General features: G+C 66.9%; 98 protein-coding genes and 1 pseudogene (2 of these 99 cut by a window edge). 58 read left to right on the plus strand and 41 right to left on the minus strand.

Going from position 1 to position 115,343, the window contains the following annotated elements:
* Both Q0964_RS04890 and Q0964_RS04895 read left to right on the plus strand, forming a co-directional pair.
* On the plus strand, nucleotides 1–803 hold the final stretch of the coding sequence (locus Q0964_RS04890; protein WP_299264152.1) for a sensor histidine kinase. 949 nt of this gene lie to the left of the window's left edge; only the last 803 of its 1,752 coding nucleotides appear in the window; its start codon lies off the left edge, out of view; it ends in the stop codon at nucleotides 801–803.
* A gap of 73 nt (nucleotides 804–876) precedes the next feature.
* The gene (locus tag Q0964_RS04895) at nucleotides 877–2,631 is read left to right on the plus strand and encodes an ATP-binding protein (protein ID WP_299264155.1); all 1,755 of its coding nucleotides are present in this window, start codon (nucleotides 877–879) and stop codon (nucleotides 2,629–2,631) included.
* 5 nt (nucleotides 2,632–2,636) lie between these two features.
* On the opposite strand, the gene Q0964_RS04900 is transcribed toward Q0964_RS04895, so the two are convergent.
* Nucleotides 2,637–2,825, minus strand: a complete 189-nt coding sequence (locus Q0964_RS04900; protein WP_299264158.1) for a hypothetical protein — start codon at nucleotides 2,823–2,825, stop codon at nucleotides 2,637–2,639.
* Entirely contained in the window at nucleotides 2,822–3,889 is a 1,068-nt protein-coding gene (locus Q0964_RS04905; protein WP_299264161.1) for a methyl-accepting chemotaxis protein, read from the minus strand. Before Q0964_RS04905 ends, Q0964_RS04900 begins: the two co-directional genes overlap by 4 nt.
* Nucleotides 3,890–4,141: 252 nt before the next feature.
* Here Q0964_RS04905 and Q0964_RS04910 point away from each other — a divergent pair, with 252 nt between their 5' ends.
* The 4 genes from Q0964_RS04910 to Q0964_RS04925 all read left to right on the plus strand — a co-directional run bounded on the left by Q0964_RS04910 (nucleotide 4,142) and on the right by Q0964_RS04925 (nucleotide 9,693).
* Entirely contained in the window at nucleotides 4,142–4,696 is a 555-nt protein-coding gene (locus Q0964_RS04910) for a DUF7097 family protein (RefSeq protein ID WP_299264164.1), read from the plus strand.
* 42 nt (nucleotides 4,697–4,738) lie between these two features.
* Nucleotides 4,739–5,287: a GMP synthase subunit A gene (locus tag Q0964_RS04915; protein ID WP_299264167.1), complete on the plus strand. Its 549-nt coding sequence runs from the start codon at nucleotides 4,739–4,741 to the stop codon at nucleotides 5,285–5,287.
* 230 nt (nucleotides 5,288–5,517) lie between these two features.
* Nucleotides 5,518–7,416 (plus strand): DUF2070 family protein, encoded by a 1,899-nt coding sequence (locus Q0964_RS04920; RefSeq protein WP_299264169.1) that lies wholly within the window; start codon nucleotides 5,518–5,520, stop codon nucleotides 7,414–7,416.
* Between the two features lie 90 nt (nucleotides 7,417–7,506).
* Nucleotides 7,507–9,693: a hypothetical protein gene (locus tag Q0964_RS04925; protein ID WP_299264171.1), complete on the plus strand. Its 2,187-nt coding sequence runs from the start codon at nucleotides 7,507–7,509 to the stop codon at nucleotides 9,691–9,693.
* 4 nt (nucleotides 9,694–9,697) lie between these two features.
* On the opposite strand, the gene Q0964_RS04930 is transcribed toward Q0964_RS04925, so the two are convergent.
* From Q0964_RS04930 to Q0964_RS04960, 7 genes are all read right to left on the minus strand, one after another.
* Nucleotides 9,698–9,940 (minus strand): DUF3194 domain-containing protein, encoded by a 243-nt coding sequence (locus tag Q0964_RS04930; RefSeq protein ID WP_299264517.1) that lies wholly within the window; start codon nucleotides 9,938–9,940, stop codon nucleotides 9,698–9,700.
* 1 nt (nucleotide 9,941) lies between these two features.
* Nucleotides 9,942–10,331 carry a prefoldin subunit beta gene (locus tag Q0964_RS04935; protein WP_299264173.1) on the minus strand — a complete coding sequence of 130 codons (390 nt, stop codon included), beginning with the start codon at nucleotides 10,329–10,331 and terminating at the stop codon, nucleotides 9,942–9,944.
* 118 nt (nucleotides 10,332–10,449) lie between these two features.
* Nucleotides 10,450–10,848, minus strand: a complete 399-nt coding sequence (locus tag Q0964_RS04940; RefSeq protein WP_299264175.1) for a DUF7344 domain-containing protein — start codon at nucleotides 10,846–10,848, stop codon at nucleotides 10,450–10,452.
* 55 nt (nucleotides 10,849–10,903) lie between these two features.
* Nucleotides 10,904–14,482 (minus strand): PAS domain S-box protein, encoded by a 3,579-nt coding sequence (locus Q0964_RS04945; protein ID WP_299264178.1) that lies wholly within the window; start codon nucleotides 14,480–14,482, stop codon nucleotides 10,904–10,906.
* Between the two features lie 100 nt (nucleotides 14,483–14,582).
* Nucleotides 14,583–14,843 (minus strand): KEOPS complex subunit Pcc1, encoded by a 261-nt coding sequence (locus tag Q0964_RS04950; RefSeq protein ID WP_299264180.1) that lies wholly within the window; start codon nucleotides 14,841–14,843, stop codon nucleotides 14,583–14,585.
* A 1-nt stretch (nucleotide 14,844) separates the two neighbouring features.
* Nucleotides 14,845–14,979: a DNA-directed RNA polymerase subunit P gene (locus Q0964_RS04955; RefSeq protein WP_299264182.1), complete on the minus strand. Its 135-nt coding sequence runs from the start codon at nucleotides 14,977–14,979 to the stop codon at nucleotides 14,845–14,847.
* Nucleotides 14,979–15,257: a 50S ribosomal protein L37ae gene (locus Q0964_RS04960; RefSeq protein WP_299264185.1), complete on the minus strand. Its 279-nt coding sequence runs from the start codon at nucleotides 15,255–15,257 to the stop codon at nucleotides 14,979–14,981. The genes Q0964_RS04955 and Q0964_RS04960 overlap by 1 nt, the downstream gene beginning before the upstream one ends.
* Nucleotides 15,258–15,296: 39 nt before the next feature.
* On the opposite strand from Q0964_RS04960, the gene Q0964_RS04965 reads away from it, so the two are divergent.
* Nucleotides 15,297–15,905 (plus strand): hypothetical protein, encoded by a 609-nt coding sequence (locus tag Q0964_RS04965; protein WP_299264188.1) that lies wholly within the window; start codon nucleotides 15,297–15,299, stop codon nucleotides 15,903–15,905.
* 9 nt (nucleotides 15,906–15,914) lie between these two features.
* Here the strand turns inward: Q0964_RS04965 and Q0964_RS04970 are convergent, their stop codons facing one another.
* The 3 genes from Q0964_RS04970 to pth2 form a co-directional block, all read right to left on the minus strand.
* Nucleotides 15,915–16,640: a DUF2103 domain-containing protein gene (locus Q0964_RS04970; RefSeq protein WP_299264191.1), complete on the minus strand. Its 726-nt coding sequence runs from the start codon at nucleotides 16,638–16,640 to the stop codon at nucleotides 15,915–15,917.
* 71 nt (nucleotides 16,641–16,711) lie between these two features.
* On the minus strand, nucleotides 16,712–18,097 hold the full coding sequence (gene truD, locus Q0964_RS04975; protein WP_299264213.1) for a tRNA pseudouridine(13) synthase TruD: 1,386 nt from the start codon (nucleotides 18,095–18,097) through the stop codon (nucleotides 16,712–16,714).
* 249 nt (nucleotides 18,098–18,346) lie between these two features.
* Nucleotides 18,347–18,685 carry a peptidyl-tRNA hydrolase Pth2 gene (gene pth2, locus Q0964_RS04980; protein WP_299264215.1) on the minus strand — a complete coding sequence of 113 codons (339 nt, stop codon included), beginning with the start codon at nucleotides 18,683–18,685 and terminating at the stop codon, nucleotides 18,347–18,349.
* 91 nt (nucleotides 18,686–18,776) lie between these two features.
* On the opposite strand from pth2, the gene dcd reads away from it, so the two are divergent.
* From dcd to Q0964_RS05000, 4 genes are all read left to right on the plus strand, one after another.
* Nucleotides 18,777–19,367, plus strand: coding sequence for a dCTP deaminase (gene dcd, locus Q0964_RS04985; protein ID WP_299264218.1), 591 nt, complete (start codon nucleotides 18,777–18,779; stop codon nucleotides 19,365–19,367).
* 102 nt (nucleotides 19,368–19,469) lie between these two features.
* Complete coding sequence (locus Q0964_RS04990; RefSeq protein ID WP_299264220.1) at nucleotides 19,470–20,366, plus strand: thiamine-phosphate synthase family protein; 897 nt, start codon at nucleotides 19,470–19,472, stop codon at nucleotides 20,364–20,366.
* Nucleotides 20,366–21,028: a class I SAM-dependent methyltransferase gene (locus Q0964_RS04995; RefSeq protein WP_299264223.1), complete on the plus strand. Its 663-nt coding sequence runs from the start codon at nucleotides 20,366–20,368 to the stop codon at nucleotides 21,026–21,028. Before Q0964_RS04990 ends, Q0964_RS04995 begins: the two co-directional genes overlap by 1 nt.
* Before the next feature lie 36 nt (nucleotides 21,029–21,064).
* Complete coding sequence (locus tag Q0964_RS05000) at nucleotides 21,065–22,369, plus strand: hypothetical protein (RefSeq protein ID WP_299264225.1); 1,305 nt, start codon at nucleotides 21,065–21,067, stop codon at nucleotides 22,367–22,369.
* A gap of 2 nt (nucleotides 22,370–22,371) precedes the next feature.
* Here the strand turns inward: Q0964_RS05000 and Q0964_RS05005 are convergent.
* Both Q0964_RS05005 and Q0964_RS05010 read right to left on the minus strand, forming a co-directional pair.
* Nucleotides 22,372–23,130, minus strand: a pseudogene (locus tag Q0964_RS05005) (DUF7001 family protein).
* A gap of 67 nt (nucleotides 23,131–23,197) precedes the next feature.
* A complete protein-coding gene (locus Q0964_RS05010; protein WP_299264228.1) occupies nucleotides 23,198–25,204 on the minus strand; it encodes a hypothetical protein in 2,007 nt (668 codons plus the stop codon).
* Nucleotides 25,205–25,326: 122 nt separating this feature from the next.
* Between Q0964_RS05010 and Q0964_RS05015 the strand changes: the two genes are divergently transcribed.
* Nucleotides 25,327–26,016, plus strand: a complete 690-nt coding sequence (locus Q0964_RS05015) for a class I SAM-dependent methyltransferase (protein WP_299264231.1) — start codon at nucleotides 25,327–25,329, stop codon at nucleotides 26,014–26,016.
* Between the two features lie 175 nt (nucleotides 26,017–26,191).
* On the opposite strand, the gene Q0964_RS05020 is transcribed toward Q0964_RS05015, so the two are convergent.
* Nucleotides 26,192–27,112 carry a sulfide-dependent adenosine diphosphate thiazole synthase gene (locus Q0964_RS05020; RefSeq protein WP_299264233.1) on the minus strand — a complete coding sequence of 307 codons (921 nt, stop codon included), beginning with the start codon at nucleotides 27,110–27,112 and terminating at the stop codon, nucleotides 26,192–26,194.
* Nucleotides 27,113–27,264: 152 nt separating this feature from the next.
* Between Q0964_RS05020 and Q0964_RS05025 the strand changes: the two genes are divergently transcribed.
* Nucleotides 27,265–29,100, plus strand: coding sequence for a histidine kinase N-terminal 7TM domain-containing protein (locus Q0964_RS05025; RefSeq protein ID WP_299264236.1), 1,836 nt, complete (start codon nucleotides 27,265–27,267; stop codon nucleotides 29,098–29,100).
* Here the strand turns inward: Q0964_RS05025 and Q0964_RS05030 are convergent.
* The 4 genes from Q0964_RS05030 to Q0964_RS05045 all read right to left on the minus strand — a co-directional run bounded on the left by Q0964_RS05030 (nucleotide 29,097) and on the right by Q0964_RS05045 (nucleotide 36,227).
* Nucleotides 29,097–31,565: an AAA family ATPase gene (locus Q0964_RS05030; RefSeq protein WP_299264239.1), complete on the minus strand. Its 2,469-nt coding sequence runs from the start codon at nucleotides 31,563–31,565 to the stop codon at nucleotides 29,097–29,099. The two genes, Q0964_RS05025 and Q0964_RS05030, sit on opposite strands and share 4 nt — an antisense overlap.
* Nucleotides 31,565–32,311 (minus strand): 4-phosphopantoate--beta-alanine ligase, encoded by a 747-nt coding sequence (locus Q0964_RS05035; protein WP_299264241.1) that lies wholly within the window; start codon nucleotides 32,309–32,311, stop codon nucleotides 31,565–31,567. The genes Q0964_RS05030 and Q0964_RS05035 overlap by 1 nt, the downstream gene beginning before the upstream one ends.
* A 79-nt stretch (nucleotides 32,312–32,390) precedes the next feature.
* Nucleotides 32,391–35,318, minus strand: coding sequence for a DUF1508 domain-containing protein (locus tag Q0964_RS05040; RefSeq protein ID WP_299264243.1), 2,928 nt, complete (start codon nucleotides 35,316–35,318; stop codon nucleotides 32,391–32,393).
* Between the two features lie 81 nt (nucleotides 35,319–35,399).
* The gene (locus Q0964_RS05045; protein WP_299264245.1) at nucleotides 35,400–36,227 is read right to left on the minus strand and encodes a pantoate kinase; all 828 of its coding nucleotides are present in this window, start codon (nucleotides 36,225–36,227) and stop codon (nucleotides 35,400–35,402) included.
* A 103-nt stretch (nucleotides 36,228–36,330) separates the two neighbouring features.
* On the opposite strand from Q0964_RS05045, the gene Q0964_RS05050 reads away from it, so the two are divergent.
* The 3 genes from Q0964_RS05050 (at nucleotide 36,331) to Q0964_RS05060 (ending at nucleotide 38,247) form a co-directional block, all read left to right on the plus strand.
* Nucleotides 36,331–37,644: an acyl-CoA thioesterase/bile acid-CoA:amino acid N-acyltransferase family protein gene (locus Q0964_RS05050; RefSeq protein WP_299264248.1), complete on the plus strand. Its 1,314-nt coding sequence runs from the start codon at nucleotides 36,331–36,333 to the stop codon at nucleotides 37,642–37,644.
* Between the two features lie 138 nt (nucleotides 37,645–37,782).
* Nucleotides 37,783–37,995, plus strand: coding sequence for a hypothetical protein (locus tag Q0964_RS05055; protein ID WP_299264251.1), 213 nt, complete (start codon nucleotides 37,783–37,785; stop codon nucleotides 37,993–37,995).
* A gap of 99 nt (nucleotides 37,996–38,094) precedes the next feature.
* Entirely contained in the window at nucleotides 38,095–38,247 is a 153-nt protein-coding gene (locus Q0964_RS05060; RefSeq protein ID WP_299264253.1) for a hypothetical protein, read from the plus strand.
* Between the two features lie 216 nt (nucleotides 38,248–38,463).
* Here Q0964_RS05060 and aspS read toward each other — a convergent pair whose 3' ends face one another.
* Nucleotides 38,464–39,768 (minus strand): aspartate--tRNA(Asn) ligase, encoded by a 1,305-nt coding sequence (gene aspS, locus Q0964_RS05065; RefSeq protein ID WP_299264256.1) that lies wholly within the window; start codon nucleotides 39,766–39,768, stop codon nucleotides 38,464–38,466.
* 106 nt (nucleotides 39,769–39,874) lie between these two features.
* Between aspS and Q0964_RS05070 the strand changes: the two genes are divergently transcribed.
* From Q0964_RS05070 to Q0964_RS05080, 3 genes are all read left to right on the plus strand, one after another.
* Nucleotides 39,875–40,354, plus strand: coding sequence for an Lrp/AsnC family transcriptional regulator (locus Q0964_RS05070; RefSeq protein ID WP_299264259.1), 480 nt, complete (start codon nucleotides 39,875–39,877; stop codon nucleotides 40,352–40,354).
* Nucleotides 40,355–40,539: 185 nt separating this feature from the next.
* Nucleotides 40,540–40,989 (plus strand): NAD-binding protein, encoded by a 450-nt coding sequence (locus tag Q0964_RS05075; protein WP_299264262.1) that lies wholly within the window; start codon nucleotides 40,540–40,542, stop codon nucleotides 40,987–40,989.
* A gap of 23 nt (nucleotides 40,990–41,012) precedes the next feature.
* Complete coding sequence (locus tag Q0964_RS05080) at nucleotides 41,013–43,223, plus strand: amino acid permease (protein ID WP_299264265.1); 2,211 nt, start codon at nucleotides 41,013–41,015, stop codon at nucleotides 43,221–43,223.
* A 184-nt stretch (nucleotides 43,224–43,407) separates the two neighbouring features.
* Here Q0964_RS05080 and Q0964_RS05085 read toward each other — a convergent pair whose 3' ends face one another.
* Together Q0964_RS05085 and Q0964_RS05090 are read right to left on the minus strand one after the other, a co-directional pair.
* A complete protein-coding gene (locus Q0964_RS05085) occupies nucleotides 43,408–44,112 on the minus strand; it encodes a phosphoglycerol geranylgeranyltransferase (RefSeq protein WP_299264272.1) in 705 nt (234 codons plus the stop codon).
* Between the two features lie 53 nt (nucleotides 44,113–44,165).
* Nucleotides 44,166–46,751, minus strand: coding sequence for a DNA topoisomerase I (locus tag Q0964_RS05090; RefSeq protein WP_299264275.1), 2,586 nt, complete (start codon nucleotides 46,749–46,751; stop codon nucleotides 44,166–44,168).
* A 175-nt stretch (nucleotides 46,752–46,926) separates the two neighbouring features.
* On the opposite strand from Q0964_RS05090, the gene Q0964_RS05095 reads away from it, so the two are divergent.
* Nucleotides 46,927–47,685, plus strand: a complete 759-nt coding sequence (locus Q0964_RS05095; protein WP_299264276.1) for a HEAT repeat domain-containing protein — start codon at nucleotides 46,927–46,929, stop codon at nucleotides 47,683–47,685.
* A gap of 111 nt (nucleotides 47,686–47,796) precedes the next feature.
* Here the strand turns inward: Q0964_RS05095 and gatB are convergent, their stop codons facing one another.
* Nucleotides 47,797–49,314: an Asp-tRNA(Asn)/Glu-tRNA(Gln) amidotransferase subunit GatB gene (gene gatB, locus Q0964_RS05100; RefSeq protein WP_299264278.1), complete on the minus strand. Its 1,518-nt coding sequence runs from the start codon at nucleotides 49,312–49,314 to the stop codon at nucleotides 47,797–47,799.
* Nucleotides 49,315–49,424: 110 nt separating this feature from the next.
* Here gatB and Q0964_RS05105 point away from each other — a divergent pair, with 110 nt between their 5' ends.
* The 7 genes from Q0964_RS05105 (at nucleotide 49,425) to ppsA (ending at nucleotide 58,634) form a co-directional block, all read left to right on the plus strand.
* On the plus strand, nucleotides 49,425–49,727 hold the full coding sequence (locus Q0964_RS05105; RefSeq protein WP_299264279.1) for a DUF6199 family natural product biosynthesis protein: 303 nt from the start codon (nucleotides 49,425–49,427) through the stop codon (nucleotides 49,725–49,727).
* 108 nt (nucleotides 49,728–49,835) lie between these two features.
* On the plus strand, nucleotides 49,836–50,171 hold the full coding sequence (locus Q0964_RS05110) for a DUF7518 family protein (RefSeq protein WP_299264281.1): 336 nt from the start codon (nucleotides 49,836–49,838) through the stop codon (nucleotides 50,169–50,171).
* A 24-nt stretch (nucleotides 50,172–50,195) separates the two neighbouring features.
* Nucleotides 50,196–53,783: a chromosome segregation protein SMC gene (gene smc, locus Q0964_RS05115; RefSeq protein ID WP_299264282.1), complete on the plus strand. Its 3,588-nt coding sequence runs from the start codon at nucleotides 50,196–50,198 to the stop codon at nucleotides 53,781–53,783.
* Nucleotides 53,776–54,903, plus strand: coding sequence for a segregation and condensation protein A (locus Q0964_RS05120; RefSeq protein ID WP_299264284.1), 1,128 nt, complete (start codon nucleotides 53,776–53,778; stop codon nucleotides 54,901–54,903). Before smc ends, Q0964_RS05120 begins: the two co-directional genes overlap by 8 nt.
* A 45-nt stretch (nucleotides 54,904–54,948) precedes the next feature.
* Nucleotides 54,949–55,071, plus strand: coding sequence for a hypothetical protein (locus Q0964_RS05125; protein ID WP_299264286.1), 123 nt, complete (start codon nucleotides 54,949–54,951; stop codon nucleotides 55,069–55,071).
* A 276-nt stretch (nucleotides 55,072–55,347) separates the two neighbouring features.
* Nucleotides 55,348–56,247 (plus strand): PhzF family phenazine biosynthesis protein, encoded by a 900-nt coding sequence (locus tag Q0964_RS05130; protein ID WP_299264287.1) that lies wholly within the window; start codon nucleotides 55,348–55,350, stop codon nucleotides 56,245–56,247.
* A 116-nt stretch (nucleotides 56,248–56,363) separates the two neighbouring features.
* A complete protein-coding gene (gene ppsA / locus Q0964_RS05135) occupies nucleotides 56,364–58,634 on the plus strand; it encodes a phosphoenolpyruvate synthase (RefSeq protein ID WP_299264289.1) in 2,271 nt (756 codons plus the stop codon).
* A 33-nt stretch (nucleotides 58,635–58,667) separates the two neighbouring features.
* Here ppsA and Q0964_RS05140 read toward each other — a convergent pair whose 3' ends face one another.
* Entirely contained in the window at nucleotides 58,668–59,405 is a 738-nt protein-coding gene (locus Q0964_RS05140) for an SDR family oxidoreductase (protein WP_299264291.1), read from the minus strand.
* A gap of 131 nt (nucleotides 59,406–59,536) precedes the next feature.
* On the opposite strand from Q0964_RS05140, the gene mfnA reads away from it, so the two are divergent.
* From mfnA to Q0964_RS05180, 8 genes are all read left to right on the plus strand, one after another.
* Nucleotides 59,537–60,589, plus strand: a complete 1,053-nt coding sequence (mfnA, locus tag Q0964_RS05145) for a tyrosine decarboxylase MfnA (RefSeq protein WP_299264294.1) — start codon at nucleotides 59,537–59,539, stop codon at nucleotides 60,587–60,589.
* An 89-nt stretch (nucleotides 60,590–60,678) separates the two neighbouring features.
* A complete protein-coding gene (locus Q0964_RS05150) occupies nucleotides 60,679–61,230 on the plus strand; it encodes a YqaA family protein (protein WP_299264297.1) in 552 nt (183 codons plus the stop codon).
* A 71-nt stretch (nucleotides 61,231–61,301) separates the two neighbouring features.
* Nucleotides 61,302–61,883, plus strand: a complete 582-nt coding sequence (locus tag Q0964_RS05155) for a DUF7504 family protein (protein WP_299264299.1) — start codon at nucleotides 61,302–61,304, stop codon at nucleotides 61,881–61,883.
* Nucleotides 61,884–61,939: 56 nt separating this feature from the next.
* Complete coding sequence (gene metG, locus Q0964_RS05160) at nucleotides 61,940–64,021, plus strand: methionine--tRNA ligase (RefSeq protein WP_299264302.1); 2,082 nt, start codon at nucleotides 61,940–61,942, stop codon at nucleotides 64,019–64,021.
* A gap of 58 nt (nucleotides 64,022–64,079) precedes the next feature.
* Complete coding sequence (locus tag Q0964_RS05165; RefSeq protein ID WP_299264304.1) at nucleotides 64,080–64,355, plus strand: DUF7312 domain-containing protein; 276 nt, start codon at nucleotides 64,080–64,082, stop codon at nucleotides 64,353–64,355.
* 46 nt (nucleotides 64,356–64,401) lie between these two features.
* A complete protein-coding gene (locus tag Q0964_RS05170) occupies nucleotides 64,402–64,992 on the plus strand; it encodes an NfeD family protein (protein WP_299264307.1) in 591 nt (196 codons plus the stop codon).
* A gap of 563 nt (nucleotides 64,993–65,555) precedes the next feature.
* Nucleotides 65,556–66,737 (plus strand): SPFH domain-containing protein, encoded by a 1,182-nt coding sequence (locus Q0964_RS05175; RefSeq protein ID WP_299264309.1) that lies wholly within the window; start codon nucleotides 65,556–65,558, stop codon nucleotides 66,735–66,737.
* Between the two features lie 103 nt (nucleotides 66,738–66,840).
* Nucleotides 66,841–67,446, plus strand: coding sequence for a winged helix-turn-helix transcriptional regulator (locus Q0964_RS05180; protein ID WP_299264312.1), 606 nt, complete (start codon nucleotides 66,841–66,843; stop codon nucleotides 67,444–67,446).
* A 19-nt stretch (nucleotides 67,447–67,465) separates the two neighbouring features.
* Here Q0964_RS05180 and Q0964_RS05185 read toward each other — a convergent pair whose 3' ends face one another.
* From Q0964_RS05185 to Q0964_RS05230, 10 genes are all read right to left on the minus strand, one after another.
* Entirely contained in the window at nucleotides 67,466–67,717 is a 252-nt protein-coding gene (locus Q0964_RS05185) for a DUF7123 family protein (protein WP_299264315.1), read from the minus strand.
* A gap of 144 nt (nucleotides 67,718–67,861) precedes the next feature.
* Nucleotides 67,862–68,257: a TRAM domain-containing protein gene (locus tag Q0964_RS05190; RefSeq protein WP_299264318.1), complete on the minus strand. Its 396-nt coding sequence runs from the start codon at nucleotides 68,255–68,257 to the stop codon at nucleotides 67,862–67,864.
* A gap of 84 nt (nucleotides 68,258–68,341) precedes the next feature.
* Nucleotides 68,342–69,130 carry a YkgJ family cysteine cluster protein gene (locus Q0964_RS05195; RefSeq protein ID WP_299264320.1) on the minus strand — a complete coding sequence of 263 codons (789 nt, stop codon included), beginning with the start codon at nucleotides 69,128–69,130 and terminating at the stop codon, nucleotides 68,342–68,344.
* Nucleotides 69,131–69,169: 39 nt separating this feature from the next.
* On the minus strand, nucleotides 69,170–70,732 hold the full coding sequence (locus Q0964_RS05200; RefSeq protein WP_299264323.1) for a hydantoinase B/oxoprolinase family protein: 1,563 nt from the start codon (nucleotides 70,730–70,732) through the stop codon (nucleotides 69,170–69,172).
* Nucleotides 70,729–72,750: a hydantoinase/oxoprolinase family protein gene (locus tag Q0964_RS05205; protein ID WP_299264326.1), complete on the minus strand. Its 2,022-nt coding sequence runs from the start codon at nucleotides 72,748–72,750 to the stop codon at nucleotides 70,729–70,731. Before Q0964_RS05205 ends, Q0964_RS05200 begins: the two co-directional genes overlap by 4 nt.
* Before the next feature lie 441 nt (nucleotides 72,751–73,191).
* Complete coding sequence (locus Q0964_RS05210) at nucleotides 73,192–73,497, minus strand: putative quinol monooxygenase (protein ID WP_299264329.1); 306 nt, start codon at nucleotides 73,495–73,497, stop codon at nucleotides 73,192–73,194.
* A gap of 11 nt (nucleotides 73,498–73,508) precedes the next feature.
* Nucleotides 73,509–74,033: a Cdc6/Cdc18 family protein gene (locus Q0964_RS05215; protein WP_299264332.1), complete on the minus strand. Its 525-nt coding sequence runs from the start codon at nucleotides 74,031–74,033 to the stop codon at nucleotides 73,509–73,511.
* A gap of 78 nt (nucleotides 74,034–74,111) precedes the next feature.
* Nucleotides 74,112–74,753, minus strand: coding sequence for a hypothetical protein (locus Q0964_RS05220; RefSeq protein WP_299264335.1), 642 nt, complete (start codon nucleotides 74,751–74,753; stop codon nucleotides 74,112–74,114).
* 230 nt (nucleotides 74,754–74,983) lie between these two features.
* Nucleotides 74,984–75,991: an SMP-30/gluconolactonase/LRE family protein gene (locus tag Q0964_RS05225; RefSeq protein WP_299264338.1), complete on the minus strand. Its 1,008-nt coding sequence runs from the start codon at nucleotides 75,989–75,991 to the stop codon at nucleotides 74,984–74,986.
* Between the two features lie 163 nt (nucleotides 75,992–76,154).
* Entirely contained in the window at nucleotides 76,155–77,255 is a 1,101-nt protein-coding gene (locus tag Q0964_RS05230) for an ATP-binding protein (protein WP_299264341.1), read from the minus strand.
* Nucleotides 77,256–77,360: 105 nt separating this feature from the next.
* Here Q0964_RS05230 and Q0964_RS05235 point away from each other — a divergent pair, with 105 nt between their 5' ends.
* From Q0964_RS05235 to Q0964_RS05275, 9 genes are all read left to right on the plus strand, one after another.
* Entirely contained in the window at nucleotides 77,361–79,112 is a 1,752-nt protein-coding gene (locus Q0964_RS05235; protein WP_299264345.1) for a sensor histidine kinase, read from the plus strand.
* 111 nt (nucleotides 79,113–79,223) lie between these two features.
* Nucleotides 79,224–81,038: a DUF7408 domain-containing protein gene (locus Q0964_RS05240; RefSeq protein ID WP_299264348.1), complete on the plus strand. Its 1,815-nt coding sequence runs from the start codon at nucleotides 79,224–79,226 to the stop codon at nucleotides 81,036–81,038.
* Entirely contained in the window at nucleotides 81,038–83,368 is a 2,331-nt protein-coding gene (locus tag Q0964_RS05245; RefSeq protein ID WP_299264351.1) for a vWA domain-containing protein, read from the plus strand. Before Q0964_RS05240 ends, Q0964_RS05245 begins: the two co-directional genes overlap by 1 nt.
* Nucleotides 83,365–83,976, plus strand: coding sequence for a hypothetical protein (locus tag Q0964_RS05250; RefSeq protein WP_299264353.1), 612 nt, complete (start codon nucleotides 83,365–83,367; stop codon nucleotides 83,974–83,976). Before Q0964_RS05245 ends, Q0964_RS05250 begins: the two co-directional genes overlap by 4 nt.
* Before the next feature lies 1 nt (nucleotide 83,977).
* The gene (locus Q0964_RS05255; RefSeq protein WP_299264356.1) at nucleotides 83,978–84,820 is read left to right on the plus strand and encodes a DUF7502 family protein; all 843 of its coding nucleotides are present in this window, start codon (nucleotides 83,978–83,980) and stop codon (nucleotides 84,818–84,820) included.
* Nucleotides 84,813–85,766, plus strand: a complete 954-nt coding sequence (locus Q0964_RS05260; protein ID WP_299264359.1) for an AAA family ATPase — start codon at nucleotides 84,813–84,815, stop codon at nucleotides 85,764–85,766. Before Q0964_RS05255 ends, Q0964_RS05260 begins: the two co-directional genes overlap by 8 nt.
* The gene (locus Q0964_RS05265; protein ID WP_299264362.1) at nucleotides 85,763–86,635 is read left to right on the plus strand and encodes a DUF58 domain-containing protein; all 873 of its coding nucleotides are present in this window, start codon (nucleotides 85,763–85,765) and stop codon (nucleotides 86,633–86,635) included. The genes Q0964_RS05260 and Q0964_RS05265 overlap by 4 nt, the downstream gene beginning before the upstream one ends.
* A gap of 422 nt (nucleotides 86,636–87,057) precedes the next feature.
* Complete coding sequence (locus tag Q0964_RS05270; protein ID WP_299264365.1) at nucleotides 87,058–87,447, plus strand: CBS domain-containing protein; 390 nt, start codon at nucleotides 87,058–87,060, stop codon at nucleotides 87,445–87,447.
* A 44-nt stretch (nucleotides 87,448–87,491) separates the two neighbouring features.
* Nucleotides 87,492–87,692, plus strand: a complete 201-nt coding sequence (locus tag Q0964_RS05275) for a hypothetical protein (RefSeq protein ID WP_299264368.1) — start codon at nucleotides 87,492–87,494, stop codon at nucleotides 87,690–87,692.
* A gap of 87 nt (nucleotides 87,693–87,779) precedes the next feature.
* Here the strand turns inward: Q0964_RS05275 and Q0964_RS05280 are convergent, their stop codons facing one another.
* Nucleotides 87,780–88,121: a diacylglycerol kinase family protein gene (locus Q0964_RS05280; RefSeq protein WP_299264371.1), complete on the minus strand. Its 342-nt coding sequence runs from the start codon at nucleotides 88,119–88,121 to the stop codon at nucleotides 87,780–87,782.
* A 135-nt stretch (nucleotides 88,122–88,256) separates the two neighbouring features.
* Here Q0964_RS05280 and Q0964_RS05285 point away from each other — a divergent pair, with 135 nt between their 5' ends.
* The 3 genes from Q0964_RS05285 to Q0964_RS05295 all read left to right on the plus strand — a co-directional run bounded on the left by Q0964_RS05285 (nucleotide 88,257) and on the right by Q0964_RS05295 (nucleotide 90,658).
* Nucleotides 88,257–89,261 (plus strand): alcohol dehydrogenase catalytic domain-containing protein, encoded by a 1,005-nt coding sequence (locus Q0964_RS05285; protein ID WP_349254433.1) that lies wholly within the window; start codon nucleotides 88,257–88,259, stop codon nucleotides 89,259–89,261.
* Nucleotides 89,262–89,323: 62 nt separating this feature from the next.
* Nucleotides 89,324–89,701, plus strand: coding sequence for a hypothetical protein (locus tag Q0964_RS05290; protein WP_299264376.1), 378 nt, complete (start codon nucleotides 89,324–89,326; stop codon nucleotides 89,699–89,701).
* 54 nt (nucleotides 89,702–89,755) lie between these two features.
* Nucleotides 89,756–90,658 (plus strand): SDR family NAD(P)-dependent oxidoreductase, encoded by a 903-nt coding sequence (locus Q0964_RS05295; protein WP_299264378.1) that lies wholly within the window; start codon nucleotides 89,756–89,758, stop codon nucleotides 90,656–90,658.
* 16 nt (nucleotides 90,659–90,674) lie between these two features.
* On the opposite strand, the gene Q0964_RS05300 is transcribed toward Q0964_RS05295, so the two are convergent.
* From Q0964_RS05300 to Q0964_RS05315, 4 genes are all read right to left on the minus strand, one after another.
* On the minus strand, nucleotides 90,675–91,013 hold the full coding sequence (locus tag Q0964_RS05300) for a hypothetical protein (protein WP_299264381.1): 339 nt from the start codon (nucleotides 91,011–91,013) through the stop codon (nucleotides 90,675–90,677).
* A 248-nt stretch (nucleotides 91,014–91,261) separates the two neighbouring features.
* Complete coding sequence (locus Q0964_RS05305) at nucleotides 91,262–91,999, minus strand: SDR family NAD(P)-dependent oxidoreductase (protein WP_299264383.1); 738 nt, start codon at nucleotides 91,997–91,999, stop codon at nucleotides 91,262–91,264.
* Nucleotides 92,000–92,071: 72 nt separating this feature from the next.
* Complete coding sequence (locus Q0964_RS05310; protein WP_299264386.1) at nucleotides 92,072–93,412, minus strand: cytochrome P450; 1,341 nt, start codon at nucleotides 93,410–93,412, stop codon at nucleotides 92,072–92,074.
* Nucleotides 93,413–93,478: 66 nt separating this feature from the next.
* Nucleotides 93,479–93,811 (minus strand): hypothetical protein, encoded by a 333-nt coding sequence (locus tag Q0964_RS05315; protein WP_299264388.1) that lies wholly within the window; start codon nucleotides 93,809–93,811, stop codon nucleotides 93,479–93,481.
* Between the two features lie 117 nt (nucleotides 93,812–93,928).
* On the opposite strand from Q0964_RS05315, the gene Q0964_RS05320 reads away from it, so the two are divergent.
* Nucleotides 93,929–94,306, plus strand: coding sequence for a hypothetical protein (locus tag Q0964_RS05320; RefSeq protein WP_299264390.1), 378 nt, complete (start codon nucleotides 93,929–93,931; stop codon nucleotides 94,304–94,306).
* Nucleotides 94,307–94,367: 61 nt separating this feature from the next.
* On the plus strand, nucleotides 94,368–96,185 hold the full coding sequence (locus Q0964_RS05325; protein WP_414652131.1) for an L-aspartate oxidase: 1,818 nt from the start codon (nucleotides 94,368–94,370) through the stop codon (nucleotides 96,183–96,185).
* Nucleotides 96,186–96,566: 381 nt separating this feature from the next.
* Here Q0964_RS05325 and Q0964_RS05330 read toward each other — a convergent pair whose 3' ends face one another.
* A complete protein-coding gene (locus Q0964_RS05330) occupies nucleotides 96,567–96,722 on the minus strand; it encodes a hypothetical protein (protein WP_299264396.1) in 156 nt (51 codons plus the stop codon).
* A 234-nt stretch (nucleotides 96,723–96,956) separates the two neighbouring features.
* Between Q0964_RS05330 and Q0964_RS05335 the strand changes: the two genes are divergently transcribed.
* On the plus strand, nucleotides 96,957–97,334 hold the full coding sequence (locus Q0964_RS05335) for a CBS domain-containing protein (RefSeq protein ID WP_299264398.1): 378 nt from the start codon (nucleotides 96,957–96,959) through the stop codon (nucleotides 97,332–97,334).
* Nucleotides 97,335–97,521: 187 nt separating this feature from the next.
* Here the strand turns inward: Q0964_RS05335 and Q0964_RS05340 are convergent, their stop codons facing one another.
* On the minus strand, nucleotides 97,522–97,857 hold the full coding sequence (locus Q0964_RS05340; RefSeq protein ID WP_299264402.1) for a hypothetical protein: 336 nt from the start codon (nucleotides 97,855–97,857) through the stop codon (nucleotides 97,522–97,524).
* A gap of 82 nt (nucleotides 97,858–97,939) precedes the next feature.
* Here Q0964_RS05340 and Q0964_RS05345 point away from each other — a divergent pair, with 82 nt between their 5' ends.
* The 8 genes from Q0964_RS05345 to Q0964_RS05380 form a co-directional block, all read left to right on the plus strand.
* A complete protein-coding gene (locus Q0964_RS05345) occupies nucleotides 97,940–98,905 on the plus strand; it encodes an ArsA family ATPase (RefSeq protein ID WP_299264405.1) in 966 nt (321 codons plus the stop codon).
* A 630-nt stretch (nucleotides 98,906–99,535) separates the two neighbouring features.
* Complete coding sequence (locus Q0964_RS05350) at nucleotides 99,536–108,538, plus strand: CARDB domain-containing protein (RefSeq protein WP_299264408.1); 9,003 nt, start codon at nucleotides 99,536–99,538, stop codon at nucleotides 108,536–108,538.
* A gap of 424 nt (nucleotides 108,539–108,962) precedes the next feature.
* Nucleotides 108,963–111,191, plus strand: a complete 2,229-nt coding sequence (locus Q0964_RS05355) for a type II/IV secretion system ATPase subunit (RefSeq protein WP_299264411.1) — start codon at nucleotides 108,963–108,965, stop codon at nucleotides 111,189–111,191.
* The gene (locus Q0964_RS05360; RefSeq protein WP_299264413.1) at nucleotides 111,178–113,109 is read left to right on the plus strand and encodes a type II secretion system F family protein; all 1,932 of its coding nucleotides are present in this window, start codon (nucleotides 111,178–111,180) and stop codon (nucleotides 113,107–113,109) included. The genes Q0964_RS05355 and Q0964_RS05360 overlap by 14 nt, the downstream gene beginning before the upstream one ends.
* Complete coding sequence (locus tag Q0964_RS05365) at nucleotides 113,106–113,822, plus strand: DUF7289 family protein (RefSeq protein WP_299264416.1); 717 nt, start codon at nucleotides 113,106–113,108, stop codon at nucleotides 113,820–113,822. Before Q0964_RS05360 ends, Q0964_RS05365 begins: the two co-directional genes overlap by 4 nt.
* Nucleotides 113,819–114,286, plus strand: coding sequence for a DUF7266 family protein (locus Q0964_RS05370; RefSeq protein ID WP_299264418.1), 468 nt, complete (start codon nucleotides 113,819–113,821; stop codon nucleotides 114,284–114,286). Before Q0964_RS05365 ends, Q0964_RS05370 begins: the two co-directional genes overlap by 4 nt.
* A complete protein-coding gene (locus Q0964_RS05375; protein ID WP_299264419.1) occupies nucleotides 114,283–114,957 on the plus strand; it encodes a DUF7263 family protein in 675 nt (224 codons plus the stop codon). Before Q0964_RS05370 ends, Q0964_RS05375 begins: the two co-directional genes overlap by 4 nt.
* Nucleotides 114,947–115,343: the 5' portion of a DUF7262 family protein gene (locus Q0964_RS05380; protein ID WP_299264422.1), read on the plus strand. The gene runs 14 nt beyond the window's last position; only the first 397 of its 411 coding nucleotides appear in the window; its start codon is at nucleotides 114,947–114,949; the stop codon falls past the right edge of the window. The genes Q0964_RS05375 and Q0964_RS05380 overlap by 11 nt, the downstream gene beginning before the upstream one ends.

A 115,343-nucleotide genomic window follows, 5' to 3' on the forward strand; every position in this document is an offset into this window, starting at 1 on the left:
ACTACTCCGTCAACGTCTCGCAGGTCAGCCGTGGCCGCGACGACCGGCACTGGTACTCCGTCCTGCTCCGGGACGTGACCGCACTCGAACGCTCCCGCTGGCAACTCGAACGACAGAACGAACGCCTCGACCAGGTCGCCTCGACCGTCTCCCACGACCTCCGCAACCACATCAACGTCGCCGACGGCTACACCGAAATCCTCGACGACATGATCGCCCCGGACGGCCTCGACGCCGAAGAAGCCGATACCGCCGACCAACATCTCGACCAGATCCGGACCAGCCACGACCGGATGGAGGCGATCATCGCGGACGTGCTCACCATCGCCCGCGAGGGCAAAACCGTCGAAGAAACCCGCTCCGTCTCGCTGGCCACCGCGGCCCGCGACGCCTGGGCCAACGTCGACACGGGCGACGCCACCCTGACCGTCGACGGCGACTGCCAACTGCAGGCCGACCGCTCGAAGTTCCTCTCGATCCTCGAGAACCTCTTCCGGAACGCACTCGACCACGGCCCCGCCGACGTGACCGTCGAAGTCGATGTGATCGGTGGCGGCTTCGCCGTCGCAGACGACGGGCCCGGCATCCCCGACGAACACGCCGACGACATCTTCGAGTACGGGTACACCACGACCGACGAGGGCACCGGACTCGGTCTCTCCATCGTCAAGACCATGGCCGAGTCCCACGGCTGGACCGTCGAGTACGACACCGACACCCAGCAGGGCGCCCGGTTCGTCTTCGGGAACGTGGACGTCGACCACGACGCCGGCCGGCCGGAAGTCGGTCCCGGCCAGTCCTGAGCCGGCAGCGGTGGGTTTCAACCTGTGAGAACTGGAGGGGATAGTTGAAACCGGCGCCGTCGGTACGTCGGGTATGGCCAGTAGCCTCCCAGCCGTCGCGCTGGCGTACCACGTGTTGCCGCCGGTGGCCACGCTGCTCCACGCGGGCCTCGGCTACTGGGTCTACCGACGCCACTGGGCGCGGGCCGGGGCAAAATGGTTCGTGATCACGCTGGCTATCGGTGGCGTGGGGACCGGCGTGTTCTCGGTCCAGTTGCTCAGTCCACCGGCGATCATGCGGCCACTGGGCTCCCTGACTGGCCTGTTGCAGATCTGTTCGTACGTCTCGTTCGCCGTGTTCGCCGGCCGGTACACCGGGACGAACTTCCACCGCCACTGGCTGGCGAAGGCGACCGTCACGACGGTCCTCGGTGGCTACGTCCTGCTGGCACTGTTCGAGCCGTCGGGTCTCTGGGTCTCGAATCTCCGACTCGTCACCGAGCCGATCACCTACTATGCCTACGACGTCGAACCCGGTCTCGGCGTCATCTATCTGCTCGTCTACACCCTCACGTTCTACACCTACTACGAGCTGTTCGTCTACCTGCTCTCGACCTCGGCACGGTCGACGAGACAGCTCGCCCTGCTCATCGCCGGGTCGCTCTCGATCTCCCTGATCGTCGCGCTGAGTCAGGCCGGACTGTTCCCGGCCGCGGAACTCAATCACGCGGCGTACGCGACGATCCCGTTCAATCTGTTCGCGACGCTGGCGCTGTTCCGGTTCGACCTGCTGAGCGTCCAACCGGTCGCGCGCAACGCCGTCGTCGAGAACCTCCGGGACCCCGTCGTCGTCCTCGACGACGACGGCCGTATCGTCGACTACAACGACGCCAGCACCCGCGTCTGGCCCGATATCGACTGCCATGTCGGTGATCCCTTCGAGACCGCCTGCCCCACACTCGCCGAGACCGTCGATCCAACGGGAGACGACGGCGAGACGACCCGGATTACGCTGCCGGCCGACGGTCGCGACCGTCACTTCTCGATCACCGTCTCACGGGTCGCTCGGCGTGGCGGCGACGACGAGTGGCTGTCGATCCTGCTCCGGGACGTGACCGCGCTCGAACGCTCCCGCTGGCAACTCGAACGACAGAACGAACGCCTCGACCAGGTCGCCTCGACCGTCTCCCACGACCTCCGCAGTCCGATTCAGGTGGCCGACGGCTACGTCGAGATGCTGGACGACATGGTCGACGCGGACGGTCTCGACGCGGCCGACACCGACGAGGCCCGGGCGTGCCTGCGGAAGACGAGCGACACGCACGGACGGATGGAAGCGATCATCGAGGACGTGCTCACCATCGCCCGCGAGGGCAAAGCCGTCGAGGCGACGGAGCAGGTCTCGCTGGCCGCCGCCGCCCGCGACGCCTGGGCCAACGTCGACACGGGCGACGCCACCCTGACCGTCGCAGAGGACCGCACGCTCCAGGCAGACCGGAGCAAACTCCTGACGATCCTCGAGAACCTCTTCCGGAACGCGCTCGACCACGGCCCCGCCGACGTGACCGTCGAAGTCGGCGCGACCGACGGCGGGTTTTACATCGAAGACGACGGGCCCGGCATCCCCGACGAACACGCAGACAGCGTCTTCGAGTACGGGTACACCACGATCGAGAAGGGGACGGGGCTCGGCCTCTCCATCGTCGAGACAATGGCCGAATCCCACGGCTGGACCGTCGAACTGGAGACGGCGGCCGAGCGGGACGAGTCCACCGGGACGCGGTTCGTCTTCTCGGACGTGGGCGGTGGGCCGGTTGTCGACGAGCAGGAGCCACACGCCCCGACCTGAGGCGATCAGTCGTCGGCGGGCCGGGACGCGCCGACGGTGGCCGCGTCGGGCTGGAGGGACGCGTCCGGGAGCTGGAACCGGGCCAGGAGGTCGGTCAGGTCGCTCGCCTCGGCGGCGGTCTCCTCGCTGATCGAGGCCACCTCGTCGACCATCTCGACGACGTCCTGCGTGGTCCCGGCCTGGTCGTCGGTCACCGTCGAAATCTCCGCGACGCTCGTGTGTAACTCGCCGACGACCGCGACGATGTCCTCGAAGTTCGACGGCGTTCCCTCGACAGTCGCGATACTTCGGTCACCTGTTCGTTCGTTTCCGGGGCGATGTCGTCGGCGCCACGCTGGACCTCGGCGATGAGGGCGGACATCTCGTCGGCGAGGGCCTTCACCTCGTCCGCGACGACGGCGAACCCCTCGCTGTCCCGGCCGGCGCGTGCGGCCTCGATGGAGGTGTTCAGCGCGAGCAGGTTCGTCTCCTCGGCGATGGCGGCGGCCTCACGCCCGGAGCGTCCGCGCCGGGCGGCCGCCTCGGCGGTATCTGCGACCTCGTTGGCCGAGGCCGCGATCTGCTGGACCGTCGCCGAGAGCGTGTTCATTTCGGTGGCGATCTCGTCGCTGGCGTGGTCGGTTTCGGTCACCGAGGACTGGAGGTCGTCGCTCGTGTCCGCGCCCCCAGTGGCGAACGTGGCCACATCACCGATAGTAGCGGCCAGCGTCCCCGGGAGGTCGTTGTAGTTGTCGACGACGGCCGAATGGCTGTCGTCGGCGGCGTCTATGCCGACGGTGACGGTTAGGTCGCCCTCGCGGGCCCGTTCGGTCGCCTCGGTGAAGACAGCGGCCACCTCCTCCAAGTTGGCCGAGCGGACCCGGGGTTCGGCAGTTGTCTCCTCTAGCTCCGCCGTGTAGCCCTCGAGTTCCTCGGCCGTGGTCGGCAGCGACGCGCCGAACTCACCGGGGACGTCCTCGTCCAGGGAGGGCGCGTCGAACTCCTGTCGGGCCAGCGCGTCGGCCCGCCGGGAGGCCGTGGTCAGGTACTCGCTCATGTCGGCAGCAACGTTAGTGAGCGAGCCGACCTCGTCGGGCTGGTCGGTCCGGGCGGCGGTCACGTCGAGGTCACCGGCCGCGACCGTCCGTTCGAGGTCCCTGATCGGCGTAACCAGGTCCTCGCGCGTGATCAAGAGTGGGCTCGGGAACGCAACGACGACCGCGGCGACGACTTCCGCTGGACAGAGCCTGTCACACCGAACCGGTCCATCGACCCCCACAGCAGGGCGCGATGCCTGTCGAAAACTTGGTCCGTATGTCTCGAACCTCAGCCTGGATACGGTTCACCGGTCCCTCAATTCCCGGGCTGTGAAATTTTGCCTCTTCGTGTCGTACTCAGCGTACTTCGAGCGTCCTGACGCCGCATTTTCGTATTCAGAGATGATTTCGGTGTGTCACACGCTCGCCGGTCCGCGATCCAGACCGGTGTGACGGTCGGACGATTGAAGCCAGCGTGGGCCCAGAAAGGTAGTATGGAGAAGACGCCGACCGGTACCGCTGTGGGGGTCGACGACCCCTACGCGCACGTCGACCGGTGTGACCACCTCACCGACGCGGGGAAGTGTCGCTTCGCGGTCGAACAGGGCGACAGCGACCCGGCCTTCGCCGACGCCCGTGGCGCCGAGAACTTCCAGTGTCCGGTCGCCGGCGACCTCGACGAGGAGGGGCTGACCGGTCCGTGGGAGTGGGCCGACTGCCGGCACTTCCGCTGTCGGGATCACACCCGGGAATGCGTCCGGTGTGGACTGGAAGCGCGACGGCTGGCCCACTCCGACGAGCGGCCGTTGCTGGAGGAACACCACCTCTCGTACGACGACGCCGCGACCGGGGACGGCGACCCCGGCCACGAGGTCACCGTCGTCCTCTGTCGGTGGTGTCACGCGAAGGTCCACGACTCGTGGGCGCGCATCGACGACGACGTGAACCCGGACGCCGAGGCCATCGCTGCGGCCGAGTCACGGCGCGCCCGCGAGCAGGCGGAACTGGGATTCGAGTCGGCCGCCGAGCGGTTCGACCGCGAGCAGTGAGTTCCGGGCGACTTATCCCTTCGCTGAATCTGTGTTCTCACAATGACGCGTATCGACGTGGTCGACAACCACGGCCAGTTCACCCACTTGGAACACCGCGCGCTCCGCGACCTGGGCGTGGACGTCGAACTCATCGACAACACCACGCCGCCCGCGGAGATCGACGCCGACGGCCTCGTCCTCTCGGGCGGGCCGGACATCGGGGACATCGGTAACTGTCCCGCGTACCTCGAACTCGACGTCCCGGTGCTGGGTGTCTGTCTCGGTATGCAGGCGATCGCGGCCGAACTCGACGGCCGGGTCGACGCCGGTGACTACGGCGGCTACGCCGACGTGACCGTCGAGATAACCGACGACAGCGACCCCCTGCTCGGGTCGCTCGCACCCGAAACCCGGGTGTGGGCCAGCCACGCCGACGAGGTCAAGACGGTCCCTGACGGGTTCACCCGAACCGCCAGAAGCGACGTCTGTGGCGTCGAGGCCATGAGCAACGCCGACCGCGACCTCTACGGCGTCCAGTGGCACCCGGAGGTGTCACACACCGAGGAGGGGGAGGCAGTCTTCGAGAACTTCCTCGCGATCTGTGAGTGAGCGCCCGACGAACACCGCCCGTCCGGACCCCGGTGTCCGCCCCACGACCCTTCATTTAAGTTGGACCCCGTGGTTCGGTTCCGTGTGCACGGGAAAGGCGTAGTCCGCGCGCCCGCGACCTCAACCGGTGCTCGCCGGGCGTGGGGAGACACGGCGGTCACTCGTCTCCGTCCGTCGGGTGATCAGTCATATATCAAGAACTATACCGAACGACGAAAGAGGGCATTACAATGACCCAGACGCAGGGTGATCTCGCCGGTCTCTCGCGGTTCATTTTCCGCGTACCCAATTGGCATTCGACCCTGACGTTCGCCCTCGTGATCGCGGCCGTCACTGGCGTCGCCGTCTTCGACGGCCGGTACGTCCTCGGCGACGCCTGGGAAGGGATCTTCTTCATCGGCCTGCCGACGATTGCAGCGAGCGTCATCACGCCGTACGTTGACGGCCGGCTAGGCGGGCAGTTGACGCACAACCGCGCGTCGCTGCTGGCGCTGACCTGCGAACTCGTGACCGTCGCGATACTGATGATGGCAGGCGTGATGGGGCTCCTCACGGGGACCGTTCAGGACCTGCTACTCGCAGCGCCCGTCGTCGGCGCACTGGGCCAGCAGTTCGTCTTCGACGCGCTCCTGCTGGCGCTGGCGTCGATTTTCGCGATCCGACTGTTCGTGATCGTCGCCGTCTCGAGACACTCCCTGCTGGTCGCGGCGATTCCGGCTAGCATCCAGACCGTCGCGGCCGCAGTCTTGCTGTTCATTTACAGCGGGACGCTCCGATTTCTGGAAGTGGGCGGCCCGATACTGAACTCCTATCTCTCTCGTCCCCAGGCAGCCCCGCCGGAACTGACAGTGGTCATCCCGCGGGACTTCGTGTTGCTTGGGATCATCTGTCTCGTCTACGCGTGCGGTGTGGCACTCTTTCTCTGGGCCATCGACTCGCCGTGGCGGCGCAGTCTGGACGTCTCCGTGCTGGATTTTGTCCGTGGGTTTATTGGCCACATCGCCGAGGGAACCCGCGAACTCGAGGACTTCTTCGAGGAGATCGGTGAGGAGGCTATGGTCCCGGTCACCGTCCTCGTCTTCCGGACCGAAAACGGTGCCGAGAAGGCCCGCTTCGTCCTCCCGATGATCCACCCGGGGCCGATGGGTGAGATCGGCGGTGGCAACCTCCCCGAGCGGGTCGCCCGCCGGGCCGAGGGGCTTGCGTTTCCGCCCCACGCGACCGCCGGCCACGACTTCAACCTCGTGACCGAGCGTGAGGTCGACACCATTCTGGACGCGGCCGACACCGCGACCGGTGAGATCGAGTTCACGGACGAGGCGACCGTTTCGGTCCGGGCCGGCGAGGGGGACGCGAAACTCGTCGGCCAGGCCTTCGGCGACGACGCACTCGCAGTCGCGACCTACGCTCCGTCGTTCGCCGACGACGTGGAGTACGCGGTCGGCCTCTCGGCGTCTGCCGAGGCCCGCTCAGCCGGACTGGACGACGTGATGCTCATCGACGCGCACAACAGCAACAACGGCCTGAACGGCGGCGACCTGGGCCACGTCACCCCCGGGAGCCGGCGGTCGTTCGATATGATTTCCGGGGCAGGCAAAGTCGGGAGACGACTCGTCGACGCGGAGCAGGGCCAGCCGAAACTCGGCGTCACCTGGGACGAAACGCCCTGGGGCCCCGAAGACGGCATCGGCCCGCTCGGGATTCGGGTAGCCGTCCTCGAAGTCGGTGACCACCGCACCGCCTACGTGCTGATCGACGGTAACAACATGGAACCGGGCCTGCGTGGGACGCTCGTCGACGCCATCGAGGGCGTCGACCACGCCGAAGTCATGACGACCGACACCCACATCGTCAATACCGTCGAGGCCGACAACCAGGTCGGTGCGGCCATCGACGACGACGACCTCATCAGCCTCGTGACAGACCTCGTGGCGGGCGCGACCGATGACGTCGAACCGGTCGAGGCGGGCATGGCCTCCGAACGGGCAGCGGTCACCGTCTTCGGCAACGACCGGACCGAGACGCTGGCTTCACACGCCAACGCGATGATCTCGATGGGCGCGACGCTGGCGGCCGCCGTCGTCGTCGCCGTTATTACCATCTCGATTGTTCTCTTCGCCCTCGCATAGTTACCGAATCTGATAATCCGACGGGACGTTTTATACCGTGGCCAGTCCGAGCGTCCGGAAACGGCGGACCGGACCGCCAGGAACCCGACGATGCAACCGCCACTGTCACCAGAGAACGCGAGTCCCCCGGCCGGCCGGCTGGCACGCTGGGCGGTCTACTGTGTGTTCCTGTGCCTGTGTCTGCTCGCGGTCACCGGTCCCGCCGCGGGGGCACCCGTCGCTGGCACCTCGGCCGGCAGCAGTGGCGTCACGCCAACGGCGGCCGCGCTGGCACAGGAGGACTGTTTCGGGACAGATACGTTCGAGGGAGTTGCCGGCGACACGGTCGAAATCACGACCAGTTGTAGCGGCTACCTTCTCGTCGGCGGGGACAAGACGGTCGAGTCCGCATCGAACCGGAACTTCCTCGACCTGCTGTACGTTCCGAGTGGCACGACGGTCACCGTCAACACGCGCCTGTTGGGCACCAACCGGTCGGCCTACTCCGGGAACGTCGTCAGCTACGCACAGACGTACGGCGCCGACGCCGCACCGGAAGACACCACCGAGTTCGACGGGTTCGAGTTCGTGAACGAGGACGGTCAACAGGTCGCCGAGACGCTCGCGGGGTTCAATCGGGAGGTGGGCATCACGCGGCTCCCACGGCCAGTTCAGCCCGCCCGCTACCGGCTGCTGGCGGGGGCGAACGAAACGCTCGTTCTCGGCGACGACGGCGTACCGTACCTGGAGGAACCTCTCGACCGGTCGAACCTGAAGCTGGTCGACACTGCGTTCGATGGCGACCTTGGGACGAGCGTCGCACCGAACGGTGCGGTCGACGGGGAGTTCACGCCCTCGACCGACCGGAGTCGGGTGGCCGTCGGCGACCGCGTGCGGATCGACGGCTTCTCGACCGTCGGGTTCCGCGGGACACTCGCGACCATCGACGGCGGGGGGCTCGACCAACTTCAGACGCTACTCGACCACCCGGAGGGCGTCAACGTCACTATCGAGCACCTCAACCCCGGTGTGAACGAAGAGCCCGAACAGGTCACGTTCGACAGCGCGAACGCCCAGGACCTACTCGTCGAGTTCACCGACGACGAGGCGTCGTTCTCGATGGTCATCGACACGTCGAAAGGGACGTGGTTCGGTTCCCGGTCGGCCCCCGGCGACCAATTCAGAGTGACATTCGAGTTCGAGGGGACCGCCGACGAGGAGTACCGTTTCCCGGGCGGGAGCGGATTGCCGGGGGCGTTTAGCGCCCGCTCGACGTCCGACCCCGACCGCACCGAACAGTACCCGTATTTCGACGGTAACGAGACGACCGTGGAGTCGACGACGACGTTCACCGTCGTCGAGCCCCGCATCGAGTACGACGAGAACCAGTTGACCAGTGACGGCGAGTTGATTGTCGGTACGAACGGACAGTACCGGCTCACCGGGACGACGACGTACGCGCCCGGGACGGACGTCGAGGTCCAGCTCATCTCTCGGGATGGGCCGCCACCGACCAAGATTCAGATCGACGACGTGGAGATCAGTGGCGACGAGACGTTCCGAACCCCGCAGGTCGACTTCTCTGCGCTGGACTCGGAGAACCCGGTCGAGGCAGAGCTGTTCCTGCGCGAACGGCTGGTCGACCGTCGCCCCGTCGTCGTCGCCGCCGACCCCGAAGACCCGGCGGAACTCGAACTGACCGACGCCGCCTCGTCTGTGGCCATCACCGAAGGACAGTCGCTGTCGGCGCTCACCGCCACGGTAGAGAACACCGGGGTCGCGGACGGAACCGCAGACATCAGGCTTCGGATCGACGGCAAACTCTGGGGCAACCGGACAGTCACCGTCACACCGGACAGGAGCCGGGTCGTCGCCTTCGGCAGTTCGTACCCCTCGCTCGCCCCGGGCGAGTACCCCTACACTGTTCGCCTCGCCGGGACCGACCAGTCACTGTCCGGCACGCTCGTGATCGAGGCCCGGGCGACCCCGGAGCCGACGGCCACCCCCGAGCCGGGCACGCCGAACACGACACGGCCACCGACAGCGACGCCCGAGGCCACGCCGCAGTCACCACCCACGCGAACGATGACGGCGACGGAGACACCTGGGCCGACCACCACGGCGGCGAACGCTTCCGCGGCGAACGAGGCCGACGAGGGGTCTCTGCTCGGGAGCGTAGTGGGCTACGTCACATCGGTAGTGCCGTACACGCTGGGTTCGACGGCATTCGTCGTCCTCGCGTACGCGGCCGCTCGGGTAATCGTAGCGCGGCGCGGCGGCAGCGAGAGCGCCTCGTAAAAAATTACTCGGCGAACAGGTCGTCGACGGCGGATCGGGCGGTCAGTGCCGCGTCGTCGGCGATCTGCTCGGGGTCGCGCGTGTCCGAAGGTGCGTTGAGGTAGACATCTACTTCGAGAACCCCGTCCTCGAAGGTGACGGTCACGTCGAGGTCGACGACTTCGGACTGTTTGTAACGGGTAAACACGACCCCCTCGGCCGCGTCGGCGGCCGTCTCTACGACTTCCTCGTCGGTCGGGTCGCCCATCTCAGGCGCCGCCAGCACCGGGACCCATCGGGCCGCCACCGCCGCCGGCACCGCCGAGCAACTGCTGGAGCTCCTGCTGGAGTTCCTCGAACTGCTCTTGGACGCGCTCTTCCTGCTTTTCGAGCGTGTCGACGCGGACTTCGAGACTCTCGACGGACTCCTCGAGGTCTTCTCTGGCTTCGTCGTACTCGGTCTTGACGAGCAGTTCGCCGACCTCTCGGTACATGGTGGTCTCCTCGTCCACGCCGTCGAGTTCTTCGAGCGCGTTCTGGGACTCGGTTAGCTGTGTGTCGGCCTGCTGTTTCTGCGCGGCGACCTGCTGTGCGGTCTCCTGGAGGTCCTGTAGCTCTTCGATTTTCTCTTGTGCTTCCGGCGGCAGATTACCCTGCATACCCGAACACTCGGCATCCGGAGTGAAAAACCCACGCATCTCACCACTTCAGCACGGCGGCGGCTATCCTGCCTGTCCCGGAGCAAGTGCCAGCGGGAAGCGCAGAAAAGCCGTCTGGTCAGGATTCGGCCTGCAGACCATCGTCGACGGCCTCGACGTGTTCGGCCCACTTCTCGACGGTCGGCTGGCCCCAGTAGCGTGCGGTGTTGCTCCGCGGGTCGTAGTCGACGATTCCCGCCTGGTCGAGTTTCGGCAGGTGCCGGTGGTGGAGACTGATAGCGAGCCGTTCGCGTTCCTCGTCGCCGGCACCGGTGGCGAGCGCATCGACGAGGTTCTGTAGCGTTGCCACTTCGACCCCGGTCCGCTGCAGGTACAGACAGACGCGGCGTCGGCGGTCGTTCGAGAGTAACTCGAACACGTCGTCGATCGACGGTGTTAGTACCGCGCGGTTCGTGTCGAGCGGATTCGTCACGTCTGGGGACCCGACTGAGCGTTCGGACTGACGATTGTCTCTCATGGAGGTTACACTTTCTACTCGTATGCCCTCCCGCATGAGATAGATGCCTAGCTATCTAGGTTCGATCGTCGTCGAGGTACGTCGAGAGCAGTTTCCGCTCGGCGTGCCGGAGGTGCTGGTGGAAGGTCGGCGAGGCGATGTCGAGCGAGTCGGCGACGTCTTCTGCGGTGCTGTCGCGCGGCCAGTGAAAGTATCCAGCGAAGTACGCCGCCGACAGTGCCGCCCGCTGTCGGTCGGTAAGCTTGTCGTCGACGCCGTCACACGGATCGGCGGACGCCTGAATCCAACTGTCGCCCTCGCGTTTGGCCGCGAGCGTGACGCCGCCGAACCGTTCGTCGAGCCGTTCGGTCAGTTCCCGGAGGTCGAATCCGCGGGGAGCGGCCGCCTCGACCGTCACTTTGCCACTCTCGGCCTCGGCCACGATGGGCTTGACACCGGACTCGAACAGGACGGACGCGACCGACGGCCGCATCCGCGCCTCGAAGACGGCGTGATCGTCGTTCTCCGTGACCAGTCGGAGTGTTTCGGGTGCCGGCGTTCCCCGGTCGTCGGCCACTGCCCGAACGTCCGCTGGCGGCGCAGTGACGGCGACGTAGTGGAGGCGGTCCCCGCCCGAGGCTTTCGCCGACCCGAGCAGTCGGCAGGTGCAGTCCAGTTCCGCAGAGACGGTCCCGAAGAACGTCGCCGGCTCGTCCAGTTCGAGCGTCATCTCGATTGGCGAGTCGGACTCGACGAGCTGGCGGTTCTGTGTGGCGCTGATGGCGAACCCGACCATCTCCCCGAGAACCTCGAAGGCCCTGATCTCGCGGTCGCTGAACGCCCCTGGACGGTCGGCGTACACTGCCAGCATACCGTGGGTCGCTGTCCGGTGTGTGAACGGAACGACCGCGACCGACCGGAACCCGTGTTCGAGTGCCGGCTCGCGGAACGGCTCGAACAGCGGGTCCGACTCCACGTCGTGTGTGATAGTCACCTCGCCGGTCTCGAACGTCTTCGCAGCCGGTCCAGCCCCGTCGTGGTCCGGGTCGACCGGAATCTCGACTTCCTCCAGGTACGCCGCGCCCTCGCCCGCCCAGGCTTTCGGCTCGACGAGCGGTTTGCCTGGTCGGCGCACGCCAGTGAATGCGAACCGGTACAGCGACGAGCCGCCCAGCCGCTTACAGACCGTCTCCTCGATCTCTTCGGCCGTCGCGGCCGCGGCGAGCGCGCCGATGGTCTCGTGAACGAGTTCGTTGATCCGGTTCAGCGTCTCCAGTTCGTCGCGCTGGTTCCGGAGTCGGCGTTCGCTCTCTTTGCGTTCGGTGATGTCGCGGACGACGCCGACGGTGCCGGCGAACTCTCCGTCGGAACACGGGAGCAACGAAAAGCGGTTCTCGACGGGAATCTCATCGCCACTCGCCGTCTGGAGTGTCCCCACGACCGTTCCGACCGACCGCTCGTCGTCGATCATCTCCTCGCGTTGTGCCCGGGCCTTCGTGACGACGTCGTCACACCCGAACAATCGCGCGTCCAGTCCCTCGAACGATGCCGGGTCGAATCCGAGTTTCTCCTTGGCCGCCCCGTTGACCATCCGCACGTCGTGGTTCTCGTCGGTCATGTAGACGCCGTCGCTCATGGTCTCGACCAGCGTCTCGTAGCGCTGGAGTTCCTCGGTTCGCTGCCGCAGTTTCTCCTCGCGGTCTGCCCGCCGGAACGTAGACTCCACGTCCGCCGCGAACAGCCGACCGAGTTCCCGGTGTGTCTCGTCGAACGCCGACGGGTCGGTCGAGGCGATGCCGATCATGCCGTACCCCTCGATGGGGAGCAAGAGCGCGCTCCGAATCGGTTCGTAGTCGAAGTCGGTGTCGAGGTCACGCATATCGTCCACGACAACCGACTCGCCGCGTTCGTAGGCCTCACCGACGAACCCCTCGCCGACCGCGTACGTCGGTGGCAGCTCGTCGAGTCGCCCGTCGTCGGTCGCGACCGCGACCGGTTCGAGTCGGTCGTCCTCCGTCACCATCCAGACGCCGGTGGTCGCGAACTCGAAGTGCCGTTGTGAGACCGCTGCGGCCGTCTCGGCGACTTCAGTGTGTGTCTCGGCGGACATCAGTTCTCGGGTCCCACAGTGGAGCTGTTCGAGCAACGCCGCGCGTTCCCGACGGTCGCTCACGTCCCGAACCAGCCCCAGTGCGGCGAGGTCACCCTCCAGCGGCATGAACCGGACTTCGATGGGGAGCCGCTCACCGTCGCCGTCGATAGCTGTTCCCGTGATGGTCGCAACTGCCTTCTCGTCCCGTTCGACCACTTCCCGACGGAGCCTGATCCCCTTCCGTGCCGTCTCCTCGGTGACGAACTGAGAGAGGTGCGCGCCCATCATCTCCTCGACGTCGCGCCCGAACAGGTCCGCGAGGGTGTCGTTTGCCTCTTTTATTCGCAGGTCGTCACCCAGAACGTAGACGCCGTCGCCGACCGTCTCGAGGATCGTCTCGTACCGTTCGAGTTCGCGCTCGCGCTCCCTGCGCTCGGTGATGTCCCGGACCAGCCCGATGGTCGAGTACTCCTCGTCAGAGACCAGCCCGAACCGTCCTTCGACCGGTACCCGCGTGCCGTCCGCGCGATGCAGGTCGAACTCCATCGTCGTGGGCACGTCCTCGCCGGCTTTGAGACCCTTCGACCGCTTACCAGCCCTTTCGGCCGTCTCCTGATCGGTGAACTCGGAGACGTGGCGCCCTAGCACCGTCTCGCGGTCGGCACCGACTATCTCCAGCATGGCGTCGTTGACTTTCCGGACGCAACGGTCGTCGTCGGCCACGTAGACGCCGTCGCCGAGCGTCTCCAGCAGCGACTTGTACCGTGAGAGGTCCCGTTCGCGCTCCCTGCGTGTGCTGATGTCACGGACGAGACCGATCGTCGCGTACCCCTCGTCCGAGACCATCGAGAAGCGCCCCTCGACGGGGAGCCGGCTGCCGTCCGCCCGGACGAGGTCGTACTCGATTGTCTCGACCGTTCGGTCGGTCTCCTGGAGGGTGGCCGCGAGACGCCTGCTGCGCTCGACGGCTTCGGGGTTCATGAACTCGGAGAAGTGCAGTCCGAGCAGCTCCTCGCGGTCATAGCCGGCCATCTCCGTCATGGCGTTGTTGACCTTCGCGACCCGGAGGTCTTCGTCGAGGACGTACACGCCGTCACCGACCGTCTCCAGCAACGACTTGTACCGGGAGAGGTCCCGTTCGCGCTCCCTGCGCTCGCTGATATCTCGGGCCGTGCCGGCGAGTCCCCACACCTCGTCGTTCTCGTACAGCGGCGCGGCCGTGACTTCGTGTGGAATCTCCTGTCCGTCGGCCGTTTCGAGGTGGAGTTCGACCGACACCTCCTCCCCCTGTGCGACGCGGTCCAGCGCGGCGGCCGCCTGCTCGTAGTCGCGGTCCGCGACCAGCGTCAACGGGTCGATTTCGTCGATTTCTTCCGCAGAGTATCCGAACACGTTCTCGAACTTCTCGTTCCAGTCGACGAGTCGGCCCGACCGGTCGAACACGTACAGCAGGTCGGTGAGCGTGTCGAGAATCGCCCGCGACGCGTCGTCCGGGTCCGGCCACTCGCTCCGACTGTCCGGGTCGACCCACCAGTCACCCTGATATCGTACTGCCTCACTCATTCTCGGCCCCCACGCACACGAACGTCGCCGGCACCGGTGACGACGGCTGCTCGGTCATACCCCGATATACTCGAAGCGGGTCATAAGCGTATCGCCGGCGTCAGAGCACACCACAGGCGGCCGCGTCGGCCCGCTGACCGACCGAAACGAGCGTCGACCAGGTGTTGATTCCGGCACGGAGTGCGACCAGGTCGTCGGCTTCGACTGTCACTGTCACGGTCGTGTCCTCCCGGTCGAGCGTCGCCGTCGCTCGGTCTCCCGCGATGGCACCGACTTCCGGACGGACGCCGCGCTCGACGGTCCGGGCACGACGCTCGTCTTCGAAGCTGAACTCCAGAACGGCCTCGTGGGCGCGAGCCACGTCAGTCGACGTCGACTTCCTTCACGTCGCGGCTCCGTTCTTTCAGCAGCACGCGGTGGCCACAGTACGGACAACGGACGCCGCCGTACTCGTCCAGTTCTACGTCACGCTTACAGCGGGAACATTTGTAGCTCATTACTCGTCGTCTTCGGCGAGTGCCGCGCGAATCGAGCGCGTCACGGTTTTGCCACCGGGCGTCTCGGGACGGTACGTGCCGCCGGCGAACTTGTAGCCACAGTAGCCACACTCCCAGATACCGGTGCCCTGTCGGTCGACACTGTCTTTCCCGCACTCGGGGCACTCGTGGTCGTCGCCCATGTCGTCCTCGATGTCCGCAACGCGGCGTCGCGCGACGCGACCGTAGCGAGCGCCGAACCGGCCGGCGCTCCCAGTCCGTGCCTTGTCTTTAGCCATAGTACTGTAATGTCTGCACAGCCCGGTCATAAACCCTGTGTGTTCGACCGACGAGGCTTTGTCCCCACTCCCGTCATAGCGGACGTGGCCACGCTCCTCCATCACGACCTCCCGACTACCGGCCGCGTCGGCGAGACGGGGCTGCTCCGGCTCGGCACCGGACTCGGCCTCGTCGGCTGGACCGGGACTGCCGTCATCGAGCGGACGACCGACCCGTCGGCGGGCCTCGTCGCACTCGCCTGGTGGGTGCTTCCCGTCACGGCGATGCTGTTCGTCATCGGCCGGCACGCGGTCGACGCGGTCCGGTTCTCGGTGCCGTTGCTCGGCTGGGGCCTGCTCAACGGAACCGCGACGACAGCGACGCTCTGGGCCGTCACAGTCGGCGCGTCGCCGGGTGCGGTCCCTGTCGTCTGGCTCGTCGACTTCGCCCTCGGGTACACCTGGACCGCGATTGCCGTCGGACGAGCGGGCCGCTGGGGGCGCGCTCGTGGCTACGCCGCGGCGGCGTTTTCCTGTGCTGTCGCAGTCGGTGTCGGCGTCACCGGAGTCGTTGATGGGGTGGCGCTCAGCTATCCAGTCGTCGCAACGCTCCACGTCGGTCCGCTGGCGCTCGACGCCGGTGGTGTGTTCGGAGCGCGTCGGACGTGAGCGTGGCGTTCACTCTCGGAGTCCGGCCTCGCCGAGCGCGTCGTTGAGGTCCGCCCGGACCTGCTCGCCCAGTTCGCGGTCGCCAGCCGTCGTCACCACACGGTTCTCCTGAACGCTAGAGCCGTCCCGGATCAGCAGTCGCACGTTGCCGTTTGCGTCGGCTCGCGTGGCCTTCGCCCGAACGCCGCCTCGTGAACCGGAACCGGAGGCGTCGATAGGGCCCGGAATGACCTTCTTGACGTGCGGGTGGCCCGCGACCGTCTCGATTGCCTGTTTGCCCGCGCGCTTGCCGATCAACGTGGTGTGAGAGCCGCCGAGGATATCGGCTGTCGACGCCTTCACTACCTCCAGCGCCGGTCGTCCTTTCCGCTCGATGACGGCCGTCACGGGGTCGTCGCCGGTCACCCGGTAGAACTCGTAATGGACCTGGCCGCGGACCGTCCGAAGCACGGTTCGGTCGCCCGTCGCGTACACTTCCTCCGGCCGTTTGCGCCTGATTTCGTCGGCTATCAGCCCTGCAAAGTTTCGCAGCTCGATCACGTCGCGCTCCCCGTCGGCCTCCTCCGGCGTCGTGGTAATCGTCCGCTGGCTGACTGTCTCGTCGTCCAGGAGCGTCGTGACCGTGGCGCGGTCACGCGAGAGGTCTAAGACTATGGTGTCGGCGTTTGCTGTCCGGCAGACCAGGCAGTAGTCGCCGGGTCTGTCGAGGTTGCTGGCACACTGCCGACAGTCCATGTCATCGTATCGGTGATTCGACGGGATAAGGGAGACGGTTCGGTTCGCCGGGGGCCACGGCCCGTGCTGTCCTATCCCAGTTCCACCGGATCGCCCTTCAGATACTCCCGGAGCAGGACGGTCGCGTAACTTCCCTTCGGTAGTGCAAACGAGAACGAGAGCGGATCGCGCTCGACTTCGAGTTCAGTCCGCACCAGCACCGCCCGTCGTGTCCCCGTCGAGTGGAACTCCCCGGGTAGGTCGAAGTCCGCAGGGTCGAGCCCCACGTCGTCCAGTACTTCCCGCTCGATGTCACCCGGTTCGCCGTCGCCGAGTTCCGTGTCGGTGCCTACCAATGGCGCGGTGACGAACGCCCGCCCGCGCTCGCAATGCCGGGTCACGGTGTCGACGCGGTGTTCGTCGACACGCTGGAGCCGGTCGGTGTCGGGCACAGTCACCGCTGCAGGTGTGTCGGCGTCGGTGAAACAGACCACGTCGCCCGCGACGGGCCGGTCGAACGGCAGGCCGCGAGCCAGCCGTTCCGAGAGAACGCGGTTGAACACGTACGACTGGGCGGCGTTGACCACGAGTTGCTGGAGGTTGGTAGGCATCGTCTCCAGGGCAGCTCGGAAGTCCGCGGGTTCGTCGGCGTCCCGGTCGACCAGTTCGTGCAGCATCGCTCGCTCATAGTTCAGGTAGCCCGGCATCGCGTCGAGGGCCGCCTGCCAGTCGCCCGACCCCGCCGCGACCTCCGCGACACGTTCACGGGCGGTTCTGGTCTCCTCGGGTTCGCGCTCGGACGGTCTACCCACGTAGGCGAGGACGGACTCTCGCCAGTTCCCGCGAACGACTTCGAGGCCGACCTCGTGGGTGATTGGGCGATAGCTCCCGAACCGCTGCTGGCCGAAGTAGTTCGGGACACCGACAGTAGCGGGGCCATCCGTCGTTGTGCCGCCCGCCTCGTCGTCTCCAGCCGCGCCCGCGACCGTCCGGAGGTCGTCGGTGATTGCGTCGACCGAGTCCGGGCGCTCGGGACTCCGGACAGTGACCTCGAAGGCGTTGCCCGCCAGGTCACCGAAGAAGATGGGTCGACCTGTCCGACCCAGCACGTCGATATCTGCGTCCGAGAGGGTCACGTCGGCGACGGCCTCGGGGTCGGCGTCGGCGACGGAGAACAGCTGGGTCGTGACGGCGTGTTTGTCTTTCGTCCCGGCCCAGGAGACGCGTTCGCGGCTGGATTCCAGCGCGTTCGAGAGTGCACTGGCGAAGTCGTTCGTGTCCCAGCCGGTGAGTGTGGCCCGCAGAAGAACGTGGGGATACGCCCCGGAGTCGGCGTCGACCGGTTCGGGGTCGAACGCCTCGATCTCGGTGACCCGGAAATCCGCGGGCTCGACGCGCAGGCGGCCACCGACGCCATCGGCGTCACTCACGTAGTACGTCATCCCGACGGCGCGCTCGACGGGTTCCGCCTCGCGCATCAGCGGCTCACCTGGAACTCGGTCGTCATGGCTCCGAGGTTCGTGCCGGCCGGATAAAAGGGTGGAGATTCAGGACAGGTATCGGGTAGGGTCCGTCCGCGTCGCGACGCGGTCTCGGCGACGACGGCCACCTCGCTGTGGAAGGGCAGGTTGCTTGGCAGGCTGCTCGTCTGCGCCGGTCCCGTCGGCGGACCCGGTGGCTCGTGCTGACGGGGTCTCGACGGCGAGTGCCGGCTGCTTCCTACGCGCTCAGAAAAGCGAGAGTTCGCCCGTCACGCGGTCGACAGCGTCCTCGTCACCCGGCCCGACTGCCAGGGCGGTGACGGTCCCCGGCTCGAGCTGAGTGTGGCCGGCATCCCGGACGACGGCGTTGGCCAGCCCCTCACGCTCGGCCTCGTCGGCCAGTTCGAACAATCGCTGTTCGCTCTCGCCTTTCAGGACGACCTTCTTTTGCCCCTCGCCTTTCCAGGCGCGGCGGGCCCGGTCGGGTGTGTCCTCGTAGGCCGACAGCGACGCGTGGGCGACCTGTGCGGCGAGTTTGCCCTGGCCCATTCCTACGTCGGCGCGCGCGACGATTGCCTGTTTCATACCGTGTGGAAGCGGGGCAGCGATAATAGGTCTGGCCGTTGGTCGTCGCGGACCCACTGGACTTTAGACGACCGGCCTCGCTGGTAGAGATATGATCCTCTCGGACGCGGACATTCTCGACCGCCTCGCCGATGGCGACCTGGTCGTCGGGCCCCTCGAGGACGTCGACCTGCAGGTCCAGCCCGCGAGCGTCGATCTACGGCTAGGTCGGGAGTTTCTGGAGTTCCAGCACGCCAACATCCCCTGTATTCACCCCGACAGCGAACAGGAGGTCGAAGAGTACGTCGACGAGACCCACGTCGACGAGGGCGACGAGTTCATCCTCCATCCCGGGGATTTCGTCCTCGGGACGACCGTCGAGCGCGTCGAGATTCCACCGGACCTGATCGCTCACGTCGAGGGTCGGTCCTCGCTTGGTCGGCTGGCGATTGTGGTACACGCGACCGCCGGTTTAGCGGACCCGGGGTACCAGGGCCAGATCACCCTCGAACTGTCGAATCTGGGGACCGCGCCCGTCGCGCTGACGCCCGGGATGCGCATCTCGCAGTTGACATTTACCGAACTGAAGACGCCTGCGGATCGGCCCTACGGGGAGGAACGGGGCTCGAAGTATCAGGACCAGTCGGGACCGCAGGCGTCGAAGATTCAGGGGGATCACGAGTTCGGAGGCGACCAGGTCTGAGAGCGAAGCGTGCTCCGCTTTGCTCACGCTCGTCGGCAGCGAGAACGAGCAGTGTTCGGCGGGAGCAGGATTTTTATGCCGGTTCGCGTCGGAGTGGCAGCAATGAGATTCATCGAGGAGGTGGTGGTCGAGGAGTTTCTCCCGACCTTCCGCTCGATGCTGGCCGAGGACTTACGCGGGCGAGGGTTGACCCAGAGCGACGTGGCAGACCTCATCGGCATCAGTCAGAGCGCCGTCTCGAAGTACGCCCACGGTGAGGTGGCGCGGAACCGGCGGCTGCTGGCCGACGAACGGATGGTGAATCTGGTCGAGCGGATAGGGGATGGGCTGACCGACGGCGAGATGAGCCCCGTGCAGGCGCTCGTCGAGACCGAGGTCGTCATTCGACAGCTCGAGCAGGGGGACGTGCTGGCACAGCTTCACCAGGACGAGGTGCCCGAACTGGCTTCCTACGGCGGCGCGTTCGACGTCCACGACCCCGACAGCGACGTTCGCGTGGCCGAACAGGCGCTGGCCTCGGTCCGACGGGGTCTCACGGTAATCGAGAATACCACGGACTTCGCCCGGTACATCCCGGCAGTCGGGACGAACCTCGTCGAGGCCCTGCCCGACGCGACCGGTATCGAGGACGTGGTGGCGGTGCCCGGTCGCATTATTGAGTTGAAAGGGCGCCCCGAGATTCCCGCCGAACCTGAGTTCGGCGTCAGCGAGTACGTCGCCAGCGTTCTCCTGACCGCCCGCGAGCACGGTAGCAACGCCCGCGCCGCGATCAACGTTCGCTACGATCCCACGGTCATCGACACGCTCGAATCGCGCGGGCACACAGCCGCCGAGTTCGACGCCGAAACCGGCATCGACGACGCCATCCCCAAAGCCCTGGTAGCGACCCCCGACGCCGACATCCTCTACCAGACCGGCGGCTTCGGAATCGAACCCGTGATCTACCTCCTGGGCGCCGACGCGCCGACGGTCGCCCAGCGGCTCCTGGACAGCTTCTAATGTCCGATCTCGACCGAGTGCGGGAGTTCTACGGCCAGTGGGCCAGCCTCTACGACCGACTGGCGACCGCGCCCGGCGTGCGGTCCTGGCGACGCCGGGCGGCCACGGCACTCGAGCTCTCGCCGGGCGATACCGTCGTGGAGATGGGGTGCGGGACCGGCGCGAACGCCCCGTTCCTGCGCGAGCAGGTCGGGTCGGCGGGGCGAATCGTCGGACTCGACGTGACCAGACCACTGCTCGACCGCGCCAACCGGCGAGCCGCGGCGCAGGGCTGGCCGAACGCGCACTTCTGTGCCGGGGACGCGACCCGCCCCCCGATTTCGGGACCGGTCGACGCTGTCCTCGGGACCTTCGTGCTCGGCCTGTTCAGGGACCCCGCGGCCGTCGTGAGCGGTTGGGTGGACCTGTGTCGTGAGGGCGGCCGCGTCGCCGTCCTGAACTTCCAGCGGAGTGACCGCGCTCTGGCCGCCCCGATCAACCTCGCGTTCGCGGCGTTTCTCTGGGCCGGGTCGCCGGGTTGGGGCGCCCCGGCGGAGTCCGTGACGGCGGCCTTCGAGCGCCGGGTCGGAGCCGGACGGACGGCGCTCGCCGCCCGCACCGACGACCGCCGCTACGAAACGTTCGGTGGCGGCTACCTCGGGTTGCTCTCCGGCCGCGTTTAGGAAGAGTTTTGATTCGTCGTGTCAGTTCGTACTAATATGCCGTCCGCACAGCGAATCGCACCGCTCGCGGTCGCCCTCCTCCTGCTGCTGGCAGGGTGCGGAGCCGGTCCGAGTGACGGCACGACGACGGCACCGTCTGGGACGGATGCGCCGGCGGCGACGGACACACCGGCCACCGACCAGGGAGACACACCGGGTGCGGCGACGCCCGGCGATGACGGAGCGTCCGACGACCGGCCACTCGACGGTGGCGAGGAGACGAGCGGGTACAGTATTCAGGTGCAGAACGGAACACTCCCGTTCGACGTGAACCGGACGTTCGATCGGGTACAGGAGATGGTCGGGACGGACGTGGAGCCTCGACCGGTCGAGATCAGGAACCTAAGCGAGTGGCGACAGGGGCTCCCGCGGATCGCAGCGAACCCGCTCAACGCCGCACTCGGGTTCGAGAACGTCTCCGTGAACTGGAGTCAGCCCTCTGGGGCCACGCGGATCACCGGATACGTCTACGTCCATCCGGGCGCTGGGTCGCCCGCGGCGGTCGAGCGCGTCGTCGCCCACGAGTTCGCTCACACGGTGCAGTACCAGGCGAATATGTTCCCGTGGCTCGACCGACTGCGAACCCAGCGGGTCGAGCTCGACCGAGCCAAGACGTACCGGGCGCTTCAGGAGGGCGGTGCCGTGTACGTCGCCGACGCCTACACCGAGCGGTACCTCGACACGGCGTCGAACTCGGCGTTCGTCCGGGCGCAGTACGAGCAGGGCGGCGCGACTTACCGCTCGGCACTCGCGCCGTACCTGTTCGGCGAGCAGTACGTGGCCCACGTGATCGACTCGCCGGCCAACCTCACGTCGGTCTACCGGAACTACCCGCGAACCACAGAGCAACTGCTCCACAACTACACCCGGAGCGAGGAGCCGGAAGCCGACCTCGCGGTCGATTCGAGCGCGCCGTCGGAATCCTGGGAGTTTCTGGGGAACAACACGCTCGGCGAGATGACGATTCGTCACTCGCTCGGGACCGAACTGTCGTCCGACCGTGCCGCCGCCGCGGCTACCGGTTGGGGGACGGACCACTTGACAGTGTTCCGGTCCAGCGGCGCGGAGAGCCGGAACGGCTGGGTCTGGACGCACCGCTGGGACAGTAACAGTGAGGCCGACGAGGCCATCACCGCGCTGGAGGAGTACGAGGTGGCGCGACGGGCCGACTCCGACCGCGACTTCCGGACGGTCCGGATCAGTGACGAGACGACAGCCCTCGTGTTCGGCGACGAATCCTTCGTCGACGCCGCCTCGGTTGACGGCACGACCGCGAACGTGACCGTACGGGTCGGCTCCTGAGCTTACGCCTCGTACCGTTCGGCGTGTGCGTCACAGAATTCGGGCTCGCGTAGTTGCGCCTCGATTACGCCGGGCTGGCGGTGCGGATTGGCCAGCCGACACCCCTCGTTCGCACAGAAGTCCGCCCCGGTCGCCAGATAGTGGTAGGCCTGCAACACGTACCCCTTGATCGCCTCGACCGTCCGGGGGTCGTCCTCGACCAGAAAGTCGCCCTCGACCTGTTCTTCGAGGACCGCACGCGGGGGTGTGTCGCCGCTGACCATCGCTGTGCGCTGTTTTCTCTTGTAGTACTGTTCGGGCTTGGCCGGGGCCTCGTAGAGGCCAGGCACCGAGACGAGGGCGGGCTGGCCGATGACGTTCACACGCTTGTGCCAGCGTTCGTCGTGGTCGCCTCAGGTCCCCAACACGCGGTCCAGAAGCGGGACGTGCAGGTGGTCGAGTGACCGCTCGTCGGCCGGCAGGCGTTCCCGGAGCGCGTCCTGAACGGCCAGTCCGTCGTAGATGACGCCACCGGCGCGCTCGGGGTGGTCAAGCGCGCGCTCCTCGTAGCGGACGACACCGAGCATCGTGTTACCGGTCTCCCGGTCGTACGGACTGAGGACTCGAGCCTCGGCGAAGGCCTCGGCGAGTTCCTCGTCGTCGGGGCGGTCGAGCAGGCGGTCCCGAACGTCGACGGTCACGGGGACGCGCTCGGCGAGCCAGTCGGCAGCGGCGGCGGCCGGCGTCGTCGGCGTGCGGTAGAGCGTGACTCGTTCGGGCATGTTCGTCAGTCCGTCGGCGCAGAAGTTACAGGTTCTGGGTGACGCTTCGACGCCCGTGTCGCCACGGTCAGTGCGAGCGACGGCGGGCGACGACCGTGCCGAGGATCACCGCGAGAACGACGGCTGGCACGCCGAAACCAGCACCGTCCACGGCCGTCCGGGTCGTTGCCGTCTCATCTCGCTCCGTCGGCACTGGGTCGACGGTCACCGTCGCCGTGGCGTTGCCGACCCGGAATCGGTACGCGCCGACCGGCGGCGCTGTGACGAACGTGATTTGCCGCTCGTCGCCGGGTTCGACGACGACCTCGCGCGTCGATACCGCCGTCCCGTTCCGGTAGAGCGTGCGCGTCCCGGCAGCCGGGACCGCAGCGTCGTTACCGAGCCGCGCGGTCAGTTCGAGGCGACCGCCCGCTGTGAGGCGAGAGGCGTTCACCCGCAGGTCGGAAACGGCCGGCGGTGACGGGTCACGCACCGCGACCTCGACGGACCGCGAACCGACCGTGAGGGTGTACGCCCCCGGGCTGTCGAAGGTGTGTGTGAAGCTGAGTCGTTCCCGCTCACCGGGGTCGAGCGACCCCGATCGGTCGGCGAGTCGCCGGCGGTCGACCGTGAAGGCGGCGTCGAACTCGCCGGTCGCGTCGCCCGTATTCTCGACGAACACGTCGAGCGAGAGGGATTCGCCGGTCGCCAGTTCGACCGACTGGCTGGCGGCGAGCGAGCCGTTGCGGTAGGGGCCATCAACGCGGTAGCGCTCGGCGTCCGGTGTGAGGGCGTACTCGATGCGCGGGGCCGCCCCCTGGAAGGCGCGACGGTGTTCGTTCCGGGTCCACATCGTGGGGATGGCGTCGGTCGTGGTGTACCGGTCCGCGAACCGACCGACCTCGGCGCCGGCGACGTCGGTCACTATGTCCTCGAACGCCGGTGCTGTCAGCGGACCGTTGGCCGCGTTCATGCGCTGAAAGACGGTCTGGAGCCGTCGACCGTCGGTTGCCAGGCGGATCTGTCGGTCGAGTTCGCCCGCCGCGAGCGTGCCTTTCAGGTACGGCGTCCGGCCGGTCCAAGTCGACGGGTTCGCCAGTACCTCGCCCGGCTCCGAGCGAGCGTTGCCAGCCCCCAGTCGGCTGCTGAAGGCCGGAAAGCCGATCCGGTCCTGTTCGAGCGTCAACAGTGCGGCGTAGTACGTGGCGCTAGCCTCGGTGAACCAGCGTGTTCCGTCGTTGCGGTCGTACGCCTGTCGTGTGTGGACGTACTCGTGGACCCAGACGTTGTCCGGCACCCGGAGTTCCTCGTCGTCCTGCACCCACATGGATCTGCCGCCAGTCTGGAGACCCTGCACTGACCACTCGACGGTCGTCGTCGGCGCGGCGAACATGAAGACGCTCGCGTCGCGGTCACCCACCCGTAACGCGCCGGAGGCTGCCGTCACCGAGTCGAAGATTCGACTCCGGGACTCGGACAGCGTCGCCGCCGCCGGGACGACGAGCCTGAATCGCTGGTCGTGGGCCCGGCGAATGTACTGGCCGTGTGGACCGAGAAAGGCGATGGCCTCGCTGGCGACGCCCTCGCCGGCGACCCGCGTCCGCCGGTCCAGCGTGACGTTCCCGCCGCGCCAGCTCCAGGAGACGCTGACTTGTGGCGTCCGGACGAGCGCCCACGGCCCGGCGTCGACGAAGATGAACTCGCCCTGCCCGGCCAGTGGACCCTCGGTTTCACGCGTCTCGTTGACCGACAGCCGGTAGGTGAAGCTCGGTGCGTCCGTCCGCCCGTCCCAGGCGAACTGCCCATCCGACCCGGAGAACCCGTCGGTCTCGGTCACCGTCGCCCTGGCGGGGAGTTTCGCCTCCAGTTCGACCAGATTCTCCGGGTCGTCGAACTGTGCCGTGACCTCGATTTCGCCCGGTCGGTCCGGCGTGAGACGCAGGCGTTTCGTGAGTTGCAACGTCTCACCGCTCTGGGCAGTCGTCGTGTTCGCGTCCGTCGCTCCCGCGGCGTCGGCGGTCGCCGGTCCAGTGACGAAGACACCGAGTGCGAGTGCCGACACGAGACAGAATACCAGCACGCGTCGTCGGTCCATCGACCGACCTGACGGACAGCGTGGACTTAGTTCCGGTGGCAGTCCGGTCGGGCCACCGGACAGCCCGGGCGGCGAACGAAACTGCCCCCAAGCTTATCCACTACTGTATTAGTTCGTACAGTATGGTCGAGGGTGCGTTCGAGGTGGAGGAGTCGTTCCGGTTCCAGGGGCGAACGTTCGAGGAGTACCTGGAGCTGTTCGACCTCGACGTGGGGGCGCTGTCAGGGTCGGTGCTGGACTGTCCGGGCGGCCCGTCGTCGTTCACCGCAGTAGCGCGGTCGATAGGGCTGAAAACGTACGCCGTTGATCCGCAGTACGGGCGGCCGATTTCGGACATGGCGACGGACTGCGAGGCGGCCATCGCCGACACCGAGGCACAACTCCGGGCGAAACGCGACCAGTTCGTCTGGGACTACTACGGGAGCGTCGAGACGCGGTGTCGGTATCTTCGGGCGGCCGGGCAGCGGTTTCTGGCCGATTACGCTCAGTACCCGGAGCGGTACGTCGTGGCCGCGTTGCCCGATCTCCCCTTCGTAGACGATGCGGTCGACAGCGTTCTCTCGGCGCACCTGTGCTTTCTGTACGACGACCGGCTTGGTCTGGACTTTCACCAGGCGGCGCTCGACGAGTTGGTCCGCGTCGCCAGCGAGGAGGTGCGTGTGTTTCCGCTGGCGTCGCTGGATATGACTCGCTCGGAGTTCGTCGCGCCGGTCGCCGAGAGCCTCCGCGAGCGGGGCCACACCGTCGATTTCCGGAACATCTCTTATGAGTTCATGCCGGACGTGACGGAGCTGCTGGTGGTGTCGGTGTAGCGGGGGCGGTCGCTGTGCGGTTGCGGATGACGGCGCAGTCGTCGGTGGGCAAGAGCGTCCGCGCCGCTCCGCGGCGCGGTTCACTCGGCGCGACTGGTCGCGCCGATGTCTTTTTCGCCCACGTTTTTACGAGGAGTGGTGCGCCGTAGGCGCACCCGACGCAGTAAAAAGGTGGTTAGTCGTCAGCAGGACTCGCTCGCGTCGTCATGTCCACGTCCTTGGCGTCGACGCCGAGTTCGTCGAGGGCGGCCTGGGCGGCGCGCTTGCCCGAGAGGAGCATCGCGCCGAAGGTCGGGCCCATCCGCGGGAGGCCGTAGGTGGTCGCGGTGGCCATGCCGGTGACGACGAGGCCGTCGTGGGCGAGACCGGTGTGTTCGACGACGGCGTCCTCGGATTTGCCGACCCACATCGAATCGTGACCGGGCGAGTCGTGGCCGGGCGCGCCGTAGGAATCGTCGCCGGTCTGGTCCATCCCGCTGGCTTCGTCTTCGAGGCCGGGAGCGTTCAGGACGCCGCGTTCGTCGAGTTTCTTGACGGCCATCGCGTCGTGACCAGTGGCGTCGATGACGAGGTCGGACTCGACGGCGATGGGGTCGACGCAGGTGATCTCGCGGGGCAGGGCGTGGACGGGCGTCCAGTTCATGACGATGCCGCCGACCCGATGGTCCTCGCGGATGACGATGTCGGTGAACTCCGTCATGTTCTGCATCTTCGCGCCGGCGTCACAGGTGGCCTTGATGAGACCGGAACAGGCTTCCGGCCCGTTGGCGACGAACAGGCCCTCGCTGTCCTGGGACTCCTTGTAGTCCACCTCGAGGTCGTCGAGGACGTGGTGGGCCGGGCCCCGCACCGTGACCTTGTTCATCAGGAAGCCGCCGAGCCAGAAGCCGCCGCCGAGGTAGTTGTTTTTCTCGACGACCATCGTCTGTACGCCTCGTTCGGAGAGTTCCTTGGCGGCCATCAGCCCCGACGGGCCGCCACCGACGATGATGACGTCGCTGTCGGAGAAGTTCATGAACTCCTCGGTCCACTCTTGGCCGATGGCGCGGGTCACTTCCGCCTCGCCGACATCGCTGAACTGGTCAAAGTCGGACATAGTAGTCAGTGCTACCACCCAGTGATTGAAAGGTGTTCTGGTCGTCACGACGAGGCACCGGCGAGGGTGAGGCCCCCTGTCGGTTCGTCGTCCGGCGCGGAAATAGCGAAAACTCATAAGCCACCGGCCGGACAACACATCGCAACTCTGGAATGACCTGGCAGTACACCCCGTTTCTCACCCTCACGCTCATCGCGGCCGGACTGGTGGGCATTGCGGCGCTGTACGTCGTCCGCCAGCAGCGAGCATACGAGCCGGTGCCGGGCGGATACGTCGCAGTGGTCCTGGCGGTGGCGATCTGCTGGGTACTCCTCACGTACGCGCTCCAGATTGGGAGTGTCGAACTCTCACAGAAGCTCCTCTGGTACAGGCTGGGTTACATCGGGTTCATGCCCGTTCCCGTCCTCCTGCTGTTGTTTACCCTGCAGTACACGGGCCGCGACGGGTGGCTCAGGTGGTGGAGCGTCGGCCTGGTCTCGGTGATTCCACTGGCCATGATCGGGCTGGCGTTCACCAACGAGCGACATCAGCTAGTCTGGTCGAACCCGGAAATTATCCCGAACCGCGCGTTCGCGGCTTTGCGGCCGGAGTACGGCGATGCAGTCGTCGTGTACGTAGCCGTCAGCGTCCTGCTGAGTGGGGCCAGTATCGCGCTTCTCTTGTGGCGGGCGTACGAGTCAGCCGGGATATACCGCCGACAGTCGGCGCTGCTGGTGACCGGGACAGTCGTGCCGGTCGTCGCCGCCGGGGTCTACTTTTCCGGTATGAATCCGCTGCCCGGACTGGAACTCATGACGATTTCGCTGGCCATCACCGGAGGCGCGTTCTGCTGGGCGGTCGGCCGCCACGGGCTGTTCACGCTGATCCCCATCGCCAGTCAGGCCGCCGTCGAACAGATGGACGATGCGGTCGTCGTCATCGACATCCGCGGTCTCGTCGTCAACGTGAACGAACAGGCCGAGCCGTTCCTGACCGTCGACCCCAGCGAGGCCGTCGGTGGCTCCGTCGGTGCGGTCCTCCGTCCGTTCGCGGTGCCGCCCGCGCCCCGGTCGGGGGAGCCAGAAAGTGACCGCGAAGTGGTGACCAACCCCGAGACCGGGCGATCCTACCAGCGAACCGGGACGCCGCTGACCGACAGCGACGGCGTGGTGATGGGGCAGCTGGTCGTCCTGCAGGACATCACCGAGCGCGTCCGCCGCGAGCGCCGGCTTCGTCAGCAGAACGAACAGCTCGAAGAGTTCGCCAGCGTCGTGTCCCACGACCTTCGGAACCCGCTGAACGTAATCAGTGCGCGCTCACAACTGGCCCGCGAGAGTGGCGAGGTGGAACACTTCGAGGCGCTCGACCGGGCGGCCGACCGGATGGACCGGCTAATCGACGACCTGCTCCAACTCGCCCGGCAGGGACAGACCGTCGACGAGACCGAACGGGTGTCGCTGCGCGAGGTCGCCGGCGACGCCTGGTCGCTCGTAAACGCCCCACAGGCCGACCTGCAGGTCGAGGGCAAGATGTTCGTCGAGGCCGACCGCGACCGCCTCCAGCAGGCCTTCGAGAACCTCTTTCGCAACGCGGTCGACCACGTCGGCGCGGACGTCTCGCTGGTCGTCGAACCGCTGGAGTACGACGCCGAACTCGGCGTCGCGTCGGGGTCGACCGACGCGAGCAACAGCGGGAACGACGGCGAGGACACCGACCGTACCCGGGCGGGCTTCGTCGTCGAAGACGACGGACCGGGCATCCCGGCCGAGGAACGGCAAGACGTCTTCGACTACGGACATACAACCGAGGAGGACGGCACCGGCTTCGGGTTAGCCATCGTCAAGGAGATCGTCGAGGCCCACGGCTGGGAGATTCGGGCGGTCGACGGCCAGCTCGCCAGCAGCCACGAGGCGGACGAGTATGGCGGCGCGCGCTTCGAGGTCACCGGCGTCACAACCGCACAGGGGCTGGCTATCGGTGAGACCGACGTAGGATTCGATTTCGGCTAAGTCCAGCCCTCGAGGCTCGAGGTCGTCCGCTCGGCAGCCCGTCTGAGGTGTTCGGCGTCGATGTGTTCGTCGGCCCGCATCGCCATCCGGGCGGCGTTCTCCGCGACGAGTTCGAGGTCACTGGCCGCGTACCCATCGGTCTCGGTGACGATCCCGTCCCAGTCGAGGGCATCGGCCAGCGGCCGATTCCGGAGGTGGACCTGCAGAATCTCCCGGCGAGCCTCGACGTCCGGTGGTGGGACCTCGATGCGCTCGTCGAACCGGCCCGAGCGTCGAATCGCGCCGTCGATGTCTTCGAGCAGATTGGTCGCACCGACGGCCACCACGTCCTCACCGACGTCCTCCAGTTCCGCGAGCAACTGGTTGACCATCTGCTGTTCGCTGGTGTTCATCCCGCCCGTCCGGTTGCCCGCGATGGCGTCGATTTCGTCGATGAACAGGACACAGGGCGCGTTGGCCTGAGCGATTGAAAACAGGTCCGCGACGTTCTGTGCCGGCTTTCCCATCCACTTGCTCGTGAGGTCTGCGGGCGTCACGTCGAGGAAACTGTGGCCGAGTTCGCCGGCCAGTGCGGTCGCCATGTACGTCTTGCCACAGCCCGGCGGGCCGTAGAGCAAGAGGCCGTTCAGCACGTCCAGTCCGTAGTCTTCGAACCGGTCGGGGTCCTGAAGTGGTTCGATCACTGTCTCGCGTAGTCGGCCTTTCAGCTCGGCCATGCCACCCACGTCGTCGAAGTCCATCCCGGGGTCGGGGTCGACCAGCGAGCGAGCGTTCAGGTCCGCGTCGTCCGGTTGTTCGACGTGGTCCGCGGCGTCTTCCGGCCCGCTCCAGTCAGGGATTGAGGAGTCCACGTCCTCGGTCGCCGCCAGGAGATGTGACTCACCGATCTCCTCGCCGGCCCGCAACGCCTTCCGGGCGGCGTTCTCCGCGATCAGTTCGAGGTCGCTGGCCGCGTAGCCCGCCGTCCTCTCGACGACGCCGTCGAGGTCGATCGCCGCTGCCGTGGGCCGGCCTGCGAGGTGGACCTCGACGATCTCCCGCCGGGCATCGGCGTCCGGCGGCGGCACCTCGACGCGCTCGTCGAACCGGCCCGAGCGTCGGATCGCACCGTCTACGTCGTCGACGAGGTTGGTCGCACCCATCACGACCACGTCGTCGTCGCTGGCGCCCTCCAGTTCGGTCAGCAACTGGTTGACCATCTGCTGTTCACTCGAGTTCATGTTCGCGTCGCCGTCGCGTGTCCCCGCGATGGCGTCGATCTCGTCGATGAACAACAGACAGGGCTGGTTGGCCCGGGCGACCTCGAACAGTTCTTTGACGTTCTGGGCGGGTTCGCCCATGTACTTGCTCGTCAGATCGGCTGGACTGATCTCGACGAAGTCCTTGCCCACTTCGCCCGCGAGCGCCTCCGCGATGTAGGTCTTCCCACAGCCCGGCGGGCCGTGCAGCAAGACGCCGTTGACGACGCCGATGCCGTACTCCTCGAAGGCCTCGGGGTCCTCCAGCGGACGGATCACTTTGTGGCGGAGCGTCTCTTTGAGGTCGTCCATCCCACCCACGTCACCGAAGCTCCGTTCGACCTGCCTGGTGACCAGGGACTCGGCGTCCATGTCGACGCCGTCGGGTTGGACGACCCCGCCCTCGCCGTCCGCGTCCTCGTCGCCGCCGAACGACCGGTCCGGCGTCCCGGTCTCGCGGTCGCCGCTCGTGCCCTGCTGGCCCTCGTCGTCCAAGAGCTGTTTCTGCACCCGATCCAGCGAGAGGTCGTAACCGTACTCGGCGAGCCGGGTCGGGTCGTCGGCGATGAACTCCGAGAGCCAGCCGTGGCGTTTGAACTCGCGTTCGCTGGCGTCGGGCTCGCGAAAGGTGAGCATAATCGAACGGTCGGCCGTCTCGCTGCGGTACTCCGCGAGCCAGAAGGGGAGGTACACTCGCGTGACCTCGGTCACCTCGTCGAACCCGGCAGGGTCGAACTCACCGGCGAGGCCGTAGTTCTCCCGGAGTTTCCGGAGGAACACGTCGGCCGCATCGTCCCGTCCGGCGTCGCGCTGACGTGCCCAGTCCGCGACCCGCTCGGGGATGAGGTCGCCAGCGGTGTCGTTGTCCACCTGGAACTGGAGCAACACCGAGGGGCCGAGTTCGGCACCGTCGCCGAAGTCGTAGTCACCGGTCGCGACGTTCAGCAACCGGCTGGCGTCCTCGGCGTAGCGGGCGACCTGTGCGTCGTTGTCCGCCCACAGTCCGTCGAGGAACACGGTGTCCTCGTGCTCCTCGGTGCCGAACCACTGCCCCTTGTCGGTCTCGTAGCGGACCGTGACACGGAAAACCGGGTAGAACACGCGATGGAGGCGTTCGATGCGTTCGTCGTCCCCGAACGGCGTGAGCGCCCGGTCTGCGAGCGCGTCCCGCACGTCGTCGGCGTCGGGGAGCCGGTGGTCTACGTAGATGTACGGCGGCAGCGACATCAGAGATCACCGCTCCGGATCGCGTCCTCGGCCGCGTCGAGGGCCGTCTCGCGGTCGAACTCGTCGACGATGGTTTCCAAGTCGTCGCGGGACGCGTCGGCGAGGGCTCGTGCGTGGTCGGTGATGCCCGGCACCGCGCGGATGATGTTGTCGACGATGGGGACCGCCGCGGTCCGGGCCGACCGCGAGAGCGGGTTCAAATCGATCACGAGTTCGGTCTTGCCCATCTCGGCGAGGGCTTCGGCCCGGTCGCCGTCTTCTAACGGGACCAGCACTACGTCGGCGTCGCCGATGCCGTCGGCGTCGACCTTCGCACGCTCGTGGTCAAGCCCCGGAATCCGGCCGTCGGCGTCGAGGCCTTTGACCTCGCCCGCGCCGTGTTCGCGGAGGTGGGCCGCGATTCGTTCCATCCGTTCGGTGGTGCGGTTGAAGAGGTTGACCTCCAGTTCTGCGTCGGTCGCGTCCGCCAGCTCGACCAGTTCGCCGGGGACGAGCGCAGCGGCGTTTCCGTTGACCGAGAGGACCGGGTGGGCAGCGAGCAGGAGGTGGGCGGCGGCGGCGCGTTCCGCGCGGTCGGCGCTCTCTGTGGTGCGTTCGTCGAGCAGGTAGTCGTAGGCCTCACCACGTCCGTGAGCGATCAGTCCCTGTCGAGAGGTGATCCCCAGGTCGACCCCGTGTTCGATCCGGTGTCGAGTGAGGATCGACTCGTGGCGGGGGTGACTGTCGGGTACGTCGGTCTCGTCCATACTGGGTCAAGTTTCCGACGGTATGAAAAATCGCCCGGTGAGCGCCCGACCGCGACAGTTGTCAATTCCCGGCCCCGGGTCAGGCCTTGACCTCGGTCGCGGCGTCGGGACCGAACTCCCGGAGGCCGCCCAGCGCCTCCCGGGCTTCGCGGCGGGTGGTGTAGGTCCGCTTGCTCTCGGCGACGGTCGTTCCGTCGGTGTCGACCAGCCGCCAGCGCCAGCCGTCGTCCCCGTCACCGTCGTGGAGTTCGAAGGCCGGCGACTCGATCTCGAGCAGGCTCGCCGTCGTCAGCACGTCCCGGACGGACGCGAGTGCACGCTCGGCCGCGCTCCGGGACTCGAAGGTCGGGCCGCTGCGGCCGACGGTGTTATCCGCAGTGTCGACGAACTGCCAGCTCCACCCCTCCGCTCGCTCGGTGATCTCGAAAGCCGCCAGATCGAAGTCCAGCAGGCCCGCATCGCCGGCGAGTTCGCGAGCCCGTGAGAGGTCCGCTCGTGCGCTCTCACGACTCTCGTGGGTTCGAGCCCCGACCAGCAGTGTGTTCCGGTCGGGGTCGACGAGTCGCCAGCGCCAAGGGTCGCCCTCGTCGTCGCCGACCGTTTCCAGCCGGAACGCTGCGGGGTCGACCGCGAAGACGCTCGCACCACCGACGTTGTCCCGGACCAGTCGCGCGGTCGTGGCCACGGCGTCGCGGGAGGGAAACCTGTCGGTGCCGACGGCGAGCGGTTCGCGGTCCCGGTCGACGATCTCCCACTCCCAGACCTCGCCCTCCTCGCCCTCGGTGACGGAGAAGCGGGTCGCGACGTCCTCGACGGTGTGGACGGCCGCATCGGCGGCGAAGTCGGCGACCGACGTGGCCGACTCGGTTGCACTCTCCCGGTCGGTGAATCCGCCGAGGTCCCGGGCGATGGTACTCCCGTCGGGGTGGATGAGCCGCCAACACCACTGTCGGCGCTCGCCCTCGCCGATGTACACCTGAAAAAGCGCCGCGTCCATCCGGCGGGTGTCGGCCTCCGGGGCCAACAGTGAGAGGGCGTCCATCGCCTCGCGGGCGGCCTCGTCGCTGTCGTAGCGGCCGGGACTGGTGGCCAGCGTTTCCCCGCGGGCGTCGACCAGTCGCCAGTGCCACTCCGCCGCCGCTTCGTACAGCTCCAGCGCGGCGCTCCCGATTTCGACGAGGTCGGCCTCCGGCGCGTGTTGTTTCATCGTGTTCATCGCCGCCGCAGCGTCCTCGCGGGAGGCGTGTTCCTGCCCGCTGTCGGAGACGACGCTCCCGTCTGCGTCGACCAGCCGCCAGTTCCAGCCACCCTCGGTGGCCTCGTAGAGGTGAAACGCGGCGCTGCCGAACTCGATTCGGTCGGCGGTCTCGATCTCCTCGCGCATCCCCTCGACGGCGGCCTCCGCATCCGCCGGGTCCTCGAAGGTCGCGCTGGCCGGACTGCGCGCGACGATGTTGCGGTCCTCGGTGACGAGTCGCCAGGCCCATTGGTCGCCCTCGGGATAGATCTCGTACTCGGCGTCGTCGAGTTCGACGACCGACGCGTCCGCGACGACGTCCTTGATCCGACCCACGACCGAGCGGCCGCTCTCCTCGGACGGCACCGCGCCGTCACACCTGGCGACCACCTCGTCGTCGGCGTCCACCAGTCGCCAGCGCCACCCGGCGTCGTCGCCTTCGATGAGTTCGTAAGCGGGTGACCCAGCTTCGAGAAACGGCATATCGATAGCCCCCTCCATGATGCGTCGGACTGACGCCTCGACCGCCTCGCGGCTCTCGAACTCGTCGCTCGACCGCATGATACTGTCGTCGGCGGCGTCGACCATCTCCCAGCGCCAGCGCCCCCCGTTTTCGACCAGTTCGACACCGACCTGTTCCACGTCCATCACCGGCGACTCGCGGGCGGCCTCTCGAATCGACCGGATCGACGCCTCGGCGTCGTCACGGTCGTCGTAGGCGCGTGGCCCTTCGCCGAGGACGCCACGGTTCTCGTCGACCAGCCGCCAGCGCCAGTCCCCGCCACCGGCCCCGGCCCGGTTCTCGGCGGGACTCCGTGCCGCCCCGTCGCCGTAGACCTCGAACGCACCCTCGTCCACGTCGAGCAACGAGGCACCGGGACCGTGTTCTTTCAGCAGATTCACCGCGCTCTCGGCCGTCTCGCGGTCGGCGTAGTTGCCGTCACTGTCGGCAAGGACGACACCGTCCCCGTCAACGAGCGTCCAGCGAACGCCCGCGCCGCCGTCGCCGTTCCCGTCCGTGTCGCGGTACAGGCGGAAGGCAGCGTGATTGATTTCCAGAAGACTCGCGCCGGCGACCTTCGTTTTGATCTCCTCCAGCGCCGTCTCGGCGTCGTTCTGGCTGTCGTAAGCCTGTGCCCCGTCGGCGACGGCCGCCTGCTCGACGAACCACCAGTGCCAGCCTGACTCACCCGGGAAGACCGCGAACACGCCGTCACGGTCCGCGTTGCCGACCAGCACGTCGGAGACGCGTGTCTCCGTCTCCGCTTCGACCACCCACCCCATCGCGGCCACGTCCTCGTCGGGCAAAAAGTAGCCTCGCCGGCCTGTCAGCACGGGCACCAGCGCAGCGACGAGTGCCAGAAGCGCCAGGCCACCGCCATACCCGGCGAAAAACAGCTGTCCGTCTGTGGTCCCCAGCCGGCCGGGATAGGCCCGAAAAAAGTACCCGACCGCTCCGACAGAGACGAGCGAACCCAGTGCCGCGACCGGGACCGCCCGTCGGCGTAGAGGCAACTGGAGGACGGTTCCCAGCACGAAGAGTGGCACTCCTGCGGCCCCCAGCGCGAGCACGAGTTCCGTGACCGCCACTCGCGAGAGCGGGAGCACTCCCGTCCGACCGGTGACGAGCACCCCCGCGCCGGCGAGTACCGCCACCAGTCCGACCACCAGTACCCAGTAGCCGTACACCTCCGGTTTCGTCCGTGGCTCCCCAATGTACTCGTCGTAGAGTCCGTAGGAGACGCTGTCCGGCTGCGACCCGGTTGCCATTGTTACAGTTCGACGTTTGGACCACTCGATATCTTAAACGTGTTGTTAGTTCACACCTCTGCCGATGACCGACGACGAGGGTTATTCGAGCAGACGCGCACCCGTCGGGTCGATTCGGCAGGTCGACGGGTCGTAGCCGGCCGCCGAGAGCCCGCCGTCGATTGAGAAGACGGTCTCACCGAGCATCGCCATCGAGGCGTCCCCGCCGGCCTCGTTCACGTCCAGAATCACGTCCCGGACCGCCGGTGTGAGCAACTCGGCCTCGCGAGCGAACTGTCGGGATGCACGCATGAACGACGACAGCGTGGGTTCTTCGACGACCCGCGAGAGACTGCGCTTTCCGGCCTGGTTCAGCAGGTCGGCGTCGCCGGAGATGACATCCTCCGTCGAGCGTTCGCCCAGCGCGTGGTACTCGACGGGGCCGCGGGCCGGAATCGCGTCCAGCAGGTTGTCCTGCGGTCCGCCCGGCTCCAGTCGGATTGGGAGGCCACCGCGGGCCTGTGCCACCACGTCGCCAAGCCCCGTGTCCGCCTGCACCTCCGCGCCGTGGGCGATAGTGACGAGTTCGTTCTCCGAGAGCCGGCGGTCGAGCGCCTCGTTGACCGCCAGGGCAGTGCCGAGCGCCATCGCACCCGAGACGCCGAACCCGGAACCGATGGGCAGCGGCGTCTGACCGTCGACACGCGCGGTCGCCCTGAGCGTCTCTAGTACCGTCTCGACCGCTTCCATCTCGACCGGGACGTCGTTACAGCGCACACTCGTCTCCTCGGCCGGTCGAACGGTCACGGTGACGCCGTCGGAGAGCGTCAGCCCCGCGCCCTGGGAGCCCGTCTTCGTCGGGTCGTCGTCCCGGTGAATGGTGAAAAAGCCGGTCACGTGGCCTGGGACGAACGCCTCGGCTTCGGTCATGCCTCTCGGTCGGGGCCCCGAGTGAATAAAGGGTGGCCGTCGCGGTTTCCGAATGTGACCGTCAGCCGCCATCGGTTTCACCGCTGCCCGCCAGACCCGTGGTATGAGCGACACGCCGCGAGTCGTCGTCAGCCCCGACCGCGCGCTGGTCGACGAACGGTTCTCGGTCCGGCTCGCCGGTTTCCCGCCGTGGCGGCAGGTGACCGTTCGCGCTCGGATGCCGCTGGACGGCGGTCTCTGGGAGTCCCGGGCGACGGTGCGGACCGACGACGATGGGACCGTCGACCTCGACACGCAGCGTCCTCTCGACGGCACGTACGCGGCGGCCGACGCGATGGGGCTTGTCTGGTCGGCCGAGCGAATCGGTGCCCGTCCTGCCCCCCGCGAGCGAACCCAGACCGACGGCAACGTCTCACTCACCGCGACTGTTGGCGGGCAACGCGTCGCCAGCGCCACCGTCGAGCGACGCTTCCGGCGCGAGGGTGTCGCCGACGAACCGGTCGACCACCCCGAATTCGTCGCACAACTGTACGAACCATCCGTCGGTTCCTCGGGCGGTGGCGGGTCCCACCCCGGCGTCGTCCTGCTCGGTGGGTCGAGTGGTGGCTTCCCCTCTCGTCGTGTCGCGTCGCTGCTGGCATCGCGCGGCTACGCCGTGCTGGCGCTGGCGTACTTCGGCCGCGAGGGCCTCCCCAGCCGACTCGTCGAGGTCCCGCTGGAGTACGTCGAGTCGGCGGTCGAGTGGTTCGCCGAGCGCGAGCGGGTCCGGCCCGAGCCGCTGGGGGTCGTCGGCTGGTCGCGGGGCGGCGAACTCGCCTTGCTCGTGGCGTCCCGCTGTGCGCGACTTCGGACCGCCATCGGGTACGCACCGAGTCCCGTTACGTTCCAAGGAAACCGGCTGCTGTCGGACGCCGGTTCGGCCTGGACCGTCGACGGCGAGCCCCTGCCATACGTCCCGCTGGCGAGACCGCCCGGCTTCCGGTTGCGAGCCGTCGCCCGGTGGCTCCGTGGCCGGGCGCTGTCGCTCCGACCGCTGTTCGAGCGCGGACTGTCTCGCGCGAGCGACAGCAGGGTCCGGGCGGCGACGACACCCGTCGAAGCAATCGGCGGTCCCGTGTTGCTGGTGACCGGCGGCGACGACCGCGTCTGGCCGGCCGACCGTCTGTCGACGCGGGCGACGGCACACCTCGACGAGCAGGCGTACGCACACAGTTACGACCACCTCAGAGTTCCCGCCGCTGGGCACGATATCAAGCTCCCCTACCACCCGACGACCGAACGGGCGACGCGACCGTTCCCGGTGCCCGGCCGGCCGCTGACACTCGACATGGGCGGCACTCCCGCGGGGTACGCCCGGGCCGACGCGGAAGCCTGGAAACGGACGCTGGCGACGCTCGACGAGGGGCTGCGGTCCTGACACACGCCCCGGCGGATTCGGTGACACCGATCCCGTCGCCAGCGTCCCCCAGTCGGCCACTCCGCTGTCTCCACAGTCGTCCGCGGTCGGGTCGTTCGGCTCTCCCTCGACGCCACGGCGGCCAGCGCACTCACACAGGTGGTCGAACTCGACCTGCTCGGTGCCTTCGACGGGGCCGTCGCCGTTCCCGACGCCGTCTGTGCAGAGGTGACGACCGAGCCGGCGCGAGCGAACGTCGGTCGGTTCGTCGACGGCCACGCAGTCGAAACCGACTGGACCGACGACGCGCTACGCGTGACGGAGAATCCTCGACGCGACGGACGCGTCGCCGGGCGTGGACGAATCGCTTGAGGGTGAGACGGCGGTCGGAAGTGCGGACGACGAGCCGACGGTCGGGCTGGTCTCCGAAGACCGGCGGCTCCGGACTGTCGCCGAGGGTTCGGCGCGACGGTGACCGGCACGTTCGGCGTCGTCGTCCGGGCCGCAATCGCCGACAAGTGCTTCACCCGGCCACAGGCCAAGCGCGTGGTCCGCGGGATCGACAGTCACGGTCTCCACCTCACCGGCGAGTCGCGCGAACAGGCCGTGGGAGCGAGCGAGTGACGCAGGCCAGCCCGTCGGAGTGCAGTCGCTCTCGCGGGAACAGTGTGACTTCGTTGGAGTCGCTTGAAGCCGACGCGGAGCGCCGGCGACACGGTCAGTCCGCTACGCTCCCTCGCTGCTCCCGCTCGACTGTCAGTCGTCAGTCCTACCGACTGGGTCGCTGCCGGTCTGACGAGACTCGTTGCACTCGTCTCGTGGGCTCCCAACGTCTTCGCCCTACGGGCTCAGACGTTGGCGATCTCGCGGGAACAGCACAGCCTCCCGAATGTTGCCCAGTCCGAGCATCGTCATGATGAGGCGCTCGCCGCCGAGACCCCAGCCGGCGTGGGGCGGCATGCCGTACTTGAACATCTTGGTGTAGTACTCGAAAGCCTCTGGGTCGAGACCCTGCTGTTCGAAGCCCTCAACGAGGTGGTCGTAGCGGTGTTCACGCTGGCCGCCTGAAACCAGTTCCATCGACGGGTGCATCATGTCGAAGCCCGTCGACACGTCCGCGTCGTCGTCGTGATCCTTGATGTAGAAGGGCTTGATCTCGCTGGGCCAGTCCGTAATGAAGTAGTGTTCGCCCACCTCCTGTCCGAGGACGTGTTCCGCCTCCGTCGAGAGGTCGTCGCCCCACACGAGCACTTCGTCGAGTTCGCCCGTCGCGTTGATCCGTTCGAGGGCCTCTTCGTACGTGAGCCGCGGGAAATCACCTTCGGGGACCTCGAACTCGTCCTGCATATCGAGGGCTTCGAGCTGGTCCTGGCAGTTCTCGGCGACGCCTTCGTAGGCGGCTTTCACGATGGTCTCACAGGCGTCCATCGCCTCCGTGTAGTCGTAGAACGCCGACTCGAAGTCGATAGAGGTCGCCTCGTTGAGGTGCCGAGGCGTATTGTGTTCCTCGGCGCGGAAAATCGGGCCAATCTCGAAGACACGTTCGAGGCCGGAGCCGACCATCAACTGCTTGAACAACTGCGGGCTCTGGTTCATGAAGGCCTCCTGCCCGAAGTACGTAATCGGGAACAGCTCGGTGCCACCCTCGGTTCCGGTCGCGACGATTTTTGGCGTGTTGATCTCCGTGCAGCCGAGACTACGGAAGGCGTCACGGACCGCCGCGAGCGCCGCGGCGCGGATCTGGAAGATGGCCTTGACCTCGTCTTTCCGGAGGTCGAGCGTCCGGTTGTCCAGCCGAGTCGGGAGTTCTGCGTCGACCTTCCCGGACGGGTCGAGCGGTAGTTCGGGGTCGGCCTCGGCGACTACGTCGACGGTGTCGGGAACGACCTCGACGCCGGTGGGCGCGCGGTCCTCTTCCTCCACGTCGCCGGTCACGGCGACGACGCTCTCGCGGTGCACGTCGAGACCCGTTTCCACGAGGTCGTCGTCCATCTCGTCTTTCTCGAACTTGACCTGAATCTTCCCGGTCGTGTCGCGGATGATGATGAACGCGATACCACCCAGGTCTCGAATCTCGTGGACCCAGCCGGCGACGGTGACCGTGTCGCCCGGCTCGGCGGCTGCGGTGTATGTACGGTCGTCCATGCTGTCGGCTATCGGCGGCCGGGACTTAAGCCCCCGCGTTTCCCGTCAGGCACACGACGAGGCGCGACGACGGTACACTTTTTATTAGGTGTCCAGTTCACTCGCTATGAGCGACAGAGACGATATCGTCGAACTGGACGACCTGGACCGGAGCATCGTCTATCGCCTCCAGCACGACGCACGCAACACGTCCGCGAGCACCATCGCCGAGGAGATGGACGTGGCCGCCAGCACTGTCCGCAACCGGATCAACCGGCTGGAAGACGCTGGCGTCATCAACGGCTACTACCTCGACGTCGATTACGAGCGGACCGGGTTCCAGCTACACACCCTCATCGTCTGTAACGCCGAGATTCCAGACCGGGAGCGGTTGGCCCGACAGGCGCTCGAAATCGAGGGCGTCGTCGCCGTCCGCGAAGTGATGACTGGCAGCGAGAACGTCCACGTCGAGGTCGTCGGCCGGGACGGCGACGACCTCAGCCGGATCGGACAGGAACTCGACGCGCTGGGTCTGGAGGTCGTCGACGAGGACATCATCCGTAACGAGTACGTCCACGCGTACGAGGGATTTTCACCCGAGAGTTGACCGACTCTAGCGACGTCCTGTAACGCGTTCCCACAAACAAGGGGTTCTGTTTACCTTTTCCGCAGAATAACCGGTTGATTTATGCGGATACAACAGCCACTACCGAGTAGGAGGCGGGCGAACACCGGCATTCGGGTCGCGTTGCTCCCCGAATAGCCACGTCCATCCCACTCAAACGAAGACCAATGATACCCAAGCAAAACCGGTCAGAAGCCGTTCTCTCGGCCGACACGGCGTCGGTCGTCGTCGTCGGTGGTGACGGAGGGAGAGGGCTCGCGTCACGCTTCGATGAATCCGCAACTGTTCGCTTCGTCAGCGACGACGGGTCCCTCGTCCGCCGAGCGGCGGACGAAGGACTGGACGCACACTGTGTCGACGTGACCGACGCGAGCAGTCTCTATCCGGTCGTCGAGAGGTTCGATACGGCCATTGTGACCTTCGACCCGGACCGGACGGCACTGTTTACCGCGCAGTTGCTGCGTGCCTGCTGCGGCGTCGAGACCGTGATTGCCTGTGTCACCGACGCGACCTACCGCGACGCGTTCGCGGAGACGGACATTCGGTTCGTGGACCCGCCGTCGTTGCTGGCCGGAGCCGTCCGCGAGCGACTCACCGAACCGGAATCCGGAACCTGACGATACGTTTTACCGCTCACACAATGCCAAAAGAACTCGAACGAGACCTTGGGCTCCCTGCAGTGATCGCGATCAGCGTCGGTGCGATGGTCGGAAGCGGCATCTTCATTCTGCCCGGTATCGCGCTGAAAACGGCCGGCCCGGCGGTTATCCTCGCCTATCTGGTCGCCGGGGTTCTCGTCCTGCCAGCGGCGCTGAGCAAGGCAGAGATGGCGACCGCGATGCCAGAAGCCGGCGGGACCTACATCTACATCGAGCGTGGCATGGGACCGCTGCTCGGGACGGTCGCGGGCGTAGGAACGTGGTTTTCGCTCGCGTTCAAGGGCGCGTTCGCGCTCATCGGTGGCGTCCCGTACCTGCTGTACCTATTCGACCTCCCTGTCAAGCCGATCGCGCTCGCGCTGGCGGCCCTCCTGATCGCCGTCAACCTCGTCGGCGCGAAACAGACCGGCCGGCTTCAGATCGGTATCGTCGTCGTGATGCTCCTCGCGATGGTGTGGTTCGTCGTCTCCGGCCTGCCGAGCGCGACCGGGAGCTACTACGGCGGGTTCTTCGAGAAAGGGACCGGCGGGTTGCTCGCCGCGACCGGTCTGGTGTTCGTCTCCTACGCCGGCGTGACCAAGGTCGCGAGCATCGCCGAGGAGATCGAGGACCCGGACCGGAACATCCCGCTGGGGATTCTCATCTCGCTGGGGTTCACGACGCTCCTGTACGTTCTCATCGTCGTCGTGATGGTCGGTGTCACGCCGCCGAACCTACTCAGTGACTCGAACGTTCCGATGATCCACGCCGCCGAAGCGACGCTGGCGTTCCCGGGCGTCGTCGCCGTCATCGTCGCGGCCGTCCTCGCGCTCGTCAGTACCGCCAACGCGGGCATTCTCTCCTCGTCACGGTACCCGTTCGCGATGGCCCGCGACAAACTCGCCCCCCCGTCGCTGACGGAGATCCACGAGTCGTGGGGGACCCCCTCGAAAGCGATCACGCTGACGGGCGTCGTCATGCTGTTGCTCATCGCCTTCGTCCCCATCGAACAGATCGCGAAACTCGCCAGCGCCTTCCAGATCGTCGTCTTCGCGCTGGTCAACGGCGCAGTCGTAGCCTTCCGCGAGGGCAACGTCGGCGAGTACGATCCCAGCTTCGAGTCACCGCTGTACCCCTGGACCCAGGTCGCCGGGATCGTCGGCGGCCTCGCGCTCATCGGGTTCATGGGACAGGACGCGCTGGTCGGCGCGGTGGTCATCACTGTCGGGTCGGTCCTGTGGTACTTCTACTACGCCAGCGGGAAGGTCGAGCGGGAGGGCGCAGCCACCGACGTGCTCCGACGGGCAATCGGACAGGAAGCAATCGAGCGGACGAAGTCGACGTTCGAGGAGGTCGAAGGATACGAGGCGCTCGTAGCGATCACGGAAGACACGAGCGCGAAACGCGAGCGCTCACTGGTCCGGATCGCAGCCGACATTGCCCGGGAGAACAACGGGAGCGTCACCGTCGTCCAGTTCGACGAGGTGCCCGACCAGGCCCCTCTCGAACAGGTCTCGGAAACGCTCTCGCCCGCCGACGAGGCCTTCGAGCGGCGGACGGCCGACCTCACGGAGGCGTTCGACGTGCCGATCCAGTACGGCGAAATCGTCAGCCACGACGTCAGGCACGCAGTCGTCAACTTCGCCGAACACGAGGACGCGGACTTCCTCCTGCTCGAACGCGGAGACGAGTCGCCGTACGCACCGATCTTCGGCACGAGTGTCGAGTGGATCACCCGAAAGGCTCCCTGTGACGTGTTGCTGATCGAAGATCGGGACCTCACGGACATCCACTCGATCACGGTCGTCACCGACGACGGCCCGTTCGATCCGCAGAAAATCGCCATCGCGAACGCACTGGCGAGCGAGACCGAGTCACGCATCGACCTCCTCTACCCCGTCACCGGGAGCGCGACCGAGCCCCAACGCGAGACCATCGAGGAGTATCTGTCCGAACTGGAGACACTCTGTTCGGTGCCAGTGTACCGTTCTGTCGTCGAGAGCGACGACCCGGCGCGCGACTTCGTCTCCGCGGCCGACCCGGCCGACGTGTTGATAATCGGGACCGACGGCGGTCGCCTCCGGAGCAGCCTGTTCGGCCGCCCGGCAGACTGGATCGTCGACAGCGTCGACTGCACGGCCGTCCAGATCCAACCCGCACACTCCGACCGACCCGGCATCCTCCGTCGGATGGTCGAACGAATCGTCTTCTGAGCGGGAGCAGTTTAGCGTCTCTCCCGTCGGCCACCTGCAGGCCGCCCGAGTCCGTCGTCACCGAGGCGTTACTGGCCGATGTCTTCGGAATCGAAGCGACCGTCGCGGCGGCCGGACACGGGCCACGGGGCACGCCATTGTGGCCGCTCGCGGACGAAACGGGCGGACCGGACGGACAGCAGGACTAGTTCGCGTCTTTCGCACCGTCGACTGTCTCGCGGACGGCGTCGACGCCCTCGTCGTGGACGAGGTCGCCGACGACCACCACGTCCGATTCCTGGGCCATCTGGTGAGACGAGTCGTAGTCGTGGATACCGCCGCCGTAGAACAGCGTAGATTCCGAGAGCGCGCCGTGGGCGGCCCGAACCTTTTTTGAATCGCCGAGCGTGCCCGAATACTCGACGTAGACGATCTCCTGGCCGAACATCTGTTCGGCGACCTCGGCGTAGGCGGCCACGTCGTCCGCGCTCTGCTCGCAGTTGGCCCCGGTGTAGGTGGCGACCGACGCCTCCGGGTTGAGCACGATGTACGCCTCCGTCCAGGTGCGCGACCAGTCGATGTCGTCGTCGAGTCGGACCCACTCCTTGTGTGCGCCGGTCGTCCACGTTACGTCGCCGGCGTTCATTACGATGGGGACGAGGTAGCCGTCGTGTGCGTCGCTGTGGACGACCGAGGACGGGTTGGACGGTTCGATATAGATCGGAATATCGTATTTCCCGCAGGCGTCGACGACCCGCGACATCTTCTCTCCGGTCATCCCAGTGGTGCCGCCTACCTCGATGGCGTCGGTCCCGGTCGCGGCCACGTCCTCGAACGTCTCACCGTCGACCAACGACTTGTCCGGGTCGATTTTCAGGATATGGTCCCACTCCGTCCATGGCCCGCTCATACCCGGCTCATCCCGGTGGACGGTAAAAACTACTTCGGAAAGGCAGTCACCGCTCAGTCCGCCGCTTCGGCTCCGGCCTGCTGTTGCCACTCCCGAATCTGGTCGGCACTGACCCCCTGGACCGTCGTCGCCATCTCGTCCGGGTCGACAGTTTCCAGATCCGCCAGCGTCTCGACGTCTGCCTCCGCCAGTTTCTCTGCCGTCCGCTCGCCGAGCCCGTCCAGGTCCACCAGGTCGTCGACCGCCTGCCGGGCCTGGTACTCACGGTAGTTACAGATCGGACAGCCCAGCTCCCAGGGTTCGTCACCGTTGTGGATGGTCAACTCGGGCAGGTCGTGTTCCTCACACTGCTGGTCGGTCACCTCGATGTCGCCCCGGCGCGGGAGTGGCAGCGAGTACTCACAGTCGGGATACCGCGTACAGCCGACCAGGCGCGAGCCGTTCCGGAGTTGTTTGATTGCGAGGGCGCCGGCCTCCGGGTCGGCGGACTCCTCTCGTGAGTCTCGTCCGCCCGAGCGGTCCGAGGCGTCTTGTGCCTCGCTCTCACGGCTTCCGTCTCTCGTCGTCGACGGCGCGCCACACTCCGGACAGTCACCGATCATCTCGTCCTCGCTCTCGTCGGCCGCGTCGGCCGCACACTGTGGACAGCCGTGGACAAACGTGTCCTGCCCGGCGAGCATCTTGACGTGCCGGAGCTCGTGTTCCTCGCACGCCGCGTCGATTACCTGCGGCTGGCCCGTGCTCGGCAACGGCAGCGTATACCGGCAGTCCGGGAAGCCGTCGCAACCAACGAAATGCGAGCCGTGCCGGCTCTGTCGAACCAGCAGGTCGTGCTCGCTCTCGGGACAGGGGCCTAGCGTCCGGTCGGCTTTGAGCGATTCCTGGAGGTGGTCGCCGACCTCCTCGCGGGAGTCGTGGAGTTCCTCGAACACGCGTTCGAGCATCGCTCTGGACTCTTCGGTCACGTCGTCCAGTGTCGCCTCCCCGCCAGCGATGGCCGCCATGTCAGCCTCTAGTCCGGCGGTCATCTCCTCGCTGACGACGTGGTCGGCGAACTCCTCGGCGGCCTCGACGACGGCCTTCGCCAGCGTCGTCGGCCGCGGCGGGTCCTGCTCGATGTAGTCGCGTTCGTACAGCTTCTCGATCGTGTTGTGCCGCGTCGACTTCGTCCCGAGTCCGAGTTCCTCCATGCGTTCGATCAGCCGCGACTGACCGTACCGGCGCGGTGGCTGGGTCTGCTTTGCTTCCAGTTCCACGTCCGACACGGCCAGTTCCGCGCCCTCCTCGACGTCGGGCACGAAATTCTCGCTTGCGCTGGAGTAGGGGTAGACCGCGTGGTAGCCCGGTCCCACGAGGCGCTTGCCGTTGGCTTTCAGTTGACAGCCGTTGGCGTCGGCGACCACGCGCAGGTGTTCCCAGGTGGCGGGTTCCGCGACCGTCGCGAAAAACCGCCGGACGACGAGCTCGTACACCTCCCACTCGTCGTCGTCGAGTTCGCTCTGGTTCGGGAGTTCACCCGTCGGGTGAATCGGCGGGTGGTCGGTCGTCTCCTCGTCGCCCCGCGTCGGCTCGATCTCGTCGAGGTTGAGGAGGCTGGCGGCGTCCTCGCCGAACGGTTTCGTGTCGGCGAAGGCCGAGAGCAGTTCCTCCGGGTCGAGGTCTTCGGGGTACACCGTGTTGTCCGTGCGCGGGTACGTGACGTAACCGGCAGTGTACAGCTCCTCGGCGATACTCATCGCTCGCTGGGCCGAGTAGCCCAGCGACCCCGCGGCACTGATGAACGCCGTGGTGTTGAACGGCGCCGGCGGCTCGTCGGTCCGGGTGCGCCGCCGAACCTCGGTGACCGTCGCACTGGACGCGGCCTGCAACCGCCCGCTGGCCTCGTCGGCCGCGCCCTCGTTCCAGACGCGTTCGGCCTCCTTGCCGTCGTCGTCGTAGAAGTACTGCGCCTTGAAGACCGCTCCGTTCTCGGTGAGGTTGACGAACAACTCCCAGTAGTCGTCGGGCTCGAAGGCTTCGATCTCCCGTTCACGGTCGACGATCAACTTCAGCGTCGGGGACTGCACCCGGCCGACGGAGATGAAGTCGTCGCCCAGTTGCCGGGCCGACAGGGAGAGAAAGCGCGTCAGCGCCGCGCCCCAGATCAGGTCGATTATCTGACGGGCCTCGCCCGCCGCCGCGAGGTCGAAGTCGAGGTCGTCCGGTTCCACAAATGCGTTTTTGACCTCGCGCTCGGTGATAGAGGAGAACCGGACTCGCTTGATCGGCACCTCCGTCTCGTCGCGGATAATCTCGTAAGCTTCCTTGCCGATCAACTCGCCTTCCCGGTCGTAGTCCGTCGCGATGACGGCCTCGTCGGCTCTGCGAGCGAGTTCCCGGAGCGTCCGCACGATGTTCTCCTTGGTCGCGGACTTGGTGATCTCGGCGTCGATCAACTCGACGGGCTCCACGTCGCGCCAGTCGCCGTACTCCGGCGGGAAGTCAACGCCGACGACGTGACCTGAAAGGCCGACGACGCGCTTGTCGCCCCAGCGGTAGACGTTGACACCGTTCCGGCGTTCGGCTTCGGCGCTTTCCTCACTGAGAATCTCGGCGATGCGCCGCGCGGCGTTGTTCTTTTCCGTAATAATCAGTTCCACGGCGGCCCACCTCCCGGTGCGTGGGTGGTCATTCGAGCCTGCCTACGCGTACCCAGGCTTTGAAGCTTTCGCCAGAGCGGGAGTCAAAACGCAGGACTGCGCGGGTACGCGCCCTCGCGCGCCGGTGGGTGCGCAGGTTCAAGACTTATCATCTCGCGGCAGTCAGATTGCACTGATGCTCCGGCGTCTGTTGTCCTGGCTTCCGGGGTCGGACAGTGACGACCCGATCGACCCAGAGGAACGGGCCGAGCGCATTCAGGAGGTCGGTCGCAACCCGCTTCAGTACGGTCACGACGCGACCGAGGAGGTCCGCGCGGCGCTTTCCGACGAGTCCCCGCTCGTTCGCGCGACCGCCGCTGAAGTCCTCGGCTCTGCCGAGGTCTACCACGAGGTCGTCACCGCCGACCCGCTGGTCGAGCGCCTGGACGACCCGGACCAGCGGGTTCGGCTCGCGGCCGCCGAGGCGCTGACGGTCACGACCGACGCCACGGTGGTCGGCGACGTGCTGCCGTACGCCATCGCCGACGACCCCGGCGTTCGCGCCGCCGGGGCGGTCGGACTCTACCACGCGCTCTCGCGGGTCACCTACGAGTTTACCCCAGCACAGGTCGAGGCGCTACTCGACGCGTTCGCCGCTGCGGGCGGGGACGACTCGGCAACCGAGAACGACCATCTGGCCCGACAGTACCTCCTGTCGGCCGTCGCACGCGGCGCAGCGCCCCGTGACCTGGCGGTCCTCGACGGGGACAGGACGAGGACGCTCGTGGCCGCGCTCGACGACAGGTTCATCGCCGTCAGCAGGCAGGCCGCGGCCCTGCTGGGACAGGTCGACCGCGATGCAGCACGTGGCGCGCTTCGGGACGCCCGCGAGGACCACTCGGACGAGCGGGTCCAGGCGGCCGCCGACGAGGCGCTCGCTGACGACGGCCGGTGACCCGTCGCTCGCGCGAGAACGTGACTCTCCCGTGTGAGGACGCAGACGGGAGTTCGGGAGACGAACGACCTGAGTCTCGAAAAAATCGCGAGTAGCCGGGGTGGGCCCGCGTCAGCCCTCCAGTTCCGCTCGCAGCAGTTGGTTCACCTCGCCGGGGTCGGCACTCCCGCCGGTCTTCTGCATGACCTGCCCGACGAGGAAGTTGATCGCGTTGTCGTCGCCGTCGTGGTAGTCCGCCACGGCGTCGGGGTTCTCGTCGATGGCTTCGGTGACGGCGACAGCCACCTCATCGCCGCTGGTCTTGCCCAAGTCTTCCGCCTCAACGACGGTCTCGGGGGCTTTTCCGTCGTCGAGCATCGTCCGCAGGACCGTCTCACGGGCGTTTTTGGCCGTGATTTCGTCCTCGGCGACGAGTTTCACGAGTGTCGTCACCTCGTCGAAACGGTCGTCGATGTCCGTAATCAGCATGTCCCGGTAGTTCAGTTCACCCAGGAGGTCGTCCGCGACCCAGGTGGCGGCGAGGTCGGGGTCGAACTCCTCGGCCACGTCCTCGAAGAAGTCAGCCACCTGCTTCGTGCTGGTGAGTTTCGACGCCGCCTCGTCACTGAGGCCGTACTCGGCCTCGAAGCGCTCGCGACGGGCGTCGGGCAACTCCGGAATCGCGATTTTTTCCGTCCAGTCGGCGACCTGGAGCGGTGGGAGGTCGGCCTCCTGGAAGTAGCGGTAGTCTTTCTCCTCCTCTTTCGAGCGCATCGAGACCGTGTTGCCGTGTGTCTCGTTGAAGTGGCGCGTCTCCTGCTCGACGGCCCGTCCGGACTCGACGAGCTTCCGCTGACGGGACTTCTCGAATGCCAGAGCCTTCTCCGCGCCCGTGTGGCTGGAGATGTTCTTGACCTCGGTGCGGTTGGCGTCGTCGAGCACTGCGTCGTCGATCTCGCCGTCGGCACCGACGTCCTCGGCGGCGACCATCGAGAGGTTGGCGTCGATTCGGAGCGAGCCGTCACGGCCGGGGTCGAACACGCCGAGATACTCGAGAACCTCCTCCAGTTTTTCCAGGAACTTCCGGACCTCGCCCGGTTTACGAAAGTCCGGTTCGGTGACGATTTCCATTAGCGGTGTGCCGGCGCGGTTGTAGTCGATCAGGGTGTAGTCGGCGCGCTCGATGGAGACAGTGCGACTCTCCAGACTCTCGGTGCCCGTCCGGACGTGTTTGATGCTGCCGGGGTCCTCTTCGAGGTGGGCCCGGCGGATGTCGACGCTCCGGCGGTTGCCGTCGACGGCAAATTCGAGCTCTCCGTCCTGGCAGATCGGGGCGTCGTACTGGGTAATCTGGAAGTTCTTCGGCAGGTCTGGGTAGTAGTAGTTCTTCCGGTGGAACGTGGTCTCTTCGGGAATCTCGGCGTCGATGGCCTTCCCGACTTTGACCGCGGCCTCGACGGCCCCCTCGTTGAGGACCGGCAGGGCACCGGGGAGGCCGAGACAGACGGGACAGGTGTGGGTGTTCGGCTCGTCGTCGCCGACGGCGGTCGAACAGCCACAGAAGACCTTCGTGTCCGTCTCCAACTGGACGTGCACCTCCAGCCCGATGACGGCGATGAGATCCCCCGTTTCGGCAGCCTGTGCTGTCATTACTCGCGAAACGTGTGCCGCCGGCTAAAGATTAACGACCCGGGCGACCGCCGCTCCCGGCTCGCGGGGACAGACACACCTTTCTTGTCCGTCCTCGTCCAAATTCGGCTATGCTGATCGACAAACTGCGCCGCCTCAGTTACGGCTGGTTGCTCGTCCAGGGACTGCTGGCCGCTACTAGCCCGGAACGGAGTATCAGACTGAACGCCAGGCTGTGGGGAGTTGCCTTCGAGAACGCGGACGAACTGGAGCCGAAACCGTGGTACGTCCGCTCCGTTCGCGCGGCGGGGGTCGGTATGCTCGCGACTGGCGGCGTCGGCCTCCTGCTCGAAGAACGGGACAGTGGGTCCGAGCAGGAGAGCGAAATCGAAGAGCCCGACGGGCCAATCACCGTCGAAACCGACGACGTGTGACCGGGTGAGTCCAGTGCCGTCGGCCACATTTTCACCAGCCGCGTTCCTATCAGAAGCTACGTGAATGTCTGACGTAACTTTATGTCGACAGCGGCAGGTGCTACTGCTATGGCGAGCGGCAATCGCGTCGAGGAACTCGAATCGCGCGTGAACGAGCTTGAAGCGACGGTCGACGGTTTGACAGACGAACTCGTCGAGTGCAAGGTGCGTATTCGCGAGCTAGAGAACGTCGTCGACGCCGAAGTCGGGCTGGACACCATCGACGGCAGTGGCGTCGGGTCGTCGACGCCGCCGGGGGAGCGCAGTACCGACGGGACAGCGCCTGTGAGCGAGCCACAACCCGAACCGACTGCGGACGCAGAGCGGGCCGAAGCGCCTAAATCTGAGGGCACCGAGGCGGAAGACGAGACGGAGTCTGAGGGAAGCGATATCATCGTCGCCTGACTGGCTCCGGCTACGAGCACCCCCATGCATATCAAAGAGCTCGTCCTCGACAGTTTCAAAAGTTTCGGCCGGAAGACACGAATCCCGTTTTACGAGGATTTCACCACGGTGAGCGGCCCGAACGGCTCGGGCAAATCCAACATCATCGATTCGATTCTGTTCGCGCTGGGTCTGGCTCGGACGTCGGGCATCCGCGCGGAGAAATTGACCGACCTCATTTACAATCCCGGTCATCAGGACGGCGAGCGTGACGGGGACGAAGAACGCGAGGCCAGTGTCGAGGTCATCCTCGACAACGCCGACGGGACCCTCGAACGGGGGACCGTCGTCAACGCCGCCGGGACCGAAGACGTAGGCGACTGCGAGGAGATTTCCATCAAGCGCCGCGTCAAGGAGACCGAGGACAACTACTACTCGTACTACTACATCAACGGCCGTTCGGTCAACCTCTCGGACATTCAGGACCTGCTGGCACAGGCCGGCATCACGCCCGAGGGGTACAACGTCGTTATGCAGGGCGACGTGACCGAGATTATCAATATGACAGCGCACGCGCGCCGGGAGATCATCGACGAGATCGCTGGGGTCGCCCAGTTCGACGCGAAAAAGCAGGACGCCTTCGAGGAACTGGACGTCGTCGAGGAACACATCGAGGAGGCCCAGTTGCACATCGGGGAGAAACGGGACCGCCTCGACCAACTCGAAGCGGAGCGCGAGACTGCCCTGGAGTACCAGAGTCTCCGCGAGGAGAAAGCGGAGTACGAGTCCTACCGGCGGGCCGCAGAGTTGGAGGACAAGCGCGCGGACCTCAACGGCGTTCGCGAGGAGGTCGACGACCTCGAGGTCGAACTCGAAACCCTCCAGCGCGAACTCGACGAGCGTCAGGGGGCGGTCGTCCGCCTCGAAGAGGACCTCGAAGACCTCAACGCCGAGATCGAACGCAAAGGCGAGGACGAGCAGCTACGGATCAAACGCGAGATCGAGGAGGTCAAAGGCGAGATCTCGCGGCTGGAGGACGCCGTCGAAAGCGCCAAGACGAAAATCGAGGACGCAGAGAACGAGCGCCGGCAGGCGTTCGTCCGGATCGACAGGAAACAGGAGGAGATCGACGACATAGAGGGGGATATCCGCGAGACGAAGGTCGCCAAGTCGGGCCTCAAGGCCGACATCCAGGAGAAAGAGGGGGAACTCGAAACGCTGGAAGCGCGCATCGAGGAGGTCGGGGCCGAGTTCGAGGAGGTCAAGGACGAACTCGACGAGAAACGCGCCGCTCTGGAGGAGGCAAAAAGCGAGAGAAACGACCTCCAACGCGAACAGGACCGCCTGCTCGACGAAGCGCGGCGGCGCTCGAACCAGCAGCGCGAAAAGGAAGCGGCCATCGAGGAGGCCGAGGCTCGTCTGCCCGAAATCGACGCCGAAATCGCCGACCTGGAGACCGAACTGGGGAAGGCAACGGAGAATCGGTCGACCATCTCCGGCGTCGTCGAGGACCTCAAACAGGAAAAACGCGAGTTGCAGTCCGCTCTCGACGACATCGAAGACGAAATTTCGGCGAAACAACAGGAGTACGCCGAACTCGAAGCCAAGGCCGGGCGGGATGGCGACTCATCCTACGGTCGGGCGGTGACGACCATACTCAACGGCGGCATCGACGGCGTCCACGGGACGGTCGGCCAGTTGGGCGGTGTCGAACCCGAGTACGCGACGGCGTGTGAGACGGCGGCCGGCGGCCGGTTGGCTCACGTCGTCGTCGACGACGACGGAATCGGGCAGCACTGTATCGAGTATCTGAAATCGCGGAACGCGGGTCGGGCGACATTCCTGCCGATCACGAAGATGCAGCGGCGGTCACGCCCCAGTTTCCCCAGCCACGACGGCGTCGTGGACTTCGCCTACAATCTCGTCGACTTCGACAGTGAGTACGCGGGCGTATTCTCTTACGTCCTCGGTGACACGCTGATCGTCGACGAGATGGACACCGCCCGGGGCCTGATGGGTGATTTCCGGATGGTTACCCTCGAAGGCGACCTCGTCGAGAAGTCCGGTGCGATGACCGGCGGGTCCTCGAAGGGGACGCGCTACTCGTTTTCCGGCGGCCAGGGACAGCTCGAACGGGTCGCCGCGCGGATCAACGACCTCGAAGACGAACGCCAGTCGATTCGGTCTGACCTCCGGGACGTGGAGAACCGGCTGGACGACGCCCGCGACCGGAAGGGAGACGCCGCCGAGCAGGTCCGTGAGATCGAAAGTGGGATCGACGCTCTCGAAGCCGAGCGCGACGAGACCGACGAGCGAATCGAGCGACTGGAGGCCGAACTCGACGAGATAGAGCGCGACCGAGAGACGGTCTCGGACCGGATGGGCGAACTCGAGAGCGATATCGAGGAACGGACGGCGGCAATCGAGGCGCTCGAAGACGGCATCGCGGAGCTAGAGGGCGAAGTCGAGGACTCGGAGCTACCGAAACTGACGAGCCAGGCCGACGAGGTACGCGGGAAGCTCGACGACCTCACAGCCCGCCGTGACGACTTGGACGGCGACCTGAACGAGCTCGAACTGGAAAAACAGTACGCCGAAGACGCCATCGAGGAGCTGCACGACGACATCGAGGCAGCCCAGAACCGCAAGGCCGAACAGGAAGAACGGATCGGGGAACTGGAGGCGAACGTCGACGAGCAGGAAGCCCTGCTCGACGAGAAGGAAGCAGCGGTCGCCGAACTGGAGGCAGAGCTCACAGACCTGAAAGGCGAGCGTGAGAAGCTCAAAACGGAGCTCAAGGCGGCCACGGAGAGTCGCGACGAACAGCAGTCGAGGGTCACGAACGTCGAGGACGACCTGGAGGCCCTGCGAGAGGAGAAAGAGCGTCTTGACTGGGAAGTCGACGAACTCGAGGGGCAGGTCGGGGACTACGACCCCGAGGACGTGCCCGACCACGACGAGGTCGAACGCGAGATCGACCGCTTGGAGGGCGAGATGGAGGCGCTCGAACCGGTGAACATGCTCGCAATCGAGGAGTACGACGAGGTTGCCGAAGACCTCGACGACCTGGAGGGAAAAAAGGAGACGCTCGTCGAGGAGGCCGACGGCATCCGCGACCGGATCGAGACGTACGAGGCGAAAAAGAAGGCGACGTTCGTGGATGCCTACGAAGGTATCAACGAGCAGTTCGAGGAGATCTTCGAGCGCCTGTCGAACGGTACTGGTACGCTGCACCTCGAAGACGAAGACGACCCGTTCGACGGTGGGCTGACGATGAAGGCCCAACCGAAAGACAAGCCGATCCAGCGGCTGGCGGCGATGTCCGGCGGGGAGAAGTCACTGACTGCGCTCGCTTTCATTTTCGCCATCCAGCGCTACAACCCGGCTCCGTTCTACGCGCTGGACGAGGTGGACGCGTTCCTCGACGCGGCTAACGCCGATATGGTCGGTGAGATGGTCGACGAACTCGCGGGTGACGCGCAGTTCGTCGTCGTCTCCCACCGTTCTGCGCTGCTCGAACGGTCCGAGCGGGCCATCGGCGTCACGATGCAGGACGACAACATCTCCGCCGTAACTGGCATCGACCTGAGCGGGGTCGGCGACGGCGACGAGGAGGTGCCCGCAGATGACTAGCGGAGACGACAGAAGGAACGCCGCGGAAACGCGAGCGGAGGGCGAAGCGAACCGCGAGCGGAACGGCGACGAAGCGGACGACGGTGAGGACAACATCCCGCTCGATATCGCCGGTCACGAAAGTCGGGAGCCGCCGGGCAGTTCCGACGGCGTGAGCGGGGGGCAGAGCGACCCGCAAGCGGGCGACGGACCGGGCGGAACGTCGTCGACGGTGGACGGTGGCGACGACGAGTTGGAGAGCAACGACGGCGGAGTCGGCGATAGTGAGGACGCTGGGGTCGCCGGACAGCCCGGTCTGGTGTCGGGTGTCGAGGGTCCGGAACCGCCGTCGGAGGACGACGTTCGACCCGTCGAAGTGCTGGTCCAGCTGGCCAGGGACGGCGAGATCGAGCCCTGGGACATCGATATCGTGACGGTGACGGACAAGTTCCTCGACCGGCTGGACGAGGCCGACCTCCGGACGTCGGGACGGGCCCTCTTCTATGCGAGCGTTCTTCTGCGGCTAAAAAGTGACGCGATGCTCACCGACGACGAGAACGAAGAGCCCGGGCCCGAGCCGTGGGAGGCGGCGGCGATGGGTGAGGACACGCCCGTCGACCCCGAGGCCGATCCGTTCGCCTCGCTGGAGAGGGAGATGGATCGCCGGCTCGACCGGAAGCGGGCGCGGGGAATGCCACAGACACTAAACGAACTGGTGCGGGACCTCCGGGAGGCCGAACGGGACACCTGGTGGAAGGAGTCCCGGGAGTACGACACGAGCGACAGTCCCGGCACGTACCAGCGGGGCACGCAGGAACTCGACTACCGGAGCGGCGACGAGTTCCGGATGGACGACGAACCGACGGCCGCGGACGTGACCGGGACCGCACACGGCGAGGACATCGATGCCATCATCGACGACGTTTACGCCGCCTGCCTCGAACGGTGGGATGGCGGCCGAGAAGAACTTCTCTACGCCGAGATCGAGGACGCCGGCGGGTCCCGGGTCGAGACGTTTCTCGGCCTGCTCTTTCTGTCTCACCGTGGACAGGTCTACCTCCAGCAGGACGACCTGTTCGGTGACCTCTGGGTGCAAGACCCCAACGCGATACAGGGCTCGGAGGAGGCCGTCGCGGACTAGTTCTGGCGCGGCATCCAGCGGCGACGGCGGAGACACAGCAGGTCGGTGACTGTACCCGCATCGGCCGCAAGCGACGGCGTGACCCCACCGGTCGCCCGCATCCGCGGTACCGACACCGAGCGGTTCCTCGAGGCGATCCAGTACGTTCGCGAGGACGGGCACTGCTGACGGTCCATCGAGACGGTCCGCGGGGCTGCGAGCGACCGGTCGGTGTGTAACGAGGCGAAACGCTCCGATGTTATCGTGTGAATCCCGACGCGGGCTTCGGGCGGTGTCGGGAGGCCCTCGGTTTGCGCGAGTCGGTCCGGTTCGAGGAGGAGCCGCGTTCGAGCCACCTGTTCGTGTCCGGCGAAGGACCGTCCCAGCCGTCCGACGGCGTGGTGACCCAGGATGGGGCTGCGCACCGACGGTAGGTTAATCCGGAGCCTCTCCGAATTCGGTGGCATGGACACGCGACAGGCGCTTCTGGTCGACGCGTTCACAGACGTTCCGCTCGCCGGCAACCCCGCGGGCGTCGTGCCCGACGGCGATGGCCTCGACGACGAACAGATGCAGGCCATCGCGTCGGAGTTGGGTGCGAGCGAGACCGCATTCCTGCGGTCGTCGGGCCAGGCAGACCGAGCGGTCCGCTACTTCACGCCCGAGACCGAGGTCGAGATGTGTGGCCACGCGACCGTCGCCAGCTACGTTTCGCTCTACGAACGCGACGAGATCGGTGCTGGCGACCATACCCTGGAAACCGAGGCTGGCGTACTGGACATCGAGGTCACCGACGATGGGGGCGTCTGGATGACACAGAACCAGCCCGCAATCCGGCGGGTCAACCTCGACTACGACCGCGTGGCCGACGCACTCGGCGTCGACGTGGCGGCGCTAGAGGACGTAGGCGCGGACCTCCCGCTGGCCCGGAGCACCACTGGGCTGCCCTTCCTCGTGATTCCGGTGAACTTCCTCGAACATCTCAGCGGCCTCGACCCGGACATGGGGGCCATCGCCGAGTTGAGTCGCGAGGCGGACACCGCCGGTGTTTACGCGTTCACCTTCGATACGCTCGAACAGGAGTCGACGCTACACGGCCGGATGTTCGCGCCGGACGGCGGCGTGCCCGAGGACCCCGTCACTGGGACCGCGAGTGGTGCGGTGGGCGCCTACCTGCGGGAGTTCGACGCGTTCGACGACATCCCCGACGAACTGGTCTTCGAGCAGGGGCATTTCGTCGACCGACCGGGGACGGTGTACGTTCGGGTCGGGGCGGAGGTCGAGGTCGGCGGGTGGGCGGTCACCGCGCTGGACGGGGAACTGGTCGTGCCCGAGACCGAGGACGACGACATCATCGAGGTATAATTCCGCTGCGTCGAAGCGCCTGCTACGTCTTATCGCCCGTCGCGGGCGGCAGCGTTGCACGCCACGCGCGGTTCGGAACCTTCTTTATCGGTGTTCTGCACTTCCGAGGTGAGGACATGGCTGTACTCTGGCTGGACGAAATCGGGGCAGACGACCTCGAGTCGGTCGGTGGGAAGGCGGCCTCGTTAGGGGAGCTGACGGCCGCAGGTCTGCCGGTTCCCCCGGGGTTCGTCGTCACAGCGGGGACCTACCGACGATTTATCGAGGAGACAGGCATCGACGAAGAACTGTTCGAGGCGGTCGACGTGGACGCCGAGGATTCGGAGGCGCTGGCCGAGGCGGAGGCTCGCGCGCAGGAGATCATCCTGGAGACGGAGATGCCCGAGGACCTGCGCGAGGAGGTTCTCGCGTCGTACGAGGAGATCGGCGACGACGAGGCGTTCGTCGCGGTACGCTCCTCGGCGACGGCCGAGGACCTGCCCGACGCTTCCTTCGCGGGGCAACAGGAGACGTTCCTGAACGTCACCGGCGAGGACCTGCTCGCCCGGGTCAAGCGGTGCTGGGCCTCTCTGTTTACCCAGCGGGCGACGTACTATCGCCAGGAGCAGGGCTTCGCTCACGACACGGTCGACATCGCGGTCGTCGTCCAACAGATGGTCGAGGCCGAGAAGTCGGGCGTGATGTTCACGTCGCACCCTTCGACCGGGGAACGAAAAGTTATCATCGAGGCTGCCTGGGGGCTGGGCGAGGGTGTCGTCTCCGGTTCGGTCACGCCCGACAACTACGTGATCGACCGGGGGACGGCTGCGGTGACCGACGTGGAGGTCGCCGACAAAAAGACGATGTATATCAAAGACCCCGAAACCGGCGAAACCGACGAGCGGGCCGTTCCCGAGGAGAAACGGAACGAGCAAGTCGTCGACGAGACCGAGATCGAACGCCTCGTCGAACTCGGGGAACGTGTCGAGGACCACTACGACACCCCACAGGACGTCGAGTGGGCAATCTTCGAGGGGGAAGTGTACATGCTGCAGTCCCGCCCGATCACTACGATCTCGGAGGACGGAGAGGGAGCCGCGACCGCCGATGGCTCCGGTGGAGCCGTCCAGCATGCGGAGAAAGACGTTCTCCTCTCGGGTCTCGGCGCGAGTCCGGGCGTCGCCTCCGGTGCCGTGCGGATCGTCGACAAACTCGACCAACTCGACAAGGTCGGCGAGGGTGATATCATCGTTACGGAGATGACGACGCCGGACATGGTACCGGCGATGAAACGAGCCGCCGGAATCGTCACCAGCGAGGGCGGAATGACGTCCCACGCCGCCATCGTCGCGCGCGAACTCGGCGCACCCGCGGTCGTCGGAACCGGCGGCGCGACCGACACCCTCGAAGACGACCAGGTGGTCACCCTGGACGGCGACAAGGGGACGATCCGCGAGGGCCGCCAGGCCCAAGACGAAACCGAACCTGTCGAAGAGGTCCGACCACAGGCCCCCGTCAAGCCTATGACGGCGACGGAGGTCAAGGTCAACGTCTCGATTCCCGAAGCAGCCGAACGTGCCGCGGCGACCGGTGCCGACGGCGTCGGTCTGCTCCGGATCGAGCACATGATCCTCTCGACGAGCAAGACGCCAGAGCGCTACATCGAGGACCACGGCGAACGCGCCTACGTTCAGGAGATCGTCGACGGTGTTCGTGGCGTCGCAGACGAGTTCTACCCGCGACCGGTCCGGGTTCGTACGCTCGACGCTCCGACCGACGAGTTCCGCCAACTCGAAGGCGGCGACGACGAGCCCGAGGAACACAACCCGATGCTCGGGTACCGGGGTATCCGACGGAGTCTCGACCGTCCCGAGGTGTTCAAACACGAACTCGAAGCCTTCCGACAGCTGTTCGAGATGGGCTACGACAACGTCGAAATCATGTTTCCACTTGTCAACGATGCCGAGGACGTGCTGCAGGCCAGATCCCTCATGGCTGAGGTCGGCATCGACCCCGAGAAACGCTCCTGGGGTGTGATGGTCGAGACGCCCGCCGCCGCGCTGGGCATCGAAGAGATGGCCGAGGCCGGCATCGACTTCGCCTCGTTCGGGACGAACGACCTGACACAGTACACCCTCGCGGTGGATCGCAACAACGGCACCGTCGCAGACCAGTTCGACGAGCTCCACCCCGCCGTCCTCGATCTGATCGGCCAGACTATCGAGACCTGCCGCGACCACGACGTGAGCACCTCGATCTGCGGACAGGCCGGCTCGAGACCACAGATGGTCAACCACCTGGTCAACAAGGGTGCGACCTCCATCTCGGCCAACATCGACGCCGTTCGCGACGTCCAGCACGAAGTCAAGCGCGTCGAGCAGAAACTCCTGCTCGACTCGGTGCGATAACAGCCAGACCCGAATTCGATTTTCGCCCGGTTTTTAGAACAGCTCGAACTTGTCACGCCGGGACAGGTCGATTTCCGGGGCCATCGACGGCGGCCGTGTGGCCGCGAGGACGACCGCCTCGGCGATGTCGGCCGGTTCGCCGGCGTCGCCTTCGTCGGACCGCTCCTCGAACGGCGTGGCGTCCTCGTCGCCGAACTCCGTGCGCAGTTCCGCGGGGTTGACGACGGACACGGCGAAGTCGTCGCAGACCTGCGCCGAGAGGCTCTTGCCGGACCCGCGGGTCCACCATTTGTTCGCGGCGTAGACGGGATTTGACGCGTGCGGAGACCGGCCCGCGAAACTCCCGAGAAAGACCATCGTCCCCGCGGACTCCCGAAGGTGGGGGATGACGGCGCGGGCGGCGAAGAGTATCCAGTCGACGTTGGTGTCCATCATCGTCCGGTACTGTTCGGTGGGCATGTTCTCGATGGGGCCGCCCCGTGTCAGGCCTGCGTTGTCGACCAGAACATCGAGTCCGCAGCACCGCTCGACGGTCGCCTCGACCGGCGCCACGACAGCGTTCTCGTCGCGGACGTCGGTTGGCACGACCAGCGCGGCGGTGTCGCACTCCTCGCGGGCGGTCGAAGCGACGTCGCCGAGTCTGTCTTCGCTTCGGGCAGCGAGGACGACGGTCGCACCTTCCCGGGCGAGTGCGCGGGCGGTCGCACGGCCGACACCTGCGCTCACACCGGCGGCGACTGCCGTCCCTCCGTCGAGTGAGTGCCGTGTCATCGCGACCGGCTACGGATGGAAACCTGTCACTTGTTAACAATTTTTCGGCTACGGCACCCAGTCTGTACGTTGCGGTGGCGGGCGATAGACAGAGCGCAACCACTAAGCCGGTGCCATCACTTGCCACGAGTATGCAGCGGGTCGAACCGCAGGATTTCAGCCGCGTTCTCTCCTCGATGTGTACCAAGCCACATCCGGCGGCCCGCGAGGCCGCCGAGTCGTTTCTGGCCACGAACCCGGGCGATCCGGGCACCTACGAGACGGTCGCCGAACTCGAGGCGGAGGCCGTCGATATGCTCGGGACGGTCACTGGTCTGCCCAGCCCCGAGGGGTACATCACCTCCGGCGGGACGGAGGCCAACATTCAGGCGGTTCGCATCGCCCGCAACCGGGCCGACACCGACCAGCCGAACATAATCGCGCCCGATAGCGCTCACTTCTCGTTCAACAAGGCCGCAGACGTACTCAACGTCGAGTTACGTACGACGCCGACCGACGACGAGCATCGGGCCGACACCGAGGCCGTAGCCAGGGTCGTCGACGAGGACACCGTCCTCGTCGTCGGCGTCGCCGGCTCCACCGAGTACGGCCGCGTCGACCCCATCCCGGAGTTGGCGGAGTTGGCCAACGAGGTCGACGCGCTCTGTCACGTCGACGCCGCCTGGGGCGGGTTCGTGCTGCCGTTTACCGACCACCGGTGGCATTTCGGCCACGCCGACATCGACACGATGACTATCGATCCGCACAAGATGGGGCAGGCCGCCATCGCTTCGGGCGGGCTGGTCACGCACTCGAAGTCCCTGCTCGACGAACTCGCCGTCGAGACGCCGTATCTGGAGTCGAAATCCCAGGCGACACTGACCGGAACGCGGAGCGGGGCAGGCGTCGCCAGCGCCGTCGCCGCGATGGACGCGCTGTGGCCCGTCGGCTACCGCGAACAGTATCACGAGTCGATGGACAACGCCGAGTGGCTGGCAGACCGGCTGGCCGCCCGGGGCCACGACGTGGTCGAACCGGAACTACCCATCGTCGCCGCCGACATGTCGATGCCCGTCACCGAGGACCTCCGGCAGCGGGGGTGGCGAGTCACCGAGACCGGTGCGGGCGAGATGCGGGTGGTCTGTATGCCTCACGTCAACCGGTCGATGCTGCGGTCGTTCGTGGCCGAACTCGACTGGTTCTGACCGGCGGTCGCAGGCCCGACAGCACGGTTACAGAGCCCTCGGGAGAACAAATATGAAGCTTTAGGCCGACCCAGCGGCGACTTCGCGTAGTGCCCGCTGTCACGCTCGCAGTTCTCGAGTGGCTACTTCAGTTCGAGGTCGTCGAACAGACAATCCGGACGGCGACTGGCCCAGCGGGACTGGGTATCGTCGCTGTCTACTCGTTTCTGATCGCGTTCGTCCTCCCGCTGCCAAGCGAGGTCGTCCTCGCGACGCCGCTCAGTCTCGGGCTCCCCTACTGGGTCGAACTCGGGCTGATCGTCCTCGTCAGCGGCCTCGGGAAGGCGGCCGGAAGCGTCTTTGCGTTCCACATCGGTCAGGAAGCCAAACGGTCCAGGCCGGTGGTCCGGTTTCTGCGGCGGTCGCGGTTCGACGTGGTGGCGTGGTCCGAGAGCAAAACCGTCCGGCTCGCCCGGAACTGGGGGTACGTTGGCCTGGCGCTGGCCCTCGCCGTTCCTGGCTTCCCCGACACGCTCTCTATTTATGCGTTCACGGTGCTGGACGAGGACTACCCCAAGTTCGCCGTGGCGACGTTCGCAGGCAGCGTTGGCCGGCTGCTGGTGACGCTAACGTTTGGGGTGGCCGCGTTCGCCGTTTTTTGACCTTTGGTTCGCGCCGAAACGACCGAAAGCTATTCGATGGGTGCGCTGGAATGTCAGGATAGATCGGGGGAATGGAATCACAGACTACGGCCAAATCGGTCCAGGACTACCCACGGGCGCTCGTACTGGCGTCGACGACAGACGCGGCTGCGGACGACCTCTGTGTCGACCTGCTGTCGCGTGAGCGGCCCGAGTGTCAGCGTGTGCTGTCGCTCTCGTACGCGCGCCAGCCGATGCGACTCGTCGACCACTGGCAGGCGGCCCACGACTCGTCGCCGGCGTCGATGGCCATCGTCTGCCCGGAGTCCCACGCCACCCGGGAGCCGCCGGCCGGTGTCCACACAACGCACGTTCCGGCGAGCGACCTCACGGGCGCGAGCATCGCCATCTCGCGGTATCTGGACCGGTGGGACGACGGAGAGTCGGTCACGGTCTGTCTGAACTCGCTGACCGCCCTCCTCCAGTACGCCGACCGTGACCGTGTGTTCCGTTTCGTACATACGATCACCAGCCGGTGTCTCGCGGTCGGCGCGACCGTCCACGCACACTTCGACCCTGCGACACAGGACGAACAGACCGTGGCCACCGTCGCGACGCTGTTCGACACCGTCGTCCGCCGCGAGGACGACGAGAGCTGGGTCGTTCAGCAGTAGCGTCGGGCCGCCCGCGAACCGGCGGGTTTTAGGCCGTTTGTCGGGACCGTAGGGACATGAGCCACGAGGAGTTCCCCACCGACAATCCCGCAGTAGTGACGGTCGGGTTGCCCTACGCCAACGGCGACCTGCACGTCGGCCACCTCCGTGGGTACGTCACCGGTGACACGGTCGCCCGCGCGCTCCGCCGCGTCGGCCAGCAGACAGCCTTCGTCTGCGGTTCGGACATGCACGGCACGCCAATCGCCGTCAACGCCGCCGAGGAAGGTGTCTCGCCCGAGGACTTCGCGATGGAGTATCACGAACTCTACGCCGAGACCTTCCCCGAATTCAACGTCGAGTTCGACAACTACGGCCACACCCACGACGAGGAAAACGTGAAGACGACCCGCGAGTTCGTTCGCTCGTGGATCGACGCCGACTATATCTTCGAGAAAGAGATTCAGGTCGCGTACGACCCAGACGCCGACCAGTGGCTCCCCGACAGACTTGTCGAGGGTACCTGCCCGTACTGCGGCGAACACGCCCGCGGCGACGAGTGCGACGAGGGGTGTCAGCGTCACCTCGAACCCGGCGAGGTCGAAGACCCCGTCTCGACGCTCACCGGCAATCCCGCCGAGTACCGCGAGCGCGATCACAAGTTCCTGCGGCTCTCGGACTTCCAGGACTACCTGCAGGAGTTCATCGACCGCGTCGAGGGCACCGACAACGCGAAGAACCAGCCCCGCGAGTGGATCGAGGGCGAACTGCAGGACCTCTGTATCACACGGGACATGGACTGGGGGATCGACTACCCCGGTGACGAGGCCGAGGAGCTCGTTCTGTACGTCTGGGTCGATGCGCCAATCGAGTACGTCTCCTCGACCAAGCAGTACACCGAGCGCGTGGGTGCCGACGAGTACGACTGGGAGGCGGTCTGGACCGTCGAAGACGAGTCCGAACTCACCGGTGAGGACAACGGTGAGATCGTTCACGTGATCGGCCGGGACATCATCCAGCACCACGCCGTGTTCTGGCCCGCGATGTTGCGCGGGGCGGGCTACAACGAGCCCCGGGCGATACTGGCGACGGGTTTCGTCGGCATCGACGGGAAGGCCCTCTCCACGTCACGCAACAGGGCCGTGTGGGCCGACGAGTACCTCGACGAGGGGTTCCACCCCGACCTGTTCCGCTACTACATGATCGACGGGAGCGGGATGGAGACCGACGTTGACTTCTCCTGGGACCGCTTCGCCGAGCGAGTCAACGGCGAACTGGTCGGCAATCTCGGGAACTTCGTCTACCGGTCGCTCCTCTTCGCCCACCGCAACTACGACGGCACGCCGGACGCGGACGTGAGCGACGACGTGCGCGAACACATCGAGAGCGCCATCGCCGGCTTCGAGGACGCACTGAACGAGTATCGCATCCGCGACATTGGCGCGGCCGCCATCGACGTGGCCGACTTCGGCAACGAGTACATCCAACACAGCGAGCCCTGGAAGCTCACCGACGACGACCCCGAGAGAGCCGCACAGGTCATCCGGGACTGCGTCCAGCTCACGAAGGCCTGTGCCGTGTTGATGCAACCGGTCATGCCCGGGAAGGCCGCCGAACTCTGGGCGCAACTCGACGAAGACGGCTCCGTTGACGAGGTCGCACTCGACGATGCACTGGCCACGCCGCCGGCCGAGTTCGGCGAGCCCGACGAGCTGTTCTCGAAGATCGAGGACGATCGTACCGACGAGTTGAACGAAAAGCTACAGGCGCGGGTCGAAGCCGCGACCGAGGGCGACGGGGACCGTGAGGCCAGCGACTTCGACCCCGAGGGGCTGACCGACGAGCGCGTCAGCTTCGAGGACTTTGACGACCTCGACATGCGGGTCGGGCGGATCGAAGTCGCCGAACCCATCGAAGGTGCGGACGACCTCGCGCGACTGGAGGTCGACATCGGCGTCGAGACCAGACAGGTCGTCGCCGGTATCAAACAGCTCCACGACCTCGACGAACTGCCGGGCGAACGGTGTATCCTACTGGCCAACATGGAACAGGCCGAACTGTTCGGCGTCGAATCCAACGGCATGGTCCTGGCAGCCGGCGACGAGGCCGACCTGCTGACGACCCACAGCGACGCGCCGCTGGGGTCGAAAGTTCAGTGAGCGGTCGACTGCGGACACGTACCGTGTTCTTTTATTGATGAAGCCGGTAGTATCGGGCATGTCCGAGGCGGACGACGAAGGCGGCTGGAAGTTCGATGTCGAGGACCTGTCCGAGGAGAACGGCGACGAGGCGGCAGGGACCGACGAGGACGGGATGGAGACCGTCGACGGGGATGGAGACGAAGACGGTGACGAAGCGGGGAACGTCGCTGGGTCAGTGGTCCTCGAACAGCCGCTGGAACCGGGGTCACCGTCGATGGAGAACACGGCGTTCGTCCTGCTCGGGGCCCTGAGTACTGTCCTCCTCGTTCTCGTCGTGCTGGGCGTAATCTGACCCGTCGACCCCGAAGCTTAATCCCGGGGCGACCCTACCCGCAGGTATGGTATCCTGGATGTTCGCACAGGCGGCCTCTGTGCTGGGGTCTGACCTCGCACTGCTCCTCGTCGTCGCGGGAGCAGGACTGGTCATCGCCGAGGCGTTGGCCCCCGGTGCTCACTTCATCGTTCTGGGTGTCGCCCTCTTGGTCGCCGGCATCGCCGGTCTCCTCCTGCCCGCGAGTATCGGCATCTTCGCGCCGCTGGTGCTCGCGGCGCTGGTGCTCGTCGTCGGCGGAGTCACGCTCTACGGCTACCGTCAGTTCGACTTTTACGGCGGCAAAGGCTCCGGCCAGACGAGCTCTTCGGACGACCTCCGGGGCCAAACCGGCCGCGTCACGGAGCGCGTCAGCGAGACGGTGGGTGAGGTGAAACTCGACGACGGCGGCTTCAATCCACACTACCGTGCCCGCTCCGTCGACGGTGAAATCGCCGAGGGAGCCGAGGTCATCGTCATCGACCCCGGCGGAGGCAACGTCGTCACGGTCGAGGCCATCGACGACATCGCGGACGACATCGACCGAGAACTCGCCGAAGAAGCTAGCAAACGCGAGGCCGAGACGGGCGAACCGGACGCGGACCCAGACGCGGCCTGATCGGCCTCGGACAGCCGCCCAGTTTCTGCCCCAGGTCTTCGTTCTGCGGTCGAACCAGACTCGTATTTGACGATTGTTTCCGTTTCCCGGGCAGTAGCAGTTCGACCAATCACGACTTTTCGATATTTTTCCTCATACCCAATCTTTATTATCTCAGCTATACATACGTGTAGACGTAATGTGCGATCGACAACGGGCGTACAGGCCTCAGAGACACGCTGCACAATCGGTCAGTTCCCGTGCGGCGAGAGGGGTCGTCGGCGTCACCGGCGGTTGGAGGTGGTCGACAGGGTAGCCAGTGCCGAGTGCGCTGTCAGCGACTGCGTGGCTGGTCACCACTGGTGTCAGTGGTCCCGTTGTACACGAGCGCGGCGAGCCCTCCACGTCGGCTTGTCGTGCTCCGGTTTCGCTCCCCCCAACCATTGCGGGACCACTATCCCGACCGTACCGAACCCTTCTGTGCACCTGACATACCGGCGTCCTGCGGGAACCGTCCGGCAGGTCAGACCACCTGACTCCACCGGACCGAACCCTTTTCTGTCGCTCGTGCGAATATCAAATCAATGTTCCCCGCGACAGTACTGCAACTCGGTGGTGGCACCATCAGCGTCGTCGTCCTGCTGGTCTTGCTACTTGCCGTGGTCACCGTCTACCAGATGGTCGAGATTGTCGACGCGACCGAAAAGCGTGCGCTGACGGTCTTCGGCGAGTACCGCAAACTGCTCGAACCAGGTATTAGTTTCGTCCCGCCGTTCGTCTCGCGAACCCACACGTTCGACATGCGGACACAGACGCTAGACGTGCCCCGGCAGGAAGCGATCACCCGCGACAACTCGCCGGTGACCGCAGACGCCGTCGTCTATATCAAGGTGATGGACGCGAAAAAGGCGTATCTCGAGGTCGACGATTACAAACGCGCCGTCTCGAACCTCGCTCAGACCACCCTCCGTGCCGTGCTCGGCGACATGGAACTGGACGACACCCTGAACAAGCGCCAGGAAATCAACGCGAAAATACGTCGTGACCTGGACGAACCGACCGACGAGTGGGGTGTCCGCGTCGAGTCCGTCGAGGTCCGTGAGGTCAACCCCTCCCAGGACGTCCAGCAGGCCATGGAGCAACAGACCTCCGCAGAACGTCGCCGCCGTGCGATGATTCTCGAAGCGCAGGGTGAGCGTCGCTCCGCCGTCGAGACGGCGGAAGGTGACAAGCAGTCCAACATCATCCGCGCACAGGGTGAAAAACAGAGCCAGATCCTCGAAGCCCAGGGTGACGCAATCTCGACCGTCCTCCGTGCCAAATCCGCCGAGTCCATGGGCGAACGTGCCGTCATCGAGAAGGGAATGGAGACCCTCGAGAACATCGGCCAGGGCGAATCGACGACGTTCGTTCTGCCCCAGGAACTGACCTCGCTCGTCAGCCGGTACGGCAAACACCTCACCGGCAGCGACGTCCAGACCAACGGCGAGGGAACTCTCGACAGTCTGAACTTCGACACCGAGACTCGCGAGATGCTCGGACTCGACGACATCGAGGAGATTCTCGGTCAGATCGACCAGGAAGCAGAACTCGACGTCGAGGCCATGGAGGAACAGGCCAAAGCCGTCAAACAGGGCGGCGACACCGCCGAAATCAAGGACCCGGACGACGTTATCGACGAGATGGACGACGACTTCGAGACCGGCGGTGGCGGCGGAACAAGCGCCGAAGACGCCAACGCCGACGGACAGTCCGGCAGCAAGTAGCCGAACTGGACCACGACCGACGCGAACGGCCCGCCAACCGTGCTCGAATCGGTCGCGATAATCAGTCGAAGGCGTTTTACCCTCGTCTGACAAATGAATTAATATGCCCGAGGAGGGGGTGGACGAGTCCAAGCGGTCGACGCTGCGTCGGTTCGCAGCGATCGGCGCGGCCAGCCCCCTCGCTCGTTTTCAGCCCGACGACAGGAGTGACAGCGACGCGCCCGACGGCATCGCAGGGTACGTCGCCGCGACACCCGGCGCACACTTCTCGAAGCTCCGCGACGACCTCCAGCTCGGGACCGGCGAGACCCAGCACCACCTCCGCCGACTGGTCCGTGAGGGGATTCTCGAGAGCCGCAAGGACGGTGACTACCGTCGGTACTTCCCGGCCGACCGCTTCTCGGAGTTCGAGCAGGTGGCGTTGGGGTACCTGCGACGAGAGACACCCCGAGGCATGCTCGTCGCCCTGTTACGCGACCCGGCGCTGACGGCGAGCGGTCTGGCCGACAGGCTAACGGTCTCGACGCCGACGGTCAGTAAATACGCGAGCGAACTCGAAACGGCCGGTCTGCTGTCACGGACGGACGGCTACGCCGTCGAACAACCGGAGACCGTCATGCTCTTGCTCGTGCGATACGCCGATTCGTTCGGGTCCGGTGCCGCAGCGCTCGCGGCCGAGGCCGACACGCTGCTCAGCTACGACGGGTAAAAAACCGCGCGTCTGTCGGTCAGGCCGTGACTTTCCACGTCGTCGAGGAAGAGTACCCCCACTTTTCCACGTCGATGTTGAACTCTCCATCTCTGATGGCGGGCATGTTGGTGCCGACCTCCTTAGCGGACATATTTAGCGCGTCGCCAATGAGGCGGGATTTAAAGTAGGTTTGGGTGTCGGCGTTCTCTTGGAGATGCCGGAGGATGCGAGCCTGTTTTTCCGAGAGGTCGGCTGCTGCCTGATTCGTCGCGGTAGTGGTTGCACTCATACGACAGTGTACGGCACAGTTCCTTTTACCGAGTTTGGTACAAACGGTTAACCGGCTGCTGTCGTGCGGTTTTGGGTGTTAGGCGGGGAGAGAACAGTCCGGCACCGGAGCCGAGACGGGTCGGTTGGTACAGGCGGGTAACGGTCAGATGTCCTCTTCGATTATTTCGCCGACCGCGAAGTTGGACTTGACCTCGGTGATCTCGACTTTTACGCGTTCCCCGATCTCGGCACCGGGGACGATGATGACGTAGCCGCGTTCAACACGGGCGATTCCGTCGCCTTGTTTGCCGATGTCTTCGATCTCGACGTAGCGAATCTCGCCGGCCTCTACTGGGGGCTGGGGCTCCGAGGAGGGCGTTTCGGGTTCGTCGTCCGTCGATTCCTCTCGGTCACGCTCGATGAGGGCCACCCGGTAGGTGTCGTCGGCCTCGATCGAACCGGTGTCGAGTTCGCGCTGTGGTATCTCGATTACGTACCCGTCCTCGCTCCGCTCGACTTCGGCGCTGAACAAACACAGGAGTTTATCAGATATCTCCAAGGTTAGACCTCCATGGGCATGTGGGAGGCCTACAGTAAAGAACTTGCCCGTGGTTCGGGCCGTGATGGGCCGCTCCGCACGGTCTCAGTCGAGCGGCGTCCCGTCGGGCCGTTTCTGTCCCTCCGAGTCGTGGACGACCACCTCGCCCGGCCCCGTTTCGACCGGTTCGTAGTTCTCGCGGACGGCGATCGCCTCCTCGATCTCTCGGATCGCCCGTTGTTTCAGCGCCGCGGCCAGGTCCTCGGCCTCGGCCCGGGAGATGTCCCGGCCGAGTCCCTCGCACTCGTGGGCTCGGACCATCCCTGCCGAATCGACGGCTTCGCCCATCGGCTGGCTAGTCCCGCCGAGTGCGACCGAAAACGGGTACGTTCGGCAGATTAGCGGCCGGTCGTCGTGGGCCGTACACGTTCCCGTTCCGTCGTCTCCGACGGCTTCTTCTCGCGGGCGTTGCCCGCTCGAATGGTTCGAGGCGCTTCGCGCCTCGCTATCGCCGTCTTCGTGAGACGTCTCTGACGCCTCTCGCTCCTCGTAGAAGGTGCAGTCGCCACAGCCGTCGGTCTGGAGGGCCCACTCGAACGTCTCGCCCGTCTGGCCCTCCGGACCGTCTTCGAGGCCGTAGGGCATGGGGCGGGCCACGTCTCTGAAGTCGTACTCCTGGTCGCCAGTGTCCTGCAGCCGGCGTATCTCGTCGGGGAAGACGGTCGCTGTGTGGGGTTCCGTGTCGGCGTCGTCGTCGGGCGTGCTTCCACAGGTCTCGGCTTTGCAGCAGGCCCCACAACGGGTACAGTCGAAGCCGATCTCGGCGATCGCGTCAGCGAGGTCCGACACCGCCAGCGCCCGTGCCTGGTCGAGTTCGGCTTCGAGACTCTCCATAGGTAATGTTGCCGGCCGAGACGCAAAAGCGGCGCGGCTCTACTCGTCGTCGGGCTCGCCGTGCCCACCGCCGCCGGGGGTTTCGATTCGGACGGTCGTGCCGGCGTCGACCTCCCGGGTGACTTTGGCCGGGACAGCCTCGCCGTCGACGAGATTGCGGCCTGACTGGCCGTCCGAACCGCCAGCCAACCCACGGGGTGCGTAGCGGCGGCGTTCGGTCAGCAGGGAAACAGTCGCGTCGGTCAGCACGGTGAGTTCCCGGACGAGTCCGTCGCCGCCGCGGTACTGCCCTGTCCCGCCGCTGTCGTCGCGGAGAGCGTACGCCTCGACCCGGAGCGGATAGGCGGCTTCCAGCGCTTCGACGGGCGTGTTGAGCGTGTTGGTCATCCCGACCTGCACGCCAGAGAGACCGTCGCCATCCGGGCGTGCACCGGCGCCGCCGCCGACGGTCTCGTAGTACTGGAATGCCGAATCGCCGACGAGCAGATTGTTCATCGTTCCCTGCCCGCCAGCAGGCACGCGGTCGGGCGCGGCGTCGGCCAGCGCAGCGAAGACGATGTCCGTCACCCGCTGGCTCGTCTCGACGTTGCCGCCTACGACCGCCGCCGGCGGCGTCGGGTTCACCAACGACCCCTCCGGCGCCGTCACCGTCACCGGCTCGTAACAGCCCTGATTCGGCGGGATGTCGGGGTCTGTAATACATCGTACGACGTAGTATACAGCACTTTTCGCCACAGAGAGTGGGGCGTTGACGTTACCGGGGACCTGGTCGGCGGTCCCGGCGAAGTCGACCGTGAGGGTTGCGCCGTCGACGGTGACCGTGACCTCGACCGGGACGTCGCGGTCGGTGACGCCGTCGCCCTCCAGTACGTCGCTGGCGTGGTACTGACCGTTCGGGAGCGAGTCGAGTTCGGTCCGGACACGCTCGCGGGAGTAATCGATTACGGCGTCGAAGGCGTCGAGCAGGCGGTCGCCGTGGGCGTCAAGGAGGTCGCCGAGCCGGGCCTCAGCGCGGTCGGTACTAGCGATCTGTGCGCGGAGGTCCGCCCGGCGCTCGTCGGGGTTGCGGACGTTCGCCAGCAGAAGGGTCTCGACGTCGGTGTTCCGCTCACCGTCCGCGACGAGCCTGACGGGCGGAATCCGGACACCCTCCTGGTAGATTTCGCGCGCTCCGGCGGGCATGCTCCCCGGAGTCATACCGCCAACGTCGGCGTGATGGGCCCGCGAGACCGCGTACCCGACGACCCCGTCGTCGGCCAACTCGTGGGCTTCGGGCGGTGCGATGGGGGCCACGAGCGTCACGTCCGGAAGGTGTGTGCCCCCGGTGAAGGGGTCGTTCAGTGCGAACACGTCGCCCGGTCGCGGATCGTGGTCGCGGACGGCCGCGACTGCCGCCGGCATCGCCCCCAGGTGAACCGGGATGTGTTCGGCCTGAGCGACCATCCGACCCTCGCGGTCGAACAGTGCCGTCGAGCAGTCCTTGCGCTCGGTGATGTTCGGCGAGTACGCCCCGCGGATCAGGACCTGCCCCATCTCCTCGGCGACACTTTCGAGCTGTGTGCGCAGTATCTCCAGTGCTACGGCGTCGACGTCGTCGGTCATCCGTCCACCTCCAGCAGGAGTGACCCGTCGTCGGCGGCGGTCGCCGTCCAGTCCGGCGGCAGGACGACCGTACTCTCCCCACCCTCGAAGATTCCGGGACCAGCGTACGTCTCGCCGGGTGGGAGCCGGTCCCGGTCGTAGACTGGCGTCTCCCGGGTCGTCGCACCCTCGCCGTCGGGGAAGACCGCCTCACGCGCTCCGGTTCGAGGTTCGCCGTCGGGGTCGTGAGTCAGCGTCGGGGAGTCGGCCGGTATCGTCGCGGTCACCCGGAGAGTAACGAGCGTTACCGGTTCACCGTTCATCCGGTAGCCCCGGACCCGCTCGTGGGCCTCGTGGAACCGCTCGACGACAACGTCGGGGTCGAAGGGGTCCGGCACGTCGACCCCGAGTTCGAAGCTCTGTCCGGCGTACCGGCAGTCGGCCTCGCGGTCGACGCTGGCAGCTCCGGGGTCGGCGGCGTCGTCGAGTACCGTATCGGCCAGGTCGCCGTAGATTGCGTCGACGGTCTCGGCGTCGGCGGCGGCGAGGGCGGTTCGGTGCGTGCGGGCGGCGTCGTGTTTCTCGTCGGCCGCCAGCAACCCTAACGCCGAGAGAACGCCCTCTGCAGGGGGGACGACCACCGCAGTGATTCCGAGACGGTCGGCCAGCGCCGCGGCGTGCATCGGTCCAGCGCCGCCGAACGCGGCCAGTGCAAACGCACGAGGGTCGTGGCCTCGCTCGACGGTCACGCCCCGAACCGCCCGGCTCATGGTCGCGTTCGCAACGCGATAGACGCCGCGGGCCGCCGCCTGCGGACTCTCTATGTCGGCCTCGTCGGCCAAGTCGGCGAGAACTGCCTCGGCCGCGGCCGCGTCGAGTTCGAGTCCCTCGCCGAGTTCCGTGTCGCCACCGAGATACCCGAGAACGAGGTTGGCGTCGGTCACCGTCGGCTCGGTGCCGCCCTTCCCGTAGCAGGCGGGACCTGGCTCTGCGCCGGTCGAACGCGGGCCGACCCGGAGCGCGCCACCGGCGTCGACCCACGCGACCGACCCGCCACCCGCACCGACCGTGTTCACGTCGACCATCGGGACCCTGACGGGGTGGCCACCCACGTCGGCGTCGGTGGTCCGCTCGACTGCCCCGTCGCGGACGAGACTCACGTCGCTGGAGGTGCCACCCATGTCGAAGGTGACAAGCCCGTCGGCATCGGTCCGGTCGCCGAACTCGGCCGCGCCGACGACACCTGCGGCCGGCCCCGAGAGAATCGTCGTCGCGGCGTGGTCGCGGACGGTCCCGGCATCGGCGATGCCGCCGTTGCCCTGCATCACACGCGGGTCGGGGAGACCACGGTCACGGGCGCGCTCGACGAGCCGCCCGAGGTAGTCCTCGACGGTCGGTGTGACGACCGCCTCCGCGACGGTGGTCGCGGTGCGCTCGTACTCCCGGAACGTTCCCAGCACCTCGTGCGAGAGTGAGATCGGTACGTCCAGCTCGGCTTCGAGCGCGTCCGCGACCGCCCGCTCGCTCTCGGGGTGTGCGTAGGCGTGCAACAGCGACACGGCGACACTCTGGGCACCGCTGTCCTGAATCCCGGCAGCAACCTCGCGAACCTGCTCCGTATCGGCCGGTCGTTCGACCCCGTCAGGGGTGGCCCGTTCGTCGACCTCGAAGCGGCGCTGGCGGGGAACGAGCGGGGTCGGTGGCTCGGCGTCGAGGTCGTACAGCGCGGGACGGTTCTGCCGGCCGATGGCCAGTACGTCACGGAATCCGGCAGTAGTCACCAGGGCCGTCGGCGCGCCAGCGCCCTCCAGCAGAGCGTTAACCGCGACGGTCGTGGCGTGGCGAAAGCGGTCCACGTCGCCGGGGTCGATCCCGGCGGCCGCACAGGCGGTCTCGATTCCCGCCAGGACGCCCCGATGTTGCTCGCCGGTCGTCGGTACCTTCGCCGTCGTCCGCTCCCCGCCGACCAGCACCACCACGTCGGTGAAGGTCCCGCCGACGTCGACGCCCAGCCGAACGGCGGGTTCGTCTCCGGTCATATCCCGCCAGTCGGGCCAACGACGGGTAAACGGTGCCGGTTGCGACAACTCCTGCTCGGAACGGCAGGCCGGACGCGCCCATGGGTTGTGAATTACAGGACACTCTCGTGAGTCGTTTTTATATGTGTACATCTGTCGACACAGCGGACCTGCCCGCCAGCGCCCGTGCCTGGTCGAGAACGAGCGCACGGAGCGGCCCATCAGCCCGGTGCCCGTCGGTCTCCAGCAACTGAACCCGGGGTCGAGCGTCGGGAGTTCGGGATGTCGGGTGCGACACGAGAGCCCAGACGCGCCACACGGAAGGGTGCTGTCGCGTCGGTTCCGGAATTTCCGGAACGCGCGTTCGACCGGTGAACTGAACGCTCACGGGGCTAAGCCGTCGGCTTCGGGCGTTTCCAGAACGGTTGACAGGCGACGCGTGGACACCACCCGCCCGGACTCTCAGTCGTGTGTGGCCGCCAGAACGTCGACTTCGTCGATCTGTGGCTCTTCGGCGAGCAGGTCGTCGGCCCGGTCCATCAGTGCGGCAGCGATATCGCCGTCGAGGTGTGCCTGTCGGCCGTCCTCGTCGGGGAAGGTGTCGAAGATGCCGAACGTCGACTCGCCCATCCGCAGCGCGAACCAGGTCGTCGTGTCGGGTTCGTCCTCCGCCATTGGGAGCGCGGACTCCAGGAACTCCTGGACGTCGTCTTCTTTGCCAGGTTTCGCTTCGAGTTGTGCCAGTAGCGCGTGTTCGGAGTCGCTCATAGGAACAAGTTCTAATTTGTCGTGAGCGAAATAAACCTGTCCGTGACGGGGTTCGGGTCGGCGGTGCCGGCGTCGGTCCTTGCTGGCTGCGGGTTCGACGACGCTGTATCGGCAGTCGCGACTGGTGCCCTCGGCGGTGAGCAGGTCGTACTGAACCATCTTCCCGGGATAGTTCCTGACGGTGCGGTCGGTTTTTGAAGCGTCGACGGCCTCGCGGTAGCGCCGGTACAGCGTCGAGGGGTCGGTCCGGCCGGCGTCCGCTGTGCGCGCCGGACGGCGCCCTGGAAGCTGCTGATTGCCACACGGGCGTCCCCCGCGGCGGCGTCGGCAACCTGGCGTAACTGGTCGGTCGTAACGGCGCTCTCCGTCAGCCTCCAGCGGGCACGCGCCTGCAGAATCGACGTGAGCTGGTCGATACCGTAGCGGTCGACGCCGATCCGTTCGCTCCCCCGCAGGCGACTCCGCAGTCGGTCGTCGGCCCCGGCGAACAGGTCCGCCTCACGGTTGGCGATCGACACGAGCGCATCCACGGTCATATCAGGTACCTGTACTGTCAAGGGTTTAATTGATTACGTGTCGCTTCCGGGATTTCCAGAAGGGTTGGCACACTTGGCTCAGAGCGTCGCGTCCTCGTCGACGTCACCCGGTTCGACGGCGACCAGTCGGCCCTCGACGGCGCGGGCCTCGACGAGGATGTCAGCCACGTCGCCCAGGTGGACCGGTGCGCGTTCGTGGTACGCTCGTTCCTCGGCCCCGTCGTCGACGGCGGAAGGGCCGGCTGTGAGGACATCTCCGGCATCGTCGGCAGTCACCGCCGGAACGCGCGCGTCGGACTCGATACGCACGTCCCCAGCGCGTTCGACGCGAACCGTGTCCCCACGGCCGACGCCACCCTGGAGGTAGACGTCTTCGACCGCGTCGAGGGCGACCTCGGCACTGGTCGCGGTGAACACGTCGTCACGGGTGTCCGCGACCAGGAGGTCGCCGTCGACCGCTCCGCGTTTCACGAGAACGTCCTGGCAGGTCTCGATGCGCGTGTCGTCTCCGCCGTCGATGACACAGTCTCGGGACGGGTCGGGGAATTCCCCCCGGCCGTCGGTCAGATACACGTCGCCGACCGATTCGATGCGACACTCGCCCGCGACGGCGCGGGGTTCGACGAACACGTCCCCGGGATTCGAGAGAATCAGGTCGTCGGCACTCTCGACGACGACATCCTCGACGTCCTCGTAAGAGTCGCTCCCCAGCCCGAACATACGTACTCAATGCTGCCCGACTCACCTAACCCTTCGGTGTGTCGTCGAACTGACTGCCGCGTGTTCCGGTGGGTCCTCGTCGTCGGTCTCGGCGGGCCCCCTGACGGGTCGCGTCCGGGTCGTCGCGAGCGTCGTACGGCGGGCACGAGCGGAGGCGTCCTCGCGGGTGCCCGGCCGGAGGGGTGCGGTTCCTGCGGGACGGTCCCGGACGGTTTTCGACGGCACGGTGGCTACGGTTGCGTCCGGAAGAGCGCGGCTTCGGCGGGAGTGCTGTTCGCGAAGTTGCAGACGAACAGCGAGTCCCGCGTGGCATCGGTCGCCCCGAACAGCACGTCCGAGGGAAAGGCTAACCGGTCGTCGTCGCTGACCGTCGCGACCGCGCCGTCGGGCGTCACGCTGACGATGCGGTTCTGGCTGTTGGCAGCGACGTAGACCGTCCCGTCGCGGACGGCGATACCGTCGGCACCGACGATTCCGTCCCCCTCGTGGAAGGTCGTCGCCGCCTCGGCCGTACCGTCGGACGCGACCGGCACCGAGAGAAGCCGACCGGTGCGGTCGGCAGTGCTGCTCACCGCGACGTAGACCGTCCCGTCGTCGCGAGTCAGACCGTTCGCGCCGAATCCCTCGGCGTCGAGGCGGTCGTCGTCCAGCCACGTCGCGCGCGTCCCGTCGGTAGTGACCGTGTAGACGGTCCCACCGCTGGACTCGGTGACCAGTAACCGGTCGCGGCTGGCGTCGAACAGCAGGTCGTTGGGAAAACCCGGAATCTCGACCAGTTGCCGGGCCGGACCGTCCGGCGGGACTTCCCAGACACCGGACTGCTCGCCGTCGGCCGGGACGGCGACATAAATAGTCCCGTCGGGCGCGGTCTCGACGCCGATCGCCTGCGGGAGCGTCGCGACCTGCTCGGTGTCGGAGAGAAACAGTCCGGTTTCGGTGACGCGGTCGGCAGCGAGCCGTCTGACCTCGCCGGCAGTGATCCCGAACAGCAGGTCCCCGTCGGGTGTGAACGCCAGGTTCTCCGGGACGGGGTCGCCCGGAATCGAGACGACGGTCTCCAGTGCGGCTTCTCCGTCATCGGGTGTCCCCTCGTCGGCCGTGGTCGGGCGGTCGGCCGCCGTCCCGGCGTCGGTGGTCGTCGGTGTTCCGTCGTCGGTTCCCGAGCAACCTGCGAGGGCGGCGAGTGCTGCGGCTCCGGTAGCCAGTGCCGTCCGTCTGGTCGCGGTAGGGTCGGACATCGAGCACACAGAACAGGCTGGGCCGCTTGTGTCTACGGGCAGCGGCGAAAGGTACCCGTTACTCGACGGGCCGCTGGAGGGCACCAGCGACCCCGTTTGCCGCCGGTTCTCCGGTGTCGTCGGCACGTCGGCTGGTCCCGGAACCGGAGCGGGCGGCCACCGGTCACTCGCCCCCGGCCGCGTCTTCGCCCGCGCCATCGAGGAGGATGTCGCTGGCGCTGGGGCTCTCCCCGCCGTGGGGCGTATCCCGCCGTCGGACCTGTGCCGCGTGGGTCGTCTCCGTGGCGTCGTCGATGACGAGGACCTCCCCCGTCTCGGTGGGCATCCGACCCTCGTCGGTCAGCGAGGCGTTCAGGTTGGTCGGCCGGGCCGCCTGCAGCGCGTCGAGGTCCGCCTCGGCGGTCAGCCTGTGGGAGAGCAACACGTCCGACTGTGACACACCCACCTCCGGCACCGCGCTCGGCCGCTGGGTCGCCATGGTCAGGCTGACGCCTGGCGCACGTCCCCGCGTGAGTATCGTCTCCAGCGCCGACTGCGCGACCCCCTCGAAGAAGGTGTGGGCCTCGTCGATCAACAGCCACGGGAGGCGGTCGATCGTCTCGGTCTCGCGGGCCCGGTACAGCGCCTCGCCGACTCCCCGCGCCACGGCGTTCATCGGGTCGCTGCTCATCCCTGCGACGCTGACGACCGTGACCTCCGACCCCGCCAGGTCGTCGGCAGTCAGCCCATCGGCGTCGAACACGCCCCAGGCCTCGGCCATGTCGACGTGGTTGACTGCCGCCCGCTTGTCCACGTCCGGCGCGTTCGTCGCGTCGACGTGGTCGCGCATCTCGTCGAGCGTCTCCACCTCACTCGCGGCCTGCCAGACGAGCCCGCCAGCCCCACTCGCCGGCGAGAGCCCCAGCAGCGCACACCACGACCGCGGGTCCAGCGCCGAGGGCGCGACTGCCGGGTCGTCGATCACGTCGGCCGGCACCGGACTGGCGTCGCTCCGCGCCGGTTGCTCCAGCGTCGTGAACACGTCCATCGGGTCGAGGACCACCGGCGCGACGCCGTTGGCTCGCGCCAGTGACTCGGCGATGACCCCGAGCGTGTAGGACTTTCCGGAGCCGCGCTTGCCGACGATCAGTACGGCGTGTGGGCTGTCGAGGTCCAGATACAGCGGTGCCCCCTGACTCCCGTCCAGCGCCCGGTAAGCACCGAGGTGGCCCGACGGTCCCGCGTCGGGGTCCTGCCCGCGACCGACGACGAACTCCTGTCCCATCACATCCCGCACTGCCCCGCCTTTGGTATTTCAACCCTGGCACCACGCTCCACCGTTCGGCGACGTGAGCCGACCGAAAGGTACGTAGTTCGAGCGGCCGAGACGATGGACGTGTTCTCGACCACGCTCTGGCCCGTGGTCGGGTCGCTCGCCGCGGCCGTCGGGACGCTCGCGCTGGGTTACTACCTCTGGGCAGTCCGTGACCGTCCGAGCGCGACGTGGCTGCTCGTGGTACTTGCCGTGCAGTTCGCCCTGACGGCCGGCTACGGTGTCGGCTACCTCGTCTTCGACTACTGGCTCCGCTGGGCAGTCGAGGCGCTGTTCTGGGTGGCCTACATCTGGCTCGGAGCACTGTTCATCGCTTTCGCGCTGGCCTACACTGGCCGCCGCCACGTCATCCACTCACCGTGGTTCAGACTGTTAGCGGGGCTCACCGTCCTGTTGACCCTGCTCGTGGTGACAAACCCGCTGCACGAACTCGTCTGGGCGGACTTCCGGGTCGAGTCGACCCGGGGGCTCGCGACCGCCTCGTTCTCCCGTCACGGCGGCGCGTTCCTGATTCTGGGCGTCACCAGCATCGGGACCGCCGTCGGGACGCTCCTCCTGGTAGATACGGTCATCAGCTACGGCGACCTCTACCGGGGCGAGGCGCTCGCGGTCGCACTCAGCCCGATCCCGCCGGGGGTCGGCCTGATCGCCTGGACCTTCGGCATCGTACCCGCGCCGGGGGTCAACGTCGCCCCGGTCCTCTTTCTCGCTCACGTCGCCTTCGACGCCTACGCGTTCGTCGGGAGCGGGATGTTCGACTTCCACCCTGCGACCCGGCGGGCCGGCAACCGGGCGGCCATTGCCGATCTGGGCAGTCCGGTCGTAATCGTCGACGAAGAGCGTCGGGTCGTCAACTACAACCCCGCCGCCGCGACGCTCGGGCTGGCCAGCCGCGAGGTCCTGACCGAACCGTTCGCGGCCTGCTACGAGGGTGACGAGATCGACCCCAGGGCGGCCGAACAGGACGCCACGGTCCGGACCGACGCGGGCAGACGGACGTTCAAAATCACGTCGACGGATCTCGACGATGGGACCGACGCGCACCTGGGTTACACGCTCGTTTTTCAGGACATCACCGCCGAGCGCCAGCGCGAGCAGCGCCTGGCGGTCCTGAACCGCGTCCTCCGACACAACCTCCGGAACGACCTCACCGTCGTGGACATGAACGTCGACGTCGCGGCCGAGCGCGCCGACGAGGACGTGGCCGACCTGCTCGAACCTGCCCGGGAGAAGACCCAGGGACTGGTCGCACTCAGCGAGAAAGCCCGCACGTTCGAACGGGTCATCGAGGACGACACCGAGTCACTTCTGACCGTCCAGGACGTGGTCGACGAGGTCGTTACGAACCTCCGGGACTCGTTCCCCGACGCGACCGTCGAGGTCGACGGCAACGACGCCGTTTTGCTCCGGACCAACCCAGCCCTCCTCCGTGTGGTCGTCCGCGAACTCGTCGAGAACGCCCTGGAGCACGGGAGGGGCGACGACGACGCCACATCGGGGCCAGACGTGACCGTCGCGGTGACAGACGACAGCGACACGGTGGCCCTGACCGTCCGCGACTGGGGCCCGGGCGTGCCCGACCACGAAGTAGCCGTCATCGAGAACGGCGACGAGACCGACCTCGAACACGGGAGTGGATTGGGTCTCTGGCTGATCACCTGGGGTGTCAGCGCCGCCGGGGGCGAGATTACCTTCGACGTGACCGACGCAGGCACGACCGCGACCGTTCGGTTTCCAGTCGTCGACGTCGGCGATGTCGAGGACGAGTCGGCCGGAGACGACCGCGGCGTCACGGCGGCCGAGGACTGACGGCCACGCCGAAAGCGGTCGTACCGATGCAGGGGTTCCGGTCGCATTTTCCACGGGGCTTATACTACCCGTCCTACAATGAGAGGGTGACTGCAGTGGTTCCTCCAACATATGGCGCTCGGTGACGTCTTCGCCACCCCGCTCGGTCTGGCCGCGCTCGCCGCCCTCGTCCCGCTGTTCGTGCTGTACCTGATCCAGCCCGATCCGCGGGAACTCCCCCTGCCGACGGTCGAGTTTCTCCAGTCCGACCCGGACGAAGGCGGCTCGAACCCGGTGCTCGAGCGACTACGCCGCAACCTTCTGCTCCTCTTACAGGTGCTCGCGATCGTCCTGCTCGCGGTCGGGCTGGCCGCCCCATACGTGACGACGACCCGTGAGGTCAGCGCGCAGCCGACCGTGTTGGTCGTCGACGCCTCCGCCAGTATGGCAACCGAGACCGGCGACGGATCGCGCTTTACCGAAGCCGTCGCGGCCGCGAAGGCGGCCGTCGGGACACCGACGACGGTCGTCGTCGCCGGCGGGTCCGTCCGGACGCCGGTCACCGGGGCCGATCCGGCGGACGCGCGGACGGCACTCGACGGACTCCGTGTCACGCACGCACCGGGTGACCTCCGTGGAGCAATTGAGCGCGCCCGGGAACTCGCCGGTTCGGAGAGTCGCGTCCTCGTGTTCAGCGACTTCGCGCGCGCGCCTGGACGGAACGACGCGGGCTGGAAACAGGCAGCCGAGACGGTACGAGCGAGCGGCGCGACGCTTACGCTCGAACAGTTCGACGCGGGCCAGGCCAGGAACGTCGGCATCGTCGATCGGTCCTTCGACAGCCGGCGGGTCGTCCTGCGCGTCGCCAACACGGGCGCGACGGCGGTCGAGCGGACCCTGACGTTCGCCGGCCGGTCTCGGTCGGTGTCGCTCCAGCCGGGCGACCGGCGCTCGGTCGTCTTCCCGCTGCCCGCCACGTCGTCGACCGCCCGACTGGAGGGTAGCGACGCGCTCCAAGTCGACGACCGCGTGCCCGTCGTCGTTCCCGATAACCGGGCCGAAGACACCCTGCTGTTGACTAACGGGGACAACCGGAACCTCCAGACGGCACTGGAGGTCGTCCCGACGATCAACGTGACCGTCAAGCGGCCGCCGGTCTCGACGACCGGCGACTACGACGCCGTAGTGTTCGCCGACGTGATCTCCGGTCGGGTGCTGGGCTCGACCGTCGAGACCGCCCGGGAGACGGTCAGCGACGGCGGCGGCGCTCTGATCCAGGCCCAGCGCAACGTCGGGGCGGTCGGCTACGACGACCTCCTTCCGGTGACGCCGGGCGGGGTCGAACAGTCCGGCGGCGTCGGCAACGTCACCACCCATCCGGTGACCAGCGGCTTCGAGTTCCCGGCTCCCGACCACCACCTCGAAGCCACGGCGACGGGGGCCGCGCTGGTGACACTCTCGGACGGGTCGCCGCTGTTGGCCACCGGTGGGCGGGCGAACGGCCGGACGCTGTACTACGGCTATCTGCCGAACCAGACCGCCTTCCGCTTCGACTATCGCTACCCGGTGTTCTGGAAGCGGGCGATTCACTGGCTGGCCGGCCGGCCCTCGTTGTCGGCTCTGAACAGACAGACGGGAACGACGTTCCAGTTAGCCAACGAGACGACCGTCGAGACGCCGACCGGGCAGCGGACGGCCGCGGGAGTCCGACTGGACCGTGTTGGAACGTACCGGACGGCGGACCAGCGGGCCGGCGCTGGGCTGCTCTCCCCGACCGAATCGAACGTGAGCGCCCCCGAAATCAACGCGGGCGGCGGCAGGGCGAGCAGTGGCGGCTCCGCGACGGGCGAACAGGTACGGCAGGACCTCACGCCGCTGGTTCTGCTCGGACTACTCGTTTTGCTCGGAGCCGAGCTAACTTATCTCCGCAGGCGGGGTGACATCTGATGCCAGTCGAGACGACGCTCGCGGGACTCCGAATGGGGCTCCAGCGACCGCTCGTGCTGGTCGCTTTGCCGGTCGCGGTCGTGTTGCTCGGCATCGCGTTCCGCCGGCGCGAGCGGGCAGTGTTCACGGGTCGGTCGCGGGCGCTGTTTCTGGCCTCGCGACTCCTGCTCGTGACGCTGCTGGTTCTCGCGGCCGCTGGCCCCTACACGCTGGCAACGACGGGTTCGGCGGGCCAGCCGACGGTGACGATGCTCGTAGACCGCTCGGCGAGCATGGCAACGACCGACGCCGCGGCCAGTGAACTCGCGACCGCCGTCGAGGACGAAGGCGTCACGGTCAGAACTCGGGCCGTGGGCAGTGAGACCGGGTCGCCGGTCGGCGACGCCGTGACGAGCGCGCTCGCTCCGAACGGGAGCGTCCTGCTCGTCTCGGACGGGCGCGTGACCGGCGGGCGCTCGCTGGACGCGGCCGCGGGTGTCGCCGAACGGGTCAACGCCTCCGTCCACGCCGTCACGCTCGACTCGAACCGGACAGAGATGGCCGTCACCGTCAGCGGGCCGGCCAAAACCAGCACCGGCGTCGCGAACCAGTTCCGCGTGACCGTCGACGGCACCGCCCTCGGCGGCGCTGCGGCGAGGCTCTCAGTCAGCGTCGACGGCCAGCAGGTCCGTGCGGAGACCGTCGAGGGGAGCGGCGGCCTCACGTTCACCTACAATTTCAGTTCGACCGGGAGCCATCGGGTGACTGCCCGGATCGAGAGCGACGACGTGTACGACCGCAACGACGTGTTCCGCAAGACCGTGCGGGTCGTCCGGCCGCCGAAGGTCCTCTACGTCTCCCGTGGCGACTACGCCTTCGAGGAGTTCCTCGGGGACATCTACGACGTGGAGACGGCCGAGTCGATCCCGTCGAACCTCTCTCAGTACTACGCCGTCGTCGTCCAGAACGTGGCCGCGAACGACCTGGGCAACGTGAGTGCGCTCCAGCGAGCCGTAATCGACGGCACGGGGCTCGTCACCGTCGGCGGGCCGAACGCCTTCGACAGCGGGAACTACCGCGAGTCGCTGTTGACCGACCTCCTGCCGGTCACCATCGGGGAGGGCGGTGAGACCTCGCAGGTGGTCGTCGCGGTCGACATCTCGGGCAGCACGAGCGGGTCGATGTCGGCCCAGCAGGCGCTCGCCCTGGACGTACTGAACCAGTTGGGCGACGAGAACCGGGTCGGTGTCGTCGCGTTCAACAGCCAGGTGTTCCGGGTCGCCGGGCTCACCGGGCTGGGGAGTTCCAGAACCTTCCTCGAAGACCGGATCCGCCGCCTGGATAGTACGGGGAGTACGGACGTAAGCGCCGGCATCGAGGGGGCGTCACAGATGCTCGGGTCGAGCGGGACGGTCATCGTACTGACCGACGGGCGCTCACAGTTCGGGAACGCCCCGGACGCGGCGGCACGGGCTAGCGAGCGCGGCATCGAGGTGATCCCGGTCGGCGTCGGCAGTGAAGTCGCCGTCGACCGCCTCCAGCAGGTGGCGACGGCCGGCGACGGCGTCTTCCTCCGGGCCGGCGAGTCCAGCAAGCTCCGAGTCGAGTTCGGCGGCGAGACCCGCGAGTTCCAGGGCAGTGGGCTCACCGTCATCGACCGCACGCATTTCATCACGAACGGAGTCGAGTTCACCGCCCGGCCGGGCCGGACGCACTCGGTCGCCGCGGCCAGAGGGGCGGACCTGCTGGTCGCCGGATCGGACGGTGCGCCGGCGATTACGGCCTGGCGGTACGGGCTGGGGCGCACCGTCGCGATCACCGCATACGGCGAAAACGGCGGGCTGGGCGGCCTGTTGTCGGCCCCGGACTCGCTGGGCATCACCAAGTCCGTCAACTGGGCCATCGGCGACCCTGAACGGCTGGCAACCGGTCTCACGTCGATCTCGGACGGCCGCGTGGGGAGTCCCCTGACGGCCACCTACGAAGGGTCGGACCGGCCGTCGGCCGGCGGCTACCGGTTCACCCAGGTCGACACCGAGCAGTACGAGGCGACGTTCGTGCCAGCGTCGGCGGGCTACCAATCGCTGCTTTCAGCAGCGTACGCCGTGAACTACCCACAGGAGTACGCAGCGTTCGGCCAGTCCCGGGCCGTCGAGACCGCCGTCGAACGCACCGGCGGGCGGCTGTTCGAGGCGAATCAGGCGACAGCCATCGCGGACCGGGTCCGGCAGGCGGCCCGGACCGTCGAGACGGTCACCAGAGAGTGGACGTGGCTCGTGCTCGCCGTCGCCCTGCTCGTCTACCTCGCCGAGGTCGGCACGCGGCGGCTCGTTCGCATCAGACAACCATGATCGGAACCAGGCTCAACATCGTCCTGCTCGCCGTGGTCGGACTGACAGTCCTCGGCACCGCAGGCGTCACCGTCTACTACGAGTACAGCGCCGGGGACGTGACCGACCGCGCGGAACGGCTCGCCCAGCAGAAAGCGGCCACCGAGGCGGAACTCGCGACCGTCCAGGACGAACTCAACCGGACGCGAGAACAACTCGTCAACATCAACGAGAGCCTCGAAACTCGCCGGACGGACCTGCAGGAGCTCACCACACAGCTCGAAGCGGCCGAGCGCAACCTCTCGGACGCCCGGGACCGAGTCGACCAGCTCGAAGACGAGAGACAGCAGCTTCAGCGCGAGATCGACGACCTCCTGAACGAGCGGGCGGACCTGCGGGAGGAGGTGGCCGAACTCGAACTGCGACGCGACGAGCTAATCGACGAAAACACCGATCTCCAGAACCGCAACGCGAACCTCCAGGACCTGACCGACGAGCTGAACAGCACCATCGAGGACAAAGACGAGACGATCGACGACCTGGAGTCGGACAAGACAGCCCTCCAGAACGATCTGGACGACCTCTGTAACAAGATCGACAACAGTTCACAGTACCCGGAGTGTACCTGAGATGAGCGAAGAACACGACACGACCGAGACGGGCGAGGGGCGGACCGGCATCGAACGGGCGGTGCGGGCGATCAGACGCGAGGGGTACAAGATGGCCGCGCTTCACGCCATCGTCGACGCCGTGGCCGTCTTCCTCGTGGTGAACCTGGTGACCCGGGTCCTCGCAGTCCAGTTGCCGGCAGTCGGCCCGGCCCGCGGGGGCACCATCGCGGCGGCCGGCGTCGGCCTGCTCGCGGCCAGCGTCGAGTTTGGCCTCCGGGTCCGCTACTACACGGTCGAACGGTTCGAGGCGGCCAACCCGGTCGTCGCCGACGCGCTCCGGACCGCCCGCGACGCCGCGGCCGACGAGGCGGAGTCGCCGATGGCCCGGCGGCTCTACCGGGACGTCGTCGACCGGCTCGACCGGACGAGCGCCGGCGGCTTCCTGCACACGCGCTGGCTCTCGGTCAGCACCGTCGTAATCGTGGTGGCGAGCGTGTTGACGGTCCAGGCAGCCGTCGCGGGCGTCACGTTCGCGCCGACGACCAACACGACTGACGACCGGCGCGGTTCGGGGTCGGTCGGTGGGACGGAAAACGGCGTGTCCGAACTGCAGGACCCCGACGACGTCCTCGGCGAGCGCAAGGAGGCCACCGGTGGCGGGGAGGAACTGTCGGTGAACTTCTCACAGAGCGGCGGCGGCGGCGCGGGCGAACAGGTCGACAGCTACGAGGACAGTGGATTGTCGTCCGGTGGCGACACCGTGGCTGCCAGACAGGCCGGCTTCGCCGCCGAGCGCAACCTCAACGACGCGGACCTTGTCCGCGAGTACAACCTGCGCATCCAGGGTGAGACCGATGACTGACGATACACTCGACGACGACGAGGTGGACAGGCTTCAGGAACGACTCGCCGCGGTGCGGTCCGAGGTACGAAAGCGCCTCGTCGGCCAGGAGGCGGTGTTAGACCAGGTACTCGCCTGCCTGCTGGCCGACGGGAACGCGTTGCTCGAGAGTACGCCCGGGTTGGGCAAGACGATGCTCGTCCGGACCATCGCGGCGGTCACCGATTGCTCGTTCTCCCGGGTTCAGAACACGCCGGACCTGATGCCCTCCGACATCACGGGCACCGAGATCATCCGGGAGACCCGCGATGGCCGGGAGTTCGTCTTCGAGCCTGGCCCGATCTTCGCGAACGTCGTACTGGCCGATGAGATCAACCGTGCGACGCCAAAGACCCAGGCCGCACTGCTGGAGGCGATGCAGGAGCGACAGGTCACCGCAGGGGGGGAGACCCGGACCCTTCCCGACCCGTTTTTTCTGCTGGCGACACAGAATCCGGTTGAGCAGGAGGGGGTGTACCCGCTCCCAGAGGCCCAGAAAGACCGCTTTCTGGCGAAGGTGCTCGTGGACTACCCGGACGTCGGCGCTGAACGTGAAATCGTCGACCGGTACACCGGCCGTGCGGACGAGTCGATTCCGGTCGAACAACAGTTGACCGGCGAGGAACTCCTGCGAATCCAGTCGCTCGTCCGGCAGGTTCCGATCGCCGAGGACATCCGTGATCGCGTGGTCGAGCTGGTTCGGGCGACTCGGACGGCCGACCAGTTGGAGTACGGGGCGAGTCCGCGGGCCAGTATGGGGCTGGTGGTGCTGGCGAAGGCCCGCGCGTTCATGACCGGCCGCGCCCACGTCAGCGGCGAGGACGTAGAGGCGATGGCCAGGCCGGTCCTCAGGCACCGGGTCGTCGTGGACTTCCGGGCCGAGCGGGACGGCGTGACGGCCGACGACGTGATCGGAGACCTGCTGTGATCGACCCGACTTTCCTCGACGAGCTGGCGCGGTTCGACCCCTCCGTCCAGCGACGTGTCGACGCCGTTCAGCAGGGCGAACAGCGCTCGACGGAGGTCGGGGAGGGACTGACCTTCAGCGACCACCGCAAGTACACGCCCGGCGACGACACCAGACTAGTCGACTGGCGCGTGTACGCCCGCACCGAGGAACTGTACATCAAGCAGTACGAGGCCGAGCGCAACCTCACCGTCCACGTCCTCGTCGACGCCAGCAGGTCGATGGACTTCGGCGGTGACCGGGAGGCACGGGCGACCCCGAACAAGTTCGAGTACGCCGCCAAACTGGGACTGGGCTTCGCGGCGCTCGCTGCCGCCGAGCAGAACGACTTTCGGGTCTCCCTACTCGGAGAGACCTTCGAGCGAATCGACCGCGGCCGCTCGACGCAGGGCGAAGTACTGCGGTTGATCGAACAGCTGAACAAGACCGAACCGTCGGGCGAGACGGACTTTCGGACCGCCTGTGCGGACTACGCCGCAACCATCGACTCGAAGTCGCTCGTCCTCGTGGCGAGTGACTTCCTCGACGACACCGCCGAGATAGAGGCGGGGCTGGCTGCTCTCCAGCGCAACGACTGCACACTCGCACACGTTCTCTCGCCGGACGAGCGGGACCCGCCGGCGCAGGGTGACACGATTTTCCGCGACCCGGAGGCCGACAGGAGACTACGGACCTACTTCGGGGCAAACGTCGAGCGTCGCTACCGCGACCGGCTCCAGGAGCATCTCGACGAGGTCGAGGCGGTCGGGGACCGTGTCGGCGCACGCCACGTCGCGGTCGACACCGGCGAGGATTTTTTCGACACGTTCGGCGAGGTCTGGGTGGAGTGAGCGGCGAGCCGACCCCGCTCCAGGACCGACCAGCGCGACACGACGTGTCTAAAGGCTAATTTCATGACACTGACTGCGAGTAGTTCTGTGCATGGACAGAGCCGTGGACAGCAACGGGTGTTCAGGTCACACGGGTCATAGCCCGAAGGAGACGAAACCGGACGGCACAACAACGCGGACCGCGGACGGGCCGGCGGCGGGGTGGTGGGCTGATGCACGCGCTGCTCGTCGCGGTTCTCACGTCACCGACAGAACGAACGCCGGGTCGGGCTCGACGGGCAGGACCCCGATTCCGGGCGGTTCTCGCTCGTGATGTAACACGCCGCCGGGTTCGACGGCGACTACGGCCGCGTGGCGGGGCTGTTCGTGGACGAACTCGCCGAGAAACGAACGGTTTTGTTCGCCGAGACGGTGCAGTGCGTATGAGCGAGACTGCAGTCAGTGAGATCATGACGACGCCAGTACTGACCGTCGCCCCGGACGAGATGGTATCAGACACCGCGTGGGCGATGCGCGACACGGATATCAAGTCCGTCGCCGTCATCGACGCGGACTGTGACCCGGTGGGCATCCTCACCTCGACCGACTTCGTCCAGCTGGCCGCCGACGGCGTGGACCCGTCCGAAGCCACTGTCGAACAGTACATGACTGACACCGTCGAGACGATCACACCGGACGCGACGGTCGCGGAGGCGTCGGCGCACCTTCTCGAAGGCGGGTTCAACCACATCCCAGTCGTCGACGGCGACGTGGTAGGCATGCTGACCACGACAGACATCCTGCGCGACACGGCCGAGACGGCGACCGCTTGAGCGCGGGCCGGGATTTATGAGCGTCCAGCCCGTGAAACAGATGTATGTGCCACGGACTCGCACCAGGGTTCATCCTGCGCGACGAAATCGCCGAAGAGTTGTTGAAAGACGCCCGGGAAGACGCTGAGACTGACGCGGCGAACGAGGAAACGCCCTCGTTCGCGACCGAGGACGAGGCGGCAGGCGACGCCATCACGGGCGCTGCCACGGACCGGTCCGACCGGCCCACTGGCGGCCCGAAGTGAGCAGTACAGGACGTCTCACTGCGGCGAGGGCTCGTAGTCCGGGCCCACTCGTGATTTTAATTCTCGCGGCCGAATCGACGGTACCATTCACTCCCGTGTACTGATCTCACCGCCCCGGCTGAACGTAATCTGGCCGTCGCGGCCGGTCACGATGATCTGTGCGGCCCGAACGTGGGTAATGTCGTTGGTCCCCCGACCGAGGACGCGGTGGCGGACCGCCTCCGACACCAGATCACACGCCAGTATGCGCCCGACGACCGCAGCGTCGAACATCCCGTCCGTCACGTCTGCCCGGCCACCTTCCTCGGCGAACCGGCGTGCGTTGCCCACGAGTTGGCACAGCGCCTCGCGCTTCCAAGGTTCGGTGCCGGTTTCGAGGCACACGTCGAGACCGCCGCCATCGCGGGCCGAGGCGACCGCGACTGGCACTGTCCGTGCCGTGTTCGCCCGCGGCACCGGCGTGGTAACCGACTGTATTCGGGTGGCGTGTCGCGGCTGGCCGCCTGCCCGCGTCGCCGTCTTTTTGCCCGTTCACCGCGATTAGCATCTGTTATGTCCGATACGATGCGTGCCGCGGTGCTTCCGGAAGCGGGCGGCGACTTCGAACTCGTCGACCGCGACGTCCCCGACCCCGACTCCGGCGAGGTCAGGGTCGCCGTCGAGGCCTGTGGGATCTGTCACAGCGACGCCTTCGCCAAAGAGGGAACGTATCCGGGGTTGAGCTACCCCCACGTTCCGGGCCACGAAATCGCCGGCCGCGTCGACGCCATCGGCGAGGCCGTCACCGCCTGGGTCGAGGGCGACCGAGTCGGCGCGGGCTGGCACGGGGGCCACTGCTTCAGTTGCGAGTCCTGCCGGCGCGGGAACTTCCTCCAGTGTGAGAGCCGCGAAATCACCGGCATCACGTTCGACGGCGGCTACGCCGAGTACGTGACCGTCCCGAGCGAGGCCGTCGCGGCGGTCCCCGACGACCTCGATGCAGCCGACGCCGCGCCGTTGCTCTGTGCCGGCGTCACGACCTTCAACGCTCTGCGCAACAGCGACGCCCGCCCGGGCGACCTCGTCGCCGTGCAGGGCGTGGGTGGCCTCGGTCACCTCGGGCTCCAGTACGCTCACGCGGCCGGCTACGAGACCGTCGCGATCTCGCGGAGCCCCGACAAGGAATCTCGCGCGCGCTCGCTTGGCGCGGACCACTTCGTGAACGCCGCCGAGACCGACCCCGCGGAACGGTTACAGGCTCTCGGTGGCGCGCGGGTCGTTCTCGCGACGGCCCCATCGAGTGACGCCATCTCGTCTGTGGTCGACGGTATCGGTACCGACGGGTCGGTCGTCGTCGTCGGCGTCCCCGGTGCGCCGGTCGAAGTGGACGTCAACACGCTCGTCGGGGCCTGCGGCGGCGTCGAAGGGTGGGCCTCCGGTCACGCTCGCGACTCACAGGACACCCTGGAGTTCAGCGCCCTGCGCGACGTGCGCCCCGAGATCGAGACGTATCCGCTCGACGAGGTCGCGGCGGCCTACGAACGTATGATCGAGAACAAGGCACGGTTCCGGGTCGTCCTGGAACCCTGAGCGGCGGTCGGACGCGGTGCCGGAACGGTAACCCTCTTGCACGCCCAGCCAGTAGATAAGTCGTGAGCGAGTACCAGCCCGGTGTGTGCAACATCGGGGCGGCACAGCGCAGGCGGCGGTTCGGCTACGCCACCGCGGCCGCGGCCGTCACTGTCTGGTACGTCGCAATCTGCCTCTCGGGACTGCTTCCCCGCGTGTTGCTCGTCGGCGTGTTCGTCCCGCTAGCGGTCACCTTCGAGTGGGCTCTTCAGGCCGCGAGTGCCTTCTGTATCGGGCTGGCACTGTTCGGCCGGTACGACTTCCGCGGGTCCGGCGGCGAGCACGGCACCGTGCCGGACGGCGTGCGGCGGGACGACCGCGTCCAGGCGGCCAAGATTACCGTGGCAGCGGTCTCGCTCGCAGCCCTGGTGACCGGTATCGTGTATCTCGGGCTGGTGTGAGAGAAGTGACAGGGCGGAGAGCGGTTTTTGCGGCTGGAGACCGAACAGGAGACGATGGCACAGACAGTGCTCGAACGGGCCGGTGTCACCGACCGCGACCTGACAGGATCGACCGCGCTAGTGACTGGATCGACGAGCGGGATCGGTCGGCAGGCGGCGCTTGCACTGGGTTCGCTCGGTGCCGACGTGTTCGTCCACGGGAGAGACGAGGCCGCCGGCCGGTGCGTCGTTGACGACCTCGCTGCCCGCGGCGCTGACGGAACCTTCGTCCGCGCGGACTTCGCAAACGTCGAGGCCGTGCGAGAGTTGGCCGAGACGGTCCGCGAGACGACAGACACCCTCGACGTCCTCGTGAACAACGCCGGCGGGTACTTTCGCAGTGGTGCGACGACCGACCTCGGTGTCGAGTACACGTTCCACGTGAATCACCTCTCGCCGTACCTGCTGACCGCGGAACTGGTCGATCTGGTCCCGGACGGCGGGCGGGTCGTGACGACGGCATCGGCAGCCCACCGCAGCGGAAGTCTCGACCTCGATACCGTCAGCTCTGCCGAGGGATACTCCGCGATGTCGGCATACAGCCGGTCGAAACTGGCGAACGTACTGTTCGCCTTCGAGCTCGACCGCCGTCTCGACCGTCTCGGCCGCGAGGTCACCGCCAACGCCGTCCACCCTGGCGCTATCCCGGGTTCGAACTTCGCTCGCTTCCTCCCTGGTCCGCTTCCCCGGCTGGTCGGACTGCTCGGCAGCCTCCCGTTCGTCACCGACGTCGATGACGGCGCGGCCGCGCTCGTCTACCTCGCCGCCGCCGAACGGACCGCCGACATCTCCGGCCGGTATTTCGACCAGCAGACGCCGTCGACGCCGTCGTCTGCCGCCCGGAATACCGAGTCTCAGCGCCGACTCTGGACCGAGAGCGCGGCCCTGCTCGGTATCGACGACCCACTCCCAGAGTGACCGGCTCTTGACCCACTCACAGCAGGAGCGGGATCCACCCCAGTGGCGCGACGATTCCCAGGAGAGCGATTAGCCACGGGAATAGGACGGTCTCGATGTCGCGGTGTGCGCCGATCGCAAAAAATAATCCGGTGAAGGCGCCGAGCGCGGCGACCTTCGCGGCGAGCCACACCGCTGGGTGAATCGTCAACAGTGTTCGGACCAGCGCGGAATCCTCCTCGACGACGCCGAAGGCAGCGACGCCGGCGAGCGTCAGCGCCGGGTCCCAAACGAGATGTGCGACGAGCATGAGCGCGACGCCCAGACGTCCGAGTCGGACCGTTTGGCTGTCGGGTTGCGGTGAGTCGTCGCCCATCGACCGTGTTACGGTCGCGAGACACTTATCAGGCGCGTGCGGGCGACCATCGAGGCGGTTTCGGCCGGTGTCCGACCCGATTGTTTTTGTGCGCCGGCGTCGAACGCATTGCATGGCGATTATGTTGCGTTGTGAATCGTGTGGTGAGGGGTTCGAGTGTTCCGACGACGAGTTCTACGCCCGCTGTCCCCACTGTGGTACTCGGTTCCAGCCACGCGCCGGAAGCTGTTGAACACGGTGTGACGCGGTCAGCGCTCGGGAAGCCGACCCCCGTCGACGGCGACGTTTTCGCCGCTGATGTAGGCGGCTGCGTCGCTTAGAAAAAAGAGTACCGGCGCGGCCACGTCATCGAAGCTCGCGGCCTGGCCGCGCGGGAACGAGGAGACGTCCGAGACGGTGTTCTCGACCGCGAACGGCGAGACGGCGTTGACCGTGATGCCGTCGTCCTGCGTGTCGCCGGCGAGCATCCTCGTGAACATCAACACGCCGGTCTTGGCCACGAAGTACGGGAAGTTCACCGGGTGGGCGTGCATCCGGTCGCTGTCGGCGAAGCCGACGTTGACGATCCGACCCCACTCCCGGTCGCGCATCCCGTCGAGTGCGCGTCGTGAACAGAGGACAGTCCCGTAGAACGTGCTCTCGACGACGTCGCGCCACGCCGCCCACTCGATGTCCTCCCAGTGGCGGGCGTCGAAGTTACCGACGTTGTTGACCAAGACGTCGACCGCCCCGAGGTCCGCCGTCGCGGTCGCGAACAGGTCGTCCACCTCGTCGGGGTCGGTCACGTCCCCCTGAACCGTCGTCGCGTCGACGCCGTACTCGCGGGCGTCGGCCGCCGTCGTCCGTGCGGCGTCTGCGCTCTCGTTGTAGTGGACCACCACGTCGGCCCCACAGGCCGCGAGCGTCAACAGCAGTTCGCGCCCTACGCGCGTCGCGCTCCCGGTCACCAGTGCCGTCCGTCCGTCGAGGTCGGGTGCCAACTCCATGCCCGCTTCTGGGTCTGGACCGACTTGAATCCAGTCGCGTTCGGGGAGGCGTTCCCCGTGGCCTGCCTCGATTCACTCCGGAACCGGCGTCGGCCGCTCGGTGATCGTCGCGTAGACGGGGTCGGTCGGTCGGAGCGTCACGCTCGGTTGCAGGTCCAGTTCGTCCGCGTCGACGGTCACGTCGTACTGCTGGAGAACGTGTGCGAGTGTGAACTGGGCCTCGGTGAGCGCGATCTGCTGGCCGATACAGATCCGTGGGCCGCTGCCGAACGGGAAGTACGCGTCCTCGCTGCGTGAGACCTCGCCGTCCCATCGGTCCGGACGGAACGAGAGTGGGTCGGACCAGATCCGGCTGTCGCGGTGGTGAGAGTACGTCGGCATGAACAGCAGGTCCTCCGCGTCCAACTCCGTGCCGGCGAGAGTAGTCGGCTGGCGCACCTCGCGCGTCACGTTCCACACCGCGGGGGTGAGTCGGAGTGTCTCCCGGACCACCCGTTCGGTGTACGTCAGCTCTGAGAGGTCCTCCCACGCCGGTTCGGTGCCGTCGAGAACCGCCGCGGCTTCCGCTGCGACCCGCTCGCGCATCTCCGGGTGGTTCGAGAGCCAGTAGAACGCGTAGGTGATGGTGAGTGCCGTGGTCTCCTGTCCACCGGTGAGAAAGAGGACCGCCTCGTCGACGAGTTCGTTCTCCGAGAGTTCCACCTCGGGGTCGTCCTGGGCGTCCATGAGGGCGGTAATCATGTCCGCCGGCGGGTTGGCCTGCTCGCGGTGCCACTCGACGAACTCCGAGGCGACGCCGTCGATGACGGCGTCTGCCTCCTGGAAGGTCTCCGACGGGCCCGGCTGTAACGATTCCGGCAGCAACACGTCCGTCACGCTGGGCTCGACCTCGTCGCTCAGCTGTCCCAGCGCCTCGTGGACGGCACGGGCCTGCGCCGGCTCGGTGTCACGGCTGAACAGCGACCGCGTGATTACCCGCATCGTCACCGTCGAGAGTTCCTCGTGGAGGTCGAGACGACCCTCTGCGGGCCAGTCACCGACCGTCTCCGACAGCGTGTCGGCCGTGATGTCTGCATACTCGGACAGTTTTCCGCCGACGAACTCCGGCTGGAGGACGGATCGCTGTTGCTCCCAGAGTACCCCGTCGCTGGAGAGTAACCCCTGCCGGCGCTGTTCCTCTGGGCCCAGCGCCGGTCGCGCGAACCGGTCCCGGTCGCCGAGGACGTCGTGAACCAGTTCCGCGTCGAGGACGACGACGAACGACTGTCCCACCGGCGGGTCGAGTCGTACCAGTGGGTACCGGCCCCCGTAGGCCTCTTGGAGCCCGACAAAAAACCGAAGCGGGTCGTCGGTCAGCTTCGGTACGTTTCCGACTACCGGTGGTCCCGGTGGGGTATGTACCCTCTCGGACATACGCATACCAGGAGCGAGACGAACAAATGTCTTCGGTGGGGCGTCACCTACGGGCACCACCGGGAGTCAGGGCAGGCTGAGCCGTCCCTCGTAGTGGTGGCTCCCATCGACGGTTTCGGTGTACCGATACGCGTCGGGCGGCTCGATTCCCCATGCTCGAAAGCTGCTGTCGATGCCGTCGACGACCGTCGTCACGAACGAGCCCTGCTCGCGCAGCGTCGGCGGCCGCTGCGTGTGTTCCATCTCGAACCGGCACCTGGCAGTTCCGTCACCAGCCCTCCGGACGACCAGACGGAGGTCGCTCCGCAACCGCTCGGTGATCGGCGGCGGCGTGCCCACGAGCAGGCCCTCACCGAACTCGTCGATGGCGTCGAGTGTCGCGTCGGGGACGTGGTTCACGGTGGCCAGTACGGGCCGGGAGGACAAAAACTGCCGCGCCGAGTTTGCCCAGCGGTGCCGGCCGGGCAGACGTCCGTCTGACGGGGGACTTAATTTGACAGCGTCAAAGGCTAGTCTGTGTCAGAGACAGCGCCATCACGGTTCCTCGTGGTATCGGCGGCCGTATGTGTGGTCGCGTGTGCAGTCGCGGCCATCGTTCCGCTCGCGACGGGTGCCTCGCGGGCGTTCACCGGAAGCGTCACGTCGAGCGGACTGCTCGGACTGGTGTTCACCGTTCGGAGTGTCCAGTTACTCCGGTCGACCGGCCGGCCGAGTCTGCCGGCGGCAGTCCTGACGACGATCTTCGGTGGCTGGTTTATGCTCGCACCCCTGTTGTACGGGGACACGGGGTTTCTGCCGACCGCAGGGGTCCAACTGGCCGGGACGTTCATTTCGACGTTCGGGTTGTACGTCGTCGTTGCCGGGCTCGCCAGCGAGGCTGGCGGCACACCGTGACTGGTTCACACCCCTGCGTACCGTTGACATGCGCGCGAGCGCACGCGCACGGAGGGTTCAAATGTCTCCAGATTCTAATACAAATGTGAGCAGATCCGATACGACAACCGACGACGAGCCGGTGCCGGCGTACGAGGAGGTCGACGTGTCGGTCCTCGTCGTCGGCGCTGGTGCGGCCGGAGCCCGAGCAGCGATCGAACTCGAGGATCGTGGCGTCGACGACATCCTCGTACTCGGCAAGCGCAACCACGGCGACGCCCACACGACCTGGGCGCGGGGTGGAATCAACGGCGCGCTCGGGACTCACGACCCGGAGGATGACTGGAAGATTCACGCCGCCGACACTCTCAACGAGGGGCACTTCGTCAACGAGCCCGAGAAAGTCGAGACGGTAGCCAAGCAGATGCCCGACCGGCTCCGAGAACTCGACGAGTGGGGGATGGACTACTCCCGGACAGACGACGGCGAGGTCGACCAGCGCTTCTTCGGCGCGCAGTCGTTCCGCCGGACTGCCTTCGCCGGCGACCACACCGGCGAGTCTCTGCTCAACACGCTCGTCGAGCAGGCCCAAGACCGGTCGATTCCGTACCGCGAGAACGTGATGATTACGAAGTTGGTCTCGGACGGGGAGAGCCTTCACGGGGCCATCGGGTACGACATGGACACGGGCGAGTTCGTCCTGTTCAATACCGGAAACGTCGTGCTCGCGGCCGGTGGCTACGCGGCGATCTACGGCCGTCACACCTCCCGCGACGACGAGAACAACGGTGACGGGCCGGCCCTGGCCGCCGACGCCGGTGCGGCGCTGATGGACATGGAGTTCGTCCAGTTCCACCCGACCGGCATGGCCGTCGACGAGGACGACCCAGAATGGGAACCCTGGAGTGGCCGTCTCGTCACCGAGGCCGTCCGGGGCGAAGGTGGACGGCTGTTCAATACAGAGGGCGAGCGGTTCATGGAGCGATACTCGCCCGACCAGATGGAACTCGACGCCCGCGACGTGGTCGCGCGGGCAATCGCACAGGAAGTCTCCGAGGGCCGTGGCACCGAGAACGGCGGCGTCTACCTCGACATCAGCCACCGCGACGCCGACTTCATCAAGGAGCGACTCCCCCGGATGTACGAGCGGTTCCAAGACCTCGGCGTTGATATGGCCGAGGAACCGGTCGAGGTCGCGCCGACCTCACACTACGGGATGGGTGGCGTCTCCGTGGACGAGTACGGCGAGACCGACGTCGACGGTCTGTTCGCCATCGGCGAAACCATGGCGGGCGTCCACGGGGCTAACCGCCTCGGTGGCAATTCGCTGGCCGAGACGGTCGCCTACGGCGTCGTGGCCGGCGAACGAATCGCGCCACGGGTCGACGGCCCTGGCGAGGTGCCCGACAGCCTCGTCGAGAGCCTCATCGAGCCCCACTTCCAGGACCTCGCGGCGACGGCCGACAGCGACGGCGAGTACGCCGTCGAGACCGTCTTCGAGGCGGTGCAGGAGTTTACGTGGGAACACGCCGGGTTGCTCCGCGACGAGGAGTCGCTCCAAGACGGACTCGAGACGCTTGACGACGTGCGCGAGATGGCCGCAGACATGGACGTCGGTTCGGTCACGAGCCAGTCCTTCGAGTTCGCGCTCGACGTGGGATTCATGTTGACCAACGCAGAGGCCGTCCTGCGGGGCGCACTCGAACGCGACGAGTCGAGAGGCGCCCACTACCGCACCGACTATCCCGAAACCGACGAGACTTGGCAGCGCAATATCTACTTCGAGCGTGCGGACCTCGGCGGACTGACCACGCACACCGAGTCTGTCGACGAGCCGAGCGAAGCCGTCCAGGTCGCCCTCAACGAGGGCCACGAGCTCGATTACCACCAGCTGGAGTAACGTCGGCCCGGTCGATTCCGCCCGCCATCGCTTCGATCGTGAAGCGACCACATCGTCGTCTCGAGGGTGCGGACGGTCGCGCACTGCGGATGTTCTGTGTCGACTAGACTCACTTACGTCTCCACACCCAGGAACACGAGCGTCGACGTCTGGACCGGAACTGCGTTCCAGTCGGGCGTGCCATCGAACTCGGTCGCGGTGATAGGTTCTGGACCGTCCAGTCGGCGGCGCTCCCGTGTGGCCCCGTGGCGGTCGGCGCGGGACCGTCGCCCTCCCACTCTGCGACGGCTGAGTCGAACGCCACCCTGTCGTCGTGTTCGAGCGCGTGAACCCGGTGTGTTCGGCGTCGTGGCTGACCCACGGCGAAGGGTCCGCGAACTGTCACCACTCACCGTCGTGGTAGACCGGCATATCGTGAATCCAGCCACCCGGGTTCGGCTGTGTCCGCTGGAACCAGAGCCCGTTCCGCTCACCGTCGACGGCTACCTGCGTGTCGAGTCGTTTTGTCTCCTCACCAGAGAGCCAGTCCTCGGTCATCTGTCGGTTTTCGGTCGGCCACCAACGGTCTGAGTCGTGCGTTTTCTTCCGGGGAGGCGGGACACTTCGGTCTGCGTGTGGCTGTCGGTGGGCTACCGCTGGCTCGTCCGCTGTGGGCAGCGTTAGTTATTTGTTCACGTGTTCCTCACTAACATTCGTGATGTACGGGCGTTCGGTTCCGCCTGTGCCCTGCCCATGGACCGAAGCATACTCAATCAACCGGTGTCAGAGGTAATGAGCGCCCCCGTCCGGACGGTCGATTATAAGCTGTCGACGTCGGAGGCCGCGAGAACGCTGTTACGAGACGAAATCGGATCGCTCGTCGTCGAAAACGACGGTATCGAGGGAATCGTCACCAAATCCGACCTGGTGAAGGCAATCGCGGCGGAACGAACCGTCGATGGAGAGACTGTCGGCCAGTTGATGACGGAGACGGTTCTGACGGTCGGACCGGAGGAATCGATAGAAATCGCCTGCGAGCGGATGCGGGCCAACGGCATTAAGAAACTCCCCGTGGTCGAGGACGGCCAGCCCATCGGTATCGTCACGACGACCGACATCACGCACTCGCTCGTGCCGAATCTCAACGATGTGATCAGTTCGTTCCAGTGATCGCTCTTGACGCGGTCAGTCTCGGCAGACGGCGTACAGCGTCCGACCGACACGGCGTATGCGCTGTTCACCGCGAACGCGGGTGAGCGCAGAAAAACGGCGTCGCCCGCAGCCGAGTAACTGACGACTGGGGTCGAAGTGACGACGGAGGCGTCCCTGCCCCGTGTCGGCGAGTGCGTCGCGGACGCTAGCGACACGCCGGCGGCGGATCGCGTCCCCCGGAACGGCCGATCGGCTGGGTCGGGTCGACGGTGTCGATGACCGCCGCAGCGTCACCGCGGATGTGGACGGCGCTGACCGGCCGGTGGGTCGACAGTGTAGCGACTGCCCGAGCGCCGGCGACCAAGGCCCGGAACTCGACGTAGGTACTGGAGACGAACGCCGACAGCGCCCGCGACTCATCGATCAGTGGCTCGCCGGCCTCGGCGACGTATCCGATCGCCGCAGACCGTGGGTCGGCGTTGTCCGGGCCGTAGCCGACGCTCCCGTCAAATCGGAGGACGAGCGAGAGGCTCTCGCTCACGCGAGAGCTCCGTCTGCGTTCGAATGCACGGACGGAACCCGCCGGCCACAGTGTGTGGCGGGCACGTACGCGGTAGCAGCCGATGGGCTGGTGCGAGCGTCGGCACTCACCCGGGTCCGAACTCGACGGGTCGTCCGGATCACAGTTCGTCGCGCCATCGGAGCGAGTTTCGGTTCAGTTCCGTCGCGAGCGACGGACCCTCGTCGTCTCGACGGACCCGGCACACTCGCTGTCGGACTCCGTCGGGACCGAGGTCGGGGACGAGCCGACCGAGATCCGCGAGGGGTTGTTCGGCGTCGAGGTCGACCCCGACGAGGGACTGGAGCGCTATCAGGAGCTGTTCGAGACGATGGAAGACGTCCTCGAGGAGGCCGGCGTCGACTTCGAGAGCAAGGAGGAGGGCATCGGCAACGCGGCCGACCTGTTCAGTTCCGGTATCGTCCCCGGTAGCGACGAACTCGCCGCACTCGACGGACTGGCGAGATACGTCGACACCGACGACTACGACTACGTCGTCTTCGATACCGCACCGACCGGCCACACACTCCGGTTGCTCGATTTGCCCGGCATCATGGCCGACACGCTCTCGACGGCCGCGGAGGTCCACGACCAGGTCCAGCGGAAGGTCAACGTCCAGAAGACACTGATATTGGGCGTGCTGGCGAGCCGCCACACCGACGACCCCAGCGCCATCACCGAGATGCGCGACCGCATGAACCGCGTCGAGTCCGTCCTGCGTGACCCCGACCTGACGACGTTCCGCGTGGTCACCCTTCCAGAGACGATGGCCGTCGGGGAGTCCGTCCGCCTCGTCGCCAAGCTCCGCGGGTTCGATGTGCCCGTTGGCGAACTCCTCGTCAACAAGGTCATCGAGGACCCCGGCGACTGCGAGCGGTGCCAGGCCAACAAGGCCGTCCAGGAGGACGCCATCGAGGACCTCCGCGCACAGCTCCCGGACCTCGACGTCTGGCGCGTCGCCGACCAGCCCGGCGAGGTCACCGGGCTGGAGGCGCTTGAGCGGGTCGCCGCGGACCTCGGCCTGCAGTAGGGCCCTCCCTATCGTCACTCGGGTTCGCTCCCCGGTACGAGTCCACTCGACTCTCCGTTTGTCCCGCACGTCGGACCGGCTAGCGGGTGCCGAGGGCGCCACACTGCTCACAACTGCTCGAACTGAACCATACGGGGTTCGGGCGGGTCGAGTGTCGCACCCGCTCCCGTGTCCTGCAGGAGTCCCCGTGTGGTGGTCGGTGGCTCGAAGGCACGGTTTCGGATCGCTCGCAGACGTCGGGAGTGACGGTCCACAGCGACGACCGCACGGCAGGTGCGAGCCCGGAGCCGACCGCTCGGGGCCCCACCCGAGTGAGGGCGATCCGTCGGTCCGAGCAGTGCCACCTCTCCGAGGTCCGTCGGCTGTGTACTTGCTGCACACACTCGCCGAGGGTTCAATATGGACGACCCAAAGTCTCGCTCAGCAAACTAATCGCAGGCATGTGGGGTGACGGAAGCGAGCAAATGGGTGAGACGGGAACTGGGTGTCCCGTTCTGGCCGACACGGTCAGGGTGTACAGTGAGGGAAACCGCCGGCGTGGGGTCGGAGAGTCCGGAACGCGGGACTGCAGGGGTCAGGATGAGGCGGTCTGACCGAAGCAGGTCACCACGGCGCGGGAACGGGCGAGCCGTGCTGGTGTTCGTGGTGACCGCGGCGCTCGTGGTCTGGCCGATTGCGGGTGCGGTCGGCCCACTCGGAACCGTTGCTGCACAGGCCGACGACGGTACCGGAACTGTCGGTGGTAGTGATACCGCGACGAGTCGGACCGCAGGCGGCGGGCCGGTGGCCGAAGGGCGTTCGAGTGTGGTCGCCCAGCAGGCGAGCCCCGTCGAGATCGGGGACTGGAACGACCTCGACACGATCCGGAACGACCTGGACGGCGACTATGTCTTGGTGGCCGACCTCAACGAGACGACGCCGGGCTACGACGAGGTCGCCGGCCCGAACGCGAACGACGGGTCAGGCTTCCAGCCGATCGGTAACGACAGCGCGAGGTTCAGCGGGACGCTGGACGGCGACGGACACGAAATCGTCGGTCTATCCGCCGACAGACCCGACACGACCCCAGTGGGGTTGATCGGGAGCAATCACGGGTCCGTCACCGACCTCGTGCTGTCCGATGTGGACCTGAACGGGAACAACCAAGTCGGGGCTGCCGCCGGGAGGAACAGCGGAACCGTGGCGAACGTCCGGGTGTCAGGTGTCTTGAATGCCAGCTTTTATACCGGCGGCGTCGCCGGCTCGAACAGCGGTCTGGTCAACCGGACGACAGTGTCCGGGACCATCGAAGGGAGATACGGCGGTGGCGTCGTCGGCGTCAACAATGACGAGGGAGTGGTCCGACAGTCGAACAATACGGCGTCGATCCGGGCCAGACAAGCAGGCGGTGTCGTCGGGAGCAACAACGGTCTCGTCCGTCTGAGTTCCAACGCTGGGACGGTGAACGGTGAGTTCACCGTCGGCGGAATCGTCGGGGTCAACGGCAACGCCCTCATCGAAGGCGAGGCCGTGACGACGTCCTACAATACGGGGACTGTGAACCACACGGACCCGTTCGATACCGGGGGAACGGGTGGAATCGTCGGTCGCAACATCGCGACGGTAAACCGCTCGTGGGTCTCGGCAGCCGTCGAATCGGACCTCGAGCGTGACGTTGCGGCGGCCGTCGGCTTCAACGACGGCACCGTCTCCGGGGTGTACTACGACACCTCCGCGACCGCGATTGACGACCGGAACGCGACCGGTCTGGCGGGATCGGAGATGCGGGGTGACTCCGCCGTCGGCGCCATGGACCGTCTCGACTTCCAGAACACCTGGGAAACCGGCGGGCAAGACGAGTTCCCGGACCTCCGAGTTCAGGTCGGCGCTGATGTCGGTTCCGGCCCGAGCAGCCGGATCGAGGACTGGAACGACCTCGACGCGGTCCGGAACGACCTGGACGGCGACTACGTGCTCGTGAACGACCTCAACGAAACGACGCCCGGCTACGAGGACGTCGCCGGTCCGAACGCCAACAACGGGTCGGGCTTCGAGTCGATCGGACCGCTGTTCGGCGGGACCTTCGACGGCGATGGACATACGATCTCCGGCTTCCGCGACAGGACCGGACGGACCGGCGGGTTGTTCGCGACCAGTAACGGGACGATTACGGGGGTGACGGTCGCCGACGCGACCGTCGACGGTGGCATCGCTGGCGGTATCGTCGGCGAACTGACCGACTCCGGCACCGTCAGCAACAGTAGCGTCGAGAACGTTACCGTAGAGGGTGCGTTCATCGGTGGTGTCGTCGGGGAGATCCGCTCCGACTTCGGGACCGTCACTCGGTCGAGTGCGACGGACGTGACCCTCTCTGGGAGCCAGGCAGTCGGCGGTCTCGTCGGGACGTCGGACGGCGTCATCCGCAACGGCACGGTCGAGAGCGACGTCGGTTCCGACACCGGGGTCGTCGGCGGACTCGTCGGGAGCGTCAGTACCGGACGCGTCGTCGATTCCGAAGCGATCGGCAACGTCTCCGGAGCGGGCTTCGGTGTGGGCGGGCTCGTCGGTCGCGTGGGTTCGTCCAGCACCGTCAGCGAAGTGTACAGCAGGGGGTCGGTCACCGGCGAGAACGAAGTCGGTGGACTCATCGGCAGACTCCAGGAGAGCACCCTCTCGGTCGCGTTCAGCAGCGGTCCCGTGGACGGTGACGGGGCGGTGGGCGGACTCGTCGGGAGCAATCTTCCGGCCGGGAACGACGACAGCACAGTACGGGACACGTACAGCAGCGGACCGGTCACCGGCGGTAGTAAGGTCGGTGGCCTGGTCGGTGAGAACCTCGCGACCGTGACCGACTCCTACAGTACGAGCCAGGTCACGGGCGACAACCGAGTCGGCGGGTTGGTCGGGGACGACAGTGCCGGAAGTGTCACCGGGTCGACCGGAGGCGCGTACTGGGATACGAACGCGTCCGAACAGAACGAGTCGCAGGGCGGGACCCCGCTCACGACCGCCGAGATGACCGGCGACGCCGCCCGCGAGAACATGAGCGGTCTGGACTTCGAGAACACGTGGGCCGCGGGCGGACCCGGCGAGTACCCCGAACTCCGGGCGCTGGCCGACGGCGGCCCGAGTAGCCGGATCGATGACTGGAACGACCTCGACGCGATCCGACGGAACCTGAGCGGCGACTACGTCCTGGCGAACGACCTTACCCCGAACACGTCGGGCTACGAGGACGTCGCCGGTCCCGAGGCCAACGACGGGTCGGGCTTCGAACCGATCGGAAACGGCACGAACGGATTCACGGGGTCGTTCGACGGCAACGGCCGTGTGATCTCGGGACTCGTCGTCAACCAGACCGGGGTCGGACAGGCGGAGAACAACAAGGGGCTGTTCCACAACCTCTCGGGGAGGGTGACCGACCTCGCACTCGAGAACGTCGACGTCGGCGGTGCGGCGAACGTCGGCGGCCTCGCGGGGTACACCGGCGCCCTGCAGAACGCGACGATCCGAAACGTATCGGTCGCGGGTGAGATTCGCTCCGTCGTCGGCAACGCCGGTGGCATCGCCGGAACGGCCTTCTCCGGGACGACGATCACCAACTCGACGACTGCGGTCGAGATCGACACGGACAATACGGTTGGCGGGTTGGTCGGAATCGCCCTGACCACGGACGTGCGCCGCTCGCAGGCGAGCGGGCGTATCTCGGCCGGTGGCGGTGTCGCCGGCGGCCTGATCGGGTTCAATGACGAAGTGACCGTCCGGAACTCCTCGGCGGCCGTAGACGTCGCCGCGTCCGGGCCCCAAGTCGGTGGCCTCGTCGGGTTCCAGAACGTCCAGAGCGAAGTCGTCGACTCCTACGCGACGGGGAACGTCTCGGGGACCAGCAGCGTCGGTGGTCTCGTCGGCGCGTTCGGCGGCGTCCTCAACCGGACGTATGCGACCGGCGAAGTGACCGGCGACAGCAACGTCGGCGGGCTCACCGGCGAGCGGGACCGGTTCACCGGCGAGCGTACGGTGCGGAACTCCTACTGGGACACCGAAGCGACCGGACAGGACGGCTCGGCCAACGGCACGGCCCTCACGACTGCGGCGATGACCGGCGACGCCGCCCGCGGGAACATGACTGGATTCGACTTCGAGAACACCTGGTTCGTGCCGGGTCCCGACGAGTACCCGCGACTCCGGGCGTTCGGTGAAGTCGAGGAGAACGACACCGAGATCCTCGGTCTGGAGGTCACGGACATCCAGTTCCGTCAGTTCCTCCGCGACGAGGAGGGGCGGACGGTGGTCGTCAACGTGACGAACCGCGGCGTCGTCAACCAGACGGAGAACGTGGTGTTCAGCGTCCCGACCGAGGAGGCGCCGGTCAGGCGAAACGAGGTCGTCTCGACGGTCCGATTCCGGGAGAACGTCACCTTCGAGCCGCTGGAGACCAAGACCTTCGAGTTCCGTCTGCCGGAGATCGAACTCGGGCCGTCGGACAATACCGACTTCGAGGTGAGTTACGATCGCCAACAGGGAACACTCGAACTCACCAACAACGCCAGTCGGCCGCTGGTCGCCGGGGAGGTGATCGTCGACGGGACGAACCTCACCGACGTCGACGGACTGACGCCGCTGTCGGCCGTCACGTCCCTCGACGGGAACGAGACCGTCGACCCCGGCCGGACGGTCTCGCTGCCGACGACCAGCGACGCGGCGACGCTCCGGGTCCTCGTGAGCGAGCGGATTACGCCGACGCTCGAGGCCGATACCCTGAGTCGGGACATGGAGTTGTTCCTGTTGCCGGACCTCGTTCGGCCGGTGCCGAGGATCCAGTCGGACCGTGACCCGGCGTTCCCGGTGACCCAACCGGTCCGGTTCCGGGTCGGACAGGCGGTTCGTTCGTACTTTTTCGGCCGTGGCGGCGAGGCCGTCGGGACGACGCCGGACATCGAGTGGGAGTTCCTGTACCCCTCGTTAGACCGTGCCAGGGGGAGACCAGGCGGAGTCGCGGTACCGGACGACATCGAGAAGGTCACGTTCACCGGCACGCGCGTGACGCAGGCGTTCGCCGGAGCGGGCGGTGCAGGTGCCAGCGTCACCGTCCAGCACCCCAACCAGCCGGAGACGACGTTCAGGACGAAACCGTACCGCGTGGGGTCGCCCGAGCAACTGCCGCCGATTCTCACCGGCGTCGACGGCAGTGACGGCGTCTACATCAGCGACCCCGACGACGACCTGGAACCGGACGGCGAGACGACCATCCGCGAGGGGTTCGACGCGCAGTTCCTCGCGCCGGACCAGGTGACCGAGGTGACGTTCGCACCCCAGTGGGTCGACGGCGGGAACGTCACCGATACGAACCCGAGTGACGGCTGGAGCGCCGAGTTCGACGTCGCAGACGTTCCGAACGACGACGGGTTCGGCCCGGACGCGGAACTGGTCGTCGTCGCCGTCGACGACGAGGGCCGGACCGTCGAGACGGTCGACCTCTACACGACGGACCCGCCACTGTGGGCCGAGCGCATCTACCGCAACGGCGGCTCGACCGTCGGTTCCGACGGCGGAACCGTCGGCGAGGCAATCGTGATTCCGGATGGCGGACTGGACGCGACTGTCGAACCGCCGAAGAGCTACCCGGTCGTCGGCGGGAAGCAAATCGGTCTCAGCGGCGCGATCCGGTACGGCGTCGACACCTACCAGCGCGAGGCCTTCGCCGCCCGCTACGGCGACGGGTCGCTGTCGGTCGGCGTTCCGCTCAGCGCGGTCACCAACGTCAACCAGTCGTTCCGCATCGGCGCGGCCGCCGAGTACGGCGTGCCGGAGTGGCGGCTGAACGGCAACGCCCGCTTCTACGTCATCGCCCGGACGCTGTTGACGCGGGACCTCCAGATCGGGGTGCCGGGCCGGTTCCCGGCCGTCGGGGGGCAAAACGTCAGCGCGTCCGCCTACATCGGACCCGGGTACGGGTTCGAGCTGACGCTGTCGGGCATCAGGGGCGGCCGACTGACCGTCGACGAGGGGCTCGGCTACGCGAACATCACCGCCGGCGTCGAGGCGGCACAGTCCGTCGCCGGCCAGGAGGTGTTCGTCTCGGTGGACGGCGAGATCGAGGGCAACGGCGAGACGACGATCGACAACGACCCCGACCGGTTCGACGACGTCTCGGTCGCCGGGATCGACTTCGGTGGCAGCCTCGACGGTGCCGTCGGCGCGCGTGTCAGTGCGCCGGGCATCGGTGGGGAGCTCACCGCAGGAAAGACCCTGTTCGCCGCCGGATCACAGGACGTCGACCAACCCGGTCCGCCGTTCGCCGCTCGTGCCGGCCCGTCCACGGTGCTCCCCATGGCCGCCGGCACGCCGGCGATGCCGCTGTCGCTGGACCAGGCACCGACGCCGGGACAGACCGGCCGGCGGGCGTCGTACGATCCGGCCGACGGTCGACTGACCGACAACGACCTCAACGACACCGACCCGGCCATCGCCGGCAGTGACGGCGATTACACGGTCGCCTGGAGCGGACAGGCCCGCGACCGGCCCCAGCCCGAACGGCGGGAGATCTACGTCCGAGAGTACGCCGACGGGAGCTTCGGCGACCGGGTCCGGCTGACCGACGACGCCGCGTACAACGTCGACCCGACCGTGGCACGCACCGGTGGCACGACGGTCGTGGCCTGGGCGCGGATGGAGAACGACCAACTCGACTCGATCCCGGCGGGCGAGCTGACCTTCCAGGACACGCGCAACGCCTCCGAGATCGCGTACGCGATCAACGACGGCACCGGCTGGTCGGAGCCGCGCGTGCTGACCAACGACAGCCGGTATCAGGGGTCGCCTGTCGCAGCGGCCATCGCGTCCGGGACCGGGTTCGTGGTCGCGTACGAACGTGACGGCGACTTCGACTACACGACGCTCGACGACGAGACCGTCGAGTACACCCGTCTCGACGCTGCCGGCACGCCGGTCGAGAACGGTACCCTGGGTAACGGCCACGGGCCACGAGCAGCGCCGACCGACGCCGGTGCGGTCAGAATCGGCCACGAAGACCCGAGCGACGGCGCGAGTACCCTCGTCGTCTCGGAAGTGGACGACACCGGCGTGACGACGCTGCGCGAGGAGGCCGTCGACAATCTGACGACGTTCGACATCGCCGCCGACGCCGTCGCCTGGACTGCGGACGGTACCTCCGGGTCAGGGACGGTCACGCTGGCGGACGGGGACGGCGTTCGAACCGTCCCGGTCGGCAACGGGACCACCGTCCGGGAGCTGCGGCTCGCGACGGTGGGCGACCGGCGGTTGCTCCAGTACCAGGGGTCGAGCCCGGCCGCGGACGAGGCGTTCCTGCCGAACGCCCGGACCACCTACTACCAGCTGTTCCGCAACGGGAGCTGGTCGCCGCCCCGGACAGTCGAGCAGGCCGTCGACACCGACAGGACGATCTACGACCACGCCGTGACGACCGACGACCGGTCGTTCGTCTCGGTGGCGGCGGCGGTCGCGTTCGGACAGCCGGGTGCGGTCGACGACCTGTTCTACGTCGACCACGACTACCGGCCGGACCTGACCGTCTCACTGCCCCAGGACGACCGTGCGACCGTCCGCAATGCGACCGTCGGCGACCGCGTGAGCCTGGACGTGACCGTCGCCAACACGGGTGACGCCGGCACCGGCGAGCAAAGCGTGCTGGCAGCGGCGGACGGGAACGGAACCGTGATCGACACGGTCACCGTCGATCCGATCGACGCCGGGAGCCGGTCCACGGTGTCCGTCACGACGACCGTGCCCGAAACCGGCGTCGTCACGCTCAGAGCCGACGCCGAGGGCGAGTTGGCGGAACTCTCGGAGGCGAATAACGAGGCGACGGCGGTCGCACAGCGGCCCCGGCTGTCGATCGAGAACGCGCGACAGACGCCGACGACTGACGGGCTAGTGGTGAACGCCACAGTCACGAACGCGGGCGAGACGCTCGTGACGAACGCGTCGGTCGAACTGGTGAACGGCGACCTGGAACTCGAACGGAGCGTTGCCGGGTCGCTGGCGCCAGGCGAGACGGGGAGCGTGACCTTCGATGCCTCGCGCGACGTGTTCAACCGTAGCGAGCCGGGCCAGCTGCTCGTGCGGGCGACCGAGCCTGCAGAGCAACGACCCGCGACCCGCGAGACACTGCCCCTGACTCGGGCCAGCCCGACGATCCCGGAACCCGGTGTCGAGGCGGTGTCACTGGGGAACACGACGTTCGTCAGCGTGCCGATCACGAACGACGGCCTGAATAACACGCGGACGGAGCTAGAAGTCGCCTACGGTGACGACGTCCGGACGCGCCAGGTCTGTGTGCCGCCGGCGACCGCGGAGCGACCGACCGGGTTCCGACGCGCGTTCGTGACCGCGCCGAACCTGTCGACTGGGCAGTCGGTCTCGGTCGCACTGAACGACAGCTACAACGGAACCACGCGGTCCGTGGCACCCACCGATCGCGGGACCGTCGCCCGGGTGCAGGTCCGGCCGCGGGAGGGCGACACACCCCCGCTGGTCGACGGCCGATTGCCGACCGACGCCGACTGTGACGGCGTGTACGAAGACTTCGACGGCGACGGCGTCGTCACGGACGACGACCTCCGAGCGTTCTTCGAGCGCAGGACCGACGAGTCGTTACGGACGCAGCGCCCGCGGTTCGACGCCAACGGCGACGGCCGGGTCGACGTCCACGACGTCCAGACGGTACTCGCCGAGACCGACGAGGGCGACGGTGCCGGTGGAGGCGGCCCGCGGCCGTCCGTCGTCAGCCCGTCCGAACCGGGTCCCACAAGCGCGCCCGGCGCGGTCGCCGGCGTGGCGTTCGCCGGTGCGGCCATCGGTGGGACCGCCGGCGTGGGGGCACAGACCGCGGCGACAGAACCGGAGATCGATGTCGAAGACGGCGTCGCAGTCCCAGAAGACGGGACAGCGACGGTGGCCGTCACCGTCCCGAACGACCCGGTCGGCGCGTTCAACGTGACGGTTCGGGCGGACGGACCGCTGACCGTTACGGATCTGGCGGCCGTCGACAGCGAGTACAGCGAACGGCTGGCCGACCGCGACGGCGGGTCAGCACTGGTCGCGGCCGGCCACGGCGACGGGCCGGCCATCCTCGAAGCGACCCTCCGCGGCGAGGCGACCGGCAACGGGACCGTCGTCGTCGACACCGAGAGTATCAGCGACGACGACGGAACGCGGTACGAGTCACCGGCGGCGGTGTCGGCGACGCTGACCGTCGCCGCGGACGTGGACGCCGGCAGTGGGTCCGGCGACTCCGGGACTGGCTCGGACGGTGGGTCCGGCGGCGGCACGGGGTCCGGCGGCGGCAACGTCGGCGGTGTGACCGGCGGCGGTGACGCTGGAGTGGCGGACGACGGAGAACGGACCGTGACGGCCACGCCGGAGCGGACGACCGAGGGAACCCGGACGGAGACCACCACGACGACGGCGACCGAATCCACGACGGAGCCGGCGACGGAGACCAGTGATGCGACGCCGATTACGGCGGCGGAGCCGGCCGCGGAAGACGGCGGGACGCCGACCGCGGCACCGACCACGACCACGGCCGACGGCCCTGGGTTCGGCTTACTCGCGGCGCTGGTCGCGCTGTTCGTCGCCGTCCTCGCGGCTCGGATTCGCCGCCGCGGTCGGTGACCCGCCGATACCGGCGTCACCGACCGACACAGGCCGGGTGCGCGTAGACCGGATCGTTCTCGACCAGACCGTCACGGAGAAGCCGGCCGGTGTCCGACCGAGAAATACTCGTGTACGACAGCGCGCACGACTATCCGGATCTCCTTGTCCCTCTGCCCGACGATCGCGACGAAAGGGTAGCCGAGATGACCGTGGAGGCACTCCAGCGTACGGTCGGGGAGCGATACGCCGCGGGGATCGGTTCGGATCGTTCTCTTTCGATCCACGAGGAGTCATCAGAGAGTGGGTACACAGGACGCTTCGGCGGACCACAGTTCTGGAGGGGTCCCCGGGTCACTCACAGAGCCAGTCGGTACGAGAGAGGGCCGGTCCGGACACCGGCCGTCCGTAATTTTAAGTCGGAAAGCGCGACCAAGCCCGGCACATGAGCCAACGGGTTGGGGAGCAGGTGCCAGCGCCGGTCCCGCCGGACGATCCCGACGCCTGGTACGCACCCGACGTGTGCGACCAGCGGGAGATTCATTCCGGCGTGGTCGCGACCATCCGTGAGCGCCCGGACGGGTTCGCATACGAGGTCCGCGAACCGAGCATGACGCCCGGCGAACGGGCCGACTTCGATCACGTTCGCGAGTACTTCGCGGACGCCGGATTCACCCGGCCGCTCACCCGCGAGGGAGCTATCGAGCTGATGAAGAGTGGGTTCGAGCCGAAATCTCGCCGCGTGGTCGACCGGCTGACCGACTGCACCGACACTGCACGTCGCCGACTGAACTATCACCTCCTCGCCGAGTTACACTGTCTCGAAGAACTCACGCCGTATGCCCTGGACGAGCGTATCGACGTGGCCGACGCCGCCGAGAGTCGACTCGTGGTCCACACAGAGGACTACGCACCCGCGGTGACCGAGTTGCCGGCCGATCCCGAGCATCTCGAGCGGTTCGCGAGCGTTCGATTGGAGCGCCACACCGTTGCCTTCCACGGCTTCGAGATTCCCGTGGTCGTCTACCGCGAGAACGTGCTGGGCAACGACCCGTTCACGACGAAGTACGCCGTGCAGGAACCCGACCTTCTGCCAGGCGACGAGGAGCTCGTCGAGGACTGCAAGGAGCGTATCTGGGAGACGAGTACCGACGGCGTCGTCGAGGACGCCGCCATGTTCGTCGACGAACGCGCCCGAGAACTGCTGTCCCGGCAGCTGACCGCCCGTAACACTCGTGCGTGGTTCGACGCGCTCTCCTACCGGGTGCGGGCGGCCCTAGCCGAGTACGATCTGGCGGTCCCACCGGTCGACCGCCGGTTCGCCGACGACCGCCTCTCGGATCTGGTGTACTACGTCCTTCGGGACTACGTGGGCCACGGCAAACTGACAATTCCGATCCGCGACCCCACACTCGAAGACATCGAGGCCAACAGAGTTGGCGAGCGCGTCAAAGTCGTCCCGCGTGCGGACGTGGGTCACAACGAGCGCATCCCCACGAACTTGACCTTCGAGGACGAGAGGACCTTCGTCAACGTCGTCACACAGCTGGCGGCCGCCGATGGGACGGAGCTGAACGCCAGCACGCCGAGTGCGAAGGTGAATCTTCGACCGGCGGGCGTCGACGAGACAATCCGCTGTGCAGTTGCGCTCCCGACGATCAGCGAGGACGGCCCGCACATCTCGATTCGCAAACAGGCTCCGGACGTCCTGACGCCCGTCGACCTGCTCCAGCGGAACAGCGTCTCGACGGAACTGGTCGCCCTGTTGTGGCTGCTGTACGAACACCGCGGGGTCGTCCTCTTTTCCGGGTCGACAGGCGTCGGCAAGACGACGCTGATGAACGCGCACATGCCGTTCGTCCGGTACGACGACCGGCCGATCAGCATCGACGAGGGGTCCCGGGAAGTCCAGTTGCCACACGAGACCGGCGTCTCGCTCACGACTCGCGACCACGAGAGCGAGTACAAACGCGTCACGATGTCGGACCTGATGACCGAGGCCAACTACCTCAACCCCGACATCGAGGTGATCGCCGAAATCAACACGCCGGCCTCCTTCGAGACGTTCGCCGAGAGCCTGAACACCGGCCACGGCATCATCGGTACCACTCACGCCGACGACGTTCGGACGCTGGTCAACCGCATCGTCGAACAGGGTCTGCCACCGTACCTGCTGAAGGAGCTCGATCTGGTCGTCTTCCCGCGCCACGTCGACGGCGACCGCTACGTCGGACGGGTCGTCGAACTGCTCGACGAGTCGGCGTTTGGTGAACTGGATCGGGAAGCCGACGCCTGTGGGACCATCCGGAAAGACGGTGCGACGGTCCACTACAACACCGTCGTTGAGCGCGGCCACGACGGCGAGTTCAGCCTGGCGTACGACCACCCACAGTTAGGCGACGACGAGCGGGCGCTCGGTACGCGCGTGTTCGGCCGTCTCGCCGAGCGGACCGATAGGCCAGTCGGTGCCGTCGAGGACGAGTTCCACCGGAAGCGCCGGTACGTGGAGTATCTCGAACGCGAGGGTGTCACCGACTTCGCGGCCCTGTTCGAGTTTCTCGCCGACCTGCGCACCGACGAGGCTGCGACGGTCGAGCGGGCGAGTCGGTCGCTTGCCGACCGCAGCGGTTACGAACCGGACATCGACATCGGAGGCAGGGATGGCGACGACTGATCGGGACACGGTGACGAGTCCAGCTACCGGGACTCGGTCACTGAGCGTCCTCGACCGCGGGCTGTACGCGCTGTTCTCCCGGCACGCAGACCGGCCGCGACACGAACGTGATCGGAAGCGGTACCGTGCCGCGAAGCTCCCGACTGGGTTCGACGTGTATCTCGCGCGGGTCTACGGCGTCTCCTGGGTCGTGTTGGTGTCGTTCGCGATGGTAGCCGGGACGGTCACCGTTGCGTTACCGGCGGCGCTGGTCGACGGCGTCGTCGGCTTCCTCGGGGCAGGCCTGCCGGTGGTGAACCGGGTCAATCTGCCCGCGATTCCTCGGCTCTACGTCGCTCTCGGGGTCGGGTTGGTGACTGGGCTGGTCGGTAAGCGGCTCACCGTCCGGACCGGCGGCCTCTATCTCCGGTGGGTCGCCAGCGCGCGCCGGTCGAGTATCGAGCGGACGATGCCGGGTGCGGTCCGTTACCTGCGTGTCCTCGCGACGGGAAGTGGCGACCGGCGTGCGATGTTGCGGACCGTCGCCGACCAGGGCGCGTACGGTGAGACCGCAGTTGCCTTTCGGACCGCGCTGAACAAGGCCGAACTGACGGGCAGCGTCGACGAGGGACTGGAGATGGTCGCCCGCGATACGCCTTCGAAAGACATGCTCGCGCCATTCCTGCTCAAGTTCCGTGAGCACGCCAACCAGGGCGGAGACGCACTGGCAAACTATCTGCAACTGGAGGGGCGGATGCTCTCGAACCGGGAGGCACGCGCTCGCGAACGCACTGGCGGGTTCCTCGAACTCCTCTCGGAACTGTTCGTCGTCCTGCTCGTCCTCCCCGCGCTGTTCGTCCTCATCCTCACGGTCATGAGTGTCCTCGCACCTGGGCTGTCGGAGCCGGTCGCGACGCCCATCGGGCCGGTGGCGACCAAGACCATCCTGTTGTATGGGAGTGGCGTGTTCGTGCTCACGGTCGGTGCGGGTTCGGCGTTGCTCGTCGAGTCGCTTCGGCCGGCCGAACACTCGATGGGACGGTACGGCCTGCCCGACGAGGTACTCGGACTGTTGGAAAGCGTTCCGAGGAATCCCGGCAGCGCGGCCGTCGTGACCGCTCCACTGGCCGGCGCGGTGACCGCGCTGCTGTGGACCTGGAGCTATCGTCCCCTGAACGCCGTCTTACTTGGGTACGTGGCGTTCGGACTGCCGGTCGGCGTCGTAGCCGTCCGACGCGCGCGCATCGACGACGCCAAAGATCGCGAAATCAAAGACTTCGTCCACGCGGTGTCGGGTCACGTCAGCCTCGGCCGGCCGTTTCCCGACGCCGTCGAACGAGTCGCCCGCGAGGTCGACCTCGGCGCGCTCCAGAGCGACGTGGACGACCTGGCGTTCACGATGAACCTGACTACTGGCGGCGACCGGAGCGAGGACACGACGGACGTCCAGGCGGCTGCACTCGCCCGGTTCGTCGAGGCGGTCGGGACACCGATGGCCGAACAGACCATCGGACTGGTGACGGGTGCGCTCGACGCCGGGAGCGACTCGGAAGACGTGTTCGAGACGCTTCAGACGGAGATTGGCCGGCTCTACCACGCACGAAAGCAGTTGCGCTCGTCGCTGTTGGTGTACGTCGCGGTCGGCTGGACAACAGCACTACTGGTCGTCGGCATCATGGTGGCGGTCAACGGATACGTTCTCGACGGGTTCACCCAGCTGTCGTCCGTCGCCGGGTCAGGCGCGGGCCTGGCGATCAGTCCGAACGCCATCGAACCGGCCCGGGACCGCTGGCGGTTCTACGTCGTCACCCAGGCGACGATGCTCGCGTGTGGCTGGTTCGCCGGCACCGCATCGCGAGGTCGCTACGAGGCTCTGTTGCACTCTGCGGTACTCGTCGGTGTCGCATACGTCGTCTTCGCGGGGGCAGGGATGGTATGACTCGCGCGCAGTCGAACGTCGTCGGTGTCGCTCTCCTGCTGGGGATTGCGGTCGTCTCGATGGCCGCGCTCACCGCCGCCGTCGGGGCACTGGTCCAGCACAACGCCGCCAGCGCCGACGCGTCCCGCGTGGCAATAGCGATGGACGACACACTCGAACCGGTCGAGACGACCGGCCAGCACAGCGACACCGTCCGGTTCACCAGCGGCCACCTCTCGACCGTCGACCGCGAGGTCAGAATCCTCGACGGGTCCGGTGTCCGCGCCAGCGTCGCGATAGGCGGCCTCGTCTTCGAGGCCGGCAACCGGCGCGTTACCTACGTGGGCGATGCCATCGTCCGGCAGTCCGGCGAGAGCGCGTGGCTCCACGATGGGCCTCCAATCACCGCCGCACCCGGCGGTGACGTGTTCGTCGTGAGCGTCGCGCGGCTCAACGCCAGCAGCGTCGGTGTCGGCGGGACGGGCGAGACGACTGTCACTGTCCGCACCCGTGTCACGCACAACCGAACCGCACTCGGGAAGGGGAGCTTCGGGATCGCAATCGAGACGGCTACACCGGGACCGCTTGAGCGCTGGTTCCGCGAACGGAACGCGACCGTCTCACTGCGGGACTTCGACGGCGACGGAACGGTGAGCGTCGTCGGCCGCTTCCCGGGGGACCGGACGGGTTATTTCGTCGTCCACGACATGCAGGCGGAGGTGAGCGGCGGATGACGGGCGAACTGCGGCGGGACGAGAGGGCGTTCAGTACCGTCGTGGAGAAGGTGCTGGCCATCGGGCTGGTAACGCTGTTCGTCAGTCTCGTCTCCGTGACCGTTTACGGTGGCGTCGTCCCCGACGCTCGAACGGCGGCAGGTGAGCAGGTTAGCGAGCGGACGCTGGCGACGGCTGCCGAGCGCGTCCAGCAGGCCGTCCCGCCGAACACGACCGCCGCCGACGTGCACGTGCGGGTGGACCTGCCGCCGACGATCCGAGGTGCCGGCTACGAGATTCGCGCCCAGAACCGGTCGCTCGTCCTCGAGCACCCACGAGGGCGGCTCGACGGGCGGGCACGGCTCGCACTCCCGGCCCCGGTCGTTCGTGTGGAGGGACGGTGGAGGAGCGGCGAACCGGCGTACGTCCGCGTCCAGCGAATGGACGCGGGGCTGGTGGTTCGACTCGAAACGGAGGGGCGATGAGAGCACAGACGAATCTTCCAGCGCTTGCAGTCGCGCTGTTGGTGTTGACGATAACTGCCGGGGTCGGCATGGCGCTGGCTGACGGGGCCTTCGCCAGCGCCGAGCGCGACGCTGAGGACCGACGAGTTGCTGTCGCGCTGTCGGAGCGACTGGTCGGTCCCACGGGGTGGCTGACGACCCGTGCGAACGTTCTGAACGCGACGGCAGTCGAGAACCTCACCGACGCGCGACTCCGGAACGGTTACCCGGTTATCGGCGACCGTGCTGTCCGTGTTCGACTCGACAACCGGACGCTCGTCGAGACCGGGACGCCCGGCGGAGGCACGACGATTCGACGGATTGTTCTCGTTCGAGAGACCCAGACCCGGAGCTACGAGCCGGCTCTCGATGTCGGAAACACGACGACGATTCCACGCCGGACCGGCCGCGTTCGCCTGAGGCTCGATCCGGCGCCGCGGACTGCCATCCACACCGTCCGTGCGAACGGCCGCGTCGTCCTCCACGACCCATCGGGGCTCCGGGGGACAGTCACCGCCGACCTGTCGCGGCTTGAGACTACCAGATTGGCGTTTTCGACCAATCGCAGTCTCGCCACCGGTGACGTGCGTGTGACATACGTCCCCGCGCGTGAGACGAAAGCGGTCCTGGAGGTGACTGTCGATGTTCGGTAACCGCGGCCAACTCTCCCTCTCGCTCATCGAGGCGGGCGTAGGCGTCATCTTCCTGTTGACCGTGACGATGGGGTTCGCGCTGGGCGTTCCGCAGCCCGACACGCGAGAGCCACAGCTCGACGTGTACGCCGAGGACGCCGCGACGGTACTTGCCGGTGAGGCGCCCCGCCACCGGGGGACGACGCGGCTCGCCGAAATCGTCGCGTCGTCGGGGGCCTTCCAGCGGGAGCGAGCGGCGCTGGATCGACGAGTGGCACGCATTCTCCCCGACAATCTCATGTACCGCGTCGGGACCCCACACGGTGCCGTCGGGTTCGAGAAACCCGCGGGCGTCCCGGTAGGACAGGCGACCGTCACGACGGTCAACGGCGACGTGACCATCTGGG

It is taken from the genome of Halorientalis sp., assembly GCF_028275115.1.
Classification (GTDB): Archaea; Halobacteriota; Halobacteria; order Halobacteriales; family Haloarculaceae; genus Halorientalis.

What these genes read in the sequence shown, in the direction of transcription:
- Q0964_RS05245 (WP_299264351.1), top strand. Translation starts at nt 81,038, where the DNA reads ATGCCAGTCGAGACGACGCTCGCGGGACTCCGAATGGGGCTCCAGCGA.
- Q0964_RS05140 (WP_299264291.1), bottom strand. Translation starts at nt 59,405, where the DNA reads ATGACACGGCACTCACTCGACGGAGGGACGGCAGTCGCCGCCGGTGTG.
- Q0964_RS05305 (WP_299264383.1), bottom strand. Translation starts at nt 91,999, where the DNA reads ATGGAGTTGGCACCCGACCTCGACGGACGGACGGCACTGGTGACCGGG.
- Q0964_RS04930 (WP_299264517.1), bottom strand. Translation starts at nt 9,940, where the DNA reads ATGGGCGACCCGACCGACGAGGAAGTCGTAGAGACGGCCGCCGACGCG.
- Q0964_RS05095 (WP_299264276.1), top strand. Translation starts at nt 46,927, where the DNA reads ATGCTCCGGCGTCTGTTGTCCTGGCTTCCGGGGTCGGACAGTGACGAC.
- Q0964_RS05170 (WP_299264307.1), top strand. Translation starts at nt 64,402, where the DNA reads ATGGTATCCTGGATGTTCGCACAGGCGGCCTCTGTGCTGGGGTCTGAC.
- Q0964_RS05030 (WP_299264239.1), bottom strand. Translation starts at nt 31,565, where the DNA reads ATGTCGCTGCCGCCGTACATCTACGTAGACCACCGGCTCCCCGACGCC.
- Q0964_RS05210 (WP_299264329.1), bottom strand. Translation starts at nt 73,497, where the DNA reads ATGAGCGACTCCGAACACGCGCTACTGGCACAACTCGAAGCGAAACCT.
- Q0964_RS05180 (WP_299264312.1), top strand. Translation starts at nt 66,841, where the DNA reads ATGCCCGAGGAGGGGGTGGACGAGTCCAAGCGGTCGACGCTGCGTCGG.
- Q0964_RS05130 (WP_299264287.1), top strand. Translation starts at nt 55,348, where the DNA reads ATGGACACGCGACAGGCGCTTCTGGTCGACGCGTTCACAGACGTTCCG.
- Q0964_RS05080 (WP_299264265.1), top strand. Translation starts at nt 41,013, where the DNA reads ATGCCAAAAGAACTCGAACGAGACCTTGGGCTCCCTGCAGTGATCGCG.
- Q0964_RS05000 (WP_299264225.1), top strand. Translation starts at nt 21,065, where the DNA reads ATGCCGTCCGCACAGCGAATCGCACCGCTCGCGGTCGCCCTCCTCCTG.
- Q0964_RS05255 (WP_299264356.1), top strand. Translation starts at nt 83,978, where the DNA reads ATGAGCGAAGAACACGACACGACCGAGACGGGCGAGGGGCGGACCGGC.
- Q0964_RS05240 (WP_299264348.1), top strand. Translation starts at nt 79,224, where the DNA reads ATGGCGCTCGGTGACGTCTTCGCCACCCCGCTCGGTCTGGCCGCGCTC.
- pth2 (WP_299264215.1), bottom strand. Translation starts at nt 18,685, where the DNA reads ATGAAACAGGCAATCGTCGCGCGCGCCGACGTAGGAATGGGCCAGGGC.
- gatB (WP_299264278.1), bottom strand. Translation starts at nt 49,314, where the DNA reads ATGACAGCACAGGCTGCCGAAACGGGGGATCTCATCGCCGTCATCGGG.
- Q0964_RS04915 (WP_299264167.1), top strand. Translation starts at nt 4,739, where the DNA reads ATGACGCGTATCGACGTGGTCGACAACCACGGCCAGTTCACCCACTTG.
- Q0964_RS05370 (WP_299264418.1), top strand. Translation starts at nt 113,819, where the DNA reads ATGACGGGCGAACTGCGGCGGGACGAGAGGGCGTTCAGTACCGTCGTG.
- Q0964_RS05310 (WP_299264386.1), bottom strand. Translation starts at nt 93,412, where the DNA reads ATGTCCGAGAGGGTACATACCCCACCGGGACCACCGGTAGTCGGAAAC.
- Q0964_RS05375 (WP_299264419.1), top strand. Translation starts at nt 114,283, where the DNA reads ATGAGAGCACAGACGAATCTTCCAGCGCTTGCAGTCGCGCTGTTGGTG.
- truD (WP_299264213.1), bottom strand. Translation starts at nt 18,097, where the DNA reads ATGCGCGAGGCGGAACCCGTCGAGCGCGCCGTCGGGATGACGTACTAC.
- Q0964_RS05295 (WP_299264378.1), top strand. Translation starts at nt 89,756, where the DNA reads ATGGCACAGACAGTGCTCGAACGGGCCGGTGTCACCGACCGCGACCTG.
- Q0964_RS05225 (WP_299264338.1), bottom strand. Translation starts at nt 75,991, where the DNA reads ATGTCCGACCCTACCGCGACCAGACGGACGGCACTGGCTACCGGAGCC.
- Q0964_RS05105 (WP_299264279.1), top strand. Translation starts at nt 49,425, where the DNA reads ATGCTGATCGACAAACTGCGCCGCCTCAGTTACGGCTGGTTGCTCGTC.
- Q0964_RS05335 (WP_299264398.1), top strand. Translation starts at nt 96,957, where the DNA reads ATGAGCGCCCCCGTCCGGACGGTCGATTATAAGCTGTCGACGTCGGAG.
- smc (WP_299264282.1), top strand. Translation starts at nt 50,196, where the DNA reads ATGCATATCAAAGAGCTCGTCCTCGACAGTTTCAAAAGTTTCGGCCGG.
- Q0964_RS05260 (WP_299264359.1), top strand. Translation starts at nt 84,813, where the DNA reads ATGACTGACGATACACTCGACGACGACGAGGTGGACAGGCTTCAGGAA.
- metG (WP_299264302.1), top strand. Translation starts at nt 61,940, where the DNA reads ATGAGCCACGAGGAGTTCCCCACCGACAATCCCGCAGTAGTGACGGTC.
- mfnA (WP_299264294.1), top strand. Translation starts at nt 59,537, where the DNA reads ATGCAGCGGGTCGAACCGCAGGATTTCAGCCGCGTTCTCTCCTCGATG.
- dcd (WP_299264218.1), top strand. Translation starts at nt 18,777, where the DNA reads ATGATCCTCTCGGACGCGGACATTCTCGACCGCCTCGCCGATGGCGAC.
- Q0964_RS05300 (WP_299264381.1), bottom strand. Translation starts at nt 91,013, where the DNA reads ATGGGCGACGACTCACCGCAACCCGACAGCCAAACGGTCCGACTCGGA.
- Q0964_RS05360 (WP_299264413.1), top strand. Translation starts at nt 111,178, where the DNA reads ATGGCGACGACTGATCGGGACACGGTGACGAGTCCAGCTACCGGGACT.
- Q0964_RS05070 (WP_299264259.1), top strand. Translation starts at nt 39,875, where the DNA reads ATGAGCGACAGAGACGATATCGTCGAACTGGACGACCTGGACCGGAGC.
- Q0964_RS05155 (WP_299264299.1), top strand. Translation starts at nt 61,302, where the DNA reads ATGGAATCACAGACTACGGCCAAATCGGTCCAGGACTACCCACGGGCG.
- Q0964_RS04920 (WP_299264169.1), top strand. Translation starts at nt 5,518, where the DNA reads ATGACCCAGACGCAGGGTGATCTCGCCGGTCTCTCGCGGTTCATTTTC.
- Q0964_RS04910 (WP_299264164.1), top strand. Translation starts at nt 4,142, where the DNA reads ATGGAGAAGACGCCGACCGGTACCGCTGTGGGGGTCGACGACCCCTAC.
- Q0964_RS04925 (WP_299264171.1), top strand. Translation starts at nt 7,507, where the DNA reads ATGCAACCGCCACTGTCACCAGAGAACGCGAGTCCCCCGGCCGGCCGG.
- Q0964_RS04945 (WP_299264178.1), bottom strand. Translation starts at nt 14,482, where the DNA reads ATGAGTGAGGCAGTACGATATCAGGGTGACTGGTGGGTCGACCCGGAC.
- Q0964_RS05200 (WP_299264323.1), bottom strand. Translation starts at nt 70,732, where the DNA reads ATGACCGACGACGTCGACGCCGTAGCACTGGAGATACTGCGCACACAG.
- Q0964_RS05365 (WP_299264416.1), top strand. Translation starts at nt 113,106, where the DNA reads ATGACTCGCGCGCAGTCGAACGTCGTCGGTGTCGCTCTCCTGCTGGGG.
- Q0964_RS05040 (WP_299264243.1), bottom strand. Translation starts at nt 35,318, where the DNA reads ATGGCAACCGGGTCGCAGCCGGACAGCGTCTCCTACGGACTCTACGAC.
- Q0964_RS05195 (WP_299264320.1), bottom strand. Translation starts at nt 69,130, where the DNA reads ATGGAGAGTCTCGAAGCCGAACTCGACCAGGCACGGGCGCTGGCGGTG.
- aspS (WP_299264256.1), bottom strand. Translation starts at nt 39,768, where the DNA reads ATGGACGACCGTACATACACCGCAGCCGCCGAGCCGGGCGACACGGTC.
- Q0964_RS05230 (WP_299264341.1), bottom strand. Translation starts at nt 77,255, where the DNA reads ATGGGACAGGAGTTCGTCGTCGGTCGCGGGCAGGACCCCGACGCGGGA.
- Q0964_RS05045 (WP_299264245.1), bottom strand. Translation starts at nt 36,227, where the DNA reads ATGACCGAAGCCGAGGCGTTCGTCCCAGGCCACGTGACCGGCTTTTTC.
- Q0964_RS05285 (WP_349254433.1), top strand. Translation starts at nt 88,257, where the DNA reads ATGCGTGCCGCGGTGCTTCCGGAAGCGGGCGGCGACTTCGAACTCGTC.
- Q0964_RS04935 (WP_299264173.1), bottom strand. Translation starts at nt 10,331, where the DNA reads ATGCAGGGTAATCTGCCGCCGGAAGCACAAGAGAAAATCGAAGAGCTA.
- Q0964_RS04940 (WP_299264175.1), bottom strand. Translation starts at nt 10,848, where the DNA reads ATGAGAGACAATCGTCAGTCCGAACGCTCAGTCGGGTCCCCAGACGTG.
- Q0964_RS05120 (WP_299264284.1), top strand. Translation starts at nt 53,776, where the DNA reads ATGACTAGCGGAGACGACAGAAGGAACGCCGCGGAAACGCGAGCGGAG.
- Q0964_RS05220 (WP_299264335.1), bottom strand. Translation starts at nt 74,753, where the DNA reads ATGTTCGGGCTGGGGAGCGACTCTTACGAGGACGTCGAGGATGTCGTC.
- Q0964_RS05165 (WP_299264304.1), top strand. Translation starts at nt 64,080, where the DNA reads ATGTCCGAGGCGGACGACGAAGGCGGCTGGAAGTTCGATGTCGAGGAC.
- Q0964_RS05355 (WP_299264411.1), top strand. Translation starts at nt 108,963, where the DNA reads ATGAGCCAACGGGTTGGGGAGCAGGTGCCAGCGCCGGTCCCGCCGGAC.
- Q0964_RS04960 (WP_299264185.1), bottom strand. Translation starts at nt 15,257, where the DNA reads ATGGCTAAAGACAAGGCACGGACTGGGAGCGCCGGCCGGTTCGGCGCT.
- Q0964_RS04995 (WP_299264223.1), top strand. Translation starts at nt 20,366, where the DNA reads ATGTCCGATCTCGACCGAGTGCGGGAGTTCTACGGCCAGTGGGCCAGC.
- Q0964_RS05185 (WP_299264315.1), bottom strand. Translation starts at nt 67,717, where the DNA reads ATGAGTGCAACCACTACCGCGACGAATCAGGCAGCAGCCGACCTCTCG.
- Q0964_RS04990 (WP_299264220.1), top strand. Translation starts at nt 19,470, where the DNA reads ATGAGATTCATCGAGGAGGTGGTGGTCGAGGAGTTTCTCCCGACCTTC.
- Q0964_RS05215 (WP_299264332.1), bottom strand. Translation starts at nt 74,033, where the DNA reads ATGACCGTGGATGCGCTCGTGTCGATCGCCAACCGTGAGGCGGACCTG.
- Q0964_RS04970 (WP_299264191.1), bottom strand. Translation starts at nt 16,640, where the DNA reads ATGGACTGTCGGCAGTGTGCCAGCAACCTCGACAGACCCGGCGACTAC.
- Q0964_RS05085 (WP_299264272.1), bottom strand. Translation starts at nt 44,112, where the DNA reads ATGAGCGGGCCATGGACGGAGTGGGACCATATCCTGAAAATCGACCCG.
- Q0964_RS05015 (WP_299264231.1), top strand. Translation starts at nt 25,327, where the DNA reads ATGGTCGAGGGTGCGTTCGAGGTGGAGGAGTCGTTCCGGTTCCAGGGG.
- Q0964_RS05275 (WP_299264368.1), top strand. Translation starts at nt 87,492, where the DNA reads ATGTGCCACGGACTCGCACCAGGGTTCATCCTGCGCGACGAAATCGCC.
- Q0964_RS04895 (WP_299264155.1), top strand. Translation starts at nt 877, where the DNA reads ATGGCCAGTAGCCTCCCAGCCGTCGCGCTGGCGTACCACGTGTTGCCG.
- Q0964_RS05205 (WP_299264326.1), bottom strand. Translation starts at nt 72,750, where the DNA reads ATGACCGGAGACGAACCCGCCGTTCGGCTGGGCGTCGACGTCGGCGGG.
- Q0964_RS05020 (WP_299264233.1), bottom strand. Translation starts at nt 27,112, where the DNA reads ATGTCCGACTTTGACCAGTTCAGCGATGTCGGCGAGGCGGAAGTGACC.
- Q0964_RS05110 (WP_299264281.1), top strand. Translation starts at nt 49,836, where the DNA reads ATGGCGAGCGGCAATCGCGTCGAGGAACTCGAATCGCGCGTGAACGAG.
- Q0964_RS05010 (WP_299264228.1), bottom strand. Translation starts at nt 25,204, where the DNA reads ATGGACCGACGACGCGTGCTGGTATTCTGTCTCGTGTCGGCACTCGCA.
- Q0964_RS05325 (WP_414652131.1), top strand. Translation starts at nt 94,368, where the DNA reads ATGTCTCCAGATTCTAATACAAATGTGAGCAGATCCGATACGACAACC.
- Q0964_RS05270 (WP_299264365.1), top strand. Translation starts at nt 87,058, where the DNA reads ATGAGCGAGACTGCAGTCAGTGAGATCATGACGACGCCAGTACTGACC.
- Q0964_RS05235 (WP_299264345.1), top strand. Translation starts at nt 77,361, where the DNA reads ATGGACGTGTTCTCGACCACGCTCTGGCCCGTGGTCGGGTCGCTCGCC.
- Q0964_RS05330 (WP_299264396.1), bottom strand. Translation starts at nt 96,722, where the DNA reads ATGACCGAGGACTGGCTCTCTGGTGAGGAGACAAAACGACTCGACACG.
- Q0964_RS05345 (WP_299264405.1), top strand. Translation starts at nt 97,940, where the DNA reads ATGGGCTGGTGCGAGCGTCGGCACTCACCCGGGTCCGAACTCGACGGG.
- Q0964_RS05035 (WP_299264241.1), bottom strand. Translation starts at nt 32,311, where the DNA reads ATGGACGAGACCGACGTACCCGACAGTCACCCCCGCCACGAGTCGATC.
- Q0964_RS05075 (WP_299264262.1), top strand. Translation starts at nt 40,540, where the DNA reads ATGATACCCAAGCAAAACCGGTCAGAAGCCGTTCTCTCGGCCGACACG.
- Q0964_RS05250 (WP_299264353.1), top strand. Translation starts at nt 83,365, where the DNA reads ATGATCGGAACCAGGCTCAACATCGTCCTGCTCGCCGTGGTCGGACTG.
- Q0964_RS05050 (WP_299264248.1), top strand. Translation starts at nt 36,331, where the DNA reads ATGAGCGACACGCCGCGAGTCGTCGTCAGCCCCGACCGCGCGCTGGTC.
- Q0964_RS04955 (WP_299264182.1), bottom strand. Translation starts at nt 14,979, where the DNA reads ATGAGCTACAAATGTTCCCGCTGTAAGCGTGACGTAGAACTGGACGAG.
- Q0964_RS05025 (WP_299264236.1), top strand. Translation starts at nt 27,265, where the DNA reads ATGACCTGGCAGTACACCCCGTTTCTCACCCTCACGCTCATCGCGGCC.
- Q0964_RS05175 (WP_299264309.1), top strand. Translation starts at nt 65,556, where the DNA reads ATGTTCCCCGCGACAGTACTGCAACTCGGTGGTGGCACCATCAGCGTC.
- ppsA (WP_299264289.1), top strand. Translation starts at nt 56,364, where the DNA reads ATGGCTGTACTCTGGCTGGACGAAATCGGGGCAGACGACCTCGAGTCG.